The organism is Campylobacter concisus, from assembly GCF_003049065.1.
Classification (GTDB): domain Bacteria; phylum Campylobacterota; class Campylobacteria; order Campylobacterales; family Campylobacteraceae; genus Campylobacter_A; species Campylobacter_A concisus_BE.
In genome coordinates this window covers 1-115343 of the sequence record NZ_PISC01000004.1, presented here as the reverse complement: position 1 = coordinate 115343, position 115343 = coordinate 1, and the positions used below count along the sequence as shown (strand labels likewise).

The window sequence follows — 115343 nt, the reverse complement described above, 5'->3', positions numbered from 1 at the left end:
GATCTTTCTTAGCTCGCGTGAAATTTCTTTTGCGTAGTCTAAATGCGCGTCGCTAATAGGCACGATGACGACCTGCGTAGGAGCTATGAAAAATGGTAGCTCGCCAGCAGTGTGTTCAAGTAAAATTCCTATAAATCTCTCAAAACTGCCAAGCAAGGCTCTGTGAAGCATTACAGGGCGCTGTCTTTCGTTATTTGCGTCGATGTAGCCTAGATCAAAGCGCTCTGGCAAGTTAAAATCCACTTGTATCGTGCCGCACTGCCACTTTCTCTTAAGCGCGTCAGTGATCTTAATGTCGATCTTTGGTCCATAAAATGCGCCGCCGCCCTCGTCGATGCCGTATTTAAAGCCATTTTCATCAAGAGCTTCTTTTAGCGCTTTTGTAGCAGTTTCCCAAATTTCATCGCCACCGATAGCTTTGGCTGGCTTGGTTGATATCTCCATCTCATAGTGGAAGCCAAAATTTTCCATTATCGTGCCAGCAAATTTTAAAATTTCTAAGATATTTTCTTTTATCTGGCTTGGCATACAAAAGATATGTGAGTCATCTTGTGCAAATTCGCGAACCCTGAAAAGTCCGTGAAGCACGCCGCTTTTCTCATGGCGATGCACGACGCCGTACTCGAAAAATTTAAGCGGCAGATCGCGGTACGAGCGGATGTCACTTTGATAGACTTTGATGTGACCAACGCAGTTCATCGGCTTGATGCCATACTCTGTCTCATCGATCGTTGTAAAGTACATATTTTCTTTATAGTTTGCGTAGTGGCCGCTTCTTCTCCACACATCAGCCTTTAAAAGCTCAGGACCACGCACTGGCTCATAGCCGCGGTCGCGGTGGGCTTTGTATAAGAGCTGCTCTAGTTTTGATCTTAAGCGTCCGCCATTTGGTAGCCAGATAGGCAAACCACCGCCCACTTCTTCATCAAATGTAAATAGCTTCATCTCGACGCCAAGCTTTCTGTGATCGCGCTTTTTAGCCTCTTCGATGATGCGGATGTGCTCTTTTAGGCTCTCTTTGTCTGCGTAAGCTGTGCCGTAAATTCTAGTTAGCATCTCACGGCTCTCATCGCCGCCAAGATATGCCCCAGCCACGCGTGTGAGCTTGAAGAATTTTAAAAATTTAGTATTTGGCACGTGTGGTCCGCGGCAAAGGTCTTCAAAATCGCCTTGTGCGTAGCTGCTCACTTCACCATCTGGAATTCTTTTTAAGACCTCTTGTTTCAGATCGTCGTTTTTAAATTTCTCACTCATATTAGCTTTGGTTGAGCAGGTTTTAACGATGTCAAATTTCTTCTCAGCAAGCTCTTTCATCTTATCTTCGATCGCTGCTAGATCGCTCTCGCCTAGCTTCGTGCCCTCATCATCAACTCTAAAATCATAATAAAATCCATCTTCTACGTTTGGTCCGACAAAGAATTTCGCCTTTGGATAGAGTGATTTGATAGCTTGTGCCATGAGGTGTGCACAGGAGTGTCTGATAACGTGTAGTGCCTCTTTTGAGTTGTCAAAATAGATAGGCTCAGCACTACTCTCACGCCCTGCGATACTTTGAGTATCGACTATTTCGCCATTTAGTTTGTATGCGATGATATCGCTCATTGTTTTTCCTTATATCAAATTGTCTTTTTTACGATAAAAGAACGATTAAGGATTTTATCAAAATGGGCTTTAAGCTAAACTTAATAATTGCTAAGCAAATTTTTATAAATTCTTTTTAAATTTAGTAAAATTTGAGCCAAAATTTTTGGATTTTAAAATATATTTTTTTATATATAAAGATAAATATCCCTAAAATATGCATATTTTATCAATATAGTTTATTATATTTTAAGATTATACTTGATAATATTTGCTCCTGAAATGAATTTAGCAATTTCTCGTCTTTGCATTACTTAAATTCATTTTTCTCCCGACTAATTTAGTGCTAGGAAGTGGTTAGCCTAGCACTTTTCTTTTGCAAATTTAACAAATACTGGCTTTACTATCCTAGCGTAGTCTTTTGCGTTTAAAACGACTGATCTATCAAGAAGCCCTGCATTAAAGGCGATCTCCTCGTTTCGCTCTAGCAAACTCTCATCCACAACAAGGTGCAAATTTTTATGAAAGCTAAATGGCGGAACCGAGCCAAATACGCAATCAGCCAAGGCCGTAACCTCATCTGGGCTAGCAAGGCTTGCTCTTTTACCATCAAATTTCTGAGTAAGCGCGTCAAGATCAGCCTGCTCGTCAGCTGGTAAGACAGCGAGCAAGTAAATTTTACCAGCCTTCATCACTGGCTTTTCATCATCTAGCAAGTAGCCATCTAGCACATTTTCGTCTTTAAAAATTTCTCTAAAATTCGCTTCATCTACACCCTTTATAGAGCAGACCAGCGCCTTTGCACCCTGACTCATCTTCGTGCCCCTTATCTTAGCGACCTCCTCTGAAGTCCTAGCGCTCTAATGCTCTATCACTCTAAATTTAGCCCCATTTTTGCTAAGAAGCTCGTGGATTTTATTAAAAATTTGCTCTGACACCGCTCTTTCCTTTGGATAAATTTAGTTAAAATTATACCGCTAAAACCAAAAAAGGGCAGGAAAATGCAGATAAATTTAGATGACGTAAAGATCGAGCCAAGCTGGAAAGAGGTGCTAAAAGATGAGTTTTTGAGCGAAAATTTCGCTCGCATCAAAGAGAATTTCTTAAAAGCAAAGAGCGCTGGCGTCGTCTATCCACCAAGCGGGCTTATATTTAACGCATTTAATCTAACTCCATTTCACGCCGTAAAGGTCGTCATCCTAGGCCAAGACCCATATCACGGCGCAAATCAAGCCATGGGACTAAGCTTTTCAGTGCCAAGTGGCGTGCGAGTGCCGCCAAGCCTTGTGAATATCTATAAAGAAATTTACGCCGATCTTGGCATAAAAGAGCCAAATAGCGGCGATCTTACAAAGTGGGCAAAGCAAGGCGTGCTGCTTTTAAACTCTACTTTAAGCGTAAGTGCTGGAGCGGCAAATTCTCACGCTAGCTTTGGCTGGCAGGGCTTTACAGACGCCGTCATAAGAAAGATTAGCCAAAATTTACAAAACGTAGTTTTTATGCTCTGGGGCAACCCAGCCAAGGCAAAAGCGCCGCTAATAGACGCCAGCAAGCACCTCATCTTAGAAGCAGCCCACCCAAGTCCGCTAGCTCGTGGGGCGTTTTTTGGCTGCAGGCACTTTTCAAAGGCAAATATCTACCTAGAAAACCACGGCAAAACGCCCATAGAGTGGGACTTAAACGCTAAAATTTGAGCTATTTTTTAAGCTCAGCAAGAAGTTTATTTACCTTTTCAAGCTTGCTTTTGCAAAATTTCTCATCGTTATTTTGCATTATCATCGCCTCTTGACCGACTTGTCTTTGCTTAAACTCATCAAATTTAAGCTCAAAAAGCCTTAGCGCCTTCTCATCACCCGCAAGCTTCTTGCTCTCTTTGACATAAAGCTCGTCAAGATAGAGCCTGCTTTGCTTGACATACTCCTTGCAAACCTCGCTTGCACCAAATAAATTTACGCCCAGTAAAAGGGCAAAAATGGCAAATTTTTTCATATTTTTCCTTGAAATTTTTGCGTTATACTAGCCTTTAAGCACTTAAATTTTAAAATATTTTGCAAAAAAAGGATGAAAAATGAGGCGAAAAGATAGAGAGCTTGGTCGCGACGAGGCGCTTAAGATCATCGATAACTGCGAATACGGCGTGATCTCATGCGTGGATGATGAGGGAGAAATTTTTAGCGTACCTATCTCGCCTGTTAGGGTTGGTGAGAGCATTTTTGTGCATGGAGCGAGCGCTGGCAGCAAGGCAAAACTGCTTCAAAATGGGCGAAAAGTGGAGTTTGTCTGCGTTAGTTTCAACAAAGTCCCACACCTAAATGATAGCGAGCTAGAAATGATAAAAGACGACGGCAAGGCGCTTGGTGGGAAGGTCTTTACGACTGAATACAAAAGCGCCATCGCAAAAACAAGAGCCTACGAAGTGACAGATGAAGCCAAAAGATATGAAATTTTAAAAATTCTCAGCCAAAAATACACCGCCTACGCGATGAGCACCTTTGACGTGGCGGCCGAGTATGGGCTAAAAAATATGAAAATTTACGAGCTAAAAATAGAGAGCCTTAGCGCGAAGGCCAAAATTATTCACAGTTGATGTTATTTTTATCTGGTAAGAACTAAATTTTTAAAACAAGAATAAATTAACCCCCCCCCACCCTTATAAAAAAAGAGAGAGACGAAAATCATTTATATGTAGTCTGTGATAACCTACTTCATTTAGTTGATTTATCTTGTGTATCTTTAAAAAGCTTAGCAAATCAAAGCTTTATATCTTTTTTAAGTAAAATTGTGTCATTTGCAGGGTGCCTTTGTTTTTTTGACAAACTTGTATACTAATTTAAAATACTCCTTAAATAAGGACAAGCAAAAGAAATAAATTTTTATGGTTGCTTAAAAATATTAGAGATTATTAATAACCTCTAATATTTTATTAAATTTATGTAATTATAGTTTCCCTAGTCGCTAGTCCCAAGTAAGCGTCCAACTACCTTCTTTTGTTATAACTTCTGCTTCCAAAATTTTATTACAAGTAGTAGCACGTTTTTTGCTATTGCCATATTGCAATTTCATTGGAAAAAGTTTTTCTCTTTTTCCAGTAAATGGGTCTACACCAGCGTTAATAGAACAATTACCTCTATTTAATTTTATATCTTCGATAACTAAATCATTTGATAAGGAGGTTATTTCGATAACTGCGTATGGTACTTTAAATAAACGATCTATTTCCGTGTAATACGACATTTTAACGGGAATTTCATTGGCATTAACCTGATAGCTTATTAATAATAAAAATAGCGCAAGTATAACTTTTTTCATTTTATTTCCTCACAAGAAATTATTTCAATATCAACATCTTTTCCAAATTGATATTTTATTTTATCTTTTGCCTCGTCGGCATTGTTAGCTGAAACCACAGTCGTAGTTCTTGAAACTAAACCACACTTCCTATACATTATTCTGTACCTTTTCACAAACTCAACTCCTTTTATACTAAGATATTTTAAATTATAGTTTATCAATACTTAAATTACTCTTTATCAATAATTTATCTACATATAATCATAAGAATTTTAAAAATAGAGAATTTTATGAAAGTTGCACAAAGAATAAACGAGATACTAAAAGAGAAAAATATTAGCAAAAGAGAGCTGGCAAAGCGTCTGATAAATCTTGATATGAAAGCTTCAAGGACCGGCGAGATACCTACAGAATCAAGCATATATGCCTATCTAAATGGTAATATAGAAATAAAAGCCGATATGCTTCCTTTTATTGCTGATGCACTTGGCGTATTTGAGCAAGAATTCTTTTGTAATGATAAAAACCAAAACGATAAAATTTTAAAACGCCTCTATAACGACAATGAATTAAGTTGCAAGTATAAAGACATTATAGAACTTTTAGAATATCTATCACCCAAGAGCCTTGAAATTCTTAAAAGTTCTCTCAATCAAAATAGACAAAATGTCGAGAAATTAAACCTAATCTTAAAGCAAATTGCTAAGTAACACCAAAAATTTAACTATAATACTTTGAAATTCAAAGGAGTAAATTTGAGCTCACTTGCGCTGATGTTTAGACCAAAAAATTTAGATGAAATTTGCGGTCAAAAGTCGGTTAAAGCGGCATTTTTAAAATTTATAGCCACAAGCAAGATACCGCACTCCATATTTTATGGTCCAGCAGGCTGTGGCAAGACGAGCTTTGCAAGGGCTGTGGCAAGTGGGGCAAACTACGACTTTTACGAGTTTGACGGCGGAAATTTAAAGATAGATGACTTTCGCAAAATTTTAAAAAACTACGAAAACGCCCTAAATAAGCCACTCTTTTTCATAGACGAGATCCACAGGCTTAGCAAAACCCAGCAAGAAGCACTGCTCATCCCCATGGAAAACTACAAAGCCCTAGTCATCGGCGCTAGCACAGAAAATCCCTTTTTCACGCTAAGCTCAGGCATCAGAAGCCGCTCGATGCTCTTTGAGTTTAGACCGCTTAGCAGTGGCGATTTTGAGGAGCTTCTTGGCAAGATAAGAGAGCAAATTTCATTTAGCATTGACGAGGAGGCGAAGGAGTATCTCTTTAAAAGTAGCGGCGGTGACGCAAGAGCTATGCTAAATTTACTAGAATTTGCCATCACGCTTGATGAAAATGTGAGCCTAGAAAATTTAAAAACACTTCGCCAAAACGCCCTAAAAGAGGGGGCAAAAGAGGACGACACGCACTACGAGCTAGCAAGCGCTTTTATAAAAAGCCTGCGTGGAAGCGACGAAAACGCCGTCATATACTATCTCGCAAGGCTCATAGACTCTGGCGAGAGTGCGGACTTCATCGCTAGAAGGATGGCGATATTTGCTAGCGAAGACATCGGCAACGCAAACCCAAATGCGCTAAATTTAGCCGCAAGCACGCTTAGCATCGTAAAAGAGATAGGCTTTCCGGAGGCTAGGATCATATTGGCTCAGTGCGCCGTCTATCTAGCTAGCTCGCCAAAGTCAAACTCCAGCTACAACGCGATAAATGCCGCTCTAAGATACGTGCAAAGCGAAGAAATTTTAAAAATCCCGCCATATCTAAAAAATCACACAAAAGAGAGCAAAGACTACCTTTATCCGCATGATTTTGGCGGCTGGGTCGAGCAAAAATACCTAGAAAAACCGCTCGTTTTTTACAAAAGCAAGGGCATAGGCTTTGAAAAAACGCTAAATGAGTGGCTAGAAAAGATAAGGTCAAAGGGCTAAATTTAGGCTTTACTCTTTTAAATTTAAAAGGGCTGTTTTAAGAATGAACGAGCAAAATTTAACATATATCGCAAATTTAAAGATAAAAGACGTGCCATGGGATAGACTAAGCTGTAGTTACGGCACGGCAGAGCTTTTTGCACAAATTTTAAACACACTTGCAAAGGCTGTGACAAAGTCTAAATTTGATGAAAAAGAGCTTAGCGAGCTGCTTGATGATATCTTTGGTGAGTGTGAATATCAAGAGACATTTTGGCACGCAACGCCATTTGCGCTCGTTTTTTTAGTGCGAATTTATAAAAGTGCACTAGGCGAAAAAGGCGAAGCAGCTAAATTTATCTCGCGTAAGCTTGAACTCTTTTTTAAATTTATGCTTGAAATTTGTGAGAAGCTAGAGCATCTTGAGCACGCAAAGCCACTTACTAAAATGGAGCAAATGCTAGAGCCAAAGTATCTTGAGATCGTTGATCAAGACGAGCTAAGCTATGACGATAGGCTATTTTACAGCTTTTATTACTATTCAAACATGGTTTTGCAGGGCGTTTTTGCAAAAATTTAGCTTGGCTATGATTTTTTAGTAGTTAATTTAAATTTTATATTTATTCAAATATACTTCTCAAATCCAAATCAATCACGAAAGTTAAAAAATGCCTACAAATTTTGCTGAAATTTTAAATAACTGCGTTGAAAGTATAAATTCATTTCTTTGGGGTCCATACTTCCTTATCGCCCTACTTTGCGGCACTGGACTATTTTTCACCATTAGACTTGGCTTTGTTCAGATTTTTAAGTTTAAAATGGGTTTAGGCGAACTTTTTGGAAATTTCTCACTTCACGGCGAGGCTGCTGGCAAGGCTGGTATGAGCTCGTTTCAAGCAGTAGCAACCGCTATCGCAGCGCAAGTTGGCACTGGCAACCTAGTAGGTGCGACCACAGCGCTTATCATGGGCGGTCCTGGGGCTATTTTTTGGATGTGGTGCGCAGCCTTTTTGGGCATGGCTACAAATTTTGCTGAAATTTGCCTCGCTCAAATTTACCGCACCAAAGATGACAGCGGCCACACGATAGGCGGTCCAGCCTTTTACATAAGCCGCGGTTTAAAGGGCAAATGGGCGAAATTTCTAGCTGGATTTTTCGCTATCGCTATCATCATCGCGCTTGGCTTTATCGGCAACATGGTTCAGGCAAACTCCATATCAGACGGCTTTAGCGGCGCTTTTGGCATACCGCAGTGGCTAACAGGGGCATTTTTGGCTCTCATTTGCGCGCTAATTTTCATAGGTGGCGTAAAGGCGATCGCAAGGGTCGCTGAAAAGATCGTGCCGCTAATGGCACTACTTTACATCGTTGTTGGCGTGGTTATCATCGCATTAAATTTTCACCAAATCCCAGAGGCGATATCGCTAATATTTAAAGCTGCGTTTGATCCTTCGGCTGCTTGGGGTGGGGCAACTGGAGCTAGCATCGCAGCTGCTATGAGATACGGCATCGCAAGGGGACTTTTCAGCAACGAAGCTGGCATGGGCTCGACTCCGCACGCACACGCTGCTGCAAACGTCAAACACCCAGTCGATCAAGCCGTCCTTGGCATAATGAGCGTCTTTATAGACACCTTTGTCATCTTAAATATAACCGTTTTTGTGGTGCTAACCGCAAACGTCATCAGCTTTGAAAACGGCAAGGCAGTCTTTACTGGCATCACCTTGGTGCAAGAGGCGTTTTCGTCACATATATTTGGCAAAACTGGCGGTTATAGCTTCGTGGCGATCTGCCTATTTTTCTTCGCATTTACGACGATCATTGGTTGGTACTACTTCGCTGAGATCAACGTGCGCTACCTTTTTGGCGCAAAAGCGGTTAAAATTTTTAAAATTTTAGTTGTTGTTTTTGTCTTTTTAGGCAGCTTGCAAAAGGTTGATTTTGTCTGGAGTTTAGCAGATATGTTTAACGGCCTTATGGTTGTGCCAAATTTAATCGCCATTATCCTTCTAAGCCCAGTTGTGGCTAAACTTTTAAAAGATCACGACGCTGGCAAAGAATACGACGTAAAAGAGTATTTGAAGTAGATTTAAGAGTGTGTGGAGAAAGGTCTCTCCACATTAAATTTATTATTATAGGTGGTCTGTTGGAGCGACAGTTATAGGCTCAAGTGGCATATAAAATGTCGTTGCTTGAGGCTCAGCATATTTATTGCCAGCCTCATCGACTGACGACGCTTGGACTGTGTACTCAAAATCTCTATTGTTTAAAACGCTACTTTCAACTTTCCAGTTACCATCAGCATCAGCCTTAGCGCTTAGTTTCTCAACCACATGAGCTTCGTTGCCTTTCTCTACCCAAGAGTTACCTAAGCCATCATTGTAAACAACTTCAGCTTTTGTGATGACTAAATTTATATCAGCAAATGGCTCAGCTTTACCCTCTATGGTCGGTGAAAAGTCGTATTGTTTATTGCTATCATACATTGTGTTATAGTGTGACAAGTCAGAAAAGTCATCAGTAGATATTTTTGTGATAGACAAGGTGTTATTGTTTGTATCAACAGTGATCTCTTGTGTGCTTGTAGCTTTTAGCTCTTCGCCATTTGCAGCTACTTTGCTAGCTTCGATAGTAAATTTATGGTCCCCATCAGCTAAAGGTGAAGTTGGTGTGTATGACCAGTTGCCATTTGCATCGGTAGTTGTCGTGCCAAGTAACGGTGCGCTCTCGCCTTCGCCGTCAAATACGCTTATAGTCGCGTTTGGAGTAGCCTTACCACTAAGTGTTGGGGTGTTATCATTTGTGATATGCAGACCTGTTCTTTGTGAATTTTCATGCTCTAAGATATTGCCCTCGATGTCAAGGTTGCTGCTTACTGCCTGATCTGTATTGCCAGTAACTACATTATCATCCACTGCTGTGACAGATACTTCTAGTGGCTGCGGCAATATATTGTTATATGCATTATCTATCGCAGCTGCAAGCGTATCAAGACTAAAGTCCTCCTCGCTTGCGCCACCGCTTACATTTGTAAAAGCCTCTGCGCTAGCATTTGCTTGAGAGCTTAGATCGCCAAAATTTGCATTTACGTTTGACTCATGACCGCCATTTGCAAAGCCAGCAGCGCCAAGACTCACGCCATTCGAGCTTACTCCGCCTGCTGATTGAGTGCCGCCAGCTGCAGTCTCTTCAATATCTGAGATATTTTTACCATTTAGTAGTTGCTCTTGTAGCGATGCTATCTCTTTGCCAGTCTCATCGCTAGCATTTTCATTTTGAATTTGCGCAGCTTGCACCTCGACCTTTACACCATCTTGCTCTTTTATGACCTCGTTGTCATAGATCAAGTCGCCTGCTTTTAGAGTTCTTTGATTTCCATTAGCATCAACTGCGACGATGGCATCCGTGCCGATTATTGATTTGATTAGTCCTTTAACTTTACTCATAGTATTTCCCCTTTGCGTATTTTTATGTTGTCAATTATAAGTAAAACATTTATTTTATAGCTATTGTACTTTGGTACAGTTGTGACATTTTAGAAATGTGAAGTCATAAATTTTTGAGTTAAATTTAGTAAAAATTTGCCGTATTTTAGGGATTTAGTTTAAAATTTAAAAATGGCAGAGTTACAAAAAATATTTTTAAATTTTATTTTTTAGTTTTTTGTGTTTTGGGGAATTTTATATAAAAATGGTGGCCCCGAATGGACTCGAACCATCGACCACTACCATGTCAAGGTAGTGCTCTACCAACTGAGCTACGGGACCAAAGATTTGGGATTATATTTTATTTTCCATTTTATTTAGCTTAATTATCTTTTTCTTTAAAATTCAACTTCATAAAACTGGTCTATATTTTAGTACTCTAAAATATTATTAATGCAGATTTAATCAAGCAAGGACTATAATTTTATAAAAATAAGTTTAAGTAAAAATATTAGTTTTCCATTGAAATTTGATGTTTATAAAATCTTAATAGAAAGGAAAAGAGTATGAATAAGCTTAAATTCATCGCTATTTTTGCCTGTTTATTTTCGCTTCATCTCTTTGGCACCGATATGCCAAAGGGCGATCTAAACGTCACAAAAGTAGTAGTCTCTGATGAGCTAAGAGCCAAGTATAAGATCAAACCTCATCATGAACACCTAAGCTTTGACTGCGTTGATTGTCACCAAAACCAGGGCGATGATCCTAGCAAATTTAAAGCGATCGGCGACGCTGGCTGCCTATCCTGTCACAAGAGTAAAAAGCTCTTAGCCCAAAGGCTAAAATTTATGGATACTCTAAAGGCAAATCCTCACAACTCTGTTCACGATGGTCCAACTTTGTACTGCGACGAGTGCCACAACGAACACAAACCATCTACAAACATGTGCTCTGAGTGCCATGAACACGAGGTGCCACAATGGATGAATGGAGTAACACCATGAAAATTTCAAAAAAATTACTAGCGCTTATAATCTTCATAAGCGGAATTGTTGGATTTTTAGTCGTTCTGCCAGTTCATTACGCACTTGATGAGACGAGTGGGGATAAATTCTGCATCGTTTGCCACGAGATGGACCCTATGGTCATCGCCTACAACGACGACATCCACAGCGGCAAGGGCAAAACTGGCATAAAAGCAAGATGCGTGGATTGTCACATACCGCATGACAACATCGCAAAATACGCCCTAACAAAGGCGAAAAACGGCATTTTAGAGGGCTGGGTGCATTTCTTTGGCGATCCTAATGCTATTGATTGGCACAAAAACCTCAAAAACCGCGAGCATTTCGTCTTTGACAACGGCTGCACAAGCTGCCACACAAACGTGATAGATAGCAACAACACTTCAGCACAAGCTCAAAAGATGCACGCTCACTACAAAAAGCTCCTTGACACTCCTAAAGAGCTAAAATGTGTAAGTTGCCACTATGACGCAGGTCACGGCGCTGGCTTTAGAAACTATCTTGAGTATTGGAAGCCATCGTATAAAATTTACGATAAAAAGATGATCGAAAAGAGGATCGAAACTAAGCAAAAATTCTTCAAAGATGAGTACAAACCTACAAAAGACGAAGAGGAATTTTTAAAACAAAAGGCTGAAAAAGACGCTAAAAAGCCAGCTGGTGGCGGTCTAGCTGGCTAACAAAGAAGCTTTGCTGCTCTTAAGCGACTTTGAGCAAAATGTCATCCTAAATGCATCGCTTTACCGCTTTGGGTTTAGGATGATGCAGCTAAAAAGCGCTAGCGAAGTCATTAAAGACTTTGAGTGTGGCAACAGATATGATCTGTACGTTTTTGACGTAAAGGCTAGAAATTTAAACCTTGATCTGGTTAAATTTATAAGAGATAGCCAAAACATCACTCCCATTATGCTTTTGCGGGGCGTTAGCATCACTAGCGTTTTTAAGAGGATTTACTACGCTAGAGTTAATGATTTTATCATTAAGCCATTTTGTCCTGAAGAGTTTTTATTTCATGTTTTTAGGCTTTGCAAGGTGCTTTTAGGCTCTAAATTTGAGCTAAATCTTTGACAAAAACTCCCAGTGTATAAGAAAATCTGATTTGACAAAAAAAGAGAGCGAGCTACTTGAAATTTTATGCAAAAACTCGCCCCACGTCGTCACCTACGACGAGATAGATCACCACCTATATAAAAACGAAACCTTATCGCAAGATCGCATAAGATCGCTCGTGCGAGAGATAAGAGCTAAGATACCAACTATCTGCCTAAAAACCCGTGCAAGGCACTGGATATAAGGTAGAGTGAGGAGGTTTAGTTAAATTTAGATATTGTTTGAAGGCTAAATTTCTATACTTTTGGATCAAATTTGCTTAAATTTGCAAAAACTCTTGCCTTGTTTGGCTATTTTGACTTCAACGATTTTTCGGGCAGATTTAATAAATTTGCCTTACCAAAGCACCGCCTTTTTTCTCTTAGCAGTTTGCCGTATTCGTATATCTCGTAAAATTTCTTACATAAAGCCATATCGTTTTTGTTATAGCAGTTTTTGAAATTTGCAAAGCAGTGACCAACCGACCTTTAAAACAGCTTGTGATCGCTAATGATAACGACTATTCTTTGTGGATTTGTGGTGCCATTGCGCTATCAAGAAAGAACTTGTATAAATTTATAACAAGAGCTGGCGTTACACCAACTCTCTTATGCTTTTTGTAAGCTCCAAGCTCGCTTCTATCTCGGCGCGTTTTGCCATGACGCTTTCTATATTTATGCTTAAATTTAGCCCATTTTCATCGCCAAATTTCTTTAGCTCGCACCAAATTTCTTTGATGATCTCGCAGCTACTAGCTAAGTAGTCAGAGCTTAAATTTAGCCTCTCTTCGACCGAGCTTGGCACGCTCACTCCGAGCCATTTGATAAATTCAAGTGTTTTTGCATTGCCAGCTGTGCTAAATGTAAGAAATATCGGCTCGCTTATCTTTGCAGCCGCGCAATCCTCTAAAAATTTACGCGCTAGCTGTGCGTCAAATATCGCTTGCGATATGAAAAATTTAGCCCCGGCTGCGATCTTTTCACGCATCCTTTGTGGCTCATCGCCCTTTTTGCCGTGACGCTCTGCGATACAGACACCACCCACTGCTAACTCTTTAAATTCGCTAGCGATCTCGTAAGCGCGAGCTAAATTTAGCCTCACTTTTTGCGTGCTTGAAGTTGCCCCCACTAGAACGTTTAAATTTGAGCTTTGAGCCTTAAGTGCTGCGCGAAATTCATCCTCGCCGTATCCGCTAGCCACGCGATAAAATATGCTAGGTGTTGCGACGTTTAGGTACTTTTTGTAGTAAATTTCTGGGCTTAGCGTCCCGCTAAACTCAAATGTCCTCTCGCTCTCATTTCGCTCGCTCTCATCTTGCACCTCGTAAAGCACGAGCCCGTCGGCCTTGATATCATTTATCCGCCCGCTCCAGCGCTCTGAGATCTCACGCAGCTTTGCCTCTTCAAATTCAGCCTTTGGCGGCGTGAGTCCATAGAGCACGAGCCCTTTTTCTTTATTTAAAATTTTCTCTTTTAGCATTTTCTCACTTTTGAACTAGATCAGCCCTCATCACCACGCCAACAGAACTTTTTGACGACATGCAGACAAACTCGTCTTTTAGGTATTTCGCGTCGGCTCGCCAAAAGCTCACGATATTTGCCACGTCGGCATTTTGCTTTTTAGCAGCTATCATATATCTTTTTATGACGGCGACAAAAGCCTCTTGGCAATACCCCTTTATATCTCCGCTATCAGTGATAAATCTTTGAACCTTTACGTTTGCCTTGATGACGCTTTTATTTTGGTCGTTTGAGCCAAATTCAAGCCTCACATTTTCAAAGCCTGCTAGCTCTTTTTTAGCAGCTTCTAAATTTAAAGCCTCACTGATACTATAGATATTTGTTTGCTTGTACGCACCTTTGTTGAGTGGTATAGAGTGGCGTCCAGAACTACATCCAGACGCAAAGATAACTAATATTACAAATAGAAAAATCCTTTTCATTTTTCAAATCCTTTTTAATTAAATTTTATAGACCTCTTACGATCTTGACGGCTTCTACCATGTTTTTAAGGCTTGGCTCGACCTCTTCCCATTTTCTAGTTTTTAGGCCGCAGTCAGGGTTGATCCAGAGTTGCTCTTTTGGCAAGACCTCAAGCAGAGCTTTGATCTGAGCGACGATCTCCTCAACACTTGGCACGCGTGGGCTGTGGATGTCGTAAACGCCAGGTCCGACCTCTTGTTTGTAGCCAACGGCTTTGAAAATTTTAAGTAGCTCGTTGCCACTTCTTGCAGTCTCGATACTGATAACATCAGCATCCATTGCCTCAATGGTCTTAATAATATCGTTAAATTCAGAGTAGCACATATGCGTGTGGATCTGAGTTTTTGCCTCTGCTGAGCTTACTGAAAGCTTAAAGCAATCAACCGCAAATTTCTCATAAGCTGGGATATTTTCAGCTCTTAGCGGATAGCCCTCTTTAAACGCTGCCTCATCGACTTGGATCACTCTGATGCCTGCATTTTGAAGGTCTGCGATCTCGTCATAGATACAAAGTGCAAGCTGTTTTGCTACCTCGCTTCTTGGAAGATCATCACGCACAAAGCTCCAGTTTAGCATAGTCACAGGACCTGTTAGCATGCCCTTCATTACGTGTTTTGTGATACTTTGAGCGTATTTCATCCACTTAACAGTCATCGGCTCTGGGCGGCTTACGTCACCAAAGAGGAGTGGTGGTTTGACGCAGCGGCTGCCGTAGCTTTGTACCCAGCCATTTTGGCTAAATGCATATCCGCTGATCTGCTCGCCAAAGTACTCAACCATGTCATTTCTCTCTGGCTCGCCATGTACTAGCACGTCTAGGCCGATATCTTCTTGAAATTTCACGCAGTGATCGATGTATTTTTTGATGCCTGCTTCATAAGCGGCCGCATCGATCTCGCCTTTTTTGAAATTTTGACGAAGTACGCGAAGATCAACCGTTTGAGGGAAGCTACCTATCGTTGTTGTTGGCAAGATACCATATTTTAGTGTTTCACGTTGAATTTTTATGCGATCTTCAAATTTCTCGTCACGCTCAAATTTGCTTAAATTTTTGATACGTTTTTGAACGCTTTCAGAGTGGATGAGCTTTGAAGTGGCGCGAGTTTTAACTGCATTTTTGTTCTCTTCGTAAATTTTAGCCTCAGCATCATTTAGCTTCTCGCCGTTTGCTAGTTTTGTGATGATCTTGATCTCATCAAGCTTCTCAACCGCAAAGCTTAGCCAGCTTTTGATCTCTGGGTTTAAATTCTCTTCATATTTTAGAGTGTATGGCACGTGAAGAAGTGAGCATGAAGTGCCGATGTAAAAGTCTTTGCCGCCTATTTTTTCTGAAATTTCACGAACAAGTTTTACCTTCTCATCGATGTTGCTTTTCCAGATATTTCTGCCGTCGATCACGCCAGCAAATAGTGTCAAGTGGCTGTTTTTGATAGTCTCAAGTGCCTCGAAATTTCTCTTGCCGTGGATGAAGTCAAGTGCGATGCCATAAATTTTAGTTTTAGCCACTTCGCTAACTGCCTTGATCGCATGCTCAAAATATGTCGCAAACACGATCTTGATGTTTTTTGCAACACCTGTTAGCTCGTTATAAACCTTTGTGATAAGTGGCAAAAGGTCGCTTTCGTTTTTGTCAGTTACAAAGATCGGCTCGTCAAACTGCACTAAAATTTCATCATCAAACTTAGAAATTTGCTCAAGTAGCTTTTTGTACTCGCCCACAAGCGCGTCAAGGTGCTTAAATGGGCAGCTGCCGTCAGTCGTCTTTGAAAGAGCCAAAAATGTGATAGGGCCGATCAAATTTACCTTGCCTTTTACGCCGTTAGCCTTCGCCTCTTTGTATTCATTTAAAATTTTATCTGCTTTTAGGCTAAATTTACTCTCGTTGCTAAGCTCTGGCACGATGTAGTGGTAGTTTGTGTTAAACCACTTTGTCATCTCCATCGCAACGCCATTTTTATTGCCTCTTGAGCAAGCAAAATATTGCTCCGAGCCGCTTAAATTTGCAAATCTTGGAGGCGTAGCGCCAAAAGCGATGATATTATCAAGCATTAGGTCGTAAAATGAAAAATCATTAACGCTAATAGCCGAAATGCCAGCGTCTTGTTGATATTTCCAGTGTCTTTGGCGAAGCGTCTTTGCAGTCTCTTGCAAATTCTCTTCACTAAAGCCCTCTTTACCAGCCCAAAAGCCCTCTAACGCACGCTTTAACTCTCTTTTCTCTCCGATTCTTGGAAAACCTAAAACATAACTTTTTATCATTTTTATCCTTTTTAAATTTCTTTTTAAATTAAAACTGTGCAAAGCACAGCAACCTTGAATATTTTTATGCAGGTACATCCCTACAACCCAAACCCCCAGCACGTTCAATGTTGTTGTGCTGCGCACAAGTCTGGTTCACCCCAAACGCGGTGGATGACACCCGCTTCTTCTTAAGCTAAAGTAAAATTTATAAAAAATCCTACTAAAAAGGTCCTTGCCAAATTTCAAACATTGCTTCGTTTTATTTTTAAAAATGCAGTTACAGTGCAGCGGACCTGCTAGCAAAAAGGGATTTATCTCAATGTGAAAAAATGTAAAATTGTTTAAAAATTTGCGTGTTTTTTGAAAATCGCTGATATGTTTTTTGCCGAGATTAATGAGCTTTACGCATGGGACAAGGCATCAGCGTTTTTCCTTTGTAGTGAATTTTTGCCGCATTATAAACGCTCTTTGCCAAATTTTTGTTTAAATTTGGGCGCTACTAAATTTCACGCCCAAAACTTTTAGTCTTTTTTGCCTTTATTTAGAGATTTTAGCTTAGCGTCCATGTCGGCTGTAAGCATAGTAAAGACTTTGTTTGTAAGCTCCTGTGTTAGATCTTTAGCCTCTTGCATAGTCTTTTGGCTAAATTCATTTAAGAGTTTGTCCGCTTTTTTCTTATCTTTTTTGTAAAGTTTTACGTACTCATCTTCAAATTTAGCCTGTTTTACCGCCAACTCTTTTTCAAATTTAGCGTAGGCCTCTTTAACCACTGGCGAATACTTCTCATAGTCAGTCATCACAAGAGTTTGAAGCTTTCTATAAACCCAGTATATCGAAGTATCATCAGCATCGTATGAGCCATCTGAGTAGCCTTTTATAAAGCCATCAAGCCCCTCATAATACGGCAAATAAACGCTAAGATCAGCCATACCAAGAGCGACGTATGTCACACGGCCGATCTCTTTTGGTAGCCATGGGCGCACCTGCATGACGTGAGACTCATACGTTCTAAAGACACTTATAGCGCGGTAGATATTTTTCTTATCTTCGTCTTTGCTAGCGTAGTTATCAAACGCAGTGCCGTCGTAGTGGGCTCTCATCGCAGCTTTTAGGTCTTCAACACTTAGTTTTTTCTCTGGTTTTAAAAATACTGGGAATTTTTGACCATCGGCGAAGTCTTGTTTTAAGCTTGGGTTAAACATGCTTTGAACCCAGCAAACACGTGGGTAGTTATAAGTCACATCTCTCTCATCGTCCCTTGTATAGGCCTTTGTAAAGTTAAATTCTCCGTCTTTTGCAGGGTCATAAGTCTTGTTATCGATCGCAAATTTGATGACATCTTTTGCGCCCATGAAATTTGGATCATTCTCTTTATAAGCGTGAAGTCTGCCTTGGTTTGCAGTGACGAAATACTCATCTTGTGGGATCTTTGAAGCGATCCATTTATGACCTGTGCCAGTTTCAAAGTACCAAAGCTCGTTTGCATCGACAAATACCACGCCAAAGCCCTCGCCAGCGCCTTTTGTCTCCACTATCTCGCCAAGAAGCTTAACGCCCTCTTTTGCACTCTTCATACGCGGCAAAAGCACGTCTGGGATGTCATCTTCTGTGATGCCGGTTTCTTCGTTGTATGGATCAACTTTTAAAAGCTCATCTTTTGCGTAGATAGTCTCAGTGCCACTAAGTCCTACGCCAGCCTCGTTGTAGCCGACTGCTCCGTGAAGCTTTGTGTGTGAATTTGCGATAGTTGTGTATCTCATGCCATCTTTTGGGAGCGGATATGTAAAGTCATTTGCGCCGTCATGCGCCTTTGAGCTGTGCATGCCAGTTTGATTTTTCGTAGCTGGGTGTATCAAAAAGACTTGAGCCTTTATAGCCTTGCTATCAGCGCTTCTAGCCACTAGCATAGAGCCGTCGTTTGAAGCTTTATCTCCTACTAAAATGGTAGTGCATGCCAAGCTACTTGTGCCTAAAATCGCACTCATAGCGACGATTGATGCAAGAATTTTCCCTTTCATTTTTACTCCTTTAGTAAAATAAATTTCTTATATGTGATTATATTTCAAATTTAATAATTTAATTCTAAATTTTAAAACTTTTTTAAGTTAAATGTAAATTTATTGCAAATTTTGTCTAAGTGAAATTTAAATTTTCTAAAGGATTTTTCGCTATAATCCAAATCTTACGCACTTGCGTATAAAATTTCAAAAAGGATTAGCATGCCAAAGATGAAAACCGTTCGCGGTGCTGCTAAGCGCTTTAAAGTAGGTAAAAATAAGATAAAAAGAGGCTCTGCTTTTAGAAGCCACATCTTAACAAAAAAACCTACTAAGCGTATGAGAGACCTTCGTGGCCCACACTACGTGGACAGCACAAATGTCCCAGCCGTTCGCAAAATGCTCGGCGTATAAAGCAGCGTAGATTTAAGTTTTTGACAAAAAAGTCATTCAAACTCCCCCAAATTTAGGGGCAAGACTCACTTCGTGAGCGCCAATTTGTAAAAGGATAAATATGGCAAGAGTAAAAACAGGCGTAGTTAGAAGAAGACGCCATAAGAAAGTTTTAAAGCTAGCACGTGGCTTTTTCAGTGCTAGACATAAACACTTTAGAAAAGCTAAAGAGCAACTAGAGAGAAGTTTAGTTTACGCATACCGCGACAGACGCCAGAAAAAACGTGATTTCAGACGTTTATGGATCGTTCGTATCAACGCAGCTTGCAGGCTAAACGACATTAGCTATTCAAGATTTATCAACGGCTTAAACAAAGCTAACATAGAACTTGATAGAAAAATTTTAGCTGATCTAGCTATGAATGACGCGAAGGCATTTGCGGCACTTGCAAAACAAGCAAAAGATGCTTTGAAATAACACCTTTTCTCCGCTTCGGCGGAGATCTTCCTTTTTATACACTTTAAATTTTAATAACAAAATTTCTATAAAACTCTTTGTTTTAATTTACTACCCGCGACTTTTACAAACTACTAGCCAAATTTAACTACTAGCAGCCAAAATAGCTAAATTTTAATACTCATATCAAAACAGTGTTTCACCACTCCATTAAATAAAATTTCGGCAGAGATTTTTACACCCCACAAAATTTCATATAAATTTATTCTCGAGATATTTAAGTAGCTAAACTCTTAAATGGTTTGTATTTAAATTTTAATCAGCGCCGCTATAAATTTAGTTCGGCCATTAAGTGCAAATTTAGTGATATAAATTTGAAAATTTGCTTGCTCTGGCTAACCCAAAGCAAGCGTAAAAATCGCTCTAAAAGCTAAATTTCGATACTCGTATCAAAGCAGTGTTTCACCGCTCCACTAAATAAGATTTTGCCGTTTTCTAGCCTAAGTCCAAGCTCTTCGCCGCTTTTTGGATAGACTTTTAGGCTTTGCGCTGCGTTTAAATTTAAAGTAGCGCCGTAAAAGCAAGCCGCCATGCCAGTGCCACAAGCTAGCGTCTCGTCCTCCACGCCCCTTTCATAGGTTCTCACCCTTAAAACTCCGCCATCAAATTTGGCTAAATTTACATTTGCATTGTATTTTTGACGAAGCGCCCTGCACTCTTTGACGTCAAATTCATCTAAATTTTGCGTGAAATTTACAAGATGTGGCACGCCAGTATCGTAAAAGTACCAAGTTTTGCCACCTTCATTTAGTGGCTCGCTTAAAATTTTTGGATTTGTTAGCACGACCTCGACGCACCCATCTTTCACGCTTGCCATCACCTCGCCGCTACCAGTTAGCAGAGTAAATTCGCTTGAACTAACAAGGCCGTTTAGATAGGCATATCTAGCAGCCGCACGCGAGCCGTTGCCACACATCGCAGCGTAGCTTCCGTCGCTGTTGTAAAACTCCCATTTTACGCCCTTTTCGTAAGGCAAAAGCACGATGAGCCCGTCAGCTCCCACGCCGTTTGTTCGGCTGCAAATTTGCCTTGCAAGCTCGCTTCTATCTTTGCTCAAAAATGTGTGAAATATGACAAAATCGTTGCCGCTAGCGTTATATTTTGAGACTTGCATGAGCCATCCTTTTATTTTTTGCTTGATTTTACTAAAATTTAGATAAGAGTTATTAGTGATTTTAAAGGAGACACTTTGAAAAGCTACATCTTAAATTTAGAAAAAGAGTTTTCTTTGATAGAAAATGGCTTTAAAGAGCAAGAAAAAAGAGCTTTGGCTGACTATAAAGCAAAGGGAGCTGCGCACTGCAAAGAGCTTGCATACCTAGCATACGGCTCGAAGCTCTATCAAGTGCGGATGTATGCGGTTTTTCTCTTTGGGCACCTATCAGATAGTGAAGAAATTTTGGCGTTTATGAGAGATGAAGTCTCAAAAGATGAAAACTGGAGGGTTCAAGAGGTACTGGCAAAGGCGTTTGACGAGTTTTGTAAAAAAGTTGGCTACGAGCAGGCACTTTTAACGATCGATGAGTGGCTAGAAAACGGCAACGCAAATGCAAAAAGAGCCGTAAGTGAGGGGCTTAGGATATGGACAAATAGGCCCTATTTTAAAGATAACCCAGATGAGGCCATTAGGCGCATAGCCAGCCTAAAAGAAGACGAGAGCGAGTATCTTAGAAAGTCGGTTGGCAACGCTCTAAAAGATATAAGCAAGAAATTTCCAAATTTAGTAAAAGCCGAGCTTGATAGCTGGGATTTAGCTAGTAAAGAGGCCATGCAAACATATAAATTTGCTAGTAAATTTATCAAGAAATAGCGCAAATTTGGCCTAGAAATTTCTCTAGCTCAAGCTGTAAATTCTCCATGTCGCTGCTATTATCTATAACAAATTTTGCCATTTTTCGCTTTTGCTCGATGTCCATCTGAAGCTCTACTCTAGCTTTTGCATCCTCTAAGCTTAGCCCATTTCGGCTCATTAGACGGCTTAGTAAAAGCTCTTTTGGTGCATAGATCACGGCTACATTTTTAAACTCATCGTAACGCTCTTTTTTTTCAAAAAACAAAGGGATATCGACAAAATAAATCTCTCCCAAACCCTCAAGCTGCGAAGCTTGTGATAAAATTTCAGCTTTTATCTTTGGGTGCAAAATTTGCTCTAAATTTTTAAGCTTTTTTGGCTCGTTAAAGACTATGGCGCCAAGCTTTTTGCGATCTATCCTGCCAGTCTCATCTAAAATTTGCTCGCCAAAAGCTTTTACTATCTCACATTTACAAATTTCAAGCTGTTCGTGTGCGATGAGGTCCGCATCTATCACGCTAAAACCTCGCTCTTTTAGTAAATTTACAACCGTACTTTTGCCACTAGCGATCGAGCCTGTGATGACGTAGGCGTTTGGAAATTTCTGCAAACTCGCTCCATTTTTGAAAATTGATAACAATTTTAGCAACTTTTGGCTAAAGTTTTAAAAAATAACCAAAAGGGTGAAAATGATAAGTTATAAAGATGCCGGAGTTGATATAGATGCTGGAAATAGCTTTGTTGAGGCGATCAAGCCTTTCGTAAAATCTACGCAAACACCAAACGTCATAGGCGGCATCGGATCATTTTCAGGTGCGGTCAGACTGCCAAGCGGATATAAAAATCCAGCCATTTTAGGCGCGACCGACGGCGTTGGCACGAAGCTTCGCCTAGCTATCGACGCTAAGAAATTTGACGGTGTTGGCGAGGATCTAGTCGCTATGTGCGTAAATGACCTCATCTGCAACTTCGCCACACCACTCTTTTTCCTCGACTACTACGCGACTGCAAAGCTTGAAATAGAAAGCGCCAAAGAGGTGGTAAAAAGCATCGCAAATGGCTGCAAAAAGGCGCAGTGCGCGCTGATCGGTGGTGAGACAGCCGAGATGCCGTCGATGTATGAAAAGGGCGACTTTGACCTTGCTGGATTTGCCGTTGGTATCGCTGAGGCTGACGAGATCGACAGGAGTAAATTTGTAAAATCTGGCGACGTTTTAGTCGCACTTCCAAGTAGCGGCCTGCACTCAAATGGCTTCTCTCTTGCAAGAAAAGTAGTAAGCGAGCTTGGGCTAAAATTTGATGAAAAAGTGGGTGAGCGCAAGCTAATCGACGTGCTTCTTGAGCCAACTAGAATTTACGTGAGCGACTTTTTGAGATTAAAAGATAAGATCACAGCGATGGCGCATATAACGGGTGGCGGCATAGTTGAAAACTTGCCTCGCGTCTTTCCTGCTGGACTTGGTGCAAAGGTGCAAAAAAGCGCTGTAAAAACGCCTGAAATTTTTAAAATCCTCGCGCAAAAAGTAGAAGATAGCGAGATGATGAGGACATTTAACATGGGCGTTGGTATGATCCTTGTCGTGCCTAAAGAAAACGTTGATGCTGTCTTAGCAAATAGCGATGGCTACGTGATCGGCGAAGTAGTAAGTGGCAAAGGCGTTGAGCTAGTTTAATGCAAGAAATCAGCAAAAAACGCCTACTAAGATCAAAAATCTTAGCGTTTATATAGGCTATTTTGGCGTGCTAAAGAGCGAGATAAAAAAGCTTGATCCTTATAATCACTGGTGCGAGGTCTCGCGCACCTCTACTATGCTCTGCGTCACGCATGATAACGGCGAGAAATTTAGCCGAATTTTTATAAATACAGGAAAGTAACTTGGCAAAACAAAAGGCGAAAATCGCACCGATCTGGGCTAGAGTAAAGGCCTTTATCATCGATCTTTTCATCATCGGTATGCCAGTATTTTACATCAGCACATATCTCGTTCTTGGCGGTAAAGAGGCCTTTTTAAACAACCAGCTTGCGATCTTTGTGGTAAATAGTATCATCTCACTTATAATGTGCCTCTTTTTTAGCATAAAAGCGCAAACTCCAGGCTACAAAGCACAAGAAATTTATCTCATAAATTTACAAACCGGCAAAAAACTAGGCCTTTTTCACGCGATCTTGCGCCAAATTTGCTTTGCATTTGCTGGCTTTAGCGTCATCGGACTTTGCCTTTGCTTTTTTAGAAAAGACAAGCTAAATTTACACGACATCATAACCCACTCAGCCGCCGTGCAAAAAGCAGCTTAAATTTACTTCACTCCGTGCCAAAGAAGGCGGTTTTTGCCTAACTTTGTATCGATACTCTCTTTTATAATCTCACAAATATACTCTTTTGAAAGCCCTATGTCTTGCTCTTTACTAGATCGTCACCAAAAAGCTACAATCCCGCACCACTCATCACATAGGGCTAATCTATGCGCTTAATTTTTTATCTTGACAACAGCTTTATCACAAAATAATGCACATTTATCAATGTAAATTTAGCTGATGAAGTATTGTTTCAAATTCTTGGACATAAATCGCCCAAACTAGCTAGATAAATAGTGAAAATCAAGGCTGAAAATGAAGAAATTTAGCTACAAGCCACGAAAATTTTTGATTAAATTTAGCGTAAATTTTAAGCGCTTTGGGAGTAGAGTTTGACCTCGTTTATCAAAAACTCATAAACTCTTTGCTGCACTAAAATTTCCTCCTCGCAACCACTCATTAAGCGGCGAAGGTGCGAAAAGTCTATCTTTTTAGCATATCTTTTATGATCTTTCATATCTTTATCTATGCTTAAAAGAAGTGTGTCAAGCGTGATCCTATCGTTTCTTTTGACCCTTGCCACGTACTCTCTAACGGTTTGGATTAAGAAGTCTTTTCTAGTCTGATCGTTTTCATAAATTTCATTTACGATGTCATTTAAGATGAAAAAATCATCCTCATCTGGGTCAAATTTAGCCGAGATAATCGCAGCAAAAATTTTGGCACGAAACTCTAAAGACTTGTGATGATAGACAAAAAAATCTCTAAAGGCCGATAAAAAACGAAGTTTGATCTTTCCTGACATTGCCCTACTTTTGGTGAAATTTATGTGAGATTATATACTCTTAAAGCTAAATTTTTAAAAATGTAACTATAAAACTAAATTTAAGTATAGTTTTTGTATGATTGCGAAGCTCCTTCTTAGACCTGTGCAATGCTTTTTATGAGCACCGCTTCAGGGTGGGAACACAGCAGAGCACTTGTATTAAGTGTGTGCCGCAGTCATCTGAGAGGGGGTCTTTCTAAACCAAAATGCTCATTAAAATCATCGCAAATTTCTAAAAAATCCACTCCATCGATCTTAGGTTTTTCGCTAAAAAATTTATACATATTATTAAAGCCATCGGTTAGTTCTTTTGACTTGACACCGTAGCTTATAGAAATTCCAGCTTCGATGTAGGCTGAGAGCTTGTCGCAGTATTTTAGCGCTTTGCCATCTATTGGGTTAAATTTATCCTCATTTACATTCTCCATCGTCCCTTCGTGGCAGATGATCTTGCGCTCGAATGTCCTATTTTCAAACTCATCTTTGATAAATTTCTCGCCATCTTTTCTGATACCAAGGATGTAGCTAAACTCATCTTTGATCTTTTCAGGCACAAATGGCAAAATCCTCTCATCAATAAGCCTCATCTCATACTCGCTGATGATCTCATTTAGCCCCTTTACGCCGTATTTTACAGGGCTTATGATATCTCTTGTGAGACTCTCTGGTAGGTCGTGAAATAGTGCGCAAAAGAAGTTATTTTCTAAGCGTTTTTTGCAAGCTTTTGCTTTTAGTGAATAAAAATAGCTAAGTATCGCAACAACTAGCATATGCCCTAAGACCGCAGTTTCAGGGATGCGTGGCGTTTGTGCCCAGCGCTTTTGAAACCTTAGCCTGCCACTTAGATCAACAAGGCGGGCTAATTTTTGATTCATAGCGATCTTTCTAACACCAATTAACTCGTAATAATCCTCCATCTCCTCCTCAACCTTCGCCTTAAGCTCGTCGATGTCGCTTAAAAACTGGCTCGTTTGATAGACGATAGAAAATTCCCACCTCGTGGCAAGATAGCTGGCTGCTTTTAGTATAAGGCGCTCTTTTTCGTGAGTTTTGTCGTTTTTATAGTGGTTTTTAAATCTCTCCAAAAACTCGCCGTCCTCGATATCTGAGATGAGCGTCTCAAGATTGCTTAAAACCCAGCTATTTATCTGCTCCTTTTTTGTCTTTTGGATGTGGTGAAAGACATCAGGACGTATGTCTGTGACTACGACCCTGCTTAAAAACTCAAAAATTCCAGCCTCGATGATGTAGTTCATGTCGGCATTTTGCTCTTGTTTTGCTATGAAATAAGCGATGATAAATTTATGAGCCTGCTTGTCAAGCTCGACTAAATTTGTCATCTTTGGATAGTCGTTCCAACGTGATATAGATGCTGCTTTAAAGATATGTTCTATAAGCTTAGCACTTATCATTATTTATCCTTTTTGACTACTTTTGGCTTCTTATCATCGGCGTAGCTTATCTTTCTAAAGCCCTCTTTGTTTGAGCTTCTTCTTGGCTTGTCATCTTTTTTAAATTTATCATCTCTGCTGCCTCTACTGCTAGCGCGATCGCTTGAGCTATGTCTCTCACGTGGCTTGTCGCTAAAGCTTCTCTCCCTACTTCTTGGAGCGTATTCTTTCTCTTCAGCTGGCTTTTTTACTACTAGATCAGAGCTGATCTCGATAACTGTGTGGACATTTCCACGTGGGTTAAAGTCGCCAACTATCTTCATAAATTTAGGCTCAAGCTTTTTCTCTAAAACAGAGTAAATTTCATTTATACTATCTTCGTGGCTGATGTTGCGGTTCATAAAGCTATTTATATAAAGCTTTATAGCTTTTAGCTCGACAACTAGCTTGTTTGGGATGTACTCAAGGTATATGGTCGCAAAGTCAGGATAACCAGAGCGAGGGCAAAGGCAGCAAAACTCAGGCAGAGTGATCTTTATGACATAGTCCCTTGTTTGCTTATTTTCCCAGACCTCAAGGTCACTCTCTACGTCAAATTCTTTTAAAATTTTCTCGCCATACTTCATCTCTTCGCTCATTCTTTATCCTTTTTCTTTTAAATATCCAAGTGTTTAACGTCTTTTGCGTGATCTTGGATGTAGTTTCTTCTTGGCTCGACCTCATCGCCCATAAAGAGATTAAACGTGTCAGAAGCGCTTATAGCGTCGTTTATATCGATCTTTAAAAGTCTTCTGTTCTCAGGGTTCATCGTAGTCTCCCAAAGCTGCTCAGGGTTCATCTCACCAAGACCTTTGTAACGCTGGATATATGCACCTTTTTTCGCATTTTTCTCTACTTCATCAAGCACGTCTATAACGTCACTATGCAAGTCTAGGCCGCGCTCTTTTATCTTTTGGCTGATGTAAAGCGCCTCTTCATAGAGTGGATTTGTAAATAAATTTTCATTTACCACAAGCTCTTCTAGGCCGCTTTCAGTTTGAACATAAATTCTAACCTCATCATCGCTAACGTAGTGGTTTAGTATGTTATGACCCTCAGCTTTTAAGAAGTCTCTTAAAATTTCAAAAATTTCATTGTAGCTTTTTGAGACTATGTCTGGATTTTCTATCATATAGCGGATCGCTGAAAGGACGTTAAAGCGTTTTTCAAGCTCTTTTAAGACGCTTCTATAAGCTGCAACGATCTTTAAGAAATCAATCAAATCAGCGCTTCCTATACCCTCTATATCAACGCCCTCGATGCCAGTTTCGATAAGAAATTCGTTTAGTGCCTTTTCATCTTTTAGATAAATTTCTTTCTTACCTTTTTTATAGCGGTAAAGTGGCGGCTGAGCTAGATAGATGTGGCCGTTTTCAACAACTTTATTTAAAAATCTAAAGAAGAAAGTTAAAAGTAGCGTCTGGATGTGGCTGCCATCGACGTCGGCGTCGGTCATGATAATGATCTTATGATATCTAAGCTTTTCAGCGTCAAATTCATCTCCGATACCACAACCTAGCGCTGTTATCATATTTTTTATCTCATCAGATTTTAAAATTTTATCTAGTCTTGCCTTTTCAACATTTAGAATTTTACCCTTAAGCGGTAATATCGCTTGAAAAACTCTATCACGTCCTTGCTTTGCAGAACCGCCCGCAGAGTCGCCCTCCACTAGGTATAGCTCGCTAATTACTGGGTCTTTACTCTGACAATCAGCCAGTTTGCCAGGAAGCGTGCCTACGCTCATGCTCTCTTTTTTACGAGTTAGATCCCTTGCTTTTTTAGCGGCCTCGCGACCACGAGCTGCCATTAGAGCTTTATCCATTATCGCTCTTGCTTCGATAGGATTTTCTTCAAAATACTTTGTAAGCACGTCAAAAACCATCTTTTGAACGATAGGTTTTACGTAGCTTGAGCCTAGTTTGCCCTTTGTTTGTCCCTCAAACTGCGGCTCTGGCACCTTTACACTTACAACTGCTATTAGTCCCTCGCGGATATCTTCGCCAGTTATCTTTGTATCTTTTTCACGTGCAGCAGCGTTTGCTTGAACGTAGTTTGTGATAACTCTTGTAAGGCCTGCTCTAAAGCCAGCCTCGTGCGTACCACCATCTGGAGTTTTTATGTTATTTACAAAGCTTAGTAAATTTTCACTATAAGTGTCGTTGTAAAGCAGTGCAAAATCAACCATAACATCATCTTCGCCGCCGCTAAATGAGACTGCTTTGCTGACAGCATTTGCCTTGTTCATATCAGTTACAAAGCTCTCAAGTCCGCCCTCAAAATGAAAGCTCTCGCTTCTGCCATTTCTTTGATCTTTGAAATTTATAGTTATCTTTGGGTTTAGATAGGCTAGCTCGCGAAATCTTTTAACTAAAATTTCATCATCAAATTCAGTCACTTCAAATATGCTATCATCTGGCCAAAACTCGACTTGCGTGCCTGTGCGGTTTGTAGTTTTTATAACTTCAAGATCGCTTTGTGGGATACCACATGAGAATTCTTGTCTATGAAGCTTGCCATCGCGTTTGATATTTACGACTAGCTTTTTAGAAAGAGCATTTACGACAGATACACCAACGCCGTGAAGACCGCCTGAGACCTTATATGTGTCCTTGTCAAATTTACCACCAGCGTGAAGTACAGTTAGAACAACAGTCGCAGCTGAAATTTTCTCAGTCGGGTGCATATCTACTGGGATACCACGGCCATTATCACTAATGATCGCTGAGCCCTCACGTGTAAGCTCAACATCTATCGTATCGCAGTATCCTGCCATCGCTTCGTCGATAGAGTTATCAACGACTTCGTAGATCATGTGGTGAAGACCGCTTATGTTAGTATCGCCTATATACATGCCTGGGCGCTTCCTAACTGCCTCAAGACCTTTTAGTACTTTAATATTTTCTGCGCCGTAATTATTTTCCATCATAAACCTTTTTTAACTTATATATTTAATGGACTTATAACCGTTAAAAGCTCTTTTGAGCTAACAACGAAAGGTAAATTTTTATCTTTAAATCCAAACTCAAATTTCTCATCTTCTATACTTTGCAAGAAGTCTATTAAATTTCTATTTTTTACATTTATGCTGATATCTTCTTCAAGTCCTGTTTGAAACTCTATCATCGTTTTGGCTTCAGAGTTGTCCTCTATAATGCTCTCAAATGTTATGCTCTCTTTTGAAAAAGTTATCTTCATCTGATCGCTTAGCATCGAGATAGTTTTGATGCCCTCAACCATCTTATCTCTGCTTAGCTCAAATCTTATAGCGATATCTTTTGGTATAACGCGCTCATAGTCAGGGAATTTGCCATTTATCAGCTTTGTGAAAAACTCAAAATTTTGGCTTTGAGCGATGAGGACGTTTTCATCATAGTAAATTTCTATCTTGTCAAAAAATAGCTTTTGAATTTCATTTATCGCTTTTTTAGGGATGATTAGTGAAAATTCATTGCTCGCTTCATTTGCAAATTTAAATACAGCTAGCCTTTTTGTATCGGTACCTACTATATTTATATAGTTTTGTTTTATATCTAGTAAAGCGCCGTTTAGCTCAAATTTAGGGTTGTTGCTATCGATGCAAGGTAAAATTTTCTTTAAGCTTCTGCCTAGCATTATGGCGTCTATGTCAAATTTAGCCTTGCCTTCTATCGTTGGAAACTCTGGGAAGTCTTCAAATTTATACATTGGAAGTTTGTATTTTGAGTTTTTTTGCTTGATGTAAAGATAGTTATTGACAGTTTCAAGCGTTACCTCTTCATCTTTTAGGCTTTTGATGATGTCAAGTAGCTTTTTACCATTTGCAGTCGCATAGCCCTCATCAACGATCTTTACGTTGCTTAGTTTATATGCTAGTCCTATCTCGTGATCAGTCGCTTTTATGTTTAAAACTCCATCTTTTGCAGAGATATAGATGTGAGATGTTATAGCACTAAGATCTCTTTTTTCGAGATATGGATTAGTGTTTGTTACTATGCTCTCAAGCATGTTTTTGTTTATTAAAACCTTCATTAAATACTCCCTATTATTTTTAATTTTCTTTTTGTTGTATTAGTTGGTAGCGTGAAAGTGTGAAAACCATCTTTTCTCACGCCAGCATCGTTATTTAAAATGTGAAAAGAATTTTTCATTTCTTCACATTTATTCACGAATTTCATTCTGTTTTATCCTTTTGTTAAAATTTTATTCTTTATCTCAGTCACTCTGAGGTTGAAAATTTCGTTGCTCTCCATGAGCTCGTTTATCTTTTTTATGTTGTGACTAACGGCGCTATGGTCTTTCATACCAAAATAGTTTGCGATTTGTGGCATTGAATTTGTTGTAAGCATCTTTGCAAGGTAGATGATGATACGTCTAGCCTCGACGATGTTTTGCACTCTTGACTTGCTTTTTATGTCGCTTGGCTTGATATTTAGCTCTTTGCTCACGATCTCTATAATGGTCTCTAAATTTATATTTTCATGCTTCTCTTTGATGAGATCTTTTAGCGTGTTTTTAGCAAATTCAAGCGTTATCTCAACTCTCATCAAGCTTGCATAGGCGTTTAAATTTATGATAGCGCCCTCGATCTCGCGGATATTATCGCCCATGTTTGTAGCGATGTAGTCGATCACCTCTTTGTTTAGATAAATTTTGTCAAATTCACATTTTTTGATGATGATAGCTATCTTTGTATCAAGCTCAGGTGGCGTGATATCAGCCATTATGCTCTGTTCAAACCTAGACTTTAGCCTCTCATCAAAGCCTTTTAGTATCTTTGCTGGGCGGTCTGAGGTCATGACGATCTGACCTTTTTTGGCGATGAGCTCGTTAAAGGTGTTGAAAAACTCCTCTTGAATTTTATCTGTTTTGCCTAGAAATTGCACGTCGTCTATTAGTAAAACATCGCAGTTTCGGTATTTTTCACGAAATTTAGTCATCGAGTGGCTATTTAGATGTGTGGTAAAATCAATCATAAACTGATCGCTCGTGACGCAGATAACGACCTTGCCTTGATCTAGGCAGTAGTTGCCAACTGACTGAAGTAAGTGCGTCTTACCAAGGCCGGTTGTACCATATATAAAAAGTGGGTTGTAAAGCACGCCAGGCTTGTCTGCAACTGCTTTTGCGTTTAAAAATGCAAACTGATTTGAGTCGCCGCAGACAAAATTTTCAAATGTATATCCAGGGTTTAAAATGCTGCTTTGCGCCTTGATCTGCTTTACATTTACTTGGTTTTGCTTTATGTTTTTTAGCTTTGTTTGGCTAGTTATCTCGACCTCTGGCTTTTTGCCGGTTTTTACTTCGTAAAGGTAGGCGATCTTTTCAGCGTATCTAGTTTTTATAAATTTAGCCATCAACTCACTCGTGGCGTTAAAAACTATAAAATCTTCGTTTGAAGCCTTTTCGTTAAATTTTAATTGTTTGATGTAGCAGTCAAATTCATTAGCTGATATTTTTGTCTGTAAAAGCTCTAAAATCTCGTCTGCTAGCAAATTTAAACCCTTTTGAAGTAATTAATTTTATTAGCGATTTTATCTTAAATTTAATAAAACCTTTGTTAAACTCCGACAAACTTTTTCACGCCGTGAAAAAGTCGTGAAAAAGTATTGAAAAGATTGTGATGAAAATTTTAGGAATCGATCCAGGCACGAAAAATTGCGGTTACGCGATACTTGAAAAGAGCAAATTTAAAACTACTCTTCTTGAAGCTGGGCTTATAAAGATAAAGCCAAACACACTTCAATACCAAATAACAGAGCTTTGCGAGGGGCTTGATCTCATCTTTAAAAACCATAAATTTGACGAGGTCGCGGTAGAAGACATATTCTTTGCCTATAACCCAAAAACGGTTTTAAAGCTCGCTCAGTTTCGCGGGGCACTTAGTCTTAAAATTTTGCAGCTTCATGGGGACTTTGCTGAATACACGCCACTTCAAGTGAAAAAAACGGTCACTGGCAAGGCAAAGGCTGACAAAGAGCAAGTGGCATTTATGGTGAAGAAAATTTTAGGCATAAATAAAGAGATAAAACCGCTTGATATCACCGATGCGATCGCGATCGCGCTAACTCACGCGAATAATTTAAGAATAAACTAAATTTAATAGGAAAAATATGGCAACACTAAAAGCTTTACTAATTGGAGGCGTGAAAAACTACGGCTCGCAAGGTGCGACTGATAAGCTAAATTTACCTTGGAGTTCGGCTATTTTTAAAGTAGCTCAAAATGGCGAAATTTTTGCAAATAAGCTTGGCTTTAAGGGCGATAGTGTCGCTGATACGAAGCATCACGGCGGCCCTGAAAAGGCAGTCTTTGCAAATTCGTTTGCAAACTATGCCGAGTGGGAGAAATTTTTAGGATTTAAAAATATGGCTTATGGGGCGATGGGGGAGAATTTATGCGTTGATGGGCTTGATGAGAGTAGCGTCTGCGTGGGTGATATCCACAAGGTTGGCTCGCTTGTGCTTCAAGTCTCGCAGCCTAGAAAGCCATGCTTTAAGCTCTCAAAAAGATGGGGTAACGAAAATTTAGCCACTCATATCTTTGAAACAGGCCTTACTGGCTGGTACTACCGAGTTCTTACGCCAGGCTCGTGCAAGGCGGGCGACGCGATAGAGGTTATAGAGAGTGACCCAGTTCATATGAGCATTTTAGAGATAAATAGGCTCTTTTACGCGCCAAGTGAAAATTTAAATTTACTTGAGAAATTTAACGCCCTCACCACTCTTACAAATGGCTGGCATGATGATATGAAAAGACGCATCGAAGGAATTTATAGCACCGAATTTATGAGAACACTATAAACATTTATACTTTTGCTCCGATTTTGTTTTACAAATGAATTTCAAACAAAATTTAAAGGAGCATAGGTGTTTCGTTCTATCACAAATAAGATAGCACTCGCCTTGATGGTTTTACTCATCATCTCGTTTTGCGCTATCTCTGCGGTTAGTTATTTTACTTCAAAGGACAAGATCGTTGAGCTTGTCAGTGGCAAAGAGGATCAGGTTCTTAAGGATATAAAGAGTGTTGCAAACACTTTTTTTGATGAAAATTTAGAGTACGTCAAGAAAATTTCATCAGCAGTTGAAGGCGCTCAAAGTGGCGATGAGATAATGAACTTTGTCTTATCAGAAAAAAAGGTCGCAAACTCTGCGGTGAGCTATGTTTATTACGGAGATGAGGATGGACACTTCTTTCAGTCAGACGGTAAAAGAACAACCGTAGCTGATAACTACGATCCAAGAACTAGAGACTGGTATAAGAGCACAAAAGAGAAAAATAAAGAAATTTATACCGAGCCAAGGGTCACTTCTACAAACGATCTTGTTGTAACTTTCACAGCTCCAGTTACTAAAAATGGTAAATTTGTTGGCGTTGCTGGTATAGACGTAGATGTAAAGAAAGTTAGTGACAAGATCATCGAGATAGGCAATACTGGCGATGGTGGATATGCTTATGTGATGAGAAAAGATGGCACTATGCTCTTTTCTGACATAGCTTCAGAGGTTGGCACTATCTTGCCTGTTACAAAGGTCGTCTCAGAAAAATATGCCAATAAAGAATTTGACGAAAATGGTCTGATCTCATATAAAAACTCTAAAAACCAAGATGTAACGGCTAAAATTTTGCCTATCAACGATGATGGCTGGCTAGCAACCGTTGCCATAGGTGCGGATACATTTTCAAACCACACTATGCCTATCTTAAAAGCTCAGCTAATGCTTGCAGTGCTATTTATAGTCATACTCTCAGCCATTGTTTTCGTGCTACTAAAACGCTCGCTTAAACCTATCGGAGTTATCCAAGAGAAGCTTTCTGATACATTTAAATTTATCACTTATGAGAGCAGCACCGCTCCAAGCAAGCTAGATATCCACACGACTGATGAATTTGGCGTGATGAGCGAGGAGATAAATAAAAATATCGACAAAGTCATAGCTGGCATCAAAAAAGATAACACCATGCTTGAAGAGCTAAATGTAGCTGCAAATAACATGATAAGAGGAAATTTAGGCGTCAAACTAAGTGAAAATCCAAACAACCCATCACTTATCAAGCTAAAAGATCTGCTAAATACTTTCTTTAGCTCTATCAGTCAAAATTTAGGCAGCGTCATAAATATCCTAAAAGCCTACTCAAATAATGACTACACCGCTAAGATCGAGCTAAGAGATGACATAGAGGCTGATCTAAAAGCTATGATAGTTGGCATAAATAATGCAGGTGATGCTATAAGCGCTATGCTAAATAGCAACCTAAATCAAGCTCAAATTTTAGAAGAAAAAGCAACGATGCTTGCTGAGTCTATGAGAAATTTAACTGAAGGTGCGAGCAAACAAGCTGACTCTATCCAAGAGAGCGCGGCTGCGGTTGAGCAGATGTCAAGCTCGATGAATGCTATCTCACAAAAGACAGGAGATGTCATAAGACAAAGTGAAGAGATCAAAAACATCATCGTCATCATCCGTGACATCGCTGATCAGACAAATTTACTAGCTCTAAATGCCGCCATAGAAGCGGCTCGTGCGGGTGAGCATGGACGTGGCTTTGCAGTTGTGGCTGATGAGGTTAGAAAGCTAGCTGAACGCACACAAAAAAGTCTAGGCGAGATCGAGGCAAATACAAATGTCCTTGCTCAGTCAATAAACGAGATGAGTGAATCTATAAAAGAGCAAGCTGAGGGCATAAATATGATAAATAGAAGTGTTGCCCAAATAGATAACGTCACAAAAGAAAATAGAAGCGTTGTTAGCAACACAAACGACGTAACTAGCGAGATAGACGGCATGGCGAAGGTCATACTAACAGACGTTAGAAAAAATAAATTTTAATACCCAAAAATACTACTAGGCTCATGTAAATTTACGTGAGCCTTTAAATTTTTAAATCTTTTTTACGCTAAAATTACCAAAAATTTAAAGGAGAATATATGCCACTACTTGATAGTTTTTGCGTAGATCATGTGAAGATGAAAGCCCCAGGAGTAAGACTAGCAAAGAGTATGAAGACCCCAAAAGGCGATGATATCAGCGTTTTTGACTTGAGATTTTGCAAGCCAAATGAAGAAATTTTGCCAGAAAAAGGCACTCACACTTTAGAGCACCTATTTGCTGGCTTTATGAGAAACCATCTAAATGGCAACGGCGTGGAGATCATAGACATCTCGCCGATGGGTTGCAGGACTGGCTTTTATATGAGCGTGATCGGCACACCTAGCGAAGAAGCTGTAAAAAAGTCATGGCTTGCTTCAATGAAAGATATCTTAGAGGTCAAAGATCAAGACAATATCCCAGAGCTAAATAAATTTCAATGCGGCACTTACAAGATGCACTCACTTGATGAAGCTCACGCCATAGCAAAGAAAATTCTAGATCACGGTCTAGTCATCATAAACAACGACGAGATCAAGCTTGACGTTGATGCTATGGGACTAAAAAAGCACTGATTTGAAACCAGCTAGACAAGAAAATCAAGCCTATCTAAAAGAGCAAATTTTAACCTATCTTGGTAATAAACGCTCTCTTTTAGGCTTTATCGAGCGAGGCGTAAAATACGCAAAAGACGAGCTTAAAAAAGAGAAGCTTAGCTGCTGCGACCTCTTTAGCGGAAGCGGGGTGGTGGCTAGGTTTTTAAAACAAAATAGCGAATTTCTAGTCGCAAACGACTTGGAACTTTACAGCTTCATCACAAACTCATGCTACCTACAAAACGCCACAAATGAGCTAAGAGATGAGATAAATTTTTGGCAAAAAAAGCTTGAAAAAGAGATAGAAGAAAACCTTTCTGAGGGCTTTATAACAAGGCTTTATGCCCCGCAAGATGATGAAAATATCGCTTTTGGCGAGCGGGTCTTTTACACAAGGAAAAATGCCATATTCATTGACACCGCAAGAAGGCTCATAGATGAGATATTGCCAGAGGAGATGAGAAAATTTTTCATAGCTCCACTACTTTATAATGCAAGCGTGCATGCAAATACGAGTGGAATTTTTAAAGGTTTTCATAAAAATAAAGAGGGCATCGGTCAGTTTGGAGGCAGGGGGCAAAATGCCATCTCAAGGATCACTTCTGATATAAATTTGACTAAGCCTATTTTTTCAAATTTTAGCGTGCCATTTGAGGTCTATCAAAAGGATGCAAATTTACTGGCAAAAGAGCTTGATGGGCTTGATCTAGTCTATCTTGATCCGCCTTATAACCAGCATCCATACGGCTCAAACTACTTCATGCTAAATCTCATCGCAAGCTATGGAGAGCCAAGTAAAATTTCAAAAGTCTCAGGCATCGCAAAGGACTGGAACAGGTCAGTTTTTAATAAAAAATCATCAGCAAGCGAGGCATTTTTCGAGCTGATAGCAAATTTAAAGGCTAAATTTGTGCTCATCTCGTTTAACTCAGAGGGCTTTATCAACCAAGACGAATTTGACAAAAATCTAAATAAAATGGGCAAAGTTCATCTACTTCGCCAAAAGTATAATGCCTACCGCGGTAGTAGAAATTTAAAAGCTAGAAACATCCACGTAGACGAGCTTCTTTACGTTTTGAAAAAGTAAATTTAGACAAAAACACAATAAAACAAAAAATGATATAATCCCAAAAAACAAAAAGGCATACTATGCAAACAATAACAATAATAGGCGATAATATCAGTCAAAAAGCTATTGAGGCATTTAAAGCGATGGCACAAGCTATGGATCCAAAATATAAAATCAAGTATGTCAATAGTTCAAAAGAGCAAGAGATACCGACAGAGCAGACACTACTTGATCTAAAAAACGCAAAAAGTGTTGGATTTTACAAAAATCATGATGACTTGATCAATGAAATAAAACAAGAAAATCATTGATGAGAATTTTAGAAATTTTTAGCACTTATAAAAAGGATTTGAAGTTAGTTTTAAAGCAAGGATGGGATGAAAAAGCGATTTCAAAGGTGGTTTTTCAACTACAAAATGATGAAAAATTAGCTGATGATTTAAAAGATCATCAGCTTACTGGAAGTTTGAAAGAATTTAGAGAGTGCCACGTTTTTGGAGATTTGGTAATAATTTATCAAAGAGATGATGAAATTTTAAAGCTTTTTAAAATAGGCAGGCACCAAGATATTTTTAAAAGATATTAGAACACTTTTTTGCATATCTAAATTTATACTTTGGTGCTGTTTTGCACTTAATTTTAACCCTCATCCTCTGGTAAGCACTTCTCAAAGATAAATTTATGCTCATTTGGCAAGGCGTCGTAGATAGCATTTGCTAAATTTCTTATCTCCCAAAGGGCTGACTTTGAGCTTCTTAAAGAGATGAAATTTTGCAAGCTTCTAGCGTTTATGCTCCATGTAAGCTCGGTTTTATAGCACTCTGGCAAGCAGTATTTAACTATATCAAGGCTTTTTGTGGTTGAGGCTAAAATTTCACGTAAGTTTTCAAGCGCTTTTATGCTTGCGTTATCGACCACTTCATCATTTGTTAGCACGATAAATTTAGACGCACGCTCAAACTGCCCTACTTCAAATTTCTCCTCTTTTTTTAGCTCTTTTAGCGTGTAGCGGGTTGATTTGACGCTTAGGCTTGCTATGCGGTGGCGGGCTAGCTCTTGAAGTAGTGCGCGCGAGATGCCTTGGATGTAGAAGTTGTAGTAAAGATGCTCCAGCGTTGATGCGTGTTTAAATTTATTACCCACCCTATCTATCAGCTCGACGTCTTTTTCGCCGCCATTGTCGCCTTTTTCAAAGCTTTGCCAGCATGTGCGGATCGCGTGAGAGCAGATATTTAGTGGAGTGTGATTTAGAAGTGTTACTTGCATATTTTCTCTTTTTGTGAAATTTTTTAGCATTTTACAAAAAGAAGGCTGATTTTATTTGTAAATTTAAAAGGGAGCGAGCGCCCCCTTTATTATTGTTTTAGTTGAAGAAGCGTGTTTAGCATCTCATCACTTGTTGTGATCGTTTTTGAGTTTGCTTGAAAGCCTCTTTGGATGACGATAAGATCTGTTAGCGCACGGCTTAGATCGACGTTACTAGCTTCTAGTTTTGAAGCCGCGATCGTTCCTTTATCGCCTGTGCCTGCTGCGCCGATGACTGCTTCGCCTGAGTTTGCAGTTTGTGAAAAGACGTTTCCACCCTCACTTTGAAGACCCTCGTTGTTTGTAAAGCTAGCAAGTGCAACTTGAGCTAGACCAAAGCTTTGTCCGTTTGTAAATGCACCGATGATCGTACCAGTCTCGTCGATCTTTAGGTCATTTAGTGTGCCACCTGTGTAGCCATCTTGTGAGATAGACTCAGTTGAAGAGTCTTTATCAAAGCTTGTTAGTCCGTTAAAGTCTGTTCCTAAGCCAAAATTTAAACTAACATTTTGACCACTTTGTGAGCCGTTGTTAGCTGAAAATGTTATCGTAGCTGGGTGAAAGCTAGCAAGTGAGCCATTTGAGTTAAATCTCAATGAACCAGTCACGACGTTATCTGGACCCTCGCCTGTGTAGTTTATCTTAGCAGGCTCTGGCACTTGGATGATCATATTCCACTCTGTACCACCATCTGTTGTAGTGCCTGTTTTTGCCCATCTGATACTAACTGTGTGTTTTGAGCCAAGTGAGTCAAAAATTTCAGCCGTTGAGCCGTGGCTTGACATCATCATCTTACCACTTGCTCTTAGAGCTTGACCTGGGCTTAGTGCGCCATCAAGTGCTTTCATGATATTTGTAAAGCGAACGTTTTCGTTTACTGCTGCGTTGTTTGTGCCTTGAGCTGGTTTTGTAAGACCAGTTGTAGTCATATAAAGGGCTTGATCAGCCATTTCGTTTGTAGGGTTTTCTAGTTGAAATTGACCTAGTTTATTTACAGTGATCTTTACGCCATCGTTTGTATCATCTCCAGCTGCTGCCTGAAGTGCTGCGATACCGGCTGCGTGTTTTTGATCAGGTGTGCCTGCTGCTGCCGCATAAGCGTTGTTATATGCTAGTGCATAGGCTGGATTTGTTATAGCTGCGCCACCTGTGCCTGGAGCTACCTTGTGAGCAGCAGTTGCAAGTTTTGCTGCATCAAGTGCGTCAGAATTTGCATTGATCTGACCATCGCCGTTATAATCAACGTGGTTTCTAGCATCCTCTTGCATAGCAGCACGAAGATCTTCTGTTGTAGTGATCTGTCTTGCGATTTTGTCGTTATTTGGGTGAACAGCTGTTGTTTGTGAGCTTGTATAGACATATTGATAAGCTGTGATGATATCTTTACTAGCTAGACCGCCAACTGTGTTTCCAGCATTTACTGTTAAGTGGATGTTTTTTGTCTCTTCAGTTGTGCCTGAGTTGTTTCTGTTTATAAGTGTTAGTTTGTTACCCTCTGAAATTTCAGCTCTAACGCCAGTTTTGTTGTACTGAGCGTTTATAGCAGCAGCAACGTCACTGATACTTGTCATCGTGCCAGCTTGAGTTTTGATATTTTGTCCATTTAATGTTATATCAAGTGTAGCTGGTGGGTTGATCTGACCGATATTTTGTGCTAGAGCGCTACCTACGCTAAATTTTTCAGTCTTAGCATTTGCGTAGCTTACCCAGATACCTTGTCCATCTCTTAGTGCAAGTCCATTTCCAAGCTCGTCAAATGTAACACCAAGATCGACGCCACGCTCTGTTAAAATTTGCTCATTTCTTGAGTTTGTATAAAATTCGTCGTTGTTTGTATCGTTTTCGTTATGAACTTCGTTAGCATTTAAAATTCCATCGTTATTGTAGTCACGTCCGCCTGCAACTGAGTCAAGTGCGTATATAGGCGTGCTTCTTTGGCCGATGGTGTTACCTGAGTCAAGGTTGCCTTTTATTTTAACTTCTGTTGTCGCTCTTGCTGGAGTTGTAAGACCTTCTTTGATGACGATGTTACTTATCGGACCTGTTGCGTCGATAGTGCCAGTCTCATCGTCTCTAGTCCAGCCTTGAACGATATAACCGCTATTATTTACGAAGTTACCAGCCTTATCACGGACGAAATCGCCGTTTCTTGTATAGTATCTTGTTGTTCCGCCATCTGGAGAGACGACGAAGAAGCCATTTCCTTGAAGAGCAAGGTCGGTTTGCTTGTCAGTAGCTGTTAGTGTGCCTTGTGAGAAAATTCTTGTAGTTGAGTTTATAGTCGTTCCTAGACCTATTTGCATAGCGTTTTGACCGCCTAGCTGGCCTTGTGGAGCTGTAGCAACTCTTGGAGTTTGGCTTAGTATATCAGCAAAATTTGCGCGGTTGTATTTGAAACCATAGGTATTGACGTTTGCGATATTGTTGCCTTCTACGTCCATGGCTATCTGGTGGGCTTGTAGGCCTGAAACACCAGACCAAAGTGATCTCATCATGAGCTTATCCTTTTTCTCGTTTTAAAATTTTTTATGATCTTTCTAAAGCAAAAGATGTTCCAAAATTTATATCGGCAAAAAATAATAGTTACTGAGGATATTTTAAATTTGGTAGATTGTGTTTATAGATTGATATGATAGTGATAGTCTGTTCGCTCTCATCTACGACAAATACAATAACATATCCCTTGAATATCAAGTCTCTTACTTGAGTATCTTTCATAGTTAGATTTTCTCTGTAAGAGTATGGTCTTTCAGGGATTTTTATGATTTCGTTTTTTAGACTATCGCGAAAGGTATATGCACGATCCTTGCTATCTTGTTTTATGAATTTTAATATCTCTTTTAAATTCTCTTTAAAATCTTCTGTAAAAAGAATTTTCATCTTAAATTTTTGCCTTCTATTATGGCATCTGTTTCAGCGATCACATCATCAAGAGTGTAATATTTAAGCTCGCCACGTCTATGCTTTGCGATCAGCTCTTTTAAATTTTGTTCATTTTCTTTATTTATATAGTAGTCGTTATAATCTACAAATTCAACCCTTGCATGAGGATTTATTCGTTTTATCTCTTGAACTGCTTTTTGTAAAATTTGAGTGATCTGTGGTGTCTCTTCGGCAACTAGCATACCTATCATTTTTACTCCTTATATAATTTTGGGTATTTTTTATCTATCATATTTTATCCAAGTATCATGGCTCCTACGATGCCACCGATGATTAGCGGGATGTTGAAAAATATAAATGTAGGCACGCAAGTATCATATATGTGGTTGTGCTCACCATCAGCATTTAGACCGCTCGTTGGTCCAAGTGTGCTGTCGCTTGCTGGGCTTCCAGCGTCGCCTAGAGCTGCTGCTATACCAACTAGCAAGATGATAGCTGGCACACCAAAGCCAAGACTAAGGCAAAGTGGCACGTAGATAGAGGCTAAGATAGGGATAGTTCCAAAGCTAGTGCCTATGCCCATCGTGACAAGAAGACCGATAAGTAACATCAAAAGCGCTCCGCCTATCTTGCCGCCAGATACCAAACTAGCGTATTTTACAAGCTCGTCTATACCGCCACTCTCTCTTAAAATGGTGCCATATCCCGCAGCAACAAGCATGATAAATGCGATAAAGCCCATCATAGCAAGGCCATTATCCATGATCTTATCTACTTTTTTATATTCGATACCGCCAAAAACGACCATGACCAAAAGTCCAAGTAGCGCGCCAAGTGGCAAGAGCGAAGTATAAATTTGCACGACAAAAGCGACAACCGCACCAGCTAAGACCGCCCACTCTTTTTTAGTCATCTCAAGACTTTTTGCGCGCTCGATCTCGTCAAGCTCGGCTTTTTCAAATTTGGATGTTTTATAAATTCTCTTTCTGCCGTAGACGAAAATGGCGATGATAAGGCCAACTAACATCGACGCACCGCCTATCCACATGACTGATGAGATGTCTGAGATGGTTGTGTTTATGCCGTTGTTTGCTAGCTCTTTTTTAAGGATATTGTGAAAAAGCAGACCAAAGCCAACGCTAATGCTAACATAAGGCGCTTGCAGACCAAATGTAAGAGCGCAAGCCACCGCACGTCTATCTATGCCCATTTTGTTCATAAGGGCAAGAAGTGGCGGGATCAAGATAGGTATAAAGGCTATATGAACTGGGATCAAGTTTTGAGACAAACAAGCGATAAATGCGATGGTTAGCGTAAAAATGACCTTGTTTGAGCTAAGAAATTTACTCATTGCATTTATCAAAATGGCTGTTAAATTTGTATTTGCGATGGCAGCTGCAAGAGCACCTAGCAAGATGTAGCTAAGTGAGGTTTCAAGGTTGCCTTGCATGCCGCTTATAAGGCTTTGCGTGGTCTCTTTTAGAGCTGTAAAAAAGCTCTCAAAACCGCTTGACAAACCACTTTCAAATCCGCTAAAACCATGCTTATACATAACCCCAGCGACAAGCGCAGAAACGAGGATAGAAAGCAGGATGTTAAAGCGCAGCAAACATAGCACCGTCATCACCAAAATGCTAAAAACAACAGGGTTAAAGAGAAGCATGAGTGTCCTTTTTGTATGAGTGCAAGAATTATACAAGGGCGGGGCTTATTAAATTTTAAAAAGAGTGGCTTAAGTGGGTATGTGTTAAGATTTTTGGCAAATTTTAAAAGGAAAAGGCGATGGATTTAGAGAAAATTTATAAGGACGCTGGGGCGTATTTAGAGGGGCACTTTTTGCTAAGTAGTGGCAACCACTCGCAGTTTTATCTGCAAAGTGCAAAGGTGCTTGAAGATCCTGCACTTGCAGCAAAGCTAGCAGATGAGCTAGCGCGCGTGATAGAGAAATTTGGCATTAAATTTGATAGTGTTTGTTCTCCTGCACTTGGTGGAATTTTAGCTGGATATGAGCTAGCTCGCGCGGCGAAAAAGCGTTTTATATTTACTGAGCGCGTTGATAGGGTGATGAGCTTAAGGCGAGGCTTTGAAGTGAAAAAGGGCGAGAAATTTATAGTCTGTGAAGACATCATAACAACTGGTGGCTCAGCACTTGAAGCAGCGCACGTGATAGAGAGCCTTGGTGGCGAGGTGGTTGGCTTTGCGGCACTTGCAAATCGCGGATTTTGCAAGGTTTCAAATTTAGACAATGAAGCTAAGGCAAATGCAAAACTGCCAAGCGATAAGCCATTTTTTGCTTTGGGGAATTTTGAATTTGAAATTTACGAGCCAGAGCACTGTCCGCTTTGTAAGAGTGGTAGCAAGGCGATTAAGCCTGGAAGCAGAGGCAACTAAAGGCTATTAAATTTTACATATTTTTTACGCTCAAAGCTTAAGATAATAATATTTGTAACTTATTCGTTATTTTGGGCTTTGAGTAAATTCTCTCATCAAATTTCTTCTTTTTTTCTTAAAATTTAAAAGTTAATTTATAATTAAGATTTGAATGTATAAAATGGCACGTAAATTTTAGGAGATCCCAAAATGCAAGGATGTGTGCTATGAAAATATCTACAAAGATAATTCTCACTTTTGTTTTCTCAGTTTTGCTTGTTAGCTGTTTGCTCATCTTTTTAAATAGCAAATTTTCAAGCGATCTAACTCAGTTTTTCACCCATAAGTCCTACGACGAGCTGGTAAATGCCAGAAAAGAAAATTTAAAAGATGACGTCGAGACGATCAACCAAATGATGCGTGAAATTTATAATGGCGGCAAAGAAAAAGGACTAAGCGACGATGAGATAAAAAAAGAAATTTTTAGAGTCGTCTCAAAGCTAAAATTCTTTAGCGATAAGACCGGCTACATCTTCATCTACGACTACGACGGCGTTGTTTTGATGCACCCTGAAAAGCCATCGCTTGTAGGTAAAAATTTAATCGGACTAAAAGATCCAAAAGGGCTATTTCTTATAAAAGAGCTCATCGAAAAGGCTAAACAAGGCGGCGGCTTTGTTACATTTGGCTGGGCGAAAAAAGAGGGCGAGGAGCCAGTGGAGAAGCTTGGCTATGCTGCAAATTTTGAGCCATATAAGTGGATGCTAGGAAGTGGCGTATATGTCGATGACTTGGCCGATGAGATAGAAAAGACAAAAGCCGTGCTAAACGAGCAAAATAGCCAAAATACAAAAACCTTTATCATCGCTTGCGCCCTGATCACGGTTATTTTGATAGCTATCGTGCTATTTATTTTAAGTAGGGCGATCATCAAACCTATAAAAAATATCGTTGCAAATTTAACCGAGATGTCAGATGAGATAAAAAGTGGCAAGGGCGATCTTACTAAAAAGCTTGAAGTTAGCGGCAAAGATGAAATTTCAAACATCAAAAGCTCTATAAATGACCTAACAAGCGAGCTAAGATCTGTTATAGAGAGTGTTAAAGGCCTAGCACATGAGAACTCATCTATCGCCGAGCAGCTCTCATCTACCTCAGCTCAAACTACAAATTTAACCAACAAATCTTCACTAATCGTCACAGATACAACAAACATGGCAAAAACCATGTCAGAAGAGATAAAGAGCTCATTTGAAGAGGCTAAGAAAAGCAAAGAAAATCTTGAAAGAACCTGTCTATATATAAATGAGGTCTCAAATGATGTTTTAGGACTTAGTAAAAATGTAGATGAGGCTGCAAATAGCGAAATTTCACTCGCTAGCTCGATGAAAAGCCTAGCTGATCAAGCTAAAAATGTAAAAGATGTCTTAAATATCATCGACGACATCGCTGATCAGACAAATTTGCTAGCTCTAAATGCTGCCATAGAAGCAGCGCGCGCAGGTGAGCACGGACGTGGCTTTGCAGTCGTGGCTGATGAGGTTAGACAACTGGCTGAACGCACGCAAAATAGCCTAAGCGAGATAAATGCAACTATAAATTTAATAGTTGAAGCGATCTCAAACTCAAGCCAAACCATCGGCGATAACGCTAAAAAAGCTGGCGAGCTTTGTAAAAAATCAGCCCAAATCAATGAAAAAATAGAAAATATGAATCAGCTAATGAACGAGAGCGTTAGCTTAAATGAGACCTCTACGAAGGATTATTTAGAGACTGGAAACAAGGTCGAAGAGCTGATAAAAGGTATCGTAAATATCGATGAAATTTCAAAACAAAACTCAAAAAGTATGGATGAAATCTCGCTTGCAGCCGCTCATCTTTCAAAGATGACTGATAATCTAAACACTAGCCTTTCAAAATTTAGAACCTGATAAATTTAGCCAAATCTTTGGCTAAATTTAACTTTATCCTTTAATATAATCACTTAAGTAGCGAGCTGATTTTTTACTTTAAGCTTACGATCATGATGTAAATTTATGAAATAATTTTTATTTTGTGTTATTTAAGTCGTTTTTTTGGCTTAAGAGATGAGATGACGTATGCAAGAGTATGATATTTTAGATGTTTTATCAAACAAAAAGGTCCTTTGCCTAGAGGACGAAGAGGCGATTTTGCGAAATATCTGCGCCTCGTTGGAGCTCTTTTTCGCAGAAGTTAAAGGCGTCACAGACGGCTTTGATGCGCTTGAGCTTGCAATGAGTGGGGCGTATGACGTGCTAGTGCTTGATATCAGCGTGCCAAATATCGATGGTCTTGAGATCGCTAAAAAAGTAAGAGCTATCAATCAAAAAATCCCTATCGTGATCTTATCAAGCCACGTCGAGCAAGAGTATCTGTGGCGAGCAGTTGAGCTAAAGATCACAAGATATCTTGCAAAACCATACGATAAAAAATCTTTCATCAAAGCGCTTGAAGATGTGGCTATGGAGCTTGTGGGACGCATGCCAACTATCAGGCTAAATGACGAGCTTGAGTATGATTTTGGCAAAAAAGCGCTTTATGTAAATGGCGAAATTTCTCATCTAAGCAAGAGCGAGAGCAAGCTTTTGGAGTACTTTTTAAACAACAAAAACAAAACTATCACTTATGAGCAAATTTTTGACTACATCTGGGACTACGAGCAGCCGACAAAAGAGGCGATAAAGACGATCGTAAAAGAGCTTAGAAGAAAGCTTGGCAAAGATGTGATCAAAAATTTATACGGCGTGGGCTATCTTTGTGAGATATAAATTTCAGCTAATAGTCGGTGCTTTTATCTTTGTCTATCTGCTAGTCTCAGCGCTTGTTTTAAATTTTTACAACGATCTTGCGATGAAAGACGCCAAAAAAGAGGCGTATTATGTTTTAGAGGGCATAAATTCTGTAAGAGAATACATAGCTGGAGTTCAGCGCCCACTAATCGAGCAGTTAAAAGAGCAGGGCATCTTAAAAGAGGACTTTTTTGACGAGAGGCTTCTATCGTCATCATATATAAGCCGTGAAATTTACAACATCCAAAAGAAAAAATACAACCTTGAATTTGACTACAAGCTAGTTGCTATCGCTCCGCTAAACAAAGCCCACGAGCCAAATGAATTTGAAGCTGGCGTCTTGCACGGCTTTAAAGAGAATAAATTTAAAGAATTTGTAAAGATAATAAAAGATGAAAATGGCTCACAGCTCTTTGTGGGTCTGCCTATAAAAAACCAAAGTCCAAGCTGTCTAGCCTGTCATAGCAGTGCAAATGCCCCACAACAAATGCTAGAAAAATATGGCATGGAGGGCATAGAGATCCCAGACGTGAACGAAACGGTCGCGATGATCTCTTTTAAGATACCAATCCGCGCTATTTTTACCTATCATTTGCAAGAGGTCATCGTCATAATGAGCGCTATAACGCTTATCTTTGGGCTATTTTTGCTACTTGTTTATAAGATGCATAGGCGAGGTGAGGAGAGCAAAAAGCAGACTGAGCAGCTGATGATACATCAAAGCCGCCTAGCCTCTATGGGCGAGATGATAGGCAATATCTCACACCAGTGGAAGCAGCCGCTTGCTCAGATAAGCTCAGCTTTGATAAATTTAGAACTCTATCAGGAGCGAAAAAAGCTTGATGAGGCGAAAATTTATGAGTTTATAGAAGAGACAAGCAAGCAGATAAATTTCATGTCAGAAACCGTTGATGACTTTAAAAATTTCTTTAGTCCAAATACCTTGAGAAAAGAATTTAAGGTGCTTGAAGTGATAAATCAAACGATAAAAATTTTAAACGCAACGCTTAAAAAGTATCAGATCGAAGTGCAGCTTGATGTGAGAGAAAATTTTGAGGTATTTGCAAATTTTAATGAGATAATCCAAATTTTAATAAACATCATAAACAACGCAAAAGACGCATTTAAGCAGAGCTACACAAAGCCAAGAGTGATAAAGATAAGCGCCTTTTTAAAAGATGATCGCAAGAATTTATGCGTGCAAAATAACGCAGGAGCGATAAAAAATTCATTTTTAAAGGTTATTTTTGAGCCACACTTTAGCACAAAAGAGAGCGGTAGCGGGCTTGGGCTATATATGAGCCGTCTTATCGCTCGCAAAAACAACGCCCTAATCTTTGCTAAAAATGTGGATGAAAACCACGTTGCATTTACAATTAGTTTCGAAAATTTATAATTTGTTAATTTCCCCCCTTTTCTGCCCTTTTTTGGTGTTAAGATTATCAGTATGAAATCATTTTGATTTTAGGATAAAAATTCAAAGGAGGAGACGTGAGAAACTTACACAAAGCCTTAGCAGGCTTACTCATGGGTGTTAGTATCTTTGCTTCACAAGCCTGTTGCGAAGAGCATAATATGCAGATGTCCGATAAAGCACGTGATGTTATCGCAAATCCTAAAGGCACACTGCAAAGTAGAGGTGTTGTCTCCTTGCAAGACTACGTCGTAGAAGAGCAAGAGATGTATAACTGGCTATTTAAAAACCACCCTATTTTTACAAAGTATGGTGGCAAAACCGTCGGCAAAATGGTCGTTCATGACCGTGGCTTAGAGTGGCTTGCCGAGGGACATGGCTTTGATATGTCAAAGCTTAGTAAAAGAGATGGTGGTAAGGGCTATAGTTCTATGATGTATAGAATTCCAGCCACTTCATCGCTTCAGTTTCCTAATAAATTTGTAGGTCCAGAAAAGTGCGGTGAGTGTCACCCAGCTCAGTATGAGGTCTGGAGCAGATCTCGCCACGCAACTACTATGCGCTTCCCTGGCGAGCACCCAGAGGTCAATAACAACCTAACTGAGCCAGTATTTGACAAAGATACCGCTTCTATCCTACCAAAAGGTATCACTCCAGATGTCATCTACGCAACCGTTGGTCACTTAAGAACTAAGATGGGCTACGTCGATGCATGGCTACTTCGCGGTACTTACTACGTTGAGGGTGGTTTGCTAAGAGATGGCACAGGTCAGATCGTAGCTGGCGGTAACCAATGGCAAAGAACATGGGCGTTAAATTTAGACGACGCAACTGTTAAAAAGATAAAAGAGCTCGTGCCTGAATTTCCTGGCACGCTTGAAGAGTATGGCGACAATGGCGGATATGTCAGAGGTCTTGCCTCATACGCCGCAAAACATAAAAAATCGATGTTTTTCCAAGCAAACTCATCATATTGTGAGGTTTGCCACCCAGTTAAATTTGACTTTAAGTCAAAAGCAGAATTTTACGCAGCACTTGGTAATGCCAAAGAGCTTCAAAAACACACTATCTCAAAAGGCGTAAGCTGTGAGGAGTGCCACGGAGCTGGCGGTCACCTTGATGGAGCTACAAATTTTAGAACATCAAACTGCGAACGCTGTCACCAAAGATTTAACTTTAGCCCAGATCTAATGCGAGCTAACCCACTTAATAACGGCAAGCTTGATCTCTCACTTAGCTCTAAATTTAAATCAATGGGACCAGGATGCGGCTCAGAAGGTTCTCAATCATACTTTACCGCTCACTACGATAAAGGTATGAGATGCGTCACCTGCCACGATCCACACGACAACACAGGTAACGTCGTAGGCGATAAGAGCGTAACTGGCATGAACTACAACCCAGATCAAGGCTATCTAAGTGCGTTCTACACTAAACCAAAGATCAAAAAAGATTGTAAAGATTGTCACGAAACTCAAGCATATGTCGCAGCAAAAGCAGATACACACAAAAACAACACTTGTGCATCTTGCCACATGCCATTTATGATGAGCTGCGAGAATTTCTACGCTGTTCAGTTCCAAGACAACGCTGGCTTTGATACTCAAAGACGCTCTCACATCTGGAAGATCATGGTCGATCCAAAAGAGAAATCTCTTGTCCCAGGCGCTGCTTCTGAAAAACCAAGAGATGGAAAAGATTGGCACTTTGAGAGAGATAAAAATGGTCACAACTATGTTGATTTGATGTGGGCATGCGCTAGAACATCTTGGGCTGATAAAGATATGAAAGATAACAAAGGCTGCCATAGCCCAGTGCTATCTGAGCTAAAACCAACACTTCACTTCAAAAACCAAAAACAAGTTTATGATGAGGTTATGGGATGGCAAACTCCAGTTAAAAATGAATTCTCAGAGGTCAAAATAGGCATCGAGGGAATTTACTCACTACTAGAGACTAAAAAGCTAGATCCAAGTGATAAAGCAAGAGTTTATGAGCTTGTCCAAAACGCTCAAGAGATCATCGATATGGTCGAAAAAGATGGTTCGTGGGGTATGCACGGATTTAAATTTACTAAACAAAGACTAGATGCATCTAAAGAGTATATAAAAGAAGCTCAGAGAATTCTAAACAAAAATTTATAGCATTTAGGGGCTAGTTTTAGCCCCTTTAATCTTAAGGGTTTGAAATGAAAAATGCGTTTTTAAAATGTTCGCTACTTCTTAGCCTAAGTGTGGCTAGCCTCTTAGCAAATGTCGATACAAACGACTCTTATGCCATAGGCGCAACAAGCGGTGGATATGTTTTAAAAGGACTGCTAGATCAAAAGCAACTAGGTGTTGGCTATGACGCTGATGCAGTGATAAAAGGCTTTAGCGACGCGCTAAAGAGCGAGCTAAAACTAAGTGATGATGAGATAGCAAAGCTACTAAACAAAAGGGCTGAAAGCTTAGATAAGATAGTAAAAGAAAAAGAGGCTGCCAAGCTAAAAGAGAATTTAGCCCAAGGCAAAGCCTATATGGAAAAAAATGCAAAAAATAAAAATGTAAAAACAACAAAATCAAATTTACAATATGAGATCATAAAAAGTAGCTCAAAAGGGGCTACTCCAAAGCCTGAGAGTATCATCATAGTAAATTATAAAGCAAGCTTTGCTGGTGGCAAGGTCTTTGACGAGACAAAAGAGGCTCCAGCTCATCTTTCGATGCTAAATTTGATCCCTGGTCTTGAAGAGGGTCTGATGCTTATGAAAGAGGGCGAGAAGTTTAAATTTGTCATCCCACCTGAGCTTGCATACGGCGATAGCGGCATGGAGGGGATACCTGGTGGCGAGACTATCGTTTTTGAGATAGAGCTTATTAAGGTCTTAAAGCCTGGCGAACTAGCTGAGGCAGCAAGAAAAATTCATGAAAAAGAGCAAAATGAGGGCATTAAAAAGCCTCATTAAGGCATAAATGGAGTTAAAAATGCAAAATCAAAATAGCAGAAGAGCCTTTTTTAAACGCATGGCAGTTGTGGCTGCTGGTGCTAGCGTGGCAAGTAGTGGTTTTGCTTTTAAGAGTGAAGAGAGTGCGAAAAAACCACATTTTGGCATGATATTTGACCAAAACAAATGCGTTGGCTGCACGGACTGCGAAGTGGCATGTAGAAAGGTAAATTTAGTCCCAAAAGGACAGATGAGACTTTTTGTAGAGGATAAGACTGATCCAAAGAATTTGCTCGATAAAAGATATGTAAGAGTATCTTGTCAGCAGTGCGAGGATGCGCCTTGTGTGGCTGTTTGCCCAACAAAAGCCTGTCACAAGGACATAAAAACTGGCATCCAAACTACAAACATAGATGACTGCATCGCCTGTAAATACTGCATCGTAGCCTGTCCTTACGACGTGAGATATATCGATAAAGTCAATCACTCAGCCCAAAGCTGTAACTTCTGCATAGATACAAATTTAAAGGATAAAAAAGATCCAGCCTGCGTCGAGGCGTGCAGATATGAGGCTTTGGTCTTTGGCGATTTAAACGATGAGAGCTCGCACATTAGCCAGTTACTAGCTGTCAAAGATAGCATAAGACTAAGAGCAGAACTTGGCACAAAACCAAGCCTTAGATATATTCCTAAAGTAAAAGCGGGGGTGTAAGATGGATGGTGCATTAAATTTCACTGCGACATTTTCGCACGCAGTTGAGTGGGGCTGGCCGATCGCTGTTTATCTTCTGCTAGCTGGTATGAGCGGCGGAGCGCTAATAGCTGCCATAGTTCTAAAGCGCTACAAAAGGCAAGATGGCTTTAGCCCATTTTTTAAGGCTGCTTCGCTTTTAGCCTTTGTTAGCATCATGCTTGGTATGGTTTGCTTGATAGCTGACCTTGAAAAACCACTTTTGTTTTGGAAAATTTTAATTAACTACAACTTCACATCGGTTATGTCTATCGGTGTAGCCGCGCTTTGCGTGTTTATACCGCTTAGCTTTTTGATGTGTCTATACGCTTTTAATGCGGAGTTAAAGTCATTTTGTGGCTTTTTTGATGGCGTGATGAAAATTTTATCGCCACTTTATCCGCTCTTAAGCGCGCTTTGCCTGCTTTTTGCGGTTATCATTTGCGCATATACAGGCTTTTTGATCTCGGTGCTCATTAGATTTCCACTTTTAAACACCGCCGTTTTACCAGCGCTTTTCATAGCTTCAGGGCTTAGTGCTGGCATAAGTGGTAGCAGCTTGATAGCGGCACTATTTTTCAAAGAAGATCCACACTCAAGCGACCTTAGCTCGCTTCATGGCGTGGAGTTTTACGTATTATGCGCTGAAATTTTACTCATTTTAATGCTTTTTGTATCGCTTTTGCTTGGCTCAAGCTATCAACAAGGCGCAGCAGTTGCATTTTATAGTGGCGTTTGGGCTAAATTCTTTTGGCTTGGGGTTGTTTTAGTTGGCTTTGTCTTGCCTCTTGTTTTAAATTTCGCACTTGGCAAGATGAAATTTAGCTTCTATCTTGGCTCGTTTGCAGCAGTCGTTGGCGTTTTATTGCTTAGGGTTTTTATACTTTATGCAGGACAGACTTATAGCATTTAAGGCTTAAGGGCAGGTGATGAAAATTTTAAACATCTATCGCTTGTCTTTAATATTATTATTTATCCTTGCTTTTGGTGCAGGGGCGGCGACCTTTTTGGAAAATTTTTATGACACACAGACGGCTAGAGTGCTTGTTTATGAAGCGCTCTGGTACGAGTGCGTCATGGCAGTTTGCGTTATTTGCCTAGCCATTAGCATCGTAAAAACCAAGATGTATAAGAAATTTGGCGCATTTTTGATACATCTTGCTTTTATTCTGATCTTTATCGGTGCTGCGCTTACAAGATACTTTGGCGAAGAGGGCGTTATGCACTTAAGAGTGGGTGAGAGTGGCAACTCTATGCAAAGCACAAAGCCATATTTAAGAGTGCAAATTTCAAATGAAAGCTTTGAATATCCACTAAAACTTAGCCTGCTTGGCAAAAACGACTTTGGCTTCAAAAAAGATATAAACGGCAAAGAATTTATTATAAAGATAGTTGGCTACAAAAAAGATGAGAAAAACGCTCCAGCCACGCTTAGCATAGAGGCTGGCTTTGCTGGGCAAAAGAGCAAAACCGCCAAGCTAAAAGGTGGCGCTGGATACGATCTTGAGCCAAGCATTTTGAGCTTTGACGGACAAGAGGCGAAATTTTACTTTAGCTCACGAGTGATAAATTTACCATTTTCACTAAGGCTTGATAAATTTATCCTAGAGCGCTACGCAGGGCTAAATAGCCCATCATCTTACACTAGCAAAGTAAGCATCGCAAAAAGCGAGCATGAAATTTCGCTAAATCACCCACTTAGCATCATGGGCTATAAAATCTTTCAGTCATCATACGACGCTGACGAGCTTGGAAGCGCATTTGAGATCAGCTTTGATCCTGGCAAAGTGCCAACTTACATCGGATATTTTCTACTTTGCCTTGGCTTTGTGGGAAATTTATTTAGCAAAAAGAGCCGATTTTTTAGACTTTGTAACTTCATAAAAGGCACGCAGTTTGCATTTTTAGCCCTGCTTTTGCTAAACGCTACGCCAAATTTCGCAAGCGATGAAGCCATAAATTTTAAAGCTCACGCAGATAAATTTGCCAAAATTTTAGTTCAAACTGATAGCAGGATCGCGCCAGCTGGCTCTTACACAAGGGCAGTAATAAGCAAAATTTCAACCAAAACCACGCTCTTTGGGCTTAGCAGCGATGAGCTGATGCTCTCTTTTGCCATCTCGCCACAAGAGTGGATGGATAAAAGGATGGTAAAGATCACGAGTGAGCGCGTGGGCGAGCTTCTTGGCGTTAGTGAGAAATTTGCTAGCTTTAATGACGTTTTTAACGAAAATGGCGAGTATAAGCTGGCTAAATTTGTAGAGGCTGCAAATGAAAAATCCGCCTCAAAAAGAGATAAATTTGATAACGATGTCATTAAATTTGACGAGAGGCTAAATGTCTTATATCTTGCGCTAAAGGGCGAAATTTTAAAATTTATCCCCGCTAAAAATGGTGAAGCGATCACGTGGCTAGGCGTAAATGAAGCCTTTAGTAAAGATGAAATTTCAAACGAGTTTAAAAGCGTTTTAGGAGCTTACATAGAAAATTTAAGCCTTTGCGTAAAAAGTGGCGAGTGCGCTGGGGCTGATAGGAGTTTGGAGCAAATTTCAAACTATCAAAGAAGCACTCTAGGCTCTCTTGCGCCAAGCGAGGCAAAGGCCAGCATTGAAGTGCTTTACAACCAAATGGAGATATTTAAATTTCTTATCTATTTTTACATGATCCTAGCTCTTGCTTCGCTCGCTCTTGGCTTTTATAGGCTATTTTTTGGGAGGAAATTTAGATTTGAAAGAGCGCTTAGTCTTGCATTTTTCACTGCCTTTGCGGTGCATGCTCTAAATTTAGCCCTACGCGCTTACATCTCAGGTCACGCACCTTGGAGTGATGCTTATGAGAGTTTAGTCTATATCTCGCTTATAAGCGTGCTAGCTGGAGTGCTATTTTTCAAGCATCAAAGCTTCGCTCTTGGCGCTGCTTCGCTTTTTGCAAGTGTTAGCTTGCTCGTTGCTCATCTAAATTTTATAAACCCACAGATAACAAATTTAGTCCCAGTTTTAAAGTCATTTTGGCTTAGCGTGCATGTAAGCGTCATCACCGCAAGCTACGGCTTTTTGGGCTTTGGCTTTGTGCTAGGGCTTGTGGGACTTATCTTGATGGCTCTAAAAAATGACAAAAACGAGCAAAAGCTTAGCGAGCAGATAAGATACCTCGCCGCCACCGACGAGCTAAGCCTCATCATAGGACTTAGCTTGCTAACTATCGGAAATTTCTTAGGCGGCGTCTGGGCAAATGAGAGCTGGGGCAGATACTGGGGCTGGGACAGCAAAGAGAGCTGGTCATACATCACGATCATCGTCTATGCCATAGTGCTTCATCTAAGGTTTATACCAAAACTAAGGGGCGTTTTTGCCTTTTTAACAGCTAGCGTGCTATCATTTACTTCGGTGCTTTTTACATATTTTGGAGTAAATTTCTACCTTAGCGGACTTCACTCATACGCAAATGGCGAGAGCTTTGGCGTTTCTGGGCTAATATACTTGATCTTGGCAGCTGTTGCCTTGCTAATCGCCCTAGCCTACCGCGGCAGAGATATAAAAGTAGTTTAGGAGATATGATGAAGAGTTTGGTTTTACTAGCTGCTAGTTTGTGCATTTTAAATGCTGGCTACATAAAAGAGGCTTTAAACGCAAAAGATGATCACAACAAACTAGCACAAATTTATGAAGATGCTTGCGACAAAGAGAAAAAGGCATCAGGCTGCTACAACCTAGCTGTGCTTTACAGCAGGGGTGATGGCAACGTCAAAAAGGATGAGGCAAAGGCAGCAATGCTTTATGAAAAGGCTTGCGAGCAAAATTTCTCTATGGCTTGCAGCAACCTTGGCTACGTCTATGAAAATGGCAAAGGCGTAGAAAAAGACCTTGAAAAAGCAGCTAAATTTTATGAAAAAGCATGTAGTGACAACGAGGGCTGCACCGAGCTTGGCTTGCTCTATGCAAACGGCACTGGTGTGAGAAAAGACCTAAAAAAAGCAAAAGAGCTTTATGAAAAGGCTTGCAAGGCAGGGGACGGCATGGGATGTAGTAACCTTGGCTACCTATACGCTCAGGGCGAAGGTGCTGAGAAAGACTACGCAAAAGCCAAAACATACTACGAAATGGCCTGCGCAAACGAAGCTGGCATAGGGTGTGATAATCTTGGATTTTTATATGTTTATGGGCAAGGGGTTGATCAAAACCTTACAAAAGCGACAAAGCTTTACGAGCAAGCATGCATATATGCCTATGAAAAGGGCTGCAACAACTACGCTATCATGCTAGCTGAAGGCAAAGGCGTGAAAGAGGACGTAGAAAAAGCACGTGAAATTTTCACTGAAAGCTGCAAAAATGGCTTAAAAGAGGCGTGCGAGAATTTAGAAATTTTAGGAAAGAATTGATGAGTTTTAAAAACTGGGGCAACATGCAAGCAAGCCTAGAAGCACTATATGTGCTTGATAGTGTCTTTTTAGAGCCAGATGAAGAGTATCTAAGGCTCATTTCTAAAAAAGAGGATGAAAATAGCCTAAGATACGTGGTAGATAATGGGCAGGGCGATCTACTCGATGTGATATTTACGCGTGAGGCGGTGCTTGTTAGAGGGTTTGATCATGAAAATGAGCTAAATTCGTTAAGTGCTGGCAAAAGCGTGATAGAGCAAATTTATAGTGGCGAGGCTGCTAAATTTCGCTCTTACTTCTTGCCAGATGAGATAGAGCAGACGACCTTTTTTATCTGGTATGACGGGACGGAGCATCAAAATTTAGTCAGTGGTAATAACGGCGGACGCTGGCTGCTTGGCTATGCCTTTGATGAGTTTGATAAATTTAGCGAGTTTGTAAAGGGCTACTACGAGATAGAATTTGACGATGAGATGTTAAAAAAGCTCTATGAAAAGGGCGAGTTAGAAAAAGAGAAACTAAAGGAGATAAGATGAAAATTATAGCTTTGTTGCTTAGCGCAGTTTTTGCCTTGTGGGCTGGAAATTTGACGAGTGAGGCAAATATAAACGCCTATAAAGGGGCGAAAGAGCGCATCGAGCTACCAAAGGATGCAAGATGTGCGGTGTGTGGCATGCCTATAAAAAACAAGCAGTGGGCGACGCTTATCAAGGCTGGTGGCAAGGATTATTATTTTGATGGCGTAAAAGATATGGCGCACTTTTACTTTGCAGATGAGGTGGTAAAAGAAGCTTACGTGAGTGATTATTACACGCTTGAAAAGCTTGATGCAAAAGAGGCGTTTTACGTTCATGGCTCAAACGTTTTTGGACCGATGGGCGAGGAATTTATCCCATTTAAAGACGAAGCAAAGGCAAATAGCTTTATGAAAGATCACGCTGGCAAAGGTGTCATAAAATTTGACGAGATAAAGACATTTATCGGTAAATAAAGTGAAATTTCTAGCATTTTTGGCGTTATTTTTTGGACTCTCTTACACGCTTTTAGCGGCGCACTACCTTAGCTTTGACCACAAAGCAAAGCAAGATGAGCTAAGAGAAATTTCAAAGATAACAAGGGCAAATTTAGCTTCTAGCTTTAGCCTAAAAGAGCAAAAGGGCTTTGTCTATGATAAGTAGAAATTTCATAAACTACGCTGTGATATTGCTTTTTAAAGACAAAAAGGACCATCTCTTTAGCTTTTGTCTCTTTGCGCTCATTATCTTTGTGCTAAGCTCGGTGCTTTTCATCTCTGGCTCGATCCAGCATGATCTTATAAGCTTAGTAAAGGATAGATCAAGCATAGTTGTTAGCGCGTTTCGTGCTGGTAAAAACGACCTTATGCACCATGGCTACATCTATGATATCTCAAAGATCGATGGCGTGGCTGACGTTAGAGGCGTGGCTGATGGGGAGTACTACTTCGTGCAAAAGCGCGTCTGGTTTCATCTATATGAGGATGATAGCCTAAAAGAAGACGAGATGATCGTTGGTGAGGGCGTAAAAGCTGCTATGAACGAGCTTTACTACGATGAGAGCTTTAACTTCTTAACAGAACAGCGCATGATACCAGTAAAGATAGTAAAAACCATGCCAAAACAAAGCGGACTTATCACAAATAACGCCATATTTTTGCATCCAAAAACCTTGCGAGCTATCTTAAATTTAAAGGACGAAGAATACACAAGGCTCTATGTAGATGTGCCAAACACTGATGAGATCAGCCAAGTGGCTTTAAAGATAGAGAATTTATATCCAAACTCATTTGCCATTAGCATAGAAGATGAGGTGGCGAACATTAGGCATCTTTACTACTATAAGGGCGGAATTTTTATGAGCATTTATGTTAGCGTTATGCTCATTTTTTTTGTGCTGCTTAAAAACCAAATTTCACTTGCTTACGGCAGTAAAAAGCGTGAGATAGCCATTTTGCGAAGCATTGGCTTTAGTATAAAAGAGATCATTTTTTTAAAATTTATACAAAATTTCATCGTTAGCGTTAGCGCCTTTTTGCTTGGCGTTATGTTAGCTTACCTCTTTGTGTTTGTTTTTAATGCTCCACTTTTAAAGGGGATATTTTTAGGCGACGAGCTTTTAAATTTTACAAATTTCACGCCTATTTTGGAGTTTGATAAGCTCTTTTTGATCTTTGTCTTTGGCGTCATACCATTTTTGGCATTTGTCCTTATCCCATCGTGGCGTGTGGCGTGTGGCGACATAAATGAGGGGCTAAAATGATAAATATAAGAGGCGTTAGCCTAGTCTATAACCAAGGCAAACAAAACGAGTTTTGCGCTCTAAAAAATATAAATTTAGACGTTAATAACGGCGAGTTAGTGATACTAAAAGGCGTTAGCGGAAGTGGTAAAAGCACCCTGCTCTCGCTCATAGCCCTACTTCAAAAGCCAACTAGCGGAGAGATTTTGATAGACGGCACTAACATCGCAAAGCTGCCTGACGCATTTTGCTCTGAGTTTAGACACAAAAGACTTGGGCTTATCTTTCAAAATTTTAACCTCATCGAGGGCTTAAGCGTCTATGAAAATTTGTTAGCCCCGTTTGCTCTAACAAATTTCAAGGCAAACGTGCGTGAAGAGATGATAAAAAAGGCTCTTGAGCTTGCAAATATCTCACACAAAAGAGATGAAAATGTATCAAATTTAAGCGGCGGTGAGCGTCAAAGATGCGCGGTAGCTAGGGCTTTGTCAATGGATGCGGATATCATTTTGGCTGATGAGCCAACGGCAAATTTAGATAGGCAAAATGCGCGTGCATTTTTAGGCCTACTTGAGTCATTTAAGGCGTTTAAAAAAAGCGTCATAGTCGCCACTCACGATAGCATTTTTGACGAGCTAAGCGCTACAGATAGAGTTGTTAGCTTGCAAAACGGAGAGATAGTATGAGCGTATTTTTATCAAACGCCGTTATCGCCTTTTTGTTAGCGGAGTTTGTGTTGTTAGTCTTGATGGGCATTTCGCTATTTTACGTCGTTAGGATAGTAAGATCGTGGGACTATAACGCGCTAACATCGCTTCAATACTCACTTGAAAAGCAAAACTACCTTGTAAATACGATCTTGCTCTTTAGCGTCTGTACAAAGATCGTTTTGTTTATATTTTTCGCACTTTGTCTAAATGAGCTCTCTGACATCGTGCCAGGAGCTATGTGCTCGGCTGGCGTGATCGGCTCAAATAAATTTGGCGGCATCTTGATGCTCACTAAAATTTTGCTGATATTTGGGCTTGGTATATGGCTGGTTATAAATAGGCTCGACTTGCAGGCTCTAAATTTCCCATATCTAAAGAAAAAATATGCCATTTTCATCTGCCTTTTTGTGATGATACTGGTTGAGCTTGGCATAGAAATTTCGTTTTTTTATAACATCCCGCTAAAAGTGCCAGTCTTTTGCTGCTCGGTCACTTTTCAAGCTCCAAAACTGCCATTTGGTTATACAAATTTTGGCTTAGTAAGCGCCTTTTTCGTGCTATTTTTTGTCATTTTGGCGCTAAATTTCTTAAAGCAAAGCATGGCAAGCTTTGTGGCAAATTTGCTATTTTTGGTGCTTAGCTACTACGCCATCACCTACTTTTTTGGTCTTTATGTTTATGAGCAGCCAAATCACAAGTGCCCATACTGCATGCTAAGAAGTGACTATTTTTACGTTGGCTACCTCATCTGGGGCAGTTTGTTTTTGGGCATTTTTTACGGTCTTATGCCATATCTTGTGGAGATCATCACAAAGACAAACTACTCGCACAAGCTTAAATTTTCATCGATCTGGCTAAGTGTTTGCGTGCTGATATGCTCGCTTTACGTGCTCAAATACTATTTGTTAAGAGGATTTTTATTTTGATAAAGCAAATTTTTTCTCTTTGTTTGTTGGCTCTAGTCTTAGCCGTTCTCGCCTATAATGCTGATATAAGCGACGATAAAATTTTGGTTCTAAATAACGGCAAGTCTGAGCCCATAGAGCAGCTTACGCCAAATAAATTTATATGTTATGAGAGCAGGACGCTCATCGCTGATAACAACGACACAGCTCAGGCCATCATGCCAAATGGCGACATCTACTTCTTTAACGACATCACAAATTCTTTCATCTGGTATATGGCGCAAAAGAGCAAAGATAAGATCAAGCTATTTGTCTATTCAAGAGATACAAACCGCTACATCCCAGCGCAAAATGCCTGGTACTCGAGGGTCGATATCACGCCGATGGGATACGGCATAGGGGCGTATGAGTTTCACACTTACGGCATAAACGACAACTACTTTAAAGAGGTCTTGCTCTACGCAGCACGCGGCGAAACGCTCATAAATCCATATATAAACATCCTACTTTCAGAAAATAAGATATAAATTTGCCTGAGTTCTAAATTTATAGAGCTCGCTAAGTTGTTTTTTTGGGTATTAAAAGCCTTTCTCGTTTATCTTTTTATAAATGTCGCATCCTTGTTGAAGCCCCAAATCACACGCTTTGCCAAAATACTCTTTCGCGGTGTGGTAGTCTTGTTTTGCGCCTTTGCCTTTTAGATAAAAAGCTCCTAAATTAAAACAACCGCGATTGTATCCATTATTGCAAGCTTTTTCATATAATTCTACTGATTTACTGTAGTCTTGCTCTACACCTTGACCGTTTTCATATAAAATTCCTAAATTAGAGCAACTATCATTAACTCCATCGTCACAAGCTTGTTTGTATAGATCAGCCGCTCTATAATAGTCTTGCTTCACACCTTGGCCATTATTGTATGAAATTCCTAAGTTGTAACAACTCATACTGTATCTGTCATTGCAAGCTTTTTGCCATAATTGAGCTGCCTTATAATAGTCTTGCTCTACACCCAGACCATTTACATATAAAACTCCCAAATTGTGGTAGGCTTGGGCAATATTGCCATCGCAAGCTTTTTCGTATAGTTTGGTAGCTTTGGTATAGTCCTGCTCTACCCCTTGTCCTCTTTCATAAAAATTACCTAGATTATAACAGCCATTAGCATATCCGCCATCACAAGCTTGTTTATATAGATTGGCCGCTTTATAATAGTCCTGCTTTAGATATTTGCCTTCTTCGTATAAATTTCCTAAATTAAAACAACCTATAGCATTTTTACCGTCACAAGATTTATTGTATAGCTCTATGGCTTTGTTATAGTTTTGTTCTACACCTTGGTTTTTTATATATAAAACACCTAGATTAGAGCAGCTTAGTGCATGTCCATTATTGCAAGCTTCTTCGTATAATCTAGCCGCCTTATTGTAGTCTTGCTCTACACCTTGACCATCCTCATATAAAAGCCCTAAATTATAACAACCAATACTATATTTGGCATCACAAACTTTTTGCCACAATTGAGCAGTTTTATAGTAGTCTTGTGTAGTGCCTTGACCGTTATAGTATAAAAATCCTAAGTTATAACAAGCTTGAATAATTTCACCATTACAAGCCTTTTCGTATAATTTAGCTGCTTTATTGTAGTCTTGTTTTACACCCTGACCATTTATATACAAAAGTCCTAAATTATAGCAATTGCCATTATTTCCATCATTGCAAGTTTTAGTAAATATCTCGACTGCTTTGTTGTAGTCACCTTTGCTGTAAGCCTCAAGTCCAAGTTCTACTAGATCCTTGGAGAATCCAATAGTTAGTAAGATTGTGTATAAAAGAACAGCCTTTTTCATTTTTTCTCCATTTTACAAATTCGTAGTTATTGTGGTCTGGCCTGCCTCTTTGTTAGAGAAGCAAACCTAATGTTAGTATCTAACGTTATTAACTTTTAAAAAGTCTCTTAGGTCTTCGTATTCGCTATTTTCAAAGTAGCGCCATTTGCCAGGCTTTAGCATATCAAGGCTAACGCGTCCAAAACTAACACGTTTTAGGTCCATCACTTCAAGGTCGAAGTAGCCAAAGAAGCGGCGTAGCTCTCTGTTTTGACCCTCATTTATGATGACCTTTAGTTTTGTGTAGCCACCGCTTGAGCCAAAGACTTTATAGGCTAGAAATGGCTTAAATTCCATTGATTTTATAGTAGTTTTTGCGTGAGCGCCTTTGGTGGCATCCTTGGCGAAAAAGCCATTTGTCATCGCTTCTATCACCTCTTTTGTCACCTCACCTTTTACCTTTAGGTAGTATTCGCGCTCTAAGTCGCTATTCATGAGCGCTGTGGCGATCGCTGGAGCGTCAGTTAGTAAAAGTAGTCCCTCACTTGCGTAGTCTAGGCGCCCTACGCTAACAAATTTGGCAAATTTCTTATCTAACGTGTCGTAGATCGTCTTTCGTCCGCGGTCATCTTTTTTGCTAACTAGCTCGCCCTTTTGTTTGTGATAAACGATAACGGTAAATTCTTTTTTTAGCTTTATCAAACGGCCATTTATGCGCACTTTGTCATCTTCATCCACGCTTGTGGCAAGGTCGCTAACCACACGCCCTGCTATGCTAACCTTGCCAGCTTTTATCAGCTCATCTGCCTCACGGCGTGAGTAGTTTGTGTTGTGTGAGATAAATTTATTTAGTCTTGTTTTTTCCATTTTATAGTCCTAAATTTGCAAGGTCATGGATGTGTAAAACGCCCACAGGCACACCATTTTCTACGACAGCTAGAAGCTGAATTTTATACTTTTCTATTAAAGCTAACGCATCTACGGCTAACATCTCTTTGTCATTTATCTCTTTTGGATGCATGGTTGCAAATTTCATCGCTGGTTCTTCTAGGTCAAAGTCCTCTCTCATAAGCGCGCGCCTAAGATCGCCGTCACTTAAAAGAGCGTCTAGCACACCATCTTTATCGACGATGAGAACCGTGCCAAGCTTGCCATGTGTCATAGTATCGATCGCGCTTTTTAGGCTTGCATTCCAGCGGACTATCGGTAAATTTTCGCTTCTCATCACGTCTTTGACCTTCAAAAATAGCCTCTTGCCAAGGCTGCCACCTGGATGAAAATTTGCAAAGTCCTCTTTTTTAAAGCCGCGCTTTTGCATCAAACAAACAGCTAACGCATCGCCAAGAGCTAACGTTAGCGTGGTTGATGCTGTTGGGGCGGCATTTAGTGGGCACGCCTCTTTCTCTACATTTATATCTATAAAAGCGTCGCTAAATTTACCAAGCGAGCTTGTCTTGCTTCTTGCCATGGCGACGATTTTCACGCCAAAGCGCTTTACATGAGGCAAAATTTTGATAAGCTCATCGCTCTCACCACTAAAACTAATGGCTAACAAGATGTCGTCTTTTTCTATCATGCCAAGGTCGCCGTGCATAGCCTCTGTTGGATGCAAGAAAAAGCTTGGCGTGCCAGTGCTTGCAAGCGTAGCAGCGATCTTTGCGCCCACGTGACCGCTCTTGCCCACGCCTGTTACTATGACTTTGCCCTTTGCGTTAAATATCAAATTTACGGCATCTTCTATCTCTACGCTTTTAGCGTGTCTTAAAAGCTCGTTTGCTTCTATCTCTAAGACTTCAGCGGCGATTTGGTTGGCTTTTTGCATAAATTTTCCTTACATTAGATAGATGATCGGCACGATAGTTGGGTACTTTTTGACCTTTCTAAATATGTGCTTTCTGATCACTTGGCGCACTTGTGACTCGAGTAGTCTGCTATCTTTCAAAAGCTCCTCTTTGACGTTACTTAGATACTGCTCTAGCACGCCCTCCATCTCTTTTCTAAACTCAGCGTCTTGCTTGTCGCCCACAAGGCCGTAGCTGATGACGCGAGGTTTGTTGATGAGTTTTGCGCCGTGACGTGAAATTTGAGCGATTATCATGACGACGCCTGCTTCAGCTAGGTTTTGTCTGTCGATGACGACGTCGTCTGCGATTTGTTTATTTATTTGATTATCTATGAAGACTTTGCCAGTTTTTACCGTTTTTACACGTTTTAGGTACTTTTGGCAAACCTCCATCTGATCGCCGTCGCTCATTAGATAGATATTTCTCTCATCCACACCACAGCTAATAGCCGTCTCTTTGTGCTTTGCGATGTGGTTGTACTCGCCATGCACTGGCAAGAAAAATTTTGGTTTTATGAGGCGAAGCATCAGCTTTTGCTCTTCCTGCGCTGCGTGACCGCTGACGTGGATCTCGCTAAAATCTTGGTAAGCGACGCTCGCACCTGATTTTAGTAAGAAATTTAGCACCGTTGAGACGCTGTTTTCATTGCCTGGGATCGCTTTTGAGCTGATGATTATCTGATCGGTCGGCTTTATCTTTATATATTTGTGCTCATCTGTCGCCATGCGGTAAAGGGCGCTCATAGTCTCACCCTGAGAGCCAGTAGTGACGATAAGCACCTCGTCATCTTTAAATTTACCAACCTCGTTTGCATCGATAAAAATTTTCTTATCGAGCTTGATGTAGCCAAGCTCCATAGCAGTGTATAAATTTCTCTCCATCGATCTGCCGATGACACAGACTTTGCGGTTGTATTTTAAGCCCCATTCGATCGCTTGATAGACGCGGTGGATGTTTGAGCTAAATGTGCTCATTATGACGCGGCCTTTTGCTTTTGAAAATATCGCGTCAAAGGTCTTACCAACGCTGCTTTCGCTCTTCGTAAAGCCCTCTTTGTAGCTGTTTGTGCTATCGCTTAATAGACAAAGCACGCCACGCTCGCCGTAATACGCTAGTCTGCCAAGGTCTGTTGGATAGCCATCTATCGGCGTGTGGTCGATCTTGAAGTCGCCTGTGTGGATGATCGTGCCAGCCTTTGTCGTGATCGCAAGTGCCGAAGCGTCGATGATAGAGTGCGTGATGTGTATCCACTCGACCTCAAAGTCACCTATGAGATATGGTTTTCTTTTTTCGACTGAGCGAAAGAGTGAGCGCTCTTGTTTTAGTCCATGCTCTTCAAATTTATTATTTATCATGCCAAGTGGAAGCGGTGTGGCGTAGATAGGAAATTTAAACTCTTTGTAAAAATAAGGCACCGCGCCGATGTGATCCTCGTGTGCGTGAGTGATGATGACGCCTTTTATCTTATCTTTTATCTTGCGAACGTAGTCGAAGTCTGGGATGAGGATATCCACGCCGTGCATGCTCTCGCTTGGAAAGCTCATGCCGATATCAACGATTATGGCGCTAGTTTCAGTTTCAAAGACCGTCATATTGCCGCCGATCTCGCCAAGACCGCCAAGTGGTGTTATGCGAATTTTATGCTCGCTTGAATTTAGATATTTTAGTGGCTCAAGTCTTAGCTCGTGAGTGGCTTTGTTTGCCTCCATCGCACTTGCGATATCTTGTTGCCACTGCTCGTTGCCATTTAGCTTTGCGGGTAAATTTTTCTTTGGTTTTTTAGCCTTTTTTGGCTTCTCTTTTTGCTCTTTTGCCTCGTTTTTAGCTTCAGCTTTTGGCTCTTGTTTTGGCTTTTCTTTTTGCTGTTTTTGCTCTTTTGGCTTATTATTTTCGCCATTTTTGTTTTGATTTTTGTTATTTCTTTGCTTTTTTGGACGAGGATTTTGACTTTTTGGCTCGGCGTGCGTTTCAGCCTGCTCTGCTGCAAAGAAGTTATCTATCACACTTTTGCTTGCTAGTGAGGTTTGCTCGGTAGTTTCGCCCTCTTGTTTTGGCTTATTTTTTGGTCTAAATCTTCGTCTTTTGTTGTTTTTACTTTGGTTAGTTACAACTTTCTCTTCGTTTTTGTCGTTCATTATCTTCCTTTAATCTTTCAAATACTTTTAGATAAGAATCGACATCTAGTTCGTGTGGACGTAAATTTTGAGCTAAGTCTAGGTCTTCAAAAATTTCTTCTAACGCTTTTTTGTCAAAATTTGTGGATAAATTTTTCAAAAGCGTCTTTCTTGGCGAAGCAAACGCAGCTCTTAAAAATGCTTTAAAAGCCTCGTATTGTTTTGCATCTTTGAAAATCCCGTCTTTGCCAAAAATCTTTTTTGTTTTTTGTAGTTTGATGACTGAGGATGTGACCTTTGGGGGTGGATTAAAAAGCTTTGCATCCACGTCAAACAAAAGCTCGCACCTGCCTTGAAGTGAAGCGAGGATCGATAAAGCGCTAAATTCTTTATCCCTGCTATTTGCACTAAATTTAAGAGCAACCTCTTTTTGTATCATCACGATAAGCCCAAGGCATTTTTCATCATCTATCGCATTTAGTATCATCTTCGTAGCAACGTAATAGGGCAAATTTGCGACCAAAAAGTAGTTCTCGCTACTTAGTCCGCCCTCTTGCTGCCACTGCTCTAAAGCATCTTTACAAAAAAGTTTTAATTGTCCATTTTGGATCTCATTTGCAAATTTGACCTTTAAAATTTGAAACAGCTCACAATCTATCTCAAAAGAGGTCGTCTTATAAATTTGCAAAAGTCTAAATGTCAAATCACCTAAGCCAGGCCCAATCTCAACGACGTTTTCTACGTCCTTGGGTATCGCTTGGATGATCTTATCTAGTGTCGCTTTGTCTTGTAAAAAATTCTGTCCAAAGTGCTTTTTTGCCTTTATCATAGCCGCGATATTAGCCAAAAATTACTTATACAATGATTACAAGTTTAGTTTAATCATATATAAAATGGATTATAATCACTAAATAACAACAAAATAAGGCACAAATTTGAGTAGGGCAAATACCTTAAAATACTTTTTATTATCACAATATTTAGAGCCAAAAACCTTAGACGAGCCAAAAAAGACAAATAGCAAATTTAAAAAATCAATGGACCTTGAGATCGCAAATTTCGATGAGAAATTTATGCAAATTTTAAGAGCATTTGACAGGTCGCTTTTAAAAAATGGTGTAGAAATTTCGATTTATGGCGGCATTTTTGAGACTGACTTGCTCGCCCTTGCGATATCAAAGCTAGCAAAGGTGAAATTTGAAAAAGAGCAAATTTTAGATGAGCTACGCTCTGAGCAAACGAGCTTTGAAAAGGCATTTTGTTATAAGCTTAAGCTCTCTGGCGATCTACTCTTTTGCAAAAATGAGCAAAATTTTGCCTTAAAAGATGCAAATTTAGATGATGAGTTAAGCCCATTTTTCACACCAAACTCATCAAATGACCTTTTTATCCCAACGGCTCCTTGGGCGATGGTGCGACTAAACCACCTAAAAGAGATCAGCCAAAACGACTTTAACAAAGAGTGCGAGCACATCAAGGATAAAATTTCTATCCATAAAGAGAAAATGAGGCTTAGCGACTATGTAAAAGCGGTGCACGAGGAGCTAAAAAGCTCTCTAAAGACGCCATTTTGTAAAGATGTGATCAGGCTTGAAGTAAGGATCGCTGACCCAAATTTTAAAGAGAATGACACCCTTTTAAATAGCTTTTTTATAGATGATATAAATTTGCTTATCAAATTTTACGAGTCAGGCAGGACGCACGAGCTGACGGATCAGTTTTTAGACGAGGGCAGTGAGAATAAATTTGAGAGGATTGACGTTAGAGATGAGCTAAATCAAAGGGCTGTTAGGGATTTTTTTAAGGCTGAGCGCTACCCAAGATCGGCTTTTGCAAGTGATTTTGCCTTAAATTTCTCACAGCAAATGGCGCTAAATAACATCATAGAGAAATTTAAAGAAGGTAACGGCGGGATTTATAGCGTAAATGGCGCTCCAGGCACGGGTAAAACGACACTTTTAAAGGACGTGATGGCTGAAGTGGTGACGCTTAGGGCGATGAAGCTCGCGCAAATGAGCAGGCACGATATCTTTGAGCCAGTTTATGACAGCGACGAAAAGGCGCTTTATTTTAGGCTAAATGACGAACTGCAAGGCTACGAGATGGTCGTTAGCTCTTGCAACAATGGCGCGGTTGAAATTTTGAGCAAGGAGCTAAGCCAGTTAAAGAGCATAGGGGATTATGCGGGCGAGATTGATTATTTTAAATTTATAGCCACAAGGCTACTCTCGGCTGATGAAAAGAGTAAATTTGGCGAGAAGTCCTTTATCTCAAAGCCAGCTTGGGGGCTATTTTGCGTGGCGCTTGGCTCAAAGCAAAACAAGTCAAATTTCGTTTTTAATGCAATTAATGGCGTAAAGATCGAGGCTACTCACAGCCAGCATGATGAGATATCAAAAGAGTATGGCGAGTTTTTGGAGCAAGATGGCTTTTTGATGGGGCTTGGCAAATATCTGGCAGTTGGCGAAGGGGTTGATGACTACGACGTGGCGAAGGAGAAATTTAATCTCGCACTTCACGAGGTAAATTTACTTTTTAGCGAGATCAGGATCAAAGAAGAGGAGCTAAAGAGCCTTAAAACAGAGCTAGCTGACGTCGATAGAAGACTAGAGAGCTATAACTCAGCCAAGCAGATAGAGGAGTTTTTATCTCCTCTTGAGAGCGAATTTACTAGCGTTAGTGACGAGCTTGAAGATAAAAAGGCTGAATTTAGCGAGCTAACAAGAGTTGTTAGTCAAAATGAAGCGTTGCAGGAGTATCTAAGCACACCAGAAAAGCCGCCATTTTTTCTCTTTCAGCAGATTTTTAAGACAGAGGCCTTTGAAAAGTATAACGACGAGGCGTTAAAGGTTGGCGAGATAAACCGCCAGATAGCTGAGCAAAATTTAAAAGCAAGCAAGCAAAATGGCGAGAGTAAAGAGAAAAACGAGGCAAGGCTAAATGAGCTAAAAGACGAGATAGCGGGGCTTGAGAGCAGAGCAGCAGAGCTTGGTGTAAAGATAAATCTTTACAAAAGGCTACAAAGCGACTTTGCTAGACGTCAAAAGATACTTGGCAGGAGCGAGGAGCTAGATATCTTTCTAAACGGCAGCTTCAGCGAGAGTAATGACGAAATGCAAAAGAGTATGCCATTTATGATGGAATTTGGTATAGATGAGAAATTTCACAAGACAAAGCTTTTTAAGGCTAGGATAGAGCTTTTCAAAGAGACGCTAAATTTGCATAAGGCTGCCATTTTTGCCTGCAAAGAGGCTGTTAGGACAAATTTACGCGCTCTTAGCGTTATCTTTAACGATGAAAAGATGGCTGAAAAAAACGGCTTAGAGGCAAAGCATAGACGTGAGGTCATCAAAGGGCTCTTCTTGTTAACGCCTGTTGTTAGCTCGACTTTTGCCTCGTTTAATAACACCTTTAAAGAGCTTTTAAATGGCGATATAGGCATGCTTTTGATAGACGAAGCAGGGCAGGCAAATTTAACTAACGCGTTAGGTGCCTTACTCCGCTCAAAGATGGCTGTAGTGGTTGGCGACCCACTTCAGCTTGAGCCAGTTGTAACACTGCCAGTTAGTTTAAATAACGCGATCCTTAGCTACTGCGAGGCAAAAGAGGAGTTTAACTTGCTTAAGTCCTCTGTGCAACTAAGAGCCGACAAAGCGCAGAATATCGGCACATATATAAAAGGTAGTGGCGAGAGTATCTGGGTCGGCTCGCCACTGATCGTGCATAGAAGGTGCGCTAACCCTATGTTTGAGATATCAAACGAGACTACATACGATGATATGATGATACTTGGTAGAAGCGCGGCTAGTAAATTTGCAAACACTAACGTGCAAACAAAGTGGATAGATGTTAGAAGTGAGGAGTGGATAGGCAACTACAATAAAGCCGAGGGCGAAGCGGTTAAAGAGCTCTTGGCAAGTGAGCTAACTAGCCAAAATTATAACATCAGGATAATAACGCCATTTAAAGATGTTTGTAGAAATTTAAAAGGTGCAGGCACTATCCACACTATGCAAGGTAAAGAAGCTGACATTATCGTGTTTGTGTTAGGGGGAGCTACAAAGGGCGCTAGAGCATGGGCTGCTAGCAAGCCAAACCTGCTAAACGTGGCACTAACAAGAGCAAAAGAGGTTATTTATATAGTTGGAAACCGAGAAAATTGGGCTAGTTTGCCCTACTTTGAGGTGGCAGCTAGAAAGATAGACAAAGGATAAAATTGAATCATTTCGCAAAACGCATAATCCCATGCCTCGACGTAAAAGATGGCAGGGTCGTAAAAGGTGTAAATTTTGTTGGACTTGTTGATGCTGGAGACCCGGTCGAGATAGCTAAAAGATATAACGACGAGGGTGCTGACGAGCTTTGCTTTTTGGATATCACAGCCTCTCACCTTGGCCGTGATACGATAGTTGATGTCGTAAAAAAGGTCGCAAGCAAGCTTTTTATACCACTAACCGTTGGCGGTGGCATACGCACGATCGATGATATCTCGCGCCTTTTAAATGCGGGCTGCGACAAGGTGAGCCTAAACTCATCGGCGATAAAATATCCAAATTTAATCGACGAAGCGGCTAAGAAATTTGGCTCGCAATGTGTCGTCGTAGCGATCGACGCTAAAAAGATTGAAAATGGTTATAGCGTTTTTATAAATGGCGGCAGGATCGATACCAAAAAAGATGCCTTTGCTTGGGCAAAAGAGGTCGAGTCGCGCGGAGCAGGGGAGATATTGCTAACGTCTATGGATAACGACGGTGTCAAGCAGGGCTTTAGTCTGGAGCTGACAAAGACCTTTAGCGCGCTTTCTATACCGACTATCGCAAGTGGTGGCGCTGGCAAGATGGAGCATTTTAAGGATGCTTTTGAAGCCGGAGCTGATGCGTGTCTTGCTGCTTCGATATTTCACTTTGGTGAGATCGAGATAAAAAAGCTAAAAGAGTATCTTAAAGCAAATGGCGTTGAGGTTAGGCTCTGATGTTAGTTATCTCAGCTGGAAAAAATGAAATTTTTGACTTTGCCTTGCCAATGGGGGTGGGGCTAGTCGATATGGCGATAAATTTGACAAAGTTTTTGCAAAAAAGATCGTGCGTGGGAGCAGATGAAAAGAGCATAAATTTAAAAAATATTGATCTGCACTACCTCGCAAAGATCGAGGCTAAATTTGCAAACTCATCAAACCCAGAGTTGCAAAATCTAAGCCAAAATTTGTCAAAAAATCCTGAGCGAAATTTATACCAAATGCCAGAAAAGATAGTTTTTGTTGGCTCGGCAGGTCTTTATGAAGATGGTGAAATTTTGCAAATTTATGAAAGCTCGGTTGGGGCAAATGTTGAAATTTCTAGCATAGAAAATAGATCTTACACGCCGATCGAGTGTGAAATTTCTTCTATCGTTTCACGTGGAACTATCAAAACAAATTCATCAAATTTCATAACGACAGATAAAAATTTGGCTCATAAGATGTTTGAAAAGGGTTATTTTTTAGAAAATATGGAGTTTTTTTCTGTTCTAAAAGTGGCTCAAATTTTTAAAATTCCAGCTTACGGAATTTTTGTAGCGACAAATTTTTGTGATGAAAATGCGCATGCTGATTTTATAAAAAATCACTCTGCAGCTAAAGAGCTACTAACAAAATATGTAAAGGAAAATATGTGAAAAATTTGCTTGATCTTAGCATCGAAGAGTTAAAAGAGCTAGTCTCTCCCTCGTTCAGAGCGACGCAAATTTATGAGTGGGTATATAAAAAAAATGCAACAGAATTTAGCCAAATGCTAAATTTACCAAAGGATATGCGTCAGGATTTGGCTGAGAAATTTTATCTTGACCCTCTAAAATGTGTGAAATTTGAGCAAAGTAGTGATGGCTCGATCAAGTATCTTTTTGAGCTAAAAGATGGTCTAAAGATAGAGAGCGTTTTGTTGCCGATGAAAGAGGAGATCAGCGATGAAGATGGCAAGGTTAGTCGCCATGCTCGTTATACGGTTTGTGTTAGTTCGCAGGTTGGCTGCAAAATGGGCTGTGCTTTTTGTCTAACAGCAAAGGGTGGGCTTGTTAGAAATTTGACTGCTGGCGAGATCGTAGGGCAAATTTTATGGATAAAAAGAGAGAATAACATACCATACGAGAGACGCATAAATGTCGTTTATATGGGTATGGGTGAGCCACTTGACAACCTTGCTAACGTTAGTAAAGCGATTAAAATTTTAGCTCTTAATGAGGGTCTAGCCATATCTCCACGCCGTCAAACTGTTTCAACTAGCGGCCTTGGTAGTCAGATAAAAAAGCTTGGAGAAATGGACCTTGGTGTTTTGCTGGCTATATCACTGCATGCTGTTACTAACGAGCTTAGAAGCCGCCTGATGCCGATAAATAAGGCGTATAATATCGAGGCTGTTATGGATGCTGTTAGGGGATTTCCTATTGATATGCGAAAGCGTGTGATGTTTGAATATCTTGTTATCAAGGACTTAAACGATAGTGTTAGTGACGCAAAAAAGCTGGTTAAACTGCTGCATGGTATCAAGGCAAAGGTAAATTTGATCTACTTTAACCCGCATGGAGGTAGTGAATTTGGACGGCCTGAGCTTGCTAGTATGCTAAAATTTCAAGAATATCTAAGGGAACATGGTGTTACTTGCACGATCAGGCAGAGCAAAGGGCTTGATATAAGTGCTGCTTGTGGCCAGCTAAAACAGCGAAATGAAAATCCAAAAATCAAAGCTAACGTTAGTGATAAGAGTGCAGCTAAAACAGAAGAAAAACCAACTAACGATAAAACTAACGTGAGTAAAAAATGACAGCTCTTGATATCGCCGAGATAATTTTTATAGTGTTGGTTGCTGGTGTTGGACTTGGGCTAATCATGAAAGTTTTAAAAGAGGAAAATAAAATTTCAAAATAAAATCTAAAAAATTTGGTATGAAATTTTGTGAGTGAAAAACAAAAACACAAAGTTGATTACCAAAATTTAATTCACAATGCGGCGACACTAAAAATCTAATTCTACTTTTCAATAAAAACTCTATTTCAAATTTAAAAGCAAAATTATGAAATTTTTTATAGATTATTTTTACTAGAAAGACTTTTTAAAATTTAAATATTTTAATTATTTGCTTCTTTTGCAAATTTATAAAACTCACTTTCGGCGTCAAATTTGCTTTTTATGGTGTAAAAATTTTCATCAAATTTAAATGAAATTTCATCCGAGTGAAGCAAGAGCCTTTTTGCACCAGTTAAATTTATCCGTTCATGCTCGCTCATCTCTTTGTCTAAAATTTTCTCGATCTGCGGACGTAACAAACCATAAAGTGGTTCGCCAAGGATCTTGTGTTTCACATGAAACAAATGCAAGCGAATTTGATGCTGCCTGCCAGTGAGTGGGATAGCCCGAATTAAAGTCGTATCGATATCGTCAAAATACTTTATAGGCAAAATTTTAGTCACAGCGCTCTTGCCATTTTCACAAATTTGCATTCGCATTTTCACATCGTCGTAGTTGTTTGCTAGATCCATCTTAGCATCGATCGTAAATTCTTGCTCGATCTTGCCTTGCACCATCGCGACGTAGCTTTTAGAAACCTCTCTGTTTTCAAAGATTTTCTTTAGTTTTATCGTAGAATTTCTATCTTTGCCAACGACTATCACGCCGCTTGTTTCGCAGTCTAGCCTATGTGCTACGCTCGCATCTCGTCCAAAAAGTGTGTAAATTTCATCGTTTAGTGAGTAGTCGCAGTGTCTGCCATTTGGGTGGCTCAGCACCCCGCTTGGCTTGTCAAATACCGCAAAGCTCTCGCACTCAAAGATCGGCTTTAGTCCTTTTGGCTTGGCCTCATAGTCGATCAAAAAGACATCGCCGCACAAAACGGCATTTTTCTCACTCACGACACTGCCGCCACAGATCAGCCTGCCTTTGTCGATGAGACGCTGGGTTTGGCTCATGTTAAAGCCGTTTTGCAGTAAAATTTCATAAGCTTTTTGATGATCTGCAGTAATGATAAATTTATTTACATAGGGCAAAAATGATCCTTTGAAAAACGAGTAAGCTATCTTAAGCCCAAATTTATAAGCGTATAACCGACATTTCAGCCCGGATTTTATATAATCAAAACTTAAATTTAGAGAAATTGCACGACGTGATTTCTGGCTCAAAAAGCCAAATTTATACTTTCAGGACAAAAGCAAACTAACACAAAAGGTTCAACAATGGTCGAAAGATACTCACGCAAAGAGATGGCTGAAAAGTGGAGCATACAAGCAAAATACGACGCTTGGCTCAAAGTAGAAAAAGCTGCTGTTAAAGCTTGGAATAAGCTTGGCTTCATAAGCGACAGCGACTGCGAGAAAATTTGCAAAAATGCTAAATTTGAAGTGGCTCGCATCGACGAGATAGAAAAGACGACAAAGCATGACGTCATCGCATTTTTAACAAGCGTCAGCGAGAGCCTTGGCGAGGAGAGCAGGTTCGTACACTACGGCATGACCTCAAGCGACTGCATCGACACAGCCGTCGCACTTCAGATGAAAGAGAGCCTAGAGCTCATCATCAGCGACGTAGAGGAGTTTATGCAGGCAGTCAAAAACAGAGCAAACGAGCACAAGCACACGCTCATGGTTGGCAGAAGCCACGGCATCCACGGCGAGCCGATAACTTTTGGCCTTGTGCTTGCCATCTGGTACGACGAGATCGCAAGGGCGCTAAAGCTCATCAAAGATGCAAAAGATACGATAAGCTACGGCAAACTCTCAGGCGCTATGGGAAATTTAGCCCACGCTCCGATGGAATTTGAAGAGCTAACGTGCGAAGAGCTAGGCCTAAAAGCAGCCCCAGCGTCAAATCAAGTGATCCAGCGCGACCGCTACGCCCACGTGGTGAGCGCCATCGCTATCTTGGCCTCTACTTGCGAGAAGATCGCAGTTGCCATTAGACACTACCAAAGGACCGAAGTTTATGAGGCGGAGGAGTACTTTAGCCCAGGACAAAAGGGCTCAAGTGCGATGCCACACAAGCGCAATCCAGTCCTTAGCGAAAACATCACCGGTCTTTGCAGGGTGCTACGCTCATACGTCACGCCTTCTCTTGAAAACGTCGCCCTTTGGCATGAGCGCGATATCAGCCATAGCTCGGTTGAGAGATTTATCCTGCCAGATATGTTTATCACGGCTGATTTTATGCTGGTTCGTATCAAAAATTTGATAGCAAATTTGGTTGTCTATCCAGAAAATATGATGAAAAATTTAAATTTAACAGGCGGATTAGTCTTTTCGCAGCGCGTGCTTTTACAGTTGCCGCAGCGTGGAATTTCTAGAGAGGACGCCTACAAGATCGTTCAGCGCAATGCCATGAAGGTATGGGCGGACTTACAAGAGGGCAAAAAAGCGATAGACGAGCAAGGTCACAGCCTATTTTTACAAAATTTACTAGCCGACGAGGACCTAACTAAGAGCCTTAGCAAAGATGAGATCAAAGAGTGTTTTGGCTATAACTACTACACCAAAAATGTAGATAAAATTTTCGCCAGAGTTTTTGGCAAATAAATTTAAACGCAAGGGGTAAATTTAGCCCCTTGCAACTACCCTAATACAAAATCCAAATTTATCAGCTAGGAGCTAGCATTTTTCAAGTAGCTTTTACAAGTGCTAGCAAATTTTATCGGCAATGTTGGCGCATTTAACTTTTGGTAGCCAAAGCTAACACAAAAGTTCATAACGTTTAACGTTTTTTATCACCCTCGAGCTAGAAAAATAAGAGTTTTTAGCAAGCCTTTATCTTTCTCATTTTGGCGATAAATTTTATATTTAATGAAGAGTTTTTGGCAAAGAGAGTTTTTATATCTTTTTGGATAAAATCTCAAATTAAAATTTAACACGGAGAGACATTTTTGAAAGTTATAAAACGTAATGGCAGAACAGAAGAGCTTGATATCAGCAAGATCAAAAAATACACAAACGAAGCGGTCCTAGGTCTTAGCAACGTAAGTCTTAGCGAGCTTGAGGTAGACGCGAAAATTCAGTTTAGAGATATGATAACGACTGAGGAAATTCAGCAAACTCTTATAAAAACAGCAGTTGATAAGATCGACATCGACCGCCCAAACTGGACATTTGTCGCTGCGAGGCTATTTTTGTTCGACCTTTATCATAAAGTGACTGGCTTTAACGGCTACAACCACCTAAAAGACTATCTCGCAAAGGGCGAAAAGGTAGGCCGCATCATCCCTGGGCTAAAAGAGAAGTACGATCTTGAGGATCTAAACGCATACATAAAGCCTGAGCGCGACCTCCAGTTTGCATACCTTGGTATCAAGACGCTTTATGATCGCTACCTCATCAAAGACAAGAGCGGTATGCCTATCGAGCTGCCACAGCACATGTTTATGGCGATCGCTATGTTTCTTGCGCAAAACGAGCTAGATAGTCAAGGCTGGGCAAAGAAATTTTACGACCTCATCTCTAAATTTGAAGTGATGTTAGCCACCCCAACGCTCTCAAATGCAAGGACTACACGCCACCAGCTAAGCAGCTGTTACGTAGGCAGCACGCCTGATAATATCGAGGGCATTTTTGATAGCTACAAAGAGATGGCGCTACTTTCAAAATTTGGTGGCGGTATCGGCTGGGACTGGAGCAAGGTGCGTGCGATGGGTGGCAGTATCGACGGACACAAAAACGCAGCTGGCGGTATCATACCATTTTTAAAAGTGACAAACGACATCGCAGTAGCGGTCGATCAGCTAGGCACTAGAAAGGGCGCGATCGCTGTTTATATCGAGCCTTGGCACATGGACGTGAGCGATTTTCTCGATCTTCGCAAAAACTCAGGCGAAGAGAGACGCCGTGCGCACGAGCTTTTCCCTGCACTTTGGATAAACGACCTATTTATGAAGCGTGTTAAAGAAAATGGCCGTTGGAGCCTTTTTGACCCAGCTCAAGTAAGCGACCTTTGCGACCTTTATGGCGAGGCGTTTGAGAAGAGATATTTAGAGTATGAAAACGACGAAAATATCCAGAAAAACACCATTCTCGCAAAAGAGCTTTGGAAGAAAATTTTAACTAGCTATTTTGAAACCGGCATGCCATTTTTATGCTTTAAGGACAATGCCAACAAAGCAAATCCAAACGACCACGAGGGCATCATCAGAAGCTCAAATTTATGCACCGAAATTTTCCAAAACACAGCGCCAAACTACTATAAGATCAAGATCACTTATGAAGACGGCGGCGAGGAGCTATTTGACGAAGAAGAAGACGTCACCGTTGATAGCGGCATAACTAAAAAAGCCAAAAAGCTTAGCGCGCTTGATAGCCTAAAAGGCAAGCAAATTTTCATCGTAGAAAAAGAGAGTATCGAGGGCAAAACGGCAGTTTGTAACCTTGCAAGTATAAATTTAAGCAAGATAAACAGCAAAGAGGACATCGAGCGTGTCGTGCCGATAGCTATCAGGATGCTTGATAACGTTATAGACCTAAATTTCTACCCGCACAAAAAGGTAAAACACACAAACCTAGCCTCTCGCTCGATCGGCCTTGGCGTCATGGGCGAAGCGCAAATGCTAGCTGAGAAAAATGTAAAATGGGGCAGCTATGAGCATTTGGCGCTCATTGATAGCATAATGGAAAACATAAGCTACAACGCGATCTATGCTAGCTCAAATTTAGCTGTAGAAAAGGGCATATATCCAAAATTTGAAGGCTCAAAATGGAGCAAAGGTATTATGCCGATAGACACCGCAAACGAGAACGCAAAGGCACTTTTAAACGACAAAGGCGGGCTATTTGACGAAAATGTCTGCGACTGGGACAAGCTAAGAGAGAAGGTTAAACGTGACGGCATGAGAAATGGCTACCTAATGGCGATCGCTCCAACTAGCTCGATCTCGATCCTTGTTGGCACTACTCAGACCATCGAGCCAGTCTATAAACGCAAGTGGTTCGAGCACAACCTAAGCGGCATGATCCCAAATGTCGTGCCAAATTTAAGCCCAGATACTTGGCAGTTTTACACGCCAGCTTATGAGCTTGATCAGAGAATTTTGATAAAAGCAGGCGCGATCCGCCAAAAATGGATCGATCAAGGTCAAAGCCTAAATATCTTCATGAGCCTAGATAAGGCAAGTGGCGGATACCTAAGTGAAATTTACACGCTTGCATGGGAGCTTGGACTAAAATCAACCTACTATCTACGCTCTGAAAGCCCAGACAGCGAAAAACTAAACGACGTAGCTGACCGCTCGATCGAGTGTGAAGGATGTCAGTAGATAAATTTAAGATGGTCTTTTGCTTTGGCACACTAGCCAAGGTAAAAGACCTATTTGTAAGTGATAAAACAGAGAGAAGCTCACGTGGCATCTCTGGTCTTATCGGCTACGTAAGTGCATCATACCTATATAAGATAGTTCTAGACTATATGCCTTTTACGGTTGGCATTGTAGCTGGAGCACTAGCCTTTATAAGCTATGTTATAGAACTAGCTAAGTTTTACTACATCTCACCATTTGTTACAGCTTTTGCTGTCACTATGGGTAAAACAAACAAGATAGTTGACTTCTTAGTAGGGGCACTATCTATATTCTTTAAACCTATCTTGATAGTTATATTTATCTACTTTGGTCTATTTGTCTATGGTATATTTAAAGATATATTCTTGCTCTATGCCGAAGAGCAGATGAATATGATGTATGAACTTCAAAGCCAGTTCTTCTTAACAGTTATGCTTCATATATTTATGGCACTACTACATATCATAGGTGCAATAGGTGGTGCTTACATGCTTTGGAAGATCATACTTCATGCACCAACATGGGTTTTAAAGATGGTAGGTCTAAGTGATAGCGGAGCAAGCTTTGCTTCTCAAGAGCTAGCACGCAACCTAGAGAAATATACCTTCCATATGTAACAAATATGAAATATTACTAGAAAGGATAAGAGATGAGTACAAAAACTTTACACCAAACAAGAAGAAAGGAAAGTTAAGATGAGAAATAAAGCATTAATTGCAGCAGTTGTTGTAGGATTTGTTGGTTGTATAAATTTAAATGCCTATTATGGATCTTCTGATGTTTTTAATAAACATATGAGGGGAGCACCTAAAGAAAAAGAAGAGGTTGATTGTGATGATCCAAAAAATTTACCGAGATTAATCGGTGATACGCTAATAGGTGGAAAAGAAGAGTGTTTTGTTAATCGCGGAACCGCTGCTAGAGCAAAACGCGAACTAGATATGACTATCGGTAGAAACCCAGTTACTGGCAAGGCCACATCAAAGGCTAAGCTACTAGGTGGCAACAAAGCTACTAACAATCTCGAAAAAGCTCAAATGAACTATGGCAAAAAGGAATTTGAGCTTGAAGAAGCAGAAAAAGCCTATGCTGATAACCCAAGTGTCAAAAACTCTAATCGCTTAGAAAAAGCACGTAAAGCCTTTAAAAAAGCACAGCTTGACCTAGAGGCTGCAGAAGAGATAAAAGCTAAAGACGATAGAAGAAACACAAAATAGTAACGGCGTGGTCTTTCACGCCTTTGGTTTAAATTCTCTGAAGCTTCAAAACTTTTTTGAGAGTAGAATATTAAAATCTTTTCAAGGTCTGATTGAAAGCGTTTGCTTAATAAAAGCTTCATTTAGACCTTTCTTTTTTTAAATATGGTCTCATCTCTAGGTCAAATTCATCTAAATTTACGCACTCTAATTCACCACGCTTTTTAGCATTTATTAGCCCAGCCAGATCCTTTTGATCTGCTTCATCTAAATATCCGTCGTCATCATCATAATGATATCCAAATAAGCTTGATTGACCTGTAAAATTTCAAATCTACTATTTTAAAAACTAAAATTAAAATAATTATTTAAGTAAAAGTAATCAAATTTTAGTTTAAAATACATAAAATACGTAAAAATATACTTAATAAAACCCTCTAAAATTTTATATTTTTTGATAAATATTATTAAACAAAATAAAATAGTTATCTATCTTTTAAGCTTTCTTGTCCTATACTTTTAAACTCCATATCAAAAAAACAATCAGAAAAGAGCAAGTGATGCGTGAAATTTTAAAACGAGATGGCACAAGGCAAGAATTTGTAGCATATAAGATAGTAGATGCGATAAAAAAGGCATTTGCAAGCGAAAATAAAGCTTATGACGAGCAAGTTTTTACAAATGTAGTCCAAGACATCTTTCAAAAATCAAGTGCGATAACGGTCGAAGACATCCAAGATGCGATAGAGAAAGAGCTATTTGACGGCGGACATTTTGAAGTTCTAAAGAGCTTCATGCTCTACCGCCATACGCATAAGCTCCAACGCGAGCAAATTTTAGGGCTAAACGAAGATACTACCTATATAAACTCAACCCAAACGATAAATGAGTACATAAACGGCACCGACTGGAGAATTTCTGCAAACTCAAACACAAGCTACTCAAACGCAGGCCTTATCAACAACACCGCCGGCAAAGTCATAGCAAACTACTGGCTAGACGCTGTTTATAGCAAAGAAGAAGGTTTAGCTCACAGAAATGGCGACTACCATATCCACGACCTTGACTGCCTCACAGGATACTGCGCTGGCTGGAGTTTGCGAGCTTTGCTAAACGAGGGCTTTAACGGCGTTCGTGGCAGGGTCGAGAGCAAGGCGCCAAAGCACTTTAGAGAGGCGCTTTATCAAATGGCAAATTTCTTAGGCATTTTACAAAGCGAGTGGGCGGGCGCTCAGGCGTTTTCTAGCTTTGACACCTACCTCGCGCCTTACGTTTTCAAAGACGATCTAAGCGACGCCGAGATCAAAAAGGCGATCACTAGCTTTATTTTCAACCTAAACGTGCCTGCACGCTGGGGACAAAGCCCATTTACAAACGTAACCATAGATATCACCTGCCCAAGCGACTTAAGGGATCAGATCCCAACGAGCGATGATATACACCTTTTTACAAATGTAAAAGATGAGAAAATTTTGAAAAAAGCAAATGAGCGTGGCAGGAAAAATTTGATCGATATGACCTACAAGGACTTCGAGCCTGAGATGGCGCGCATAGATAAGGCATTTTACGAGGTCTTGACAGCTGGCGACAAATGCTCGCAGCCTTTTACATTCCCTATACCAACGGTAAATATCACAGAGGATTTTAACTGGGATAGCGAAGTAGCCGACGTGCTCTTTGAAAATACCGCAAAAATGGGCTCAAGCTACTTTCAAAATTTCATCGGCTCGCAATACACTTACGACGAAAATGGCAACAAGATAGAAAACGAAAACGCCTACAAACCAGGCCACGTGCGCTCTATGTGCTGCCGCTTGCAGCTTGATCTAAGAGAGCTTTTGAAGCGCGGTGGTGGTCTTTTTGGAAGTGCTGAGATGACTGGCTCGATAGGCGTCGTCACTATAAATTTAGCCCGCCTTGGCTATAACTTCAAAGGCGATAAGGTCGCGCTTTACAACAGACTAAGCTATCTTTTAGACCTAGCTAAATCAACCCTAGAGAAGAAGCGTAAATTTATCCAAGAGATGTATGACAGAGGGCTTTATCCTTACACAGCTAGGTATCTAAAGCACTTTAACAACCACTTTAGCACGATCGGCATAAATGGCACGAATGAGCTACTTAGAAATTTCACTGGCGACAAAGAGAACATTTCAACTAAATTTGGACGAGAATTTGCCCTTGAGATGGTTGGCTTTTTACGCGACAAGATAAGGACATTTCAAGAAGAGAGCGGAAATTTATATAACCTTGAGGCAACTCCAGCTGAGGGCACGACCTACCGCTTTGCCAAAGAGGATAAGAAGCGCTATCCAGACATCATCCAAGCAGGCGAGGGGGACAATATCTACTACACAAACTCAACCCAGCTACCTGCAAATTTCACAGACGACGCTTACGAAGCGCTTGATCTGCAAGATGAGCTACAAAGCGCCTACACTGGCGGCACCGTCTTTCACCTATATATGAAAGAGCGCATAAGCTCGGCTAAAGCTTGCAAAGAGCTTGTAAAGAGTATAATCTCAAACTACAAACTCCCATACATCACGATAACGCCAGTATTTAGCGTCTGTGCAAAGCATGGCTACATAGCTGGCGAGCATGAGTTTTGCCCACTTTGTGATGCAGAGCTGATAGAAAATGAAAAGAAAAAATCCAAATAAGGAGAGAAAATGACAGAAAAAGAAATTTTAGAAAAAGTGCAAGACAAACGCACAAGATGCGTGGTTTATACTCGTGTTATGGGCTATCACAGACCAGTTGAGAGCTTTAATCTCGGTAAAAAAGGCGAGCACAAAGAGCGTGTTAAATTTGACGAATACGCAAGTTGCTGCAAGAGATAAATTTCTTGCCTAAAAACAATAATAAATTTAAAAAAATCAACTAAAATGCGAACCAAAGGCACGCCATTGTGCCTTTTAGTTTAAAAAAGGGTCAAAAACTTGCAAAAAGTCTTTAGTATAACGCCATTTACGACGCTTGACTACCCAGACAAAGTGGCAGCTGTCATTTGGTTTGCAGGGTGTAATATGCGCTGTGGATACTGCTACAACATCGAGGTTGTAAAGTCAAATGGCACTATAAGTTTTAGCGAAGTTTGCGACTTTTTAGACCGCAGGGTCGGCAAGCTAAATGGCATCGTCTTTAGCGGTGGCGAATGCACAGCACACCCTCTTTTTTTAAGGCTAGCACGTGAGGTAAAGGCACGTGGCTTTAGCTTAAAGGTCGATACCAACGGCTCGTATCGTGACGTCATAAAAGAGGCGATAGATGAGGGGCTGATTGATTACATCGCGCTTGATTTTAAAGCTCCAAAAGAGAAATTTATAGGCATCACTGGTTCAAATTTATATGAGAAATTTGCCGCCACGCTTAGATACCTGCTTGAGATAAATTTTAAATTTGAAGTTAGAACGACCGTGCATGCGGACCTGCTAAGCGAAAAGGATATCTCTGAGATGTCTGAGCTGCTTTTCGAGCTTGGGTATAGAGGGGATTATTTCTTACAAAAATTCTTTAACACTGGCGAAAATTTTGGAGGCTTAGGCGATCCAAAAAACAGCTTCGATCCAGATAAGATCACATCAAAACTACCTATCAGACTAAGAAATTTCTAAATTTAGCGCAGATAAAAATAGCTAAAAATAAGAAAATTTAACTAAAATTTACCCCAAATCACAAAAGCAAACAAGGAGAAAACTATGCAAAATTTCAGCTTTTTAAACCCTACTAAAATAGAATTTGGCAAAGACAAAGAGCAAAACATCGGCAAATATATGAAAGAATTTGGCGTAAAAAAGACGCTTATCATCTATGGCAGCGACAGGATCATACAAAACGGACTTTTTGACATCGCCACAAAGAGCCTAAGTGCAAATGGTATCGAGTTTTGCAAGATAGGCGGCGTGAAGTCAAACCCAGTGCTAAGTAAGGTAAATGAGGCTATAAATTTAGCTAAAAAAGAGGGCGTCGATAGCGTGCTAGCCATAGGCGGCGGCTCTGTGCTTGACACGGCCAAGGCGGTGGCTGCTGGTGTGAAGTATAACGGCGATGTTTGGGACTTTTTTACTGGCAAATGCCCAAAAGAGGCGCTTATGATCTTTGACATCATAACGCTTGCTGCAACTGGCTCAGAGATGAACGGCGGTGCAGTCGTCACAAATGAAGCCACAAAAGAGAAATTTGCCATGCACGGCGCTTGTCTTTACCCAAAAGTATCGGTGGTAAATCCGCTTCTTCAAGCAAGCGTTAGCAAGGAGTACTTGGTCTATTCAGCCTCTGACATCATCGCTCACAGCATCGAGGGCTACTTTACGGCGAGAGTTCAGCCTGAGATCATAAATTTATACATCGAAGCAAACATCAAAACGGTCATGAAAACGACTGAAATTTTACTAAAAGAGCCAGAAAACTATGATGCTAGAGGCGAGTTTGCTTGGGCTGCGACGATGGCTCTAAATGGCTTAACTTACGTTGGCACGGCTGGCTACTCATATCCAAACCACATGATCGAGCACGCCATAGGTGCGATGGTTGATTGCGCGCACGGGGCTGGGCTAAGTGTGGTGATGCCAGCTTGGATGAAGTGGTATAAGAGTAGAAATTTAAAGGCATTTAAGCGCTTTGGCAAAGAAATTTTTGGCGTAGATGACGCAGACGAGGCTATTAAAAAGCTAAAAGAGTGGTTTAGCAAGATCGGCACGCCAACAAGCCTCATCGAAATCGGCGTTGATGAGTCAAATTTAGACGAGATCATGGCGCTAGTTTATGACTACGCCAAGGGCAGGGGCTTGGAGCAAATTTATACAAAAGAGGCCATAAGCGAAATTTTTGCCTTAGCGAGATAGAATTTATCCAAAATTTACAAAGGATAAACATGAAAAAAGTCGCCCTTATCGCAGGAGCCAGCGGCGCTGTAGGAAGTGAAATTTTAAAAAATTTATGCGAGAGTGAGCACTATAACAAGGTGGTCGCCCTTGTTAGGCATGAGCTAGAATTTACCCATGAAAAGCTTGAAGTAAAGATAGTAAATTTTGATGATTTTAAAGATGAGGCGCCATTTATCGCTGATGATGTATTTTGCGCGCTTGGCACGACGATGAAAGCTGCAAAGCACAAAGAGCAGTTTTACAAAGTCGATGTGACCTATCCGATAAATTTCGCAAAATTTGGCTTGGAGTGCGGCGCAAAACGCTTTATTTTACTCTCAGCTGCAGGCGCAAACAGAAAGTCAGGCTCGTTTTACCTAAAGGCAAAAGGTCAAGCAGAAGCAAAGATAAAAGAGCTTGGCTATAGCTCATTTCATATCGCCAGACTGCCACTTATCGAGGCTGAGAGAAAGGAATTTAGGCTTGGCGAGTATCTAGCGATAAAGGCGTTTAAATTTATCCCAAAAGGCTTTTTTGACGAGTATCGTCCGATGAAGGCAGCTGACATCGCTAAAGTGATCGTGCAAGTAGCGCAAGATGACCACAGCGAAGGTGTCAAAATTTATAGCCCAGTGGAGTATGCGAAGTGAAAAGATACATCGCCATCACTGGAGCAAGCTCAGGCATAGGAGCGGCCACGGCAAAGGCATTTGCAAGGCGCGGGGAGAATTTGATCCTTATCGCAAGGCGGGGTGAGCTTTTAGAAGAGCTAAAAAGCGAGATAACTAAATTTGCAAATGCCGATGTGGTGATAGAGCTTTGCGACCTTTCAAAGCAAGAAAATGCCCTTTCTCTTTGGCGAAATTTAGAAAAATTTGAGCTAAAAGCGCTTATAAACAACGCTGGCTTTGGCGACTATAACAAGGTCGGCGAGCAAAATTTAGACAAGATCACGCAGATGATAAATTTAAACATCATCTCACTTGTCACGCTCTCAACGCTCTTTACGAAAAAATATAAAGACAAAGATACGCAGCTTATAAACATCTCCTCAATAGGCGGCTACAAGATCGTGCCAAACGTCGTGACCTACTGCGCTAGCAAATTTTTCGTAAGTGCCTTTAGCGAGGGACTTTACCACGAGCTAGCACAGGACAAGCAGGCAAAGATGCAAGCAAAAGTGCTGGCCCCAGCTGCCACAAAGACAGAATTTGGCATGGTGGCAACTAGCAAAGAGAGCTACGACTACGACAAAGCGTTTAAAAAGTACCACACGAGCGAGCAGATGGCGGAGTTTTTGCTACGCCTTTATGATAGCCATTACTGCGTTGGCTCGGTCGATAGAGATAGCTTTGAGTTTAGCCTAAGTAAGCCAAAATTTGACTATGCCCTCAAGTATGATGCAAAAAATATAGATAAATAAAGCCAAATCAAGGAAGCAAAATGGCACTACAAAAAGTTGATCTAAACAAGGCCTACCGCCTCATCAACCACGGTCCAACGCTCATCATCTGCGCAAGCCACGAGGGCGTCGTGGACGCGATGAGCGCCTCTTGGGTCTGCCCGCTAGACTACGACAAGGTAACAGCAGTCGTAGCCTCTGGCTCATTTACACGCTCGCTTTTTGAAAAGAGCGGTAAATTTGGCCTTTGCGTGCCATTTTTCAAAGATACCGCCCTTATCACAAGACTTGGCACGACCAGCATGCACAGCGACAAAAACAAGCTTGCTGGCGTGGAGATGTTTTACGAAAATGGCGTGCCTTTGCTAAAAGAGTGCGCAGCCTACATGGTTTGTGAGATCATCAAAGACGCCAAAAACGAGAGCGAGTTTGACCTATTTAAGGCCAAAGTCGTGGCAGCCTACGCCGATACGCGCGTTTTCGAGGGCGGCCATTGGAAATTTGAAAATTTAGATGACGAGCTAAAGACGCCTCACTACATAGCTGGCGGGCAGTTTTATGCTGACGGAGCGGCGAAATTTGAGGAAAAGGCAGCCATTATCGGTTAAAGGACGAAGTATGAAAAGTGCAAAATGCCTAGTTTTGGTGGTTTGCTTGGCTGGGGCGTGCTTTGGTAGCGAGCTTAAATTTGATGAGAGTAAATTTGAGCTAAAAAGCGTGCAAGTTGGCGATAGGACGCTTAAATTTAGAGCTTATGAGGGCATAGTCTATGTGGCAAAGCCAGTTAGCGACTATGAGGTGCTAAATTTTTACGTGCCAGAGGGTAAATTTAGCGACCAAAAAGGGGCTATCTTTATGCCAAATGCGATCGGTGGCTACATGAGCGCTAAACCACAAAAGCCAGAAATCCAAAACGAAAAGCCAAATGCCACTCTTGAAGCGCTTCTTAGAGGCTACGTCGTGGCAAGCGTTGGCGCTAGGGGCAGGACGCTAAAAGATGGTGGGCGTTTTATCGGCAAAGCGCCAGCTGCGATAGTCGATCTAAAAGCGGCCGTTAGATATCTTAAATTTAACGACAAATTTATGCCAGGCGACGCAAACAAGATCATCTCAAACGGCACGAGCGCAGGCGGCGCGATGTCGGCACTTCTAGGAGTAAGCGCAAATGCAAAAGAGTATGAGCCATATCTTAAAGAGCTAGGCGCTGCAAAGGCGGACGATCAAATTTATGCCGCCTCTATCTACTGCCCTGTGACAAATTTAGAGCATGAGGACGAGGCGTATGAGTGGATGTTTGGGGATTTGGATGAATTTGAGAGGATTGATTTTTCAAGCTTTGATGCGAGCACTTTTAACGACAGGAGCAAAAAGCCAAAGATGATCGCAGGCGAGCTAAACGCCACGCAAAAAGAGCTCTCACGCGAGCTAAAAACTAAATTCCCAGCCTATCTAAACTCGCTAAATTTAAAAGACGCCAAAGGCCACGCGCTAAGCCTTGATGAAAACGGCGAGGGTAGCTTCAAAGAGTATATAAACGCTCTTGTCTCAAAGGCATTTACCGCTACAAAAAGCAGCGACAAAAACACGCTCACGCCTAAATTTATAACTCTTGACACGCAGGGTTGCTCGCTTGGATATACATTCAAATTTGAGGACTTCATCGCCTCGCTAAAACGTGCCAAAGCGGTGGTTGCCTTTGACGGCCTTGGGCTAGAAAATCCTGAAAACGACCTTTTTGGCGATAGCAAAACGCCTGCGAAGCACTTTACTAAATTTGCAAAAGAGCGAAGCGAGGGCGAGATGGCGGATGCTAGCGTCATAAAGATGATGAATGCGATGAACTACACTAAAAACAAAAATGGGGCGAAATTTTACCGCATAAGACAGGGCACAAACGACACTGACCTAGCCCTTGCCGTGCCTGCTATGCTCGCACTCTCGCTTAAAAATGCTGGCAAAGAGGTTGATTTCGAAGCGGTCTGGGGGCAAGGACACGGCGGCGACTACGACTTAGACGAGCTTTTTGCTTGGATGAAAAGAGTTTTAGAAAAATAAAATTAAGGAGAAAGTATGAGAAATTTAAAATCCAAAGGAGAAAAGATGAAATTTATAAATTTGTTGATAGTAGCGGCTTTGGGAGTTACACTTAGCTATGCAAAAGAAGAGGTTGATTGCAGTGATCCAAAAAATTTACCGCTTGATATAGGTGGCACACTAATTGGAGAAAAAAAAGAGTGCTTTGTCAATCGCGGAACAGCTGCTAGAGCTAAACGCGAACTAGATATGACTATCGGTAGAAACCCAGTAACTGGCAAGGTCACATCAAAGGCTGAGCTACTAGGTGGCGACAAAGCTACAAATGACCTTGAAAAAGCACAAATGAACTATGGCGATAAGAAATTTAAGCTAGAAGAGGCAGAAAAAGCCTATGCTGACGACCCTAGCACGAAAAATTCTAACCGCTTAGAAAAAGCACGTAAAGCCTTTGAAAAAGCGCAGATCGATCTAAAAGGCGCAGAAGAGATCAAAGCTAAAGCTGATATGAAAAAGGCGAAGTGATAAGGGGAATTTTGATGTTTAAAAAGCTATTTTTACTAGCGGTTTTGGCGGCGTTTGCCTTTGGGGCGGAGGCGAAAGTGAGCTTATATGAGCTGCTTTCAACGCCAAATAACAAGAGCTTGCTAAAGCGTCTTGGCAGGGAAAATATTCTTAGCTCAAAGAGCGAGCCAGGCACGCAGGCGATCTTTTTTGCGAGCGCAAAGAGCAAGCCAGAGCTATTTTACCTGCTTGAGTTTTACAAGGACGAGGCGGCTTATAAAAAGCATATAAGCTCGGCGCATTTTAAGAAATTTGCAAGCGCAAGCGCTGAAATTTTAGCTAGCAAAAAGGCTATAAGCGTGAAAAAACGAGCCGCGTTTTCTAAAAATTTAACGCCAGAGCGCCTAAAAGATGCCTACTTTCACATCACAAACTTAAGCCTTAAGGCAAAGAGCGATGCGAAATTTGAAAAGATCATCAAAAAATATATGCAAAAAAGCGTAGATGATGGCGCTTACGCGCAGTTTGCCTTTAGTCAAAAAGAGGCACCTAATAAATGGGTGCTGGTTGAAATTTACAAAGACGAAGCTAGCTTTGAGAGCTACCGCCACAGCGAAAACTACAAAGCTTACGCCAAAGAGCGAGCTGGGCTAATAGATGAATTTGACGGCTTTGGTCTTAAGAACGAGACCTCATTTAGCAAGATAAAATTTTAGGAGATTTATGAAAAAGATCTGCTTTTGCCATTTATAGGCTGGGCGGATTTGTTTGCAAGTAAATTTAAAGGAAAAAGATGTTTATCGTTACTATTAGTTTAAAAACAGATCTCATACCAAAAGAGAGGGCTGATGAGCTTTTTGCCGAGCATAGAGGGTGGTTTATAAAGTATGCTGAGTATGTGGTTAGAGAATTTAAGGCTATTATGGGCAAGATTTCATGATACCAGCGAAATTTTATAGATATGTTTTTGCGTTTATAATGTCAGCATTTATGGCGTTTTTTATGTCGTTTGTGCTGACGTATCTAAACCTTGGCTTTGTTGATGGCTTTGTGAAAATTTGGCTAATCGCTTATGTAAAAGCCTTTGTAGTGGCGTATCCTGTGCTTTTGCTAGTTTCGCCGTCTGTTGCAAAGATCACGCAAAATTTATGTAAAAAAGAGGGGTAAATTTAAAATGTGGCTAGAGAGCCTAGCCACGTGAAGGTTTATTTTAAAAGACCTTGTTTTTTCATTTGATCCATTACTTGAGCAAACATCTCTTTAGCTTGTTTGCAAGTAGCGTCTTGTTGCTCTTTTGGTAAAGAAGCTAGTTGATCCATTGATTGTTTCTTTTGATCTTCATACATTTTTACTTGTTGCTCTTGACCAGCTTGTTTGTAAGCTTCGACCATTTTGTCGATGTCTGAGAAGTAAGACTTGCAAGTATCTGTAAGATCTGCAGCGTTTAGGCTTAGTGCAAAGCCAAGAGTAGCTAAAACTAAAAGTGATTTTTTCATCTCTTTCTCCTTGTGAAAATTTAAGGAGATTATATAACTTTTTTATTTTAAATAGATTTAAATTTATTAAATTTAGCCAAGACGAGCGCCTTGGCTAAATTTTTGGCTTTTTAGCCTAGGAATTCGCGTTTAAAATACTCTTTTGGAGCTTTGCAAAGTGGGCAAGCGCCTGGAGCTTTTTTACCTCTATGAACGTGTCCACACACCTCACAAACCCAGATATCCTCTTCGTCGCTTTCAAAAAAGCCCTCTTCATCAAGCATCTTTTTAAGCTCTAAATACTCCCTCTCATGCTCAACTTCAACCTTGCCAATCGCGTTAAATAGTCTTTCAACATCTCTTAGCTCTTCTTCTTTTGCAATCTTTGCAAAGTCTGGATACATCGTCGTATGCTCGTAGTTTTCGCCAGCTGCAGCGTCAAGTAAATTTTTATCCATCTTATCGATCGGATCGTTCATCATCTCGTGGTACTTCTTAAATTCAGCCCTTGCGTGCCATTTCTCGTTTTCAGCTGCCTCGTAAAAGTGTCTAGCTATCGCGTGATAGCCTGCTTCTTTAGCTAGGTCGCCGTAAAGCTCATACTTGTTTCTAGCTTGTGACTCGCCAGCAAATGCCTTCATCAAATTTACTGCTGTTAAATTTTCAGTGATGCATTTCATCTCTTCGCCGCAACAGGTTAATGTGCCACCACCAACTTTTTGAACCTCGATCTCGTTGCCGCATTTCTCGCATTTGTATGTTTCGTACTGTCTCATTTTGACTCCTATTTTGATAAAATTTGAGCGGATTATAACCAAATAATTAAAATATGTAAATAATAATTTTTATTGATAACGTATATTATTTTTATAAATTTGAAGTTATAATAAGATAAAAATTTAAAGGCATAAGATGACTACAACGATTGATTTTAAAAATGCTGACTATGGATTTATCGAGCTTATAAAAGAGATGGCTAGGCAAGCAAATGTAGAATTTGAGCAAAGAGATAAGGTCTCAAGGCTTGACAAAGCCATCAAAGAGATCGAAAATGGCGAAGTAGAGAGATTTAAAACATTTGAAGAATTTGAAAAGAGCCTTGATGCTTGAGATAGAGTATTCAAAGAGTTTTAAGAAAGCTTTTAAAAAGCTAAATGAAAGCGAAAAGAAACTAACCAAAGATATCATCTGGCAATTAGCAAATAACGAGGAGTTAGCATCAAAATATAAAGATCACGCTCTTATTGGAAGCTATAAAGGCTTTAGAGAGTGTCATGTTAAGCCAGACTTGCTCTTGATATATAAAAAACAAAACGAAATTTTACTTCTTATATGCGTTGAAATAGGAAGCCACAGCGAACTTTTTCAATAAATTTAACAAAAAACAAAATCCATCATCATAAATTTAAAAAAGATAAATTTCAGCCAAAATTTATTCTAGCGTTAAAAGTGCGGTTGAGCTTGGTTGTAGAATAACTCAAAATAAATCATCTAAAGGAGATTGTTATGAGTTTTCTATCTAAATTTAGTAAGGCTATCTTTGCCGTTGCGGTTGCTGGTGCGATCAGTGCTAGTGCATTTAGCGAGGGCGAGGACTACGTCAAGCTTGAAAAGCCACTAAGTGTGGGACAAAACACGTTAGTTAAAATTTTTAGCTACGCTTGCCCATTTTGCTACAAGTACGACAAGAGCGTCACTCCAAAGGTAGTTGAGAAAATCCCTGGACTAAAATATGAGCCATTTCACCTAAAGACAAAGGGCGATTACGGCGAGGTTGCGAGCAAGGTCTTTGCCGTGCTTATCGTTATGGACGAGGCAAAGGGAGTGAGCTTGTTTGATGAAAATTCGCTATTTAAAAAGGCTAAATTTGCCTACTACAAAGCTTATCACGACAAAAAAGAGCGCTGGGGCGATGGTAAAGATGCTGAGGGCTTTTTAAAGACTGGACTTGATGCTGCTGGCGTTAGCAAAGCAGACTACGAAAAAGAGCTGGCTAATCCAAAAGTGACTGAGCTACTTAAAAAGTGGGATGAGAGCTACGACGTGGCTAAAATTCAAGGCGTGCCAGCATTTGTCGTAAATGGCAAATATCTCATCATGACAAAATCAATCAGCTCGCTTGACGGCATGGCAGCACTCATCGAAGAGCTTCTTAAAAAATAAGGCGCCACATGAGCTTTTTTAAAAAAATGGCTAAATTTCAAGACTCACGCATCTCTTGGGCGATCTTAGTCTTTGTAAGCGTCGCGCTTGTCGTTATCGCGCACTCGCTCTTTCAAAACTACGCCTATATGCCTCCTTGCGAGCAGTGCGTCTATATACGTTTTGCCTTTTTGTGTATGGCGCTTGGCGGCGTGATCGCTATCATAAACCCAAAAAATTTGCTCTTTGCTCTAATTGGCTACCTTTTTGCCTTTTGGGGAGCGGTGCAGGGCATAATGTATAGCGTGAAGCTAGCCAAAATCCACGACGCAGTGCATGGCGATGATCCTTTTGGCGTGCAGGGCTGCTCGACTGAGCCGCACTATCCATTTGGCTTGCCACTTGAGAAGTGGGCGCCAGACTGGTTTATGCCGACGGGTGACTGCGGCTATGACAGCCCTATGGTGCCTGATGGAGCGGTGCTAAGCGATTTGCAAAAGAGCATAGTGGATCTTTATGCAGACGGCTGGTATCTTTTGCCGTCTTCTAAATTTATGTCGATGGCGGATTGCACGCTGCTTGGCTTTAGCATTTGCTTTGTTGTGCTTGCACTTATGCTTGTTTCAAAGCTCTTATCTTTTAAAAAATAAATTTTAGTTAGCTCTATTTTTGGGCTAACTTAGGATATACTGCACGCATGGGTATTAATTTAAAATCACAAAATATTAAAATTTATGCGATCATCTTGCTAGCAAGTCTCTTTGTCGTGCTTCTTGGGCTAAATAGCTACAACAATGCAAAAGAAAAGATCATCGAGCTATCTGATAAAAACAACATCGCAGTTAGTAAAAACATCGTTAGCAACTTTCAAATTTGGCTTGATGAGCGCTTAAATTCACTCATCCGTGCGTCAAAATTTATCCAAAACTCTAACATCATAGATGACGATACTAGGGTGGCAAATTTCATAAAGCTCTTTAAAGAAAATGCGAAAGAATTTGATCTCATGCAACTTCTAAGAGAGGATGGCGAGATCTTTGTAGATGGGCAAAAGATCTCAGAAGAGGTGATGTCAAAGCGTGAGAGAGCGGGGCTTATCTGGTATGTCGAGACAAAAAATACAAATGCCCCAAGCGTAAATTTCATGCAAAATCACAAAATTTTAAAAGACTCTACTTTAAATTTATGCGTGCCAGTTGAAAAGGATGATAAATTTGAAGCAGCACTTTGCGGTGTCGTTCGCATAGGCACTATCTTTGATAGTATCAAAAACTTTAGCCTTGCGCCAAATTCTTACTCATTTTTAGTAACTCACAGCGGTGAGATACTCACATCGATGGCCGATGCGACGCTAAAAAGAGAGATCGAGGAGAAATTTAAGGAGCTATTTTTAAAAGATGAAGACATCACTAGCCTAAAGATAGGGCAAAATTTGATCCAAGTAGCCGAGATACCGACGATGAACTGGTTTATCGGAGCTGGCACAAACAACGAAGAAGAAATTTTAGCCATGACAAGAGAGGCGCTAAAAAACGCCCTAAATTTACTCTTTGCCTTCGTCGCACTTGCATTTTTGGCAAACAGCCTGCACAACTTCATGTATAACAAGATAAAAAAGGTGCAAGACGAGTACGAGACCTTGCTGGCGCACAGAGCCAAGATGAGCGAGGCTGGAGAGCTCATAAGTGGCATAAGTCATCAGTTCATCCAGCCAGTAAATTCGCTAAAACTGATGCTAAGCTCGGCGATAATGCTAAAAAAAGAAGGCAAGCTAAGCGATGAGGAGCTTGTAAATTTACTAGAAAAAGGGCAAAGCTCGATCGAGCTTCTTTCAAAAACAATCGAAATTTTTAGAAATTTTTACAAAAGCGCTGAAAACGTGAGCGAATTTGAGATCCAAACAAGCGTTAGAAATTTAATAACACTTATGCACACAGAGCTTAGTCGTGCAAATGTAAGCGTGAAATTTAGCGGATTTGAAGAGATGAGGGTCTGTCAGATAGAAAACATCATCCAGCAAATTTTGCTAATCCTAATCCACAACGCAAAGGACTCACTAGTTGAGAGCTACAAAGATGAGCCGCTAAAACGCGTCATAGAGCTTAAATTTAGAAGCTTTGAAGATAAGTGCTACATCGGCGTTTATGATAATGGCGGTGGCGTGAGCTACGAGATGAGTAAGAAAATTTTTACCTGGCTAAACACGACTAAAAAACAAGGAAATGGCATAGGACTTTACTTTGCTAAAAAGCTCGCACGTGAGAAGCTAAATGGCGATATCACGCTTGTGCACAACCTAAAGCCAACGATTTTTGAGCTAAGCTTTGAGAAGAATTTAAAGGGTTAAAAGATGCAAGAGGCGTTAGAAATTTTAAAAAAAGTATCTATCTTAGTAGCTGAAGATGACGAGATGGCAAGGGAGCTCATCATCACTGGGCTTAAGCCATACTGTGGTCAGGTCGTAGGCGCAAAAGATGGGCAAGATGGGCTGGAGAAATTTAAAAAACAGGGCTTTGACATCGTGATGAGCGACATTCACATGCCAGTGCTAAATGGCTTTGAGATGATGAATGAGATAAAAAAACTAAAACCTCATCAGAAATTTATCGTCTTTACCTCGTATGATAGCGATGAAAATTTGATCAAGAGCTATGAGCAGGGTGCGACCTTGTTTTTAAAAAAGCCTATCGATATAAAGGATCTTAGATCGATGTTAATAAGCCTAAGCTTTGAGCGAGATGAGAAGCTAGTGCGCCTAAGTGATGAGGTGAGTATAAATTTAAAAAGAGAGAAAATTTATAAAAACGGTAGTGAGCTATACCTTAGCTTCTTGCAAAATAAGATATTTTGGCTATTTGCCTACAACCTAAACAAGCTTGTCACCTACGAGATGATAGAGGAATTTGTCTATGAGAGCACCGAGGTGAGCAAGGCTGCTATACAAAATGTCGTGCTTCGCCTAAAACGCGAGCTTGGCGTGAAATTTAAAAACATCAGCGAGAGCGGATATATCTTAGTCGCCAAGAGCGAAAAAACATAAATTCAAAATAGTAAAACTAATATCTTTATCTAAGAATATCTTAAAAGTAGTGATAAATTTATGTTACTACTAGCTAAAATTTATAGAAAAAGAGATGAAAATTTGCAAAATTTGATAGATAAACTTAAGAAAATTTATGTCACAAGTGGGTATAAATTTATGATAGTTATAAATAAAAAACATTTTGATATAAAAAGGCTAAATTTGGTGATAATAAGGCTAGATAAAGGCTTTTTGAATTAAGAATTTATGCGTTTAAAATGAAAAAAATTTTGTGACATTTTTGGGTTATTTTATCAACTACTATACCATTTTGATGAACAAAAACTTAAAATTTTAAAATTTATATAGATAAATATAAAAATTTTCACACATTTATAAAAAATTTACACATTATTAACCCCTAAACTTAGGCTTTTCTTAAGGGTATTGTACCAAAGTACAATATAACTAAATTTTTTTCTTGGCTAAAATCTTGATATAGATCAATAAAATCCAAAGGGAGGCACTAAGATGCAAAAGTTAGGCGTTATCAAAAATATCCTAGGCGGTGAAGTCGTAGCTGTTGATAAAAGTGGCAACGAAAGAGTCTTGAAGGTGGGCGATAGCATTTTTGAAGGCGAAACGATAAAGGCTAATGGCTCTGCAAAAGCAGTGATCGCAGGAAACGACGGCAAAGAGGTCAGCTTGCAAAACGGCGAAAGTCTAAGCCTAGATAAAGAGGCAAATGCACTTAGTGACAACCCAGAGATAGCCTCTATCCAAAAAGCCTTACTAAACGGCGCAAACATCACAGACCTTGAAGAGACTGCAGCTGGTGGCAACCAAGGCGGTGGCAACGCTACTGGAGATGGCGTGAGTTTAGGCGCTGCAAGCTTTGCTGAGGGTGGCCACTACTCAAATATCAATGAAAACTATAGAAATTTAACCGACGCAAATAGAGCTTTTCAAACTCCAGAAAACTCAATAGGCGGCTATAACGATGCAGGCACAGATGCAGATACGACAACTCCTATCTCACCAGCTACGCCTGTCACACCAAGCACACCAAGCACTCCAGTAACGCCACCAACTCCGAGTACCCCAAGCACTCCTGGCGTCACTGTAACTCCAGGCACCCCTTCACCTGCTAATCCTCCAGTCATCACGCCTCGTCCTGGTGCAGTAGAGATCACTACTAGCATCGATCCTGCTACTAGCGAGGTAAGAGAGAGCGGCGCAGGAGCAAATGGCGAGGGCGGACACTACCTTGTTTATAAACTAGGTCTATCAGGCACTCCAGTAAGCCCAAGTGGCGAGACCACAGATCTAGGTTTAAATTTCCTTGGTGGCACTAGAGGAGAGGATTATTCAAGCGTGGTTGAGTACTCGACTGACAATGGAGCGACATTTCAGCCACTATCAGGCTACACGATAACTGGCGTAAATATAGAAGACATCTCAAAAGTGCAAGTAAGGATAAAGGTGCTTGACGATAACGGCCAAGACACCACAAAAGGTCCTTTGCATCACAACCAAAACGAGGGCGAGAACACTGGCCCTCAAGGCATGACTATCGACAACGTACAAAAAACTGATATGGTTGATAATTTTGCTGTATTTAAAGAGGGTGTGAAACTAAGTGTCACACCAAGCAGTAGCTACCTGCTACCAACAACTAATGCAAATATGGCTGAAGGCAAAATAATAGATAACGATGACAACATCGAGCTAAATAAAGATATCAAAGGCAATATCGCAAACCATACAAATTTAAACACAAATGATGGTGATGATACGGTTAGCATAAAAGCAAATTTAGAGAATTTACACTTAAATACCGGCTCTGGTAACGACGTGGTAAATTTTGATAAAGAGGTTACTATTAGCGGCACAGCAAATAGTGGTTCAAATGCTAATAGTACAAGTATAGATCTTTATAGTGGCGATGATGTGGTAAATATCAATGCTGATCTAACCATGAACAAAGCTTCAATTAATCTTGGTGCAACAACAAATGATCCAAACTATAACGCACATGATGCCTCAGGCACTAATGAGCTAAATATAAATGCAAATATTACCGGCATAGGCTCTGACTGGAGAAATAAAAATACTGTTTCTATGGGAGATGGCGACGACAATGTAAATTTTAAAGATGGCGTAAAAGTTGAAAAAGTGTTTATAAATATGAACGCTGGTGAAAATACTGCCAAGGGAAGCCATGTGACCTTAGAAGATGTTCGCTTAGATACTGCAACTAGCTACACAAAAGCTGGCGAAACTAGTAATGTAGAATTTTCAGACTCTACATTTAGAAATGTAGAGATAAATTTTGGCGTAAATACCGCCGCAGATGTTAATCTTGGCGTGCAAAATGTCAAACTTACTAATATCATAGGAGATCACGTCACAGCTAATGCACAAGATCATCTTGAAGTAAAAGGCGGATCATATACTGGGGGCGCTAACTACTTTTCATCTAAAGATATCGTTATAGATGATATTACAGTAGATCAAGCTAGTATTGGTTCATTTAGCGGCGTATCATCAGTTGCAAACATATCAAATTTAACCGCTACAAATAGGGTTGGTTTAAGGTACGGAGACGGCGACGATACGATAAATTTAAATGGTGGTAATATTCTAAGCAAGGCTGACGCTTCAAGCTATGCCGATATAGATACCGGAAAGGGCAATGACACCATAAATTTTAATGGCGAAAACAAATCTGGTGGCTTAAGCATAGATACTGCTGATGGCAACGATACTATAACATTTGGTGCAGGCACTACACTTGGTGGTACTTATACGAGTAGCGATAATAACCTAGTTAGCCACTATGTTGGCGTAAGAATGGGTGCAGGAGACGATACACTAAATATCGACAAGGGTGCTGTGCTTAAAAATGCTGGTATAGAAATGGGTGATGGTAATGACGTTGTAAATTTAAATGGCGGTCTAGAAAAAGCAGGGGGCGGTATGTATAGCCCTGGCGTAAGTGCTATTAACCTAGGTAGTGGCGATGACATCATACATATCGGCAAAGATGCAGTTGTTAATGACGATGCTATGTCTTTTAGAGGCGGATCTGGCCATTTAGAACGTGACGGCATCATCATTCAAGGTGGAGCAGGTACTGATACGCTAGATATTGCTGGAAATATCGACTTTAGCAAGGTAGCTGGCTTTGAAAAACTCACTCTTGGCGGCAGTGAAAACAAGGTAACGCTAAATTTAACACTAGATGACGTGCTAAATATCACAAATGGTAACGGCACTAACCGCACTCTAAGGATAGATGGCGAGGCGGGTGATCAAGTAGATATGTCAGCCTTTAGGAAAGACGGGGTAAATTCTGAAGGATATACAGAGTACTCAGCTACGCATAATAATGGTACGACATTTACCATCGAGATAAAAGACGAAATAGTCTTACACTCTTAAATTTCATGCCCTAGTCTCCCAAACTAGGGCAAATTCTTACAAAATTTCAAATTTTAGTACCATAGTACAATTTACAAAGCTCTTTTAAGATATTAAAATACGTTCAAAATTTTTTAGATAAGGAAGTAAAATGGCAACAAGGATAGGCGTAATCAAAAGCATCTCACAAGGAGCAAATGTAATCGCAACTGCAAAGGATGGCACACAAAGAGTGTTAAAAGTAGGCGATGAAATTTTTCTTGGTGAGACTATACAAACAACTGATTTTGACTCAAAAGTAGTCATAACTGCAAACGATGGCAAAGATATCGCACTGATAGGAAAAGATACTCTAAATTTAGACAAGAGTGTAGCTCACAACGAGAGCTTTGGAAATGATAGCGTAGCTGATGTAAGCGCTATCCAAAAAGCACTTCTTGATGGTGCAAACATCACTGATCTTGAAGAGACCGCAGCTGGTGGTAACCAAGGTGGCAACGCTGGCGGAGATGGTGTAAGCTTAGGTGCTGCAAGCTTTGAAGAGGGCGGTCACTACTCAAACATTACTGATGATTATAGAAATTTACCTGATTCAAACAGAGTCTTTCAAACTCCAGAAAACTCAATCGGCGGCTACAACGATGGCAATGACGCAGGCAATGCAACTCCTGTTGCGCCAGTCATACCTCCAATCAGTGTTGATATCAAAACTTTAACTGATGATTTTGGCACTATAACTGGCGATTATAGCCTAGACGCACCAAGCGTACCTCGCACAAATGACGCTACTCCAACCATAAGTGGCACAGTTGAGCCTACTGCTGTAAGAGCGGTTGTTAGCGTGCTTGACAAGAACGGACACGAAGTCTTTACAAAAACTCTAAATCCAAGCGACTATACTGATGGTAAATTTAAATTTACAACTAATGAGTTAAGTGTAAATGGTAGCCATGATGGCGATTATAAAGTAGAGATAACAGCTACAGGAAGAGATGGCAAGACTGCAACTGATACTGGTAATTTCGTGCTTGATACGCTTGCAAAAATAACTATAAACGTTGAAACAGAGATGAGCCTTGTAAAAGAGTCTGAGATGAGTAGCGGACTAAAAGGAAATTTCTGGTTTAACCACATCTATGAAGAAGAAGGCGTAAGAGGTACTGAGCTAAGAGACTTTAAAAATAAAATACCTGGCGGTTTTGAAAATACAGAATATGCTCATAAAGGTATGAAGCAAAATGACTTTATCGAATACTATATGAATAACACCAAACCTTGGGCAAGCTTTAAAGCAAAAGAGTTAAATTTCCAACAAGGTAAAGGTGGAGATAGGGATAACACTGATAACGACGCAGGAACAGTCTCAGGACTTGACGGCGCTCACAATATGATAGGCAAGATCGATCTTGACGGTAACAAAGTAACTCCAAATGGCGAGTGGGTAGCTCCAAATTTAAAAGCACTTGAGTATTTTATCGACAATGCAAAAGGTAGCGATATTCATCCCCTAAGAGATACTCCTAATGGCAAAAACACAACAGCTGGTGCGATGGTAAATTTAAAAGGCACTATGTATCTTGAGCCAGGGGACTATAAATTTGACGCAAAAGGCACTGACGATAGCGTGAGATTTAAGGTTGATGGCGTTACTATGGTCGATTATGACACTATCCACTCAGAAAATAGAGCCACAGTTACAACTTTACACGTTGATAAAGCAGGTTACTACGACTTTGATATGAGCTATGCAAACTACATCTATTGGGGCAAGCTAAAACTAACAGTTTCAAAAGATGGCGGACCTGAGAGCATACTTGGCTCAGAGGCAAGTGGCATAAAACTAAATTCAACCGACTTTGACAGTTACGTAGATACAGTAACAAGAAATGTCTATAAAGTAACTCAAAAGATCACAGGAACTGTGGATAATGTAGAAGATGGACAGATCGTAACTGTCACATCAAGCACCGGCGAAAGCCATACAGCAGTTGTAAAAGACGGTAAATACGAAGTTGAGTTTAAAACTAGCGATCCAAAAGCGACATACACAGCTAAAGTTAGCGACCTTGTAGGCAACGAGGCAGAGGCAAAATCAACTAAACTAAATAATGTCGCTACAGACCTAATAAATGCGACCGATGATGATGCAAGCAGTGTAAGTGCAAATACAAATACAGGTATAAATGACGCAACTAAATATTATAAATATACAACTGACGACATCGCTCAAACTGATAAATTTTCAACTAATGCACCACTACCAGTACTAAGCGATAAGACTCCGACATTTACGGGCAGCATAGATAGCAGCGCAACTAAAGCTATCATCACTGTTCTTGATAAAAATGGACATGAAGTCTTTACAAAAGAGCTTAGCCAAAGCGAATTTGCAAATGGTAAATTTGAAGTCACATCTAATGAACTAAATGACGGCAAATATAACATCAAAGCAACTGCTGTCTTTTCAAATGGCGACAAGAGCACGATAGTTAGCGAATTTGTAGTTGATAAGACTCCAGTTACTATAGAAAACATCAAGATCATCGAAAATGATGGCGAGGGACTACACCATACGCTTAAATTTAACCTCAAAAACTATGAGGATGGCGATAAGATCGAGAGTATAAAAATCGTAACTGCTGACGGAACTACTAACGTAATCTCTGTTGGCACTACTAAGCCAACTAATGGCGTGCTAAGCTTTTATTACGATCACAAGATAAAGCTAGGCGATAAGATCGAAGTTGAGATGACTGATAAGGCTGGTACAAAATATACTCACGTAAATGAAATTTTAGTTCCAACTATGACGCAGTTTGAAAACGGCAACGACACAACTACAAATGCAAACAACCGTTCAGCTGAGAAGTTGTGGGGCACTATGGAGATGAGTGAGAGTGGTCTTAGAGCTGATGGCTCAAGGATCGTTTCAAATGACGCTATCCCATACCTAAGAGCTGTGATCCCAGAGGATACAACAGCTGGTAATGCTAGCGACAATCAAACTGTAAGTGAGTTTTTAAATAGCGGAAGAGGCATAGCATGGGGCACTGGTGATGTTAGATTTGTAGCAACTAACGTTGATACAGGTGTTTCAAAAGATCTATTATCTCAAGCGATAGAAAAACCAATAGGCAATGTAACGCCTGATCACTACAACAGACTTACAGGCTATAACAACAGACTTGATGCCGCTGGCAAGATGGCTGATGGTGTTTATAAAATTTCTATCGATGGTAAATATCAAGGTGGAGATGAGCTACTTTACAACTCTATCAGATTTACGATCGATGCAACAGCTGCAACGATAAAAGACTCAAATTTAAGCTACGATGCAGCTACAAATAAAACCACATGGAGTGGAAATTTAAGTGAAAATGGAGTTGGTGCAAGCTATACATTAAAACAACACTTTGAAGAGGCGGTAAAAGGCATAGCTCTAAAAGATAGCATCACTTTAAGAGATGCAAATGGACACATCATAGCTGCAAATTCTGTAACGCTTGATGATAATGGAAATTTCGAAGCGGTATTTAACGGCGAAGTAAAAGCAAGCGATGTCTATCTACAAATTTCTGATATCGCTAAAAATACAACAGTAGATGCAGAAAATAACAACAATAATAATGTCATCACAACAAGTGAAGGCAACGACATTATCAATGTTGGAGATGGAAACAACGTGATCAATGCAGGACGCGGTGAAAATGAAATTCGCACAGGCAATGGCAACAACGTAATCATCACTGGCGACAACAACGACGTCATAACCACAGGAAGTGGCAACGACTACATCGACGCTGGCAGAAGTGGCTATACTGGCATGAACAAAGGCGATCTAGTAAATGCTGGCGCTGGCAATGATAAGGTTGTATTTACCTTTGATAATCCAAGAGCAGCTCTATCTCAAAGCCTAGATGGCGGCACTGGCACAGATACGCTTATCATGCGTCCAGTGGCAAAGGATGGCACTATCGACTTTGATAAGATAGACAACAAAGGCTTGAATAACGCGATCAAGAGTTTTGAAGAGATCCAACTTGGCATGGATGAGCATGGCAATGACAATCAAGCTGTTAAGCTACTAAATTTAAAAGCGGATAATGTATTTAGCATCACTGATGATATAAATACTATCTTAAAAATAAGTGGCGACAACAAAGATAGCGTTTCATTAAAAGGATTTACTGAGGCTACAGATCAAACTGGTGTTCAAGCTGGATATACAAGATACGAGGGTCAAACAAGCTCAGCTACTCCGACAACTATCTACATAGATGTGGATAACGACATAAACAAACAACTTGTATAAAATTTGGGCTTTTTAGCCCAAATTCTTCTTTTTAATTTCTATTTTTACTCCCAAAAAACGCCTTTAAAAACCATCTTTGTACCAAAGTACAATATACAAATTTAATAAAAAACACTAGAATAAATCAAAAATAAAAGTAAGGAATAAAGATGACAGCTGTAGCCGGCAAGGTAAAAAGCGTCACATCTGATGTTATAGCGATAGATAAAAACGACCGTGTAAGAGTTCTAAACGTAGATGATGAGGTTTATATAGGTGAGAGCATAAAAGGCGAGAGCCAAAGTGCTAGCGTGACTATCACAGCAGTAGATGGTAGCGACATATCTCTAAATGGATATGACACGATATGGCTTGATAGTAGCGTGGTGAGTGCTGATACTAGCGCTGAAAATAGCATCGATACTGATGCACTTTTTAGAGCGCTTCTTGGAGAAAACTACGCTGAGATACTTGATCAGATGAATGAAAAAGTAGAAGATATGTTTGCAAAAACGCAGCCAAATGAGGCTGAAAATAGCTCAAATAGCCTTGAGAGCAGTGAAAATTTAGCGCACAAACATAGCACAAATGATGAGATTTTAACTGACTCAAATGAGCTAAAAGTAGATAACTCTTACGAGCATGCAAATTTCGACGCAACTACGATATATATCGAGATCGATAACGATCTAAACAAACTTTCATAAATTTGAGCCTCTTGGCTCAAATCTTTTTAAAAACTCAAATTTAACTAACATCTCTTATAATAAGCCAAAATTTACAAAAGGAAAACGATGAAAAAAATTCTAATCATCGCAGGCTCTTGCAATAGCGGCACAGCAGGGCTTCAGGCTGATATAAAGACATGCGCTAGGCTAAATTGTTACAGTGCAACGGCAGTCACTTCGTTAGTTGCTGAGACCACAGACGCGATAAAAAGCGTAGTTTGTTTAGAGCCTAGCTTTGTTAAAGACGAGCTTAGCACGCTCGCGGAGGAATTTAGCTTTGATGCCATAAAGATCGGTATGCTCTTTAGCGAAGAGATAATGGACGTTGTGCATGATTTTTTACTCACTCAAAAGTGTAAGATCGTGCTTGATCCAGTCTGCGTCTCAAAGAGCGGTCACAAGCTCATAAAAGATAGCGCAGTAGAGAAGCTAAAAGAGCTAATGAAGCTTGCTACCGTCGCCACACCAAATTTAGACGAGGCAAATGTCCTTTTTGGAGGGAATTTCAAAGATCTGCCTTGCGATATCATCGTGAAAAAACATGTAAGCGAGGATAGCAGCATAGATACGCTTTATAGAAAAGATGGCTCACTGCAAAATTTCAAAACTCCGCTTGCTAGCCCACTTGTGATGAGTGGGACTGGTTGCACTTTCTCAACGGCGCTTGCTTGCTACCTTGCAAAGGGCAAGAGCTTGGAGGAGGCCATAGGGCTTTCAAAAGAGTATATTTGTGAGATTATAAAAGAGAGTATCGACACAAAGCTAGGCAAAAACCGCCTACTTTGGCACGGAGTGAAGTAAATTTAAGCCTAAAATTTAGGCTTAAATTTGGTAGTTTACGCCTCTAATATCGCTCCATTGCTTGCGTTTGTGACTAGTTTTTGATACTGCCTTAGCCAGCGAGAGGTTAGTGCCTTATCGACTGGTTTAAATTCCGCTCTTCTTTTTGCGATCTCAGCTTCACTTAGGCGAACGTTTATCTCGTATTTATCGACGTCTATATCGATGATGTCTCCGTCTCGTAGCAAGCCTATCATGCCGCCTTCAGCCGCTTCTGGGCTTACGTGACCGATGCTTAGACCCCTTGTCGCCCCGCTAAAGCGACCATCCGTGATGAGCGCTACATCTGCGCCAAGGCCACGCCCCATGATGAGCGAAGTAGGGCTTAGCATCTCTTGCATGCCTGGTCCCCCGCGTGGGCCTTCGTAGCGTATGACGACGACGTCACCTTTATCTACTTTACCGCTTGAAATTCCAGCGATGGCTTCATCTTGTGAGTTAAAGCAGACTGCTTTGCCGCTAAATTTACGCTCGCCAACGATGCCAGCTGTCTTGATGACACAGCCTTGCTCGGCTAAATTTCCAAACAAAATGGCAAGTCCGCCGACCTGAGAATAGGCATTTTCCACCCTGTGGATGACGCTTTCGTCTTTGATGTCGCTGGCACGTACTCGCTCGCCCAAAGTCTCACCACTAACTGTTAGGTTGTCCAAATTTAGCATGCCGTTATCTCTGCGTGAAATTTCTTTTATCACTGCATTCATGCCGCCAGCTCTACCGACATCCTCCATGTGCACGTTTGGCAAGCTTGGGCTGATCTTTGCGATGTGAGCGATGTTTTGACTGATCTTGTTTAGCTCTTTGATGTCTAAATTTACGCCAGCTTCTCTTGAGATAGCTAGCATGTGAAGGACGGTGTTGCTGCTGCCACCCATCGCCATATCAACGACAAGTGCGTTGCGGATCGCCTTTTCATTTAGTATGTTTCTTATCTTAAATTTCTCATCAAGGGCGATCTGGCAAATTCTACGAGCAGCCTGCCTGATGAGCTCCTCACGCTCTGGAGTTAGCGCTAGGATGGTGCCGTTGCCAGGGAGCGCTATACCCATCGCTTCGCAAAGCGTGTTCATAGAATTTGCCGTAAACATACCGCTACAGCTGCCGCCACTTGGACATGCGTTGCACTCGATATCTCTTAGCTCGGCCTCGTCTATCTCTTTGGTTTCAAATTTGCCAACCGCCTCAAACGCAGTCGCAAGATCGATCGGCCTGCCATCTTTTGTGTGACCTTTTTTCATCGGGCCACCGCTTACGAAAATGGTCGGGACATTGACCCTTAAAGCACCCATAACCATGCCAGGGACGATCTTGTCGCAGTTTGGCATACAAACAAGCGCGTCAAGTGCGTGCGCGTTCATCACGGTTTCGATAGAATTTGCGATGATCTCGCGGCTAGGCAAGCTATATAGCATGCCCTTATGCCCCATCGCGATGCCATCATCCACGCCGATGCAGTTAAACTCAAACGGCACACAGCCATTTTTGCGAATTTCATCTTTTAAAATTTGAGCGTATTTGTTTAAGAAAAAGTGTCCAGGGATGATCTCTATAAAGCTGTTTGCAACGCCGATAAATGGCTTAGCAAAGTCCTCGTCTTTTAGCCCAGTCGCACGTAAAAGTGAGCGGTGTGGGGCTCTTGTATAGCCTTTTTTGATTATATCGCTTCTCAAATTTGATCCTTTTTTTTAAAATTTGAGAGGATTTTATCACATCTAAAGTATCAAAAATTTTAAAAGTTTTTACAAAATTTAAAAGAAAATTTTTAATAAGTTTTATAACGCAAATAACACGTTAAATTTAAATCGCTCTTAAAAGATAAGACAGATAAAATGAAATTTGCCTTATTTTGATCAAAATGATATATAAATTGATAACGTAAAATTGTCATACATGTGTCACAAATGTCGAATTTAAGGGCCTTATTGTACCTGGGTACAATATACATGAATTATAAAATTCATTAAAATGCGAGAAAAAATTTAACAAGGATGAAAATGGCAGCAAAACTAGGAAGTATAAAATCAATTTCAGGTCAAACTGAAGTGATCGCAGTCGATAAAAGTGGAAATGAGAGAATTTTAAAAGTTGGCGATAGCTTGTATGAGGGCGAGAGTATAAAGACAACTTCAGCTGATGCGAAGGTAGTCATCGTTGCAAATGACGGCAAGGAGGTCTCTATGGTAGGCGAAGATACTATCTCGCTTGATCCAAAAGAGGCAGCAAACGCACAAAGTGCTAACCCAGAGGTCGCAGCGCTTCAAAACGCTCTTTTAAACGGCGCAAACATCACAGACCTTGAAGAGACAGCAGCTGGTGGTAACGCAGCAGCTGGCGGTGCTGGCGGAGATGGCGTAAGTCTAGGCGCAGCTAGCTTTGCTGAGGGTGGCCACTACGCAAATATCAATGAAAATTTTAGAAATTTAACTGACGCAAATAGAGCTTTTGCTTCATACGATAGCCCAATAGGCGGTTATGCGGATAATAACGACAATGGCGAGGGCGATAATGTTGCGCCGCAAAACCCAGCAACCCCAACAAACCCAGCAGTCCCTGTAACACCAGTAGCTCCAGTTACTCCAACAACCCCTGTTACACCAGTAACTCCAGCTACTCCAGTCACTCCAGCAACCCCTGTGGCACTAAGCGTATCGCTTGAAGGTAGCGGCGAGGCAAGAGAGGCGACTCCAAACGAGTATCTAGTCTATAATCTCGGCCTATCAGCTGCTACAAGCTCAACTACGCCTACTGATCTAACACTAAATTTAAGTGGCGCAAGTGCTGGCAGAGACTACTCAAACGCTATGGAGTATTCACTTGATGGCGGACATAGCTGGACGCCGATACAAAATGGCGGCACGATAAGCGGCGTCGCGCCAAGTGATATCGCAAATGTAAAGGTTAGAGTGCAGGTTATCGACGACTACGGTCAAACAGCAGGTAATCAAAACGAGGGCACAAGCAGTGAGGATCTAGGCGCAAATATCGCTCCTGGCATAAAAGACTACGGCGTTTATAAAGAGGGCGTAACTCTTAGCGTGACTACAAATAACGCTGCTATCACATCTGGCGAGGCTGAGGGCAAGATCATCGATAATGATGACAATATAAATATCACAGAAAATATAGATGCATCTACAGAGGGCTTAAACCCTGCTCTTGTAAATTCTGACCCAGACAATGGCAACACTATGAAAACTATCATAGACACAAAAGATGGTGATGATACGATAACCATAAAAGAGGAAGTCTATTTTTCAAGTGGGTTATATGATCTAAAAGAAAATGCCAATGATGTTATAAAAATGGGCGATGGCGACGATGTGTTTAATACAGAAAAAGATGCTGTTGTAGAAAACACTAGGATAGACCTTGGAAACGCTGGCGGAGAGAAAAATCAAGATACACTCAATATAAATGGAACTGTTATAACAGATACAAGATTTACAAGTCACGATGGCAATGATGTATTTACTATAAAAGATGATTCTGGTCCAAGCCTTGGTAGTACTATTTTAGACAATGTCTTGTTTAAAACAGGAAGTGGCAACGACACTGTAAATATCGAAAAAAGCGATAATCATCAGCTTATAAAAAATACCAAAATAGACACCGGTGCTGATAACGACACCGTAAATATTAAAAGCGACATGTATGCTTACGTTACTAATAACGGAACAACTGACGAGACTGAGTATGCAGGAAGCAGAACTGATAGCTTTATAAAAACAGGCGAGGGTGACGACACTATAAATGTAACTGACGCAAGTATCAGTAGAGTTGATATCGATACAGGCGACTCAGACACAGGTGATATGTTAAATTTCATCAGTGCAGGTATAGAGAACTCAGAGATCAAAAGTGGCAATGGCAATGATAAAATCGTACTTCAAGATGCTAAAGCAGATGTCATGGATATCTACACAGGCGAGGGCGATGATAGCTTAACTATCAAAGGCGAGACTAATATCACAAATAGTGCAAATCCTAGCAAACCGATCACAGATGCTATAAGCTCACCAGCTCACGTGGCAAATCCAGTAGCTAACCAAGCTGGAATTTACTCAAACTACATAGAGATGGGCAAAGGTCGCGATACACTAACTATTGAAAGAGGCGCTGAAATTTCAAACACTAAGATAAACACTAGCTCAGCTGATGCTGGAGTAGGTGACGATAGAGACAGCGTAGATGTTACTGGTGCTAAATTTAACAACGCTGCCATTGAGACTGGATATGGCGATGATGTGATAAATTTAAAAGATGTCACCATGATCTCAAACGATGGATATAGCACATATATCGGCGCAGGCGGCGGAAATGACACTATTAACGTCTCTGGAAATAGCTCATTTGACAAGGCTATCATCTACACAAACGGCGGAGATGACCATGTAAATGTCGATGGTGATGTCTCTATGGTGGATTCAAACATTATGCTTGAAAATGGCAACGTAACGCTAAATGTCGCAAAGGCTACTGGTCTAGTTGATACAAACATAGAGGGTGCAGGCGTTGGAAATGCTGGTGTAAAAACCGTGACTATTGATAACGCTGAGCTTAGAAGGGTCACCATAAATACCGCAGATGACGGCGATAGTGTGACTATTGGAGCTGGCACTCATGATAATACTGATGTTAAAATTTTCACTCAAGGCGGAGACGATACGATAAATATCAACTCTGATCTAACTGGCACATCAAGTGTAAATTTAAGTCCAGCTGCAGGCGAAGCTGCGCATGACTACGATACATCAAACATCAACTCAGGCAAAGGCAACGACACTATCAATATAGCTGATAACGTGACACTAACCAACACCTACCTTTCAGGTGGCGACGGCAATGACTTAGTCGATCTTGGCAAGGACGTAAGCCTAAATGGCACTGCTATAAATGGAGGCGATGGCATAGATACGCTAAAAGTTCATGACGCATCATTTAATACGACAAATGCTGGCAAGATAAGTGGCTTTGAGGTGCTTGATATGTCAGATATTAATGCTGATGCTAAATTTATATTTCATAATGCCTCAGATATCGCAAATTTCATAAAAAATGTCGGTGGAGAAGGTGCGACATCGTTAATCGTAAAAGGTGTAGAAGGTGTTGGTAAATTTGAAGAAGGCTCATCTGAAATAGCAAGTGCTGGTAAAGAAGATAGCAATGGAAACCACGTATATAGCGTAAATGATGGCGGTCAGACATTTACTCTTACAATAGAAAATGATATCACTATAAATCCTTCAATGTAAAATTTAGACCCATTTTTTGGGTCTAAACTCCCCTTGCTTCATTTAATAAAATTTTTTATACAAAAAGCCTAAATTTAGGCATTTCTTTTGATAATCAATATAATTTATATTTCAATGTGATTTAAAAACGCTTATTAAAATCCAAAAGTCAATTTTTTTAAGAAAGGATTAATATGAGCGTAGAAGTAGCCGACAAAGAGGGGTTAAATTTAAGCGGTGGTGTGAGCCAAAATGACCCTCACGTGAGAATCATAGAGGAGATAAAGTCGCTTGAGATACTTGAGCCCAAGAATTTTCTTGCTGAGCTATACGGACGAAGGGTGGCAGATGCAAGGCCAAAAGTGCAGGATCAAATTTTAAACATTGCAGACGCAACCACTAGTGCAAACGATGTGCGTTTTGACAATGGCAACGACATAGTCGATATGACAAGATCTATCGTAAATGATGCCAAGATAGACGCAGGAGATGGCGACAATAAGCTAAGAATTCACGATAATATCGAGGTTAGAGGGCTGAGATTTGACGCTGGAGCTGGCAACGACGAGATAGAGATAAGAAACAATGTCGGCATAAAAGATCATACGCTTTTATATACAAATGACGGCGATGATAGCGTGAAAATTTATGGTGCAACGATGGAAAATGCTGCCATTCATACAGGTTTAGATAACGACATTATAGATATCCAAAGATGTGAAATCAAAAATGGTGCGGATATAAGACTTGGCGGAGGAAATGACACTATAAATACCGACTGGGTGGGCTTTTTTGGTGATACGAAAATTTCTCTTTCTAGCTTTACTAATCCAAACGAAGTAGATACGCTAAATATGGACAATACCATCTTTAACGGACACACTACTATCGAAGCGAATGATGGCGAAAAGACCACTATGAATATAAAAGTGTGCGGTGGAGACGGCGAGATAGATATAAAAGGCTCACACGCAAATTTAGACCATACGCCGCTTTTTGATATGAATTTTCTTGGGCCAAAATTTATGGGTGACGTTAAATTTGACGGCAGAAACAACAAGGTCAATATGCACATAGACGACTCAGAATTTCATGGTAAAAATAACGAATTTTACTTCTCTGATAATCAAAATGATACTTTAAATGTGACATCAGCTATCATAAAAAATTCTAAATTTTATCTAGGTGGCGGAGACGATACAGTTAGTTTAACTATGACAAGAACAGATATAGATAATAATACTCAAATATTTGGTGGCAAGGGCTATGATACTCTTGTACTTGATAATAATATCGACTTCTCAAAGGTCTCTGGCTTTGAAGAATTAAAAGTAACGAGCGGTGCTTATGTGACATTAAATGGCAATGATTTGGCTCATTTGAGTGACATTTTAGACAATGGCTCTAATGTAGTTAAATTTAGCGAGGCGCATGGCACTGTAAAACTTAATGGTTTTAGCGAAACTAGCGGAGCAGAAAATGGCTACCACAGATATGAAAGTGCCTATAATACGCACTTAGCAGACGGTAGTGATCGTCAAGGCACAGTCTATATAGATATAAAAGAAGACATTCACGTCGATCTTTAAATTTTAGATCCCTTTTGGGATCTTGCTTATATTTATCAAAAATTTAATTTTTAAAACCCACTGCAACAGCGTAATCTTAAGAATTAACATCATATTTACATTACTTTATATTTAAAAGAAATATTTATAATGTGTCAAATTGATTTTAAAGGAGGCAGCGATGGCTGTTAAAGTAGGTGTTATTAAAAACATTCTTGGCTCCAAGGAAGTAGTAGTTATAGACAAAAATGGCAACGAAAGAGTTGTTGTCGCGGGAGATAGTTTATACGAGGGCGACATTGTTAAAGCAAACGGCGCAAAGGTAACTATCGCATCAAACGACGGCAAAGAGTTTGAGCTAAAAGATGGCGAAACTCTAAATTTAAATAACGACCTTAGCTCAGACAAAGAGGTAGCAGCTATACAAAAAGCCCTTTTAAAAGGTGAAAATTTAGCAAATCTCGAAGAGAGTGCCGCTGGAGGCAATAGCGGTGGCAGAGGCGGTGACGGCGTGAGCCTTGGCGAGACAAGGTTTGAGCATGGCGGTCATGAAAGCTCTGATGTATCAGCTAGCTTTAGATCACTTTCAGATACTTTTGGCGCTGTAAAACTAACTAACCAAGAGGTAAAAGGTGGCGGTAGTGATGTTTTTGATGGTTCAGATAGTGATATAAATTCTGCCATTGCACCTGTAGCCCCAGTTGAGCCATCACAACCAGAAAATCCAACTCCAACTCCGCAGCCTAAACCGGTTGAGCCAGTAGAGCCTAAACCAGAACCAACTCCAGAGCCACAACCTAAACCAGAACCTAAACCAGAGCCGACCCCACAACCTGAGCCAAAACCTGACGAGAGCAAAGATATAGTTAAAAATATCTCTGTTGAAAACAAGTCAGAATTTGGCTATGAAAAGAGCTCAGACGACAAATCATACCTAGAGTACAACCTAAAAGGCGAAGTAGCACAGGCTGACGCTGATAAAAAGGTAGATGTGACGCTTAAATTTGGCGGAGAGGCAACTACTGGCAAAGACTATGAAAACGCAGAGTACTCACTAGATGGCGGTAAAACTTGGCAAAAGCTAGATGATAGTGGCGTGATAAAAGATGTAAGAGCTGGCGATATAAATAAAGTAAGCGTTCGTGTTGAAGTGGCAAACGATCACGACCAAAATGAAGGCACACTTGATCCATCAGAGAAAATTTTCACAGATGCAGATAAGGGCGTAGAAAATAATGGCTACTTTAAAGAGAGCGTTTCGCTAGAAGTTAGCATAGGTGGCTTAAAAGCATCAAATAGCGAAAAGATCGTAGATAATGATCATGATATCACTGTAAATAACCAGTTTAATAATGATAAATCTTTTGACGTTACATTTAAAGATAATGGCGACAATACACTAAATTTCAAAGATGCGACGATAAACCACAAAGCTGGTGACGTGGCTAGTACTATAGTCTTTGGCGATGGCAGCTATCTTAATGAAGGTAAAGATACCATCAATGCCGATAACTCAAATTTAAACTGGCTAAACATCAACACCCAAGGTGGAAATGACACTATAAATATAAATGGTGGAAGACACGAGAGACTTCACGTCGAAACTGGTGCAGACAACGACACTGTAAATTTAAACGGCGGAACTTACATAGGCACCGATCCTTATCAAAGTGGCTTCACGCTTGATAGCGGAAACGATGTATTAAATTTAAATGGTACAAAAGATGATCATGTAAAAATGACAGATATGTACCTAAGAACTGGCTCAGGCGAGAAAGATGAGATAAATATCAAATACGCTGATATCGACTCAACATATAAAAATTCAGCCAACCACATCGAGGCAGAGGCGAAAAACAATACTATAAATGTTGAAAACTCAAATTTAAAGGGCATCAACATAGGTACAGAGACAAACACAGGTACCGACGTAAATAGAAACCCACTAAATTTCGATCTAAATTTAAGATCATCTACTCTTGATGATGTAAATCTCAACACTATCTACAAAACTCACGTAGTAGTTGAAGATACAAAGATAAATGGCAGCTACCCAGAAAATGCCACAAAGTGGAATTTTGCAGATACAGATGATACTTTAGAGCTAAGATCAGGTACATTAAACGATATGACGGTTAATCTTGGCAACGGCGAAGACAAAGTCGTCGTCTCAAAAGCTATGAAGCTTGATGGATACACCATGATAAATGGTGGCACTAGCTATGAGACCGATACGCTTGTGGTTGATGGCAATGTTGATTTTAATAAATTTAAGAGCTTTGAAGAGCTACAAGTGACTGGCAACGAGAAGGTCAGCCTAAAACTAGAAGATCTATATGATATGCTTGACATTAAAAATAATGATAGCAAACATATCTTGGCAGTTACTGAGGCAGCTGGCGGAGTAGAGCTGGCAGGCTTTAAGCTTTCAGAGTTCGGAAGAGGTTTAAAAGAAGGCTTTACAAGATATGAGGGCGACTTTAGTCTTCAAGAAAACGGCAGATCTTATACTACCAAAGGCTATATAGATGTAAAAAATGGTATCAATGTCGATCTTGGTACTAAGCTAGAGCCTACTCCTGTTGAGCCAGTCGAGCCTGTAAATCCAGCTCCAGCCCCACAACCAGAACCTAAGCCAGAACCAAAACCAGAACCTAAACCTGAGCCAAAACCACAGCCGACACCTGAACCACAGCCTACGCCAGAACCTGAGCCAGAATATATAAATGAATATGACTCAAAATATGTAAAAAATATAGGCATATATGGTAAACAAGGCTTTCAGATCGAAAACCATGAAAGATCGAATATGTGGGAACATAACAATTTAATATTTGAGCTAAGGGGTGAAGTGGCAGAAGCCGATGCGGATCAAAAAATCGATGTGAAGCTTAAATTTAGTGGCAAGGCGACTTACGGCAAAGACTACGATAAAATTCAGTACTCACTCGATAATGAAAACTGGATAGATCTAGATAGTAGTGGCGTCATAAAAGGTCTAAGAGCGGGCGATATCAACAAAGTAGTTGTTCGTGCAAATGTAATAGACGATAAAGAACCAAATGAAGGCAAGCTTTTATCTGAAGATGAAGATAGTGGAATATTTTATTATCAATGGGATAAAGAAAAGTTATTTAAAGATGCAGATAAGGGCGTTGAAAACAATCACTACTACAGCGAGAGTGTGATCTTAGAATTTAGTATAGATAACGCTAAATATACGTATGAGGGTGGCATCATAGATAATGACCATATAACAACTGTAAATAGCGAATTTCACAACGACAAACGCTTTGATGTAGAGTATCTTCAAAATGGAGATAATGTCTTAAATTTCAACAATGCAACCGTAAGTCATAAAGAAGGAGAAGAACCTAGTAAGATCCATTTTAGTGAAGTATATAGTAACTCTGGAGACACTGAGGTCAATATCAATAGTTCAAATTTAAATTGGCTTGATATTAGAACTAATACTGGAAAAGATAAGATTGATATCAATAACTCAAATTTAAATAATGTCACTATCGACACCCGTAACGAGAACGATACTATAAATATAAATGGCGGAACGCACGAAAAAGTTGAGATCAATGCGGGCTTTGGCAATGATGTCATAAACATAAATGGTGGAGTTTTTAACAAAGAGACCATCTATCTTGGCATTAACAGCGATATCTTAAATATAATAGGTACAAAAGCTGATCATGTAAAAATGACAGATATTGACATAAGCACTAATGCTAATAAGCTTAATGGTGCCTTCCAATTGGTTGGTAATGAATTAATTAAAGGCGATGAAGACGTTATAAATATCAAATACACTGACATTAACTCAACAACATCAGCAGAAAAAAGTGCGATCTATGCAGGATCATCAAAAGGTACTATAAATATAGATAGCTCAAACCTTGATAACGTAGAACTAAATGGAGGCAGTAGAGTCCCTTCATTTGGAGAAACTTATCATACAGATATAAATTTAAAGTCATCTACCCTAAAAGATGTAGATATCATGGCTTATATAAATGAAATGCATGTGGTAGTTGAAGATACTCACGCATCAGCTAGTGGTTTGCCAGCTGAACACCATGCGAACTGGATTTTGAGTGGACATGAAAATGCAAAAGATTATTTGGAGCTAAGATCTGGAAGCTTAACTAATATTAAAATAGATCTATCGGATGGCAGTGATAGTGTCTTTATATCTAAAGATATGAAGCTTGAGGGTGGCACTAGCATTCTTGGTGGATACTCAGACAATAGAAGTCGCTATGATCACGATACGCTTTTGGTTGATGGTCAGATAGACTTTACAAAGGTTAAGAGCTTTGAAGAGTTAAAGGTTACTAGCAATGAAAAGATCACTCTAAAAGCTCTTGATATAGCTGATATGCTTGATGTCGGACACGAACATAGTAATAATTTGCTCCAAATAACCGAGGCAAGTGGCGGAGTAAAACTTGAAGGCTTTAGTAAATCTGCTGCCAACGCAGTAGAGGGCTTTGAAAGATATGAAGCGAATTACGGCACAACTACAGCTTATATCGATGTGAAAGAAAACATCCACGTCGATCTTTAAAATTTAGACCCTTTTTGGGTCTAAATTTCTTCTATATAAATTTGCAAATATTTTTTCTATAAATTCTATTATTCTTTTAAAATTTACTATAATCAAATAAAAACATTTGTAACTTAAAATATCATTAATCAATTCTTATTAGAAAATTAAAATTTATATAAGCGTCATAGAAATATCATCTATTAATTAAAAAAAATTCTATAAATGTAACATATATTAAAATAATGTAACTATATTGTACCTAGGTACAATTTACAATTTCTCCTAATAGTTATAAAATAATGCCAAAATTAATTTAGCCCAAAAGGAATTAACATGGCAAAGAAATTAGGCACAATCAAGTCTATATCGGGTTCTGCTGAGGTTATCGCAGTAGATAAAAGTGGTAACCAAAGAGTACTAAAAGTTGGTGATAGCCTTTATGAAGGTGAGACGGTAAAAACAACTTCAGCTGATTCTAAGGTTGTGATAGCGACAAATAATGGAAAAGAGCTATCAATGATCGGCGAAGATACACTAAGTCTCGATCCAAAGGCAACTGCTGCTGATTCACAAGTAGCAGCACTTCAAAAAGCATTGTTAAATGGTGCAAATTTAGAAGATCTAGAAGAGACAGCAGCTGGTGGCAATAGCGGTGGTCGTGGCGATGGCATGAGCCTTGGCGAGACTAGATTTGAGCATGGCGGACACTACTCAAACATAAGCGCTAGCACAAGTGCTATCAATCCTTTAGGCGCTGCATCTTTTGCAGGTCCAGCTGAGGGTAAAAGTGGCGGTTTAGATAGCGGTCGTGGTGGTAGTGATGACGATACAGCAGGCACTGGTACTACTATCGATCCAGAAACTACTAGAAAACCAAGCAACCCAGAAATTAAATTCCCAGAAGATACAAACAAAGATGGCAAAATTTCTGATGATGAAAACAAAGCTGGTGACAATGATGCTGGTAAAACAACAGTAGAAGTTACTATAC

General features: G+C 40.3%; 104 protein-coding genes, 1 tRNA gene, 1 other RNA gene and 3 pseudogenes (1 of these 109 running past the window's edge). 76 read left to right on the top strand and 33 right to left on the bottom strand.

What is annotated here, in order from left to right:
• Together thrS and CVS81_RS04780 are read right to left on the bottom strand one after the other, a co-directional pair.
• On the bottom strand, positions 1-1602 hold the 5' portion of the coding sequence (thrS, locus tag CVS81_RS04790; protein WP_103581238.1) for a threonine--tRNA ligase. It extends 219 nt beyond the left edge of the window; 1602 of the gene's 1821 nt are visible here — the first part of the coding sequence; it begins with the start codon at positions 1600-1602; the stop codon falls past the left edge of the window.
• Between the two features lie 341 nt (positions 1603-1943).
• A pseudogene (locus CVS81_RS04780) lies at positions 1944-2519 on the bottom strand (YbaK/EbsC family protein).
• Positions 2520-2582: 63 nt separating this feature from the next.
• Here CVS81_RS04780 and ung point away from each other — a divergent pair.
• Positions 2583-3275 (top strand): uracil-DNA glycosylase, encoded by a 693-nt coding sequence (ung, locus tag CVS81_RS04775; RefSeq protein WP_107965260.1) that lies wholly within the window; start codon positions 2583-2585, stop codon positions 3273-3275.
• Between the two features lies 1 nt (position 3276).
• On the opposite strand, the gene CVS81_RS04770 is transcribed toward ung, so the two are convergent.
• Positions 3277-3570: a hypothetical protein gene (locus CVS81_RS04770; RefSeq protein ID WP_107965259.1), complete on the bottom strand. Its 294-nt coding sequence runs from the start codon at positions 3568-3570 to the stop codon at positions 3277-3279.
• 79 nt (positions 3571-3649) lie between these two features.
• Here CVS81_RS04770 and CVS81_RS04765 point away from each other — a divergent pair, with 79 nt between their 5' ends.
• Positions 3650-4168 carry a pyridoxamine 5'-phosphate oxidase family protein gene (locus CVS81_RS04765; protein ID WP_107965258.1) on the top strand — a complete coding sequence of 173 codons (519 nt, stop codon included), beginning with the start codon at positions 3650-3652 and terminating at the stop codon, positions 4166-4168.
• Positions 4169-4536: 368 nt separating this feature from the next.
• On the opposite strand, the gene CVS81_RS04760 is transcribed toward CVS81_RS04765, so the two are convergent.
• Complete coding sequence (locus tag CVS81_RS04760; protein WP_107965257.1) at positions 4537-4890, bottom strand: hypothetical protein; 354 nt, start codon at positions 4888-4890, stop codon at positions 4537-4539.
• A complete protein-coding gene (locus CVS81_RS09770) occupies positions 4887-5045 on the bottom strand; it encodes a hypothetical protein (RefSeq protein ID WP_159070963.1) in 159 nt (52 codons plus the stop codon). Before CVS81_RS09770 ends, CVS81_RS04760 begins: the two co-directional genes overlap by 4 nt.
• 117 nt (positions 5046-5162) lie before the next feature.
• Here CVS81_RS09770 and CVS81_RS04755 point away from each other — a divergent pair, with 117 nt between their 5' ends.
• The 4 genes from CVS81_RS04755 to CVS81_RS04740 all read left to right on the top strand — a co-directional run bounded on the left by CVS81_RS04755 (position 5163) and on the right by CVS81_RS04740 (position 8878).
• Complete coding sequence (locus CVS81_RS04755) at positions 5163-5582, top strand: helix-turn-helix domain-containing protein (protein WP_107965256.1); 420 nt, start codon at positions 5163-5165, stop codon at positions 5580-5582.
• Between the two features lie 63 nt (positions 5583-5645).
• Complete coding sequence (locus CVS81_RS04750) at positions 5646-6812, top strand: replication-associated recombination protein A (protein ID WP_234399524.1); 1167 nt, start codon at positions 5646-5648, stop codon at positions 6810-6812.
• Between the two features lie 43 nt (positions 6813-6855).
• Positions 6856-7371 (top strand): ATP-dependent DNA helicase RuvA, encoded by a 516-nt coding sequence (locus CVS81_RS04745; protein ID WP_107965254.1) that lies wholly within the window; start codon positions 6856-6858, stop codon positions 7369-7371.
• 88 nt (positions 7372-7459) lie between these two features.
• Positions 7460-8878, top strand: a complete 1419-nt coding sequence (locus tag CVS81_RS04740; protein ID WP_012000977.1) for an alanine/glycine:cation symporter family protein — start codon at positions 7460-7462, stop codon at positions 8876-8878.
• A gap of 45 nt (positions 8879-8923) precedes the next feature.
• Here CVS81_RS04740 and CVS81_RS04735 read toward each other — a convergent pair whose 3' ends face one another.
• The gene (locus CVS81_RS04735) at positions 8924-10237 is read right to left on the bottom strand and encodes an Ig-like domain-containing protein (protein ID WP_107965253.1); all 1314 of its coding nucleotides are present in this window, start codon (positions 10235-10237) and stop codon (positions 8924-8926) included.
• Between the two features lie 245 nt (positions 10238-10482).
• Positions 10483-10558: transfer RNA gene (locus CVS81_RS04730), tRNA-Val, on the bottom strand.
• Positions 10559-10782: 224 nt separating this feature from the next.
• On the opposite strand from CVS81_RS04730, the gene CVS81_RS04725 reads away from it, so the two are divergent.
• The 4 genes from CVS81_RS04725 to CVS81_RS09850 are packed head-to-tail and all read left to right on the top strand — an operon-like array spanning position 10783 to position 12535.
• Entirely contained in the window at positions 10783-11220 is a 438-nt protein-coding gene (locus CVS81_RS04725) for a cytochrome c3 family protein (RefSeq protein ID WP_107965252.1), read from the top strand.
• Complete coding sequence (locus CVS81_RS04720; RefSeq protein WP_107929847.1) at positions 11217-11921, top strand: cytochrome c3 family protein; 705 nt, start codon at positions 11217-11219, stop codon at positions 11919-11921. The genes CVS81_RS04725 and CVS81_RS04720 overlap by 4 nt, the downstream gene beginning before the upstream one ends.
• 10 nt (positions 11922-11931) lie before the next feature.
• Entirely contained in the window at positions 11932-12309 is a 378-nt protein-coding gene (locus tag CVS81_RS09855; protein WP_199907153.1) for a response regulator, read from the top strand.
• A gap of 31 nt (positions 12310-12340) precedes the next feature.
• Complete coding sequence (locus tag CVS81_RS09850) at positions 12341-12535, top strand: helix-turn-helix domain-containing protein (protein ID WP_199907151.1); 195 nt, start codon at positions 12341-12343, stop codon at positions 12533-12535.
• Between the two features lie 389 nt (positions 12536-12924).
• Here the strand turns inward: CVS81_RS09850 and CVS81_RS04710 are convergent, their stop codons facing one another.
• The 4 genes from CVS81_RS04710 to CVS81_RS04690 form a co-directional block, all read right to left on the bottom strand.
• Positions 12925-13809, bottom strand: coding sequence for a methylenetetrahydrofolate reductase (locus CVS81_RS04710; RefSeq protein WP_107965251.1), 885 nt, complete (start codon positions 13807-13809; stop codon positions 12925-12927).
• Positions 13810-13813: 4 nt separating this feature from the next.
• Positions 13814-14272: a hypothetical protein gene (locus tag CVS81_RS04705; protein ID WP_035169741.1), complete on the bottom strand. Its 459-nt coding sequence runs from the start codon at positions 14270-14272 to the stop codon at positions 13814-13816.
• A 25-nt stretch (positions 14273-14297) separates the two neighbouring features.
• Entirely contained in the window at positions 14298-16571 is a 2274-nt protein-coding gene (metE, locus tag CVS81_RS04700) for a 5-methyltetrahydropteroyltriglutamate--homocysteine S-methyltransferase (RefSeq protein ID WP_107965250.1), read from the bottom strand.
• A gap of 503 nt (positions 16572-17074) precedes the next feature.
• Entirely contained in the window at positions 17075-18571 is a 1497-nt protein-coding gene (locus CVS81_RS04690; RefSeq protein ID WP_107965248.1) for a C69 family dipeptidase, read from the bottom strand.
• Positions 18572-18772: 201 nt separating this feature from the next.
• Here CVS81_RS04690 and rpmI point away from each other — a divergent pair, with 201 nt between their 5' ends.
• Both rpmI and rplT read left to right on the top strand, forming a co-directional pair.
• Positions 18773-18964, top strand: a complete 192-nt coding sequence (gene rpmI / locus CVS81_RS04685; protein WP_087581277.1) for a 50S ribosomal protein L35 — start codon at positions 18773-18775, stop codon at positions 18962-18964.
• A 100-nt stretch (positions 18965-19064) separates the two neighbouring features.
• Positions 19065-19421 carry a 50S ribosomal protein L20 gene (rplT, locus tag CVS81_RS04680; RefSeq protein ID WP_009295119.1) on the top strand — a complete coding sequence of 119 codons (357 nt, stop codon included), beginning with the start codon at positions 19065-19067 and terminating at the stop codon, positions 19419-19421.
• A 409-nt stretch (positions 19422-19830) separates the two neighbouring features.
• Here the strand turns inward: rplT and dapF are convergent, their stop codons facing one another.
• Complete coding sequence (gene dapF, locus CVS81_RS04675; protein ID WP_107965247.1) at positions 19831-20574, bottom strand: diaminopimelate epimerase; 744 nt, start codon at positions 20572-20574, stop codon at positions 19831-19833.
• 75 nt (positions 20575-20649) lie between these two features.
• Between dapF and CVS81_RS04670 the strand changes: the two genes are divergently transcribed.
• On the top strand, positions 20650-21270 hold the full coding sequence (locus CVS81_RS04670) for a DNA alkylation repair protein (RefSeq protein WP_107965246.1): 621 nt from the start codon (positions 20650-20652) through the stop codon (positions 21268-21270).
• On the opposite strand, the gene coaE is transcribed toward CVS81_RS04670, so the two are convergent.
• Complete coding sequence (gene coaE, locus CVS81_RS04665) at positions 21260-21862, bottom strand: dephospho-CoA kinase (RefSeq protein ID WP_107965245.1); 603 nt, start codon at positions 21860-21862, stop codon at positions 21260-21262. The two genes, CVS81_RS04670 and coaE, sit on opposite strands and share 11 nt — an antisense overlap.
• 79 nt (positions 21863-21941) lie before the next feature.
• Here coaE and purM point away from each other — a divergent pair, with 79 nt between their 5' ends.
• From purM to CVS81_RS04655, 3 genes are all read left to right on the top strand, one after another.
• Positions 21942-22925 (top strand): phosphoribosylformylglycinamidine cyclo-ligase, encoded by a 984-nt coding sequence (gene purM, locus CVS81_RS04660; RefSeq protein ID WP_107965244.1) that lies wholly within the window; start codon positions 21942-21944, stop codon positions 22923-22925.
• A 67-nt stretch (positions 22926-22992) separates the two neighbouring features.
• Positions 22993-23127: a hypothetical protein gene (locus tag CVS81_RS10120; protein ID WP_265094383.1), complete on the top strand. Its 135-nt coding sequence runs from the start codon at positions 22993-22995 to the stop codon at positions 23125-23127.
• Between the two features lies 1 nt (position 23128).
• The gene (locus CVS81_RS04655; protein ID WP_107965243.1) at positions 23129-23548 is read left to right on the top strand and encodes an RDD family protein; all 420 of its coding nucleotides are present in this window, start codon (positions 23129-23131) and stop codon (positions 23546-23548) included.
• 370 nt (positions 23549-23918) lie between these two features.
• On the opposite strand, the gene CVS81_RS04645 is transcribed toward CVS81_RS04655, so the two are convergent.
• Complete coding sequence (locus CVS81_RS04645; protein WP_009295127.1) at positions 23919-24353, bottom strand: hypothetical protein; 435 nt, start codon at positions 24351-24353, stop codon at positions 23919-23921.
• Between the two features lie 113 nt (positions 24354-24466).
• Here CVS81_RS04645 and ffs point away from each other — a divergent pair.
• An RNA gene (ffs, locus tag CVS81_RS04640) (signal recognition particle sRNA small type) lies at positions 24467-24564 on the top strand.
• Here ffs and CVS81_RS04635 read toward each other — a convergent pair.
• The 5 genes from CVS81_RS04635 to dnaA form a co-directional block, all read right to left on the bottom strand.
• Positions 24551-25786, bottom strand: coding sequence for an HD domain-containing protein (locus CVS81_RS04635; RefSeq protein WP_087583364.1), 1236 nt, complete (start codon positions 25784-25786; stop codon positions 24551-24553). The two genes, ffs and CVS81_RS04635, sit on opposite strands and share 14 nt — an antisense overlap.
• Complete coding sequence (gene queF, locus CVS81_RS04630) at positions 25786-26403, bottom strand: preQ(1) synthase (RefSeq protein ID WP_234399521.1); 618 nt, start codon at positions 26401-26403, stop codon at positions 25786-25788. The genes CVS81_RS04635 and queF overlap by 1 nt, the downstream gene beginning before the upstream one ends.
• A 17-nt stretch (positions 26404-26420) precedes the next feature.
• Positions 26421-28730 (bottom strand): DNA topoisomerase (ATP-hydrolyzing) subunit B, encoded by a 2310-nt coding sequence (gene gyrB, locus CVS81_RS04625; protein ID WP_103610399.1) that lies wholly within the window; start codon positions 28728-28730, stop codon positions 26421-26423.
• Between the two features lie 17 nt (positions 28731-28747).
• Positions 28748-29815, bottom strand: coding sequence for a DNA polymerase III subunit beta (dnaN, locus tag CVS81_RS04620; RefSeq protein WP_103614206.1), 1068 nt, complete (start codon positions 29813-29815; stop codon positions 28748-28750).
• A gap of 152 nt (positions 29816-29967) precedes the next feature.
• A complete protein-coding gene (gene dnaA / locus CVS81_RS04615; RefSeq protein WP_002940543.1) occupies positions 29968-31278 on the bottom strand; it encodes a chromosomal replication initiator protein DnaA in 1311 nt (436 codons plus the stop codon).
• Positions 31279-31400: 122 nt separating this feature from the next.
• On the opposite strand from dnaA, the gene ruvC reads away from it, so the two are divergent.
• From ruvC to CVS81_RS04580, 8 genes and pseudogenes are all read left to right on the top strand, one after another.
• Positions 31401-31880: a crossover junction endodeoxyribonuclease RuvC gene (gene ruvC, locus CVS81_RS04610; RefSeq protein ID WP_103612112.1), complete on the top strand. Its 480-nt coding sequence runs from the start codon at positions 31401-31403 to the stop codon at positions 31878-31880.
• A gap of 16 nt (positions 31881-31896) precedes the next feature.
• A complete protein-coding gene (locus tag CVS81_RS04605) occupies positions 31897-32586 on the top strand; it encodes an MOSC domain-containing protein (RefSeq protein ID WP_107965242.1) in 690 nt (229 codons plus the stop codon).
• 105 nt (positions 32587-32691) lie between these two features.
• Positions 32692-33423 (top strand): annotated as a pseudogene (locus CVS81_RS10205) (cache domain-containing protein); the annotation flags it as partial.
• A gap of 57 nt (positions 33424-33480) precedes the next feature.
• Positions 33481-34617 carry a methyl-accepting chemotaxis protein gene (locus CVS81_RS10200; protein WP_413784308.1) on the top strand — a complete coding sequence of 379 codons (1137 nt, stop codon included), beginning with the start codon at positions 33481-33483 and terminating at the stop codon, positions 34615-34617.
• A 98-nt stretch (positions 34618-34715) separates the two neighbouring features.
• Complete coding sequence (gene luxS / locus CVS81_RS04595; RefSeq protein ID WP_107965240.1) at positions 34716-35231, top strand: S-ribosylhomocysteine lyase; 516 nt, start codon at positions 34716-34718, stop codon at positions 35229-35231.
• Between the two features lies 1 nt (position 35232).
• On the top strand, positions 35233-36339 hold the full coding sequence (locus CVS81_RS04590; RefSeq protein ID WP_107965239.1) for a DNA adenine methylase: 1107 nt from the start codon (positions 35233-35235) through the stop codon (positions 36337-36339).
• A 62-nt stretch (positions 36340-36401) separates the two neighbouring features.
• The gene (locus CVS81_RS04585) at positions 36402-36632 is read left to right on the top strand and encodes a hypothetical protein (protein ID WP_021088739.1); all 231 of its coding nucleotides are present in this window, start codon (positions 36402-36404) and stop codon (positions 36630-36632) included.
• Positions 36632-36907: a type II toxin-antitoxin system YafQ family toxin gene (locus tag CVS81_RS04580; RefSeq protein WP_012140681.1), complete on the top strand. Its 276-nt coding sequence runs from the start codon at positions 36632-36634 to the stop codon at positions 36905-36907. Before CVS81_RS04585 ends, CVS81_RS04580 begins: the two co-directional genes overlap by 1 nt.
• 53 nt (positions 36908-36960) lie before the next feature.
• On the opposite strand, the gene thyX is transcribed toward CVS81_RS04580, so the two are convergent.
• The 5 genes from thyX to CVS81_RS04555 form a co-directional block, all read right to left on the bottom strand.
• Entirely contained in the window at positions 36961-37587 is a 627-nt protein-coding gene (gene thyX / locus CVS81_RS04575; RefSeq protein ID WP_107965238.1) for an FAD-dependent thymidylate synthase, read from the bottom strand.
• Positions 37588-37676: 89 nt separating this feature from the next.
• Positions 37677-40121: a flagellar hook protein FlgE gene (flgE, locus tag CVS81_RS04570; protein WP_107965237.1), complete on the bottom strand. Its 2445-nt coding sequence runs from the start codon at positions 40119-40121 to the stop codon at positions 37677-37679.
• 88 nt (positions 40122-40209) lie between these two features.
• Positions 40210-40506, bottom strand: a complete 297-nt coding sequence (locus CVS81_RS04565; protein ID WP_107965236.1) for a type II toxin-antitoxin system RelE/ParE family toxin — start codon at positions 40504-40506, stop codon at positions 40210-40212.
• Positions 40503-40760, bottom strand: a complete 258-nt coding sequence (locus CVS81_RS04560) for a hypothetical protein (RefSeq protein WP_107965235.1) — start codon at positions 40758-40760, stop codon at positions 40503-40505. The genes CVS81_RS04565 and CVS81_RS04560 overlap by 4 nt, the downstream gene beginning before the upstream one ends.
• Positions 40761-40804: 44 nt before the next feature.
• Positions 40805-42172: a Na+/H+ antiporter NhaC family protein gene (locus CVS81_RS04555; protein ID WP_107965234.1), complete on the bottom strand. Its 1368-nt coding sequence runs from the start codon at positions 42170-42172 to the stop codon at positions 40805-40807.
• 119 nt (positions 42173-42291) lie between these two features.
• Between CVS81_RS04555 and pyrE the strand changes: the two genes are divergently transcribed.
• From pyrE to CVS81_RS04470, 17 genes are all read left to right on the top strand, one after another.
• Complete coding sequence (pyrE, locus tag CVS81_RS04550; protein WP_107965233.1) at positions 42292-42900, top strand: orotate phosphoribosyltransferase; 609 nt, start codon at positions 42292-42294, stop codon at positions 42898-42900.
• Positions 42901-43097: 197 nt separating this feature from the next.
• Positions 43098-44810, top strand: a complete 1713-nt coding sequence (locus CVS81_RS04545; protein ID WP_413784307.1) for a methyl-accepting chemotaxis protein — start codon at positions 43098-43100, stop codon at positions 44808-44810.
• A gap of 168 nt (positions 44811-44978) precedes the next feature.
• The gene (locus CVS81_RS04540; protein ID WP_107965231.1) at positions 44979-45668 is read left to right on the top strand and encodes a response regulator transcription factor; all 690 of its coding nucleotides are present in this window, start codon (positions 44979-44981) and stop codon (positions 45666-45668) included.
• Complete coding sequence (locus tag CVS81_RS04535) at positions 45658-47085, top strand: DUF3365 domain-containing protein (protein WP_107965230.1); 1428 nt, start codon at positions 45658-45660, stop codon at positions 47083-47085. The genes CVS81_RS04540 and CVS81_RS04535 overlap by 11 nt, the downstream gene beginning before the upstream one ends.
• A 95-nt stretch (positions 47086-47180) precedes the next feature.
• A complete protein-coding gene (locus tag CVS81_RS04530) occupies positions 47181-49247 on the top strand; it encodes a cytochrome C (RefSeq protein WP_107965229.1) in 2067 nt (688 codons plus the stop codon).
• A 44-nt stretch (positions 49248-49291) separates the two neighbouring features.
• A complete protein-coding gene (locus CVS81_RS04525; protein ID WP_103638523.1) occupies positions 49292-50050 on the top strand; it encodes an FKBP-type peptidyl-prolyl cis-trans isomerase in 759 nt (252 codons plus the stop codon).
• A 19-nt stretch (positions 50051-50069) separates the two neighbouring features.
• Positions 50070-50741 carry a 4Fe-4S dicluster domain-containing protein gene (locus tag CVS81_RS04520; RefSeq protein WP_009295155.1) on the top strand — a complete coding sequence of 224 codons (672 nt, stop codon included), beginning with the start codon at positions 50070-50072 and terminating at the stop codon, positions 50739-50741.
• A gap of 1 nt (position 50742) precedes the next feature.
• Positions 50743-51672 (top strand): NrfD/PsrC family molybdoenzyme membrane anchor subunit, encoded by a 930-nt coding sequence (gene nrfD, locus CVS81_RS04515; RefSeq protein ID WP_087583350.1) that lies wholly within the window; start codon positions 50743-50745, stop codon positions 51670-51672.
• A 16-nt stretch (positions 51673-51688) separates the two neighbouring features.
• On the top strand, positions 51689-54307 hold the full coding sequence (gene ccsA / locus CVS81_RS04510) for a cytochrome c biogenesis protein (RefSeq protein WP_107965228.1): 2619 nt from the start codon (positions 51689-51691) through the stop codon (positions 54305-54307).
• Between the two features lie 8 nt (positions 54308-54315).
• Positions 54316-55137, top strand: a complete 822-nt coding sequence (locus CVS81_RS04505) for a tetratricopeptide repeat protein (protein ID WP_107965227.1) — start codon at positions 54316-54318, stop codon at positions 55135-55137.
• A complete protein-coding gene (locus tag CVS81_RS04500) occupies positions 55137-55673 on the top strand; it encodes a hypothetical protein (RefSeq protein ID WP_107965226.1) in 537 nt (178 codons plus the stop codon). Before CVS81_RS04505 ends, CVS81_RS04500 begins: the two co-directional genes overlap by 1 nt.
• Positions 55670-56128, top strand: coding sequence for a nitrous oxide reductase accessory protein NosL (locus tag CVS81_RS04495; RefSeq protein WP_107965225.1), 459 nt, complete (start codon positions 55670-55672; stop codon positions 56126-56128). Before CVS81_RS04500 ends, CVS81_RS04495 begins: the two co-directional genes overlap by 4 nt.
• Before the next feature lies 1 nt (position 56129).
• Positions 56130-56315: a hypothetical protein gene (locus CVS81_RS04490; RefSeq protein ID WP_021084005.1), complete on the top strand. Its 186-nt coding sequence runs from the start codon at positions 56130-56132 to the stop codon at positions 56313-56315.
• Positions 56305-57414: an ABC transporter permease gene (locus CVS81_RS04485; protein ID WP_107965224.1), complete on the top strand. Its 1110-nt coding sequence runs from the start codon at positions 56305-56307 to the stop codon at positions 57412-57414. Before CVS81_RS04490 ends, CVS81_RS04485 begins: the two co-directional genes overlap by 11 nt.
• The gene (locus CVS81_RS04480; RefSeq protein WP_107965223.1) at positions 57411-58079 is read left to right on the top strand and encodes an ABC transporter ATP-binding protein; all 669 of its coding nucleotides are present in this window, start codon (positions 57411-57413) and stop codon (positions 58077-58079) included. The genes CVS81_RS04485 and CVS81_RS04480 overlap by 4 nt, the downstream gene beginning before the upstream one ends.
• Positions 58076-59029: a hypothetical protein gene (locus tag CVS81_RS04475; RefSeq protein WP_107965222.1), complete on the top strand. Its 954-nt coding sequence runs from the start codon at positions 58076-58078 to the stop codon at positions 59027-59029. Before CVS81_RS04480 ends, CVS81_RS04475 begins: the two co-directional genes overlap by 4 nt.
• Entirely contained in the window at positions 59026-59535 is a 510-nt protein-coding gene (locus CVS81_RS04470) for a hypothetical protein (protein ID WP_107965221.1), read from the top strand. The genes CVS81_RS04475 and CVS81_RS04470 overlap by 4 nt, the downstream gene beginning before the upstream one ends.
• Positions 59536-59586: 51 nt before the next feature.
• Here CVS81_RS04470 and CVS81_RS09765 read toward each other — a convergent pair whose 3' ends face one another.
• The 5 genes from CVS81_RS09765 to rsmA form a co-directional block, all read right to left on the bottom strand.
• On the bottom strand, positions 59587-60858 hold the full coding sequence (locus CVS81_RS09765) for a tetratricopeptide repeat protein (RefSeq protein WP_141106731.1): 1272 nt from the start codon (positions 60856-60858) through the stop codon (positions 59587-59589).
• Between the two features lie 72 nt (positions 60859-60930).
• On the bottom strand, positions 60931-61704 hold the full coding sequence (locus tag CVS81_RS04460; RefSeq protein WP_009295179.1) for a pseudouridine synthase: 774 nt from the start codon (positions 61702-61704) through the stop codon (positions 60931-60933).
• Between the two features lies 1 nt (position 61705).
• Positions 61706-62659 carry a KpsF/GutQ family sugar-phosphate isomerase gene (locus CVS81_RS04455; RefSeq protein WP_103575183.1) on the bottom strand — a complete coding sequence of 318 codons (954 nt, stop codon included), beginning with the start codon at positions 62657-62659 and terminating at the stop codon, positions 61706-61708.
• Positions 62660-62668: 9 nt separating this feature from the next.
• Entirely contained in the window at positions 62669-64816 is a 2148-nt protein-coding gene (locus CVS81_RS04450; protein WP_199907149.1) for a ribonuclease J, read from the bottom strand.
• Positions 64782-65624, bottom strand: coding sequence for a 16S rRNA (adenine(1518)-N(6)/adenine(1519)-N(6))-dimethyltransferase RsmA (gene rsmA / locus CVS81_RS04445; protein WP_107965323.1), 843 nt, complete (start codon positions 65622-65624; stop codon positions 64782-64784). The genes CVS81_RS04450 and rsmA overlap by 35 nt, the downstream gene beginning before the upstream one ends.
• 106 nt (positions 65625-65730) lie before the next feature.
• Here rsmA and CVS81_RS04440 point away from each other — a divergent pair, with 106 nt between their 5' ends.
• Genes CVS81_RS04440 through rlmN form a run of 4 tightly spaced genes read left to right on the top strand, consistent with a single transcriptional unit; the run spans position 65731 to position 71589 of the window.
• On the top strand, positions 65731-69009 hold the full coding sequence (locus CVS81_RS04440; protein WP_107965220.1) for a DEAD/DEAH box helicase: 3279 nt from the start codon (positions 65731-65733) through the stop codon (positions 69007-69009).
• Between the two features lie 2 nt (positions 69010-69011).
• Positions 69012-69767 (top strand): imidazole glycerol phosphate synthase subunit HisF, encoded by a 756-nt coding sequence (gene hisF, locus CVS81_RS04435; protein WP_107965219.1) that lies wholly within the window; start codon positions 69012-69014, stop codon positions 69765-69767.
• Positions 69767-70447, top strand: a complete 681-nt coding sequence (locus tag CVS81_RS04430; protein WP_107965218.1) for a purine-nucleoside phosphorylase — start codon at positions 69767-69769, stop codon at positions 70445-70447. Before hisF ends, CVS81_RS04430 begins: the two co-directional genes overlap by 1 nt.
• Positions 70444-71589, top strand: a complete 1146-nt coding sequence (rlmN, locus tag CVS81_RS04425; RefSeq protein ID WP_107965217.1) for a 23S rRNA (adenine(2503)-C(2))-methyltransferase RlmN — start codon at positions 70444-70446, stop codon at positions 71587-71589. The genes CVS81_RS04430 and rlmN overlap by 4 nt, the downstream gene beginning before the upstream one ends.
• A gap of 304 nt (positions 71590-71893) precedes the next feature.
• Here rlmN and CVS81_RS04420 read toward each other — a convergent pair whose 3' ends face one another.
• Positions 71894-72808: a pseudouridine synthase family protein gene (locus CVS81_RS04420; RefSeq protein WP_107965216.1), complete on the bottom strand. Its 915-nt coding sequence runs from the start codon at positions 72806-72808 to the stop codon at positions 71894-71896.
• A gap of 186 nt (positions 72809-72994) precedes the next feature.
• Between CVS81_RS04420 and purB the strand changes: the two genes are divergently transcribed.
• From purB to CVS81_RS04345, 15 genes and pseudogenes are all read left to right on the top strand, one after another.
• The gene (gene purB / locus CVS81_RS04415) at positions 72995-74326 is read left to right on the top strand and encodes an adenylosuccinate lyase (RefSeq protein ID WP_107965215.1); all 1332 of its coding nucleotides are present in this window, start codon (positions 72995-72997) and stop codon (positions 74324-74326) included.
• 344 nt (positions 74327-74670) lie between these two features.
• Positions 74671-77046 (top strand): ribonucleoside-diphosphate reductase subunit alpha, encoded by a 2376-nt coding sequence (locus tag CVS81_RS04410; RefSeq protein WP_107965214.1) that lies wholly within the window; start codon positions 74671-74673, stop codon positions 77044-77046.
• The gene (locus CVS81_RS04405; protein ID WP_159070962.1) at positions 77037-77684 is read left to right on the top strand and encodes a hypothetical protein; all 648 of its coding nucleotides are present in this window, start codon (positions 77037-77039) and stop codon (positions 77682-77684) included. The genes CVS81_RS04410 and CVS81_RS04405 overlap by 10 nt, the downstream gene beginning before the upstream one ends.
• Before the next feature lie 78 nt (positions 77685-77762).
• The gene (locus CVS81_RS04400) at positions 77763-78284 is read left to right on the top strand and encodes a hypothetical protein (protein ID WP_107965212.1); all 522 of its coding nucleotides are present in this window, start codon (positions 77763-77765) and stop codon (positions 78282-78284) included.
• A gap of 539 nt (positions 78285-78823) precedes the next feature.
• Positions 78824-81106 (top strand): annotated as a pseudogene (locus CVS81_RS04395) (ribonucleoside triphosphate reductase).
• A gap of 99 nt (positions 81107-81205) precedes the next feature.
• Positions 81206-81880: an anaerobic ribonucleoside-triphosphate reductase activating protein gene (locus CVS81_RS04385; RefSeq protein ID WP_107965210.1), complete on the top strand. Its 675-nt coding sequence runs from the start codon at positions 81206-81208 to the stop codon at positions 81878-81880.
• Between the two features lie 84 nt (positions 81881-81964).
• A complete protein-coding gene (locus CVS81_RS04380; RefSeq protein ID WP_107965209.1) occupies positions 81965-83110 on the top strand; it encodes an iron-containing alcohol dehydrogenase in 1146 nt (381 codons plus the stop codon).
• 29 nt (positions 83111-83139) lie between these two features.
• A complete protein-coding gene (locus CVS81_RS04375) occupies positions 83140-83781 on the top strand; it encodes an NAD(P)H-binding protein (RefSeq protein ID WP_107965208.1) in 642 nt (213 codons plus the stop codon).
• The gene (locus CVS81_RS04370) at positions 83778-84554 is read left to right on the top strand and encodes an SDR family NAD(P)-dependent oxidoreductase (RefSeq protein ID WP_107965207.1); all 777 of its coding nucleotides are present in this window, start codon (positions 83778-83780) and stop codon (positions 84552-84554) included. Before CVS81_RS04375 ends, CVS81_RS04370 begins: the two co-directional genes overlap by 4 nt.
• A 20-nt stretch (positions 84555-84574) precedes the next feature.
• Positions 84575-85141, top strand: coding sequence for a flavin reductase family protein (locus CVS81_RS04365; protein ID WP_107965206.1), 567 nt, complete (start codon positions 84575-84577; stop codon positions 85139-85141).
• A gap of 10 nt (positions 85142-85151) precedes the next feature.
• Positions 85152-86588: a subtype B tannase gene (locus CVS81_RS04360; protein ID WP_107965205.1), complete on the top strand. Its 1437-nt coding sequence runs from the start codon at positions 85152-85154 to the stop codon at positions 86586-86588.
• 15 nt (positions 86589-86603) lie between these two features.
• Positions 86604-87092, top strand: a complete 489-nt coding sequence (locus tag CVS81_RS04355; RefSeq protein ID WP_234399520.1) for a hypothetical protein — start codon at positions 86604-86606, stop codon at positions 87090-87092.
• A 14-nt stretch (positions 87093-87106) separates the two neighbouring features.
• Complete coding sequence (locus CVS81_RS04350; RefSeq protein ID WP_107965204.1) at positions 87107-87787, top strand: putative quinol monooxygenase; 681 nt, start codon at positions 87107-87109, stop codon at positions 87785-87787.
• Positions 87788-87864: 77 nt separating this feature from the next.
• Positions 87865-88011: a hypothetical protein gene (locus tag CVS81_RS09760; protein ID WP_159070961.1), complete on the top strand. Its 147-nt coding sequence runs from the start codon at positions 87865-87867 to the stop codon at positions 88009-88011.
• Positions 88008-88238 carry a DUF2798 domain-containing protein gene (locus CVS81_RS04345; RefSeq protein ID WP_002940611.1) on the top strand — a complete coding sequence of 77 codons (231 nt, stop codon included), beginning with the start codon at positions 88008-88010 and terminating at the stop codon, positions 88236-88238. The genes CVS81_RS09760 and CVS81_RS04345 overlap by 4 nt, the downstream gene beginning before the upstream one ends.
• Before the next feature lie 38 nt (positions 88239-88276).
• Here the strand turns inward: CVS81_RS04345 and CVS81_RS04340 are convergent, their stop codons facing one another.
• Positions 88277-88567 carry a DUF5339 domain-containing protein gene (locus CVS81_RS04340; RefSeq protein ID WP_002940734.1) on the bottom strand — a complete coding sequence of 97 codons (291 nt, stop codon included), beginning with the start codon at positions 88565-88567 and terminating at the stop codon, positions 88277-88279.
• 110 nt (positions 88568-88677) lie between these two features.
• The gene (locus tag CVS81_RS04335; protein ID WP_012140636.1) at positions 88678-89322 is read right to left on the bottom strand and encodes a ferritin family protein; all 645 of its coding nucleotides are present in this window, start codon (positions 89320-89322) and stop codon (positions 88678-88680) included.
• A 136-nt stretch (positions 89323-89458) separates the two neighbouring features.
• On the opposite strand from CVS81_RS04335, the gene CVS81_RS04330 reads away from it, so the two are divergent.
• The 11 genes from CVS81_RS04330 to CVS81_RS04280 all read left to right on the top strand — a co-directional run bounded on the left by CVS81_RS04330 (position 89459) and on the right by CVS81_RS04280 (position 102953).
• A complete protein-coding gene (locus CVS81_RS04330) occupies positions 89459-89656 on the top strand; it encodes a hypothetical protein (RefSeq protein ID WP_012140635.1) in 198 nt (65 codons plus the stop codon).
• Positions 89649-89918, top strand: a complete 270-nt coding sequence (locus CVS81_RS04325) for a type II toxin-antitoxin system YafQ family toxin (RefSeq protein ID WP_107965203.1) — start codon at positions 89649-89651, stop codon at positions 89916-89918. The genes CVS81_RS04330 and CVS81_RS04325 overlap by 8 nt, the downstream gene beginning before the upstream one ends.
• Positions 89919-90052: 134 nt before the next feature.
• Positions 90053-90709, top strand: coding sequence for a thiol:disulfide interchange protein DsbA/DsbL (locus tag CVS81_RS04320; protein WP_103585519.1), 657 nt, complete (start codon positions 90053-90055; stop codon positions 90707-90709).
• 8 nt (positions 90710-90717) lie between these two features.
• The gene (dsbI, locus tag CVS81_RS04315; RefSeq protein ID WP_107965202.1) at positions 90718-91338 is read left to right on the top strand and encodes a protein-disulfide oxidoreductase DsbI; all 621 of its coding nucleotides are present in this window, start codon (positions 90718-90720) and stop codon (positions 91336-91338) included.
• A gap of 47 nt (positions 91339-91385) precedes the next feature.
• Positions 91386-93035, top strand: a complete 1650-nt coding sequence (locus tag CVS81_RS04310) for a sensor histidine kinase (protein WP_107965201.1) — start codon at positions 91386-91388, stop codon at positions 93033-93035.
• Between the two features lie 3 nt (positions 93036-93038).
• Complete coding sequence (locus CVS81_RS04305) at positions 93039-93728, top strand: response regulator transcription factor (RefSeq protein WP_107965200.1); 690 nt, start codon at positions 93039-93041, stop codon at positions 93726-93728.
• Between the two features lie 60 nt (positions 93729-93788).
• The gene (locus CVS81_RS04300; RefSeq protein WP_107965199.1) at positions 93789-93971 is read left to right on the top strand and encodes a hypothetical protein; all 183 of its coding nucleotides are present in this window, start codon (positions 93789-93791) and stop codon (positions 93969-93971) included.
• Positions 93972-94241: 270 nt separating this feature from the next.
• Positions 94242-97154, top strand: coding sequence for a retention module-containing protein (locus CVS81_RS04295; RefSeq protein WP_107965198.1), 2913 nt, complete (start codon positions 94242-94244; stop codon positions 97152-97154).
• Between the two features lie 130 nt (positions 97155-97284).
• Entirely contained in the window at positions 97285-101445 is a 4161-nt protein-coding gene (locus tag CVS81_RS04290) for a hypothetical protein (protein ID WP_107965197.1), read from the top strand.
• Positions 101446-101594: 149 nt separating this feature from the next.
• Positions 101595-102131, top strand: a complete 537-nt coding sequence (locus CVS81_RS04285) for a hypothetical protein (RefSeq protein WP_107965196.1) — start codon at positions 101595-101597, stop codon at positions 102129-102131.
• 87 nt (positions 102132-102218) lie between these two features.
• Positions 102219-102953 (top strand): hydroxymethylpyrimidine/phosphomethylpyrimidine kinase, encoded by a 735-nt coding sequence (locus tag CVS81_RS04280; RefSeq protein WP_107965195.1) that lies wholly within the window; start codon positions 102219-102221, stop codon positions 102951-102953.
• 35 nt (positions 102954-102988) lie between these two features.
• Here CVS81_RS04280 and ilvD read toward each other — a convergent pair whose 3' ends face one another.
• Entirely contained in the window at positions 102989-104662 is a 1674-nt protein-coding gene (gene ilvD, locus CVS81_RS04275; RefSeq protein WP_107965194.1) for a dihydroxy-acid dehydratase, read from the bottom strand.
• A gap of 324 nt (positions 104663-104986) precedes the next feature.
• Here ilvD and CVS81_RS09845 point away from each other — a divergent pair, with 324 nt between their 5' ends.
• The 4 genes from CVS81_RS09845 to CVS81_RS04255 form a co-directional block, all read left to right on the top strand.
• Complete coding sequence (locus CVS81_RS09845) at positions 104987-108244, top strand: retention module-containing protein (protein WP_199907148.1); 3258 nt, start codon at positions 104987-104989, stop codon at positions 108242-108244.
• Positions 108245-108417: 173 nt separating this feature from the next.
• Positions 108418-109812 (top strand): hypothetical protein, encoded by a 1395-nt coding sequence (locus tag CVS81_RS04265; protein WP_107965193.1) that lies wholly within the window; start codon positions 108418-108420, stop codon positions 109810-109812.
• A gap of 160 nt (positions 109813-109972) precedes the next feature.
• Positions 109973-114370, top strand: coding sequence for a hypothetical protein (locus tag CVS81_RS04260; RefSeq protein ID WP_107965192.1), 4398 nt, complete (start codon positions 109973-109975; stop codon positions 114368-114370).
• A 315-nt stretch (positions 114371-114685) separates the two neighbouring features.
• Positions 114686-115343: retention module-containing protein (locus CVS81_RS04255; protein WP_159070960.1), on the top strand; the 658-nt coding region annotated here is incomplete at its 3' end.

Coding starts and splice junctions, on each gene's coding strand:
- thyX (WP_107965238.1), bottom strand. CDS start 37,587: ATGCAAGTAACACTTCTAAATCACACTCCACTAAATATCTGCTCTCAC.
- purM (WP_107965244.1), top strand. CDS start 21,942: ATGATAAGTTATAAAGATGCCGGAGTTGATATAGATGCTGGAAATAGC.
- CVS81_RS04460 (WP_009295179.1), bottom strand. CDS start 61,704: ATGGAAAAAACAAGACTAAATAAATTTATCTCACACAACACAAACTAC.
- CVS81_RS09765 (WP_141106731.1), bottom strand. CDS start 60,858: ATGAAAAAGGCTGTTCTTTTATACACAATCTTACTAACTATTGGATTC.
- CVS81_RS04635 (WP_087583364.1), bottom strand. CDS start 25,786: ATGATAAGTGCTAAGCTTATAGAACATATCTTTAAAGCAGCATCTATA.
- CVS81_RS04725 (WP_107965252.1), top strand. CDS start 10,783: ATGAATAAGCTTAAATTCATCGCTATTTTTGCCTGTTTATTTTCGCTT.
- CVS81_RS04280 (WP_107965195.1), top strand. CDS start 102,219: ATGAAAAAAATTCTAATCATCGCAGGCTCTTGCAATAGCGGCACAGCA.
- queF (WP_234399521.1), bottom strand. CDS start 26,403: ATGAGCGAAGAGATGAAGTATGGCGAGAAAATTTTAAAAGAATTTGAC.
- CVS81_RS04705 (WP_035169741.1), bottom strand. CDS start 14,272: ATGAAAAGGATTTTTCTATTTGTAATATTAGTTATCTTTGCGTCTGGA.
- CVS81_RS09760 (WP_159070961.1), top strand. CDS start 87,865: ATGTTTATCGTTACTATTAGTTTAAAAACAGATCTCATACCAAAAGAG.
- CVS81_RS04740 (WP_012000977.1), top strand. CDS start 7,460: ATGCCTACAAATTTTGCTGAAATTTTAAATAACTGCGTTGAAAGTATA.
- CVS81_RS09845 (WP_199907148.1), top strand. CDS start 104,987: ATGGCAGCAAAACTAGGAAGTATAAAATCAATTTCAGGTCAAACTGAA.
- dsbI (WP_107965202.1), top strand. CDS start 90,718: ATGAGCTTTTTTAAAAAAATGGCTAAATTTCAAGACTCACGCATCTCT.
- nrfD (WP_087583350.1), top strand. CDS start 50,743: ATGGATGGTGCATTAAATTTCACTGCGACATTTTCGCACGCAGTTGAG.
- CVS81_RS04285 (WP_107965196.1), top strand. CDS start 101,595: ATGACAGCTGTAGCCGGCAAGGTAAAAAGCGTCACATCTGATGTTATA.
- metE (WP_107965250.1), bottom strand. CDS start 16,571: ATGATAAAAAGTTATGTTTTAGGTTTTCCAAGAATCGGAGAGAAAAGA.
- CVS81_RS04325 (WP_107965203.1), top strand. CDS start 89,649: ATGCTTGAGATAGAGTATTCAAAGAGTTTTAAGAAAGCTTTTAAAAAG.
- CVS81_RS04340 (WP_002940734.1), bottom strand. CDS start 88,567: ATGAAAAAATCACTTTTAGTTTTAGCTACTCTTGGCTTTGCACTAAGC.
- CVS81_RS04540 (WP_107965231.1), top strand. CDS start 44,979: ATGCAAGAGTATGATATTTTAGATGTTTTATCAAACAAAAAGGTCCTT.
- CVS81_RS04505 (WP_107965227.1), top strand. CDS start 54,316: ATGAAGAGTTTGGTTTTACTAGCTGCTAGTTTGTGCATTTTAAATGCT.
- CVS81_RS04585 (WP_021088739.1), top strand. CDS start 36,402: ATGCAAACAATAACAATAATAGGCGATAATATCAGTCAAAAAGCTATT.
- CVS81_RS04605 (WP_107965242.1), top strand. CDS start 31,897: ATGGCAACACTAAAAGCTTTACTAATTGGAGGCGTGAAAAACTACGGC.
- CVS81_RS04450 (WP_199907149.1), bottom strand. CDS start 64,816: ATGAACGACAAAAACGAAGAGAAAGTTGTAACTAACCAAAGTAAAAAC.
- CVS81_RS04375 (WP_107965208.1), top strand. CDS start 83,140: ATGAAAAAAGTCGCCCTTATCGCAGGAGCCAGCGGCGCTGTAGGAAGT.
- rsmA (WP_107965323.1), bottom strand. CDS start 65,624: ATGATAAAGGCAAAAAAGCACTTTGGACAGAATTTTTTACAAGACAAA.
- CVS81_RS04365 (WP_107965206.1), top strand. CDS start 84,575: ATGGCACTACAAAAAGTTGATCTAAACAAGGCCTACCGCCTCATCAAC.
- CVS81_RS04455 (WP_103575183.1), bottom strand. CDS start 62,659: ATGCAAAAAGCCAACCAAATCGCCGCTGAAGTCTTAGAGATAGAAGCA.
- purB (WP_107965215.1), top strand. CDS start 72,995: ATGGTCGAAAGATACTCACGCAAAGAGATGGCTGAAAAGTGGAGCATA.
- CVS81_RS04645 (WP_009295127.1), bottom strand. CDS start 24,353: ATGTCAGGAAAGATCAAACTTCGTTTTTTATCGGCCTTTAGAGATTTT.
- CVS81_RS04290 (WP_107965197.1), top strand. CDS start 97,285: ATGGCAACAAGGATAGGCGTAATCAAAAGCATCTCACAAGGAGCAAAT.
- CVS81_RS04560 (WP_107965235.1), bottom strand. CDS start 40,760: ATGATAGGTATGCTAGTTGCCGAAGAGACACCACAGATCACTCAAATT.
- CVS81_RS04430 (WP_107965218.1), top strand. CDS start 69,767: ATGTTAGTTATCTCAGCTGGAAAAAATGAAATTTTTGACTTTGCCTTG.
- CVS81_RS04750 (WP_234399524.1), top strand. CDS start 5,646: ATGTTTAGACCAAAAAATTTAGATGAAATTTGCGGTCAAAAGTCGGTT.
- CVS81_RS04690 (WP_107965248.1), bottom strand. CDS start 18,571: ATGAAAGGGAAAATTCTTGCATCAATCGTCGCTATGAGTGCGATTTTA.
- CVS81_RS04520 (WP_009295155.1), top strand. CDS start 50,070: ATGCAAAATCAAAATAGCAGAAGAGCCTTTTTTAAACGCATGGCAGTT.
- CVS81_RS04405 (WP_159070962.1), top strand. CDS start 77,037: ATGTCAGTAGATAAATTTAAGATGGTCTTTTGCTTTGGCACACTAGCC.
- dapF (WP_107965247.1), bottom strand. CDS start 20,574: ATGCAAGTCTCAAAATATAACGCTAGCGGCAACGATTTTGTCATATTT.
- CVS81_RS04745 (WP_107965254.1), top strand. CDS start 6,856: ATGAACGAGCAAAATTTAACATATATCGCAAATTTAAAGATAAAAGAC.
- CVS81_RS10200 (WP_413784308.1), top strand. CDS start 33,481: ATGCCTATCTTAAAAGCTCAGCTAATGCTTGCAGTGCTATTTATAGTC.
- CVS81_RS04360 (WP_107965205.1), top strand. CDS start 85,152: ATGAAAAGTGCAAAATGCCTAGTTTTGGTGGTTTGCTTGGCTGGGGCG.
- CVS81_RS04320 (WP_103585519.1), top strand. CDS start 90,053: ATGAGTTTTCTATCTAAATTTAGTAAGGCTATCTTTGCCGTTGCGGTT.
- CVS81_RS04300 (WP_107965199.1), top strand. CDS start 93,789: ATGTTACTACTAGCTAAAATTTATAGAAAAAGAGATGAAAATTTGCAA.
- CVS81_RS04485 (WP_107965224.1), top strand. CDS start 56,305: ATGATAAGTAGAAATTTCATAAACTACGCTGTGATATTGCTTTTTAAA.
- gyrB (WP_103610399.1), bottom strand. CDS start 28,730: ATGGAAAATAATTACGGCGCAGAAAATATTAAAGTACTAAAAGGTCTT.
- CVS81_RS04770 (WP_107965259.1), bottom strand. CDS start 3,570: ATGAAAAAATTTGCCATTTTTGCCCTTTTACTGGGCGTAAATTTATTT.
- dnaN (WP_103614206.1), bottom strand. CDS start 29,815: ATGAAGGTTTTAATAAACAAAAACATGCTTGAGAGCATAGTAACAAAC.
- CVS81_RS04335 (WP_012140636.1), bottom strand. CDS start 89,322: ATGAGACAGTACGAAACATACAAATGCGAGAAATGCGGCAACGAGATC.
- CVS81_RS04525 (WP_103638523.1), top strand. CDS start 49,292: ATGAAAAATGCGTTTTTAAAATGTTCGCTACTTCTTAGCCTAAGTGTG.
- CVS81_RS04500 (WP_107965226.1), top strand. CDS start 55,137: ATGAGTTTTAAAAACTGGGGCAACATGCAAGCAAGCCTAGAAGCACTA.
- CVS81_RS04345 (WP_002940611.1), top strand. CDS start 88,008: ATGATACCAGCGAAATTTTATAGATATGTTTTTGCGTTTATAATGTCA.
- CVS81_RS04735 (WP_107965253.1), bottom strand. CDS start 10,237: ATGAGTAAAGTTAAAGGACTAATCAAATCAATAATCGGCACGGATGCC.
- CVS81_RS04765 (WP_107965258.1), top strand. CDS start 3,650: ATGAGGCGAAAAGATAGAGAGCTTGGTCGCGACGAGGCGCTTAAGATC.
- CVS81_RS04760 (WP_107965257.1), bottom strand. CDS start 4,890: ATGAAAAAAGTTATACTTGCGCTATTTTTATTATTAATAAGCTATCAG.
- CVS81_RS04475 (WP_107965222.1), top strand. CDS start 58,076: ATGAGCGTATTTTTATCAAACGCCGTTATCGCCTTTTTGTTAGCGGAG.
- CVS81_RS04260 (WP_107965192.1), top strand. CDS start 109,973: ATGGCTGTTAAAGTAGGTGTTATTAAAAACATTCTTGGCTCCAAGGAA.
- CVS81_RS04755 (WP_107965256.1), top strand. CDS start 5,163: ATGAAAGTTGCACAAAGAATAAACGAGATACTAAAAGAGAAAAATATT.
- CVS81_RS04355 (WP_234399520.1), top strand. CDS start 86,604: ATGAGAAATTTAAAATCCAAAGGAGAAAAGATGAAATTTATAAATTTG.
- CVS81_RS04380 (WP_107965209.1), top strand. CDS start 81,965: ATGCAAAATTTCAGCTTTTTAAACCCTACTAAAATAGAATTTGGCAAA.
- CVS81_RS04545 (WP_413784307.1), top strand. CDS start 43,098: ATGTGTGCTATGAAAATATCTACAAAGATAATTCTCACTTTTGTTTTC.
- rplT (WP_009295119.1), top strand. CDS start 19,065: ATGGCAAGAGTAAAAACAGGCGTAGTTAGAAGAAGACGCCATAAGAAA.
- rpmI (WP_087581277.1), top strand. CDS start 18,773: ATGCCAAAGATGAAAACCGTTCGCGGTGCTGCTAAGCGCTTTAAAGTA.
- CVS81_RS04495 (WP_107965225.1), top strand. CDS start 55,670: ATGAAAATTATAGCTTTGTTGCTTAGCGCAGTTTTTGCCTTGTGGGCT.
- CVS81_RS04580 (WP_012140681.1), top strand. CDS start 36,632: ATGAGAATTTTAGAAATTTTTAGCACTTATAAAAAGGATTTGAAGTTA.
- flgE (WP_107965237.1), bottom strand. CDS start 40,121: ATGATGAGATCACTTTGGTCTGGTGTTTCAGGCCTACAAGCCCACCAG.
- luxS (WP_107965240.1), top strand. CDS start 34,716: ATGCCACTACTTGATAGTTTTTGCGTAGATCATGTGAAGATGAAAGCC.
- ung (WP_107965260.1), top strand. CDS start 2,583: ATGCAGATAAATTTAGATGACGTAAAGATCGAGCCAAGCTGGAAAGAG.
- pyrE (WP_107965233.1), top strand. CDS start 42,292: ATGGATTTAGAGAAAATTTATAAGGACGCTGGGGCGTATTTAGAGGGG.
- CVS81_RS04330 (WP_012140635.1), top strand. CDS start 89,459: ATGACTACAACGATTGATTTTAAAAATGCTGACTATGGATTTATCGAG.
- CVS81_RS04350 (WP_107965204.1), top strand. CDS start 87,107: ATGTTTAAAAAGCTATTTTTACTAGCGGTTTTGGCGGCGTTTGCCTTT.
- CVS81_RS04555 (WP_107965234.1), bottom strand. CDS start 42,172: ATGCTTCTCTTTAACCCTGTTGTTTTTAGCATTTTGGTGATGACGGTG.
- CVS81_RS04295 (WP_107965198.1), top strand. CDS start 94,242: ATGCAAAAGTTAGGCGTTATCAAAAATATCCTAGGCGGTGAAGTCGTA.
- CVS81_RS04310 (WP_107965201.1), top strand. CDS start 91,386: ATGGGTATTAATTTAAAATCACAAAATATTAAAATTTATGCGATCATC.
- CVS81_RS04480 (WP_107965223.1), top strand. CDS start 57,411: ATGATAAATATAAGAGGCGTTAGCCTAGTCTATAACCAAGGCAAACAA.
- CVS81_RS04305 (WP_107965200.1), top strand. CDS start 93,039: ATGCAAGAGGCGTTAGAAATTTTAAAAAAAGTATCTATCTTAGTAGCT.
- CVS81_RS04720 (WP_107929847.1), top strand. CDS start 11,217: ATGAAAATTTCAAAAAAATTACTAGCGCTTATAATCTTCATAAGCGGA.
- ccsA (WP_107965228.1), top strand. CDS start 51,689: ATGAAAATTTTAAACATCTATCGCTTGTCTTTAATATTATTATTTATC.
- CVS81_RS04710 (WP_107965251.1), bottom strand. CDS start 13,809: ATGCTAAAAGAGAAAATTTTAAATAAAGAAAAAGGGCTCGTGCTCTAT.
- CVS81_RS04265 (WP_107965193.1), top strand. CDS start 108,418: ATGAGCGTAGAAGTAGCCGACAAAGAGGGGTTAAATTTAAGCGGTGGT.
- CVS81_RS04565 (WP_107965236.1), bottom strand. CDS start 40,506: ATGAAAATTCTTTTTACAGAAGATTTTAAAGAGAATTTAAAAGAGATA.
- CVS81_RS04400 (WP_107965212.1), top strand. CDS start 77,763: ATGAGAAATAAAGCATTAATTGCAGCAGTTGTTGTAGGATTTGTTGGT.